The 111,810-nt window shown below is 63.4% G+C and carries 105 protein-coding genes and 1 tRNA gene (2 of these 106 running past the window's edge); 52 read left to right on the forward strand and 54 right to left on the reverse strand.

Annotated features, from left to right (window positions below; translation table 11 throughout):
• A protein-coding gene (gene der, locus E0L29_RS06885) for a ribosome biogenesis GTPase Der (protein ID WP_131356786.1) crosses the window boundary here: on the reverse strand, positions 1 to 936 show its 5' portion. It extends 375 nt beyond the left edge of the window; 936 of the gene's 1,311 nt are visible here — the first part of the coding sequence; the start codon lies at positions 934 to 936; the stop codon falls past the left edge of the window.
• 144 nt (positions 937 to 1,080) lie between these two features.
• Between der and rplM the strand changes: the two genes are divergently transcribed.
• From rplM to pyrH, 5 genes are all read left to right on the forward strand, one after another.
• Positions 1,081 to 1,530, forward strand: coding sequence for a 50S ribosomal protein L13 (gene rplM / locus E0L29_RS06890; protein ID WP_131356789.1), 450 nt, complete (start codon positions 1,081 to 1,083; stop codon positions 1,528 to 1,530).
• Positions 1,531 to 1,551: 21 nt separating this feature from the next.
• Positions 1,552 to 1,941 carry a 30S ribosomal protein S9 gene (gene rpsI / locus E0L29_RS06895; protein ID WP_131356791.1) on the forward strand — a complete coding sequence of 130 codons (390 nt, stop codon included), beginning with the start codon at positions 1,552 to 1,554 and terminating at the stop codon, positions 1,939 to 1,941.
• A 160-nt stretch (positions 1,942 to 2,101) separates the two neighbouring features.
• On the forward strand, positions 2,102 to 2,863 hold the full coding sequence (gene rpsB, locus E0L29_RS06900) for a 30S ribosomal protein S2 (protein ID WP_131356794.1): 762 nt from the start codon (positions 2,102 to 2,104) through the stop codon (positions 2,861 to 2,863).
• Between the two features lie 44 nt (positions 2,864 to 2,907).
• On the forward strand, positions 2,908 to 3,774 hold the full coding sequence (gene tsf, locus E0L29_RS06905; protein ID WP_131356797.1) for a translation elongation factor Ts: 867 nt from the start codon (positions 2,908 to 2,910) through the stop codon (positions 3,772 to 3,774).
• A 121-nt stretch (positions 3,775 to 3,895) separates the two neighbouring features.
• The gene (pyrH, locus tag E0L29_RS06910) at positions 3,896 to 4,603 is read left to right on the forward strand and encodes a UMP kinase (RefSeq protein WP_131356800.1); all 708 of its coding nucleotides are present in this window, start codon (positions 3,896 to 3,898) and stop codon (positions 4,601 to 4,603) included.
• On the opposite strand, the gene recX is transcribed toward pyrH, so the two are convergent.
• Both recX and E0L29_RS06920 read right to left on the reverse strand, forming a co-directional pair.
• Complete coding sequence (gene recX / locus E0L29_RS06915) at positions 4,594 to 5,109, reverse strand: recombination regulator RecX (RefSeq protein WP_131356803.1); 516 nt, start codon at positions 5,107 to 5,109, stop codon at positions 4,594 to 4,596. The genes pyrH and recX overlap by 10 nt on opposite strands.
• Entirely contained in the window at positions 5,099 to 6,517 is a 1,419-nt protein-coding gene (locus E0L29_RS06920; protein WP_165498849.1) for a radical SAM protein, read from the reverse strand. Before E0L29_RS06920 ends, recX begins: the two co-directional genes overlap by 11 nt.
• Before the next feature lie 267 nt (positions 6,518 to 6,784).
• On the opposite strand from E0L29_RS06920, the gene bchF reads away from it, so the two are divergent.
• The 17 genes from bchF (at position 6,785) to E0L29_RS07005 (ending at position 23,920) form a co-directional block, all read left to right on the forward strand.
• A complete protein-coding gene (gene bchF / locus E0L29_RS06925) occupies positions 6,785 to 7,255 on the forward strand; it encodes a 2-vinyl bacteriochlorophyllide hydratase (protein ID WP_131356805.1) in 471 nt (156 codons plus the stop codon).
• 10 nt (positions 7,256 to 7,265) lie between these two features.
• Positions 7,266 to 7,487: a hypothetical protein gene (locus tag E0L29_RS06930; RefSeq protein ID WP_165498850.1), complete on the forward strand. Its 222-nt coding sequence runs from the start codon at positions 7,266 to 7,268 to the stop codon at positions 7,485 to 7,487.
• 40 nt (positions 7,488 to 7,527) lie between these two features.
• Entirely contained in the window at positions 7,528 to 9,633 is a 2,106-nt protein-coding gene (locus tag E0L29_RS06935) for a bifunctional aldolase/short-chain dehydrogenase (RefSeq protein ID WP_131356808.1), read from the forward strand.
• 44 nt (positions 9,634 to 9,677) lie between these two features.
• Positions 9,678 to 10,559: a 3-hydroxy-5-phosphonooxypentane-2,4-dione thiolase gene (gene lsrF / locus E0L29_RS06940; RefSeq protein ID WP_131356811.1), complete on the forward strand. Its 882-nt coding sequence runs from the start codon at positions 9,678 to 9,680 to the stop codon at positions 10,557 to 10,559.
• A gap of 99 nt (positions 10,560 to 10,658) precedes the next feature.
• Positions 10,659 to 11,990: a RuBisCO large subunit C-terminal-like domain-containing protein gene (locus tag E0L29_RS06945; protein ID WP_131356814.1), complete on the forward strand. Its 1,332-nt coding sequence runs from the start codon at positions 10,659 to 10,661 to the stop codon at positions 11,988 to 11,990.
• Positions 11,977 to 12,801 (forward strand): SDR family oxidoreductase, encoded by an 825-nt coding sequence (locus E0L29_RS06950; protein WP_131356817.1) that lies wholly within the window; start codon positions 11,977 to 11,979, stop codon positions 12,799 to 12,801. The genes E0L29_RS06945 and E0L29_RS06950 overlap by 14 nt, the downstream gene beginning before the upstream one ends.
• A gap of 19 nt (positions 12,802 to 12,820) precedes the next feature.
• Complete coding sequence (locus E0L29_RS06955; protein ID WP_131356820.1) at positions 12,821 to 13,309, forward strand: LptE family protein; 489 nt, start codon at positions 12,821 to 12,823, stop codon at positions 13,307 to 13,309.
• A gap of 70 nt (positions 13,310 to 13,379) precedes the next feature.
• A complete protein-coding gene (locus E0L29_RS06960; RefSeq protein WP_131356823.1) occupies positions 13,380 to 13,817 on the forward strand; it encodes a HEPN domain-containing protein in 438 nt (145 codons plus the stop codon).
• A 13-nt stretch (positions 13,818 to 13,830) separates the two neighbouring features.
• Entirely contained in the window at positions 13,831 to 14,709 is an 879-nt protein-coding gene (gene rfbA / locus E0L29_RS06965; protein WP_131356826.1) for a glucose-1-phosphate thymidylyltransferase RfbA, read from the forward strand.
• Positions 14,710 to 14,750: 41 nt separating this feature from the next.
• Positions 14,751 to 15,335, forward strand: a complete 585-nt coding sequence (gene rfbC, locus E0L29_RS06970) for a dTDP-4-dehydrorhamnose 3,5-epimerase (protein ID WP_131356829.1) — start codon at positions 14,751 to 14,753, stop codon at positions 15,333 to 15,335.
• Entirely contained in the window at positions 15,332 to 16,198 is an 867-nt protein-coding gene (rfbD, locus tag E0L29_RS06975) for a dTDP-4-dehydrorhamnose reductase (protein WP_131356834.1), read from the forward strand. Before rfbC ends, rfbD begins: the two co-directional genes overlap by 4 nt.
• Positions 16,199 to 16,211: 13 nt before the next feature.
• Complete coding sequence (gene rfbB / locus E0L29_RS06980; RefSeq protein WP_131356837.1) at positions 16,212 to 17,264, forward strand: dTDP-glucose 4,6-dehydratase; 1,053 nt, start codon at positions 16,212 to 16,214, stop codon at positions 17,262 to 17,264.
• A 23-nt stretch (positions 17,265 to 17,287) separates the two neighbouring features.
• The gene (galE, locus tag E0L29_RS06985) at positions 17,288 to 18,265 is read left to right on the forward strand and encodes a UDP-glucose 4-epimerase GalE (protein ID WP_131356840.1); all 978 of its coding nucleotides are present in this window, start codon (positions 17,288 to 17,290) and stop codon (positions 18,263 to 18,265) included.
• A gap of 20 nt (positions 18,266 to 18,285) precedes the next feature.
• Positions 18,286 to 19,701, forward strand: a complete 1,416-nt coding sequence (locus tag E0L29_RS06990; RefSeq protein WP_131356843.1) for a mannose-1-phosphate guanylyltransferase/mannose-6-phosphate isomerase — start codon at positions 18,286 to 18,288, stop codon at positions 19,699 to 19,701.
• 111 nt (positions 19,702 to 19,812) lie between these two features.
• Positions 19,813 to 20,031 carry a hypothetical protein gene (locus tag E0L29_RS06995; protein WP_131356847.1) on the forward strand — a complete coding sequence of 73 codons (219 nt, stop codon included), beginning with the start codon at positions 19,813 to 19,815 and terminating at the stop codon, positions 20,029 to 20,031.
• A gap of 148 nt (positions 20,032 to 20,179) precedes the next feature.
• Positions 20,180 to 23,419 carry an isoleucine--tRNA ligase gene (ileS, locus tag E0L29_RS07000; RefSeq protein ID WP_131356850.1) on the forward strand — a complete coding sequence of 1,080 codons (3,240 nt, stop codon included), beginning with the start codon at positions 20,180 to 20,182 and terminating at the stop codon, positions 23,417 to 23,419.
• A gap of 66 nt (positions 23,420 to 23,485) precedes the next feature.
• On the forward strand, positions 23,486 to 23,920 hold the full coding sequence (locus E0L29_RS07005) for a TraR/DksA C4-type zinc finger protein (protein WP_131356853.1): 435 nt from the start codon (positions 23,486 to 23,488) through the stop codon (positions 23,918 to 23,920).
• A 94-nt stretch (positions 23,921 to 24,014) separates the two neighbouring features.
• On the opposite strand, the gene purF is transcribed toward E0L29_RS07005, so the two are convergent.
• Complete coding sequence (gene purF, locus E0L29_RS07010; protein WP_131356856.1) at positions 24,015 to 25,508, reverse strand: amidophosphoribosyltransferase; 1,494 nt, start codon at positions 25,506 to 25,508, stop codon at positions 24,015 to 24,017.
• 214 nt (positions 25,509 to 25,722) lie between these two features.
• Between purF and E0L29_RS07015 the strand changes: the two genes are divergently transcribed.
• Complete coding sequence (locus tag E0L29_RS07015; protein ID WP_131356859.1) at positions 25,723 to 26,247, forward strand: hypothetical protein; 525 nt, start codon at positions 25,723 to 25,725, stop codon at positions 26,245 to 26,247.
• Here E0L29_RS07015 and E0L29_RS07020 read toward each other — a convergent pair.
• Positions 26,129 to 26,656, reverse strand: a complete 528-nt coding sequence (locus E0L29_RS07020; protein WP_131356862.1) for a DUF1778 domain-containing protein — start codon at positions 26,654 to 26,656, stop codon at positions 26,129 to 26,131. The two genes, E0L29_RS07015 and E0L29_RS07020, sit on opposite strands and share 119 nt — an antisense overlap.
• Before the next feature lie 144 nt (positions 26,657 to 26,800).
• A tRNA-Ala gene (locus E0L29_RS07025) sits at positions 26,801 to 26,873 on the reverse strand.
• 159 nt (positions 26,874 to 27,032) lie between these two features.
• On the opposite strand from E0L29_RS07025, the gene E0L29_RS07030 reads away from it, so the two are divergent.
• A complete protein-coding gene (locus E0L29_RS07030; RefSeq protein WP_131356865.1) occupies positions 27,033 to 27,920 on the forward strand; it encodes a permease-like cell division protein FtsX in 888 nt (295 codons plus the stop codon).
• Here E0L29_RS07030 and nfo read toward each other — a convergent pair.
• The 4 genes from nfo to purN all read right to left on the reverse strand — a co-directional run bounded on the left by nfo (position 27,917) and on the right by purN (position 31,112).
• On the reverse strand, positions 27,917 to 28,768 hold the full coding sequence (gene nfo / locus E0L29_RS07035; protein WP_131356868.1) for a deoxyribonuclease IV: 852 nt from the start codon (positions 28,766 to 28,768) through the stop codon (positions 27,917 to 27,919). The genes E0L29_RS07030 and nfo overlap by 4 nt on opposite strands.
• Positions 28,765 to 29,751, reverse strand: coding sequence for a glycosyltransferase family 2 protein (locus E0L29_RS07040; RefSeq protein ID WP_131356871.1), 987 nt, complete (start codon positions 29,749 to 29,751; stop codon positions 28,765 to 28,767). The genes nfo and E0L29_RS07040 overlap by 4 nt, the downstream gene beginning before the upstream one ends.
• Positions 29,752 to 29,841: 90 nt before the next feature.
• Positions 29,842 to 30,510 (reverse strand): 7-carboxy-7-deazaguanine synthase QueE, encoded by a 669-nt coding sequence (locus E0L29_RS07045; protein WP_165498851.1) that lies wholly within the window; start codon positions 30,508 to 30,510, stop codon positions 29,842 to 29,844.
• Positions 30,510 to 31,112 carry a phosphoribosylglycinamide formyltransferase gene (gene purN, locus E0L29_RS07050; RefSeq protein WP_131356874.1) on the reverse strand — a complete coding sequence of 201 codons (603 nt, stop codon included), beginning with the start codon at positions 31,110 to 31,112 and terminating at the stop codon, positions 30,510 to 30,512. Before purN ends, E0L29_RS07045 begins: the two co-directional genes overlap by 1 nt.
• 78 nt (positions 31,113 to 31,190) lie before the next feature.
• Between purN and purH the strand changes: the two genes are divergently transcribed.
• The 3 genes from purH (at position 31,191) to E0L29_RS07065 (ending at position 33,734) form a co-directional block, all read left to right on the forward strand.
• Positions 31,191 to 32,765 carry a bifunctional phosphoribosylaminoimidazolecarboxamide formyltransferase/IMP cyclohydrolase gene (gene purH / locus E0L29_RS07055; protein ID WP_131356877.1) on the forward strand — a complete coding sequence of 525 codons (1,575 nt, stop codon included), beginning with the start codon at positions 31,191 to 31,193 and terminating at the stop codon, positions 32,763 to 32,765.
• A gap of 175 nt (positions 32,766 to 32,940) precedes the next feature.
• Complete coding sequence (locus E0L29_RS07060) at positions 32,941 to 33,222, forward strand: DUF1778 domain-containing protein (RefSeq protein ID WP_131356879.1); 282 nt, start codon at positions 32,941 to 32,943, stop codon at positions 33,220 to 33,222.
• Positions 33,219 to 33,734, forward strand: coding sequence for a GNAT family N-acetyltransferase (locus E0L29_RS07065; protein WP_131356882.1), 516 nt, complete (start codon positions 33,219 to 33,221; stop codon positions 33,732 to 33,734). Before E0L29_RS07060 ends, E0L29_RS07065 begins: the two co-directional genes overlap by 4 nt.
• Before the next feature lie 32 nt (positions 33,735 to 33,766).
• Here the strand turns inward: E0L29_RS07065 and E0L29_RS07070 are convergent, their stop codons facing one another.
• Positions 33,767 to 34,252: a DUF456 domain-containing protein gene (locus E0L29_RS07070; RefSeq protein ID WP_131356884.1), complete on the reverse strand. Its 486-nt coding sequence runs from the start codon at positions 34,250 to 34,252 to the stop codon at positions 33,767 to 33,769.
• A 7-nt stretch (positions 34,253 to 34,259) separates the two neighbouring features.
• Positions 34,260 to 35,213: a tRNA epoxyqueuosine(34) reductase QueG gene (gene queG, locus E0L29_RS07075; protein ID WP_131356887.1), complete on the reverse strand. Its 954-nt coding sequence runs from the start codon at positions 35,211 to 35,213 to the stop codon at positions 34,260 to 34,262.
• Between the two features lie 97 nt (positions 35,214 to 35,310).
• On the opposite strand from queG, the gene E0L29_RS07080 reads away from it, so the two are divergent.
• Entirely contained in the window at positions 35,311 to 37,224 is a 1,914-nt protein-coding gene (locus E0L29_RS07080; protein WP_131356890.1) for an FAD-dependent oxidoreductase, read from the forward strand.
• A gap of 34 nt (positions 37,225 to 37,258) precedes the next feature.
• Here E0L29_RS07080 and E0L29_RS07085 read toward each other — a convergent pair whose 3' ends face one another.
• Positions 37,259 to 37,909 carry a hypothetical protein gene (locus tag E0L29_RS07085; protein WP_131356893.1) on the reverse strand — a complete coding sequence of 217 codons (651 nt, stop codon included), beginning with the start codon at positions 37,907 to 37,909 and terminating at the stop codon, positions 37,259 to 37,261.
• Between the two features lie 168 nt (positions 37,910 to 38,077).
• Here E0L29_RS07085 and E0L29_RS07090 point away from each other — a divergent pair, with 168 nt between their 5' ends.
• Complete coding sequence (locus tag E0L29_RS07090) at positions 38,078 to 38,776, forward strand: hypothetical protein (RefSeq protein WP_165498852.1); 699 nt, start codon at positions 38,078 to 38,080, stop codon at positions 38,774 to 38,776.
• A gap of 121 nt (positions 38,777 to 38,897) precedes the next feature.
• Here the strand turns inward: E0L29_RS07090 and E0L29_RS07095 are convergent, their stop codons facing one another.
• The 8 genes from E0L29_RS07095 to E0L29_RS07130 form a co-directional block, all read right to left on the reverse strand.
• Positions 38,898 to 40,088, reverse strand: coding sequence for a serine hydrolase domain-containing protein (locus tag E0L29_RS07095; RefSeq protein ID WP_131356899.1), 1,191 nt, complete (start codon positions 40,086 to 40,088; stop codon positions 38,898 to 38,900).
• Entirely contained in the window at positions 40,066 to 40,944 is an 879-nt protein-coding gene (locus E0L29_RS07100) for an MCE family protein (protein WP_131356902.1), read from the reverse strand. The genes E0L29_RS07095 and E0L29_RS07100 overlap by 23 nt, the downstream gene beginning before the upstream one ends.
• A 21-nt stretch (positions 40,945 to 40,965) precedes the next feature.
• The gene (locus tag E0L29_RS07105) at positions 40,966 to 41,700 is read right to left on the reverse strand and encodes an ABC transporter ATP-binding protein (protein WP_131356905.1); all 735 of its coding nucleotides are present in this window, start codon (positions 41,698 to 41,700) and stop codon (positions 40,966 to 40,968) included.
• A 4-nt stretch (positions 41,701 to 41,704) separates the two neighbouring features.
• Positions 41,705 to 42,499, reverse strand: a complete 795-nt coding sequence (locus E0L29_RS07110; RefSeq protein WP_131356908.1) for an ABC transporter permease — start codon at positions 42,497 to 42,499, stop codon at positions 41,705 to 41,707.
• Positions 42,500 to 42,599: 100 nt separating this feature from the next.
• Positions 42,600 to 43,460: a PHP domain-containing protein gene (locus E0L29_RS07115; RefSeq protein ID WP_131356911.1), complete on the reverse strand. Its 861-nt coding sequence runs from the start codon at positions 43,458 to 43,460 to the stop codon at positions 42,600 to 42,602.
• Positions 43,461 to 43,600: 140 nt separating this feature from the next.
• Positions 43,601 to 44,449, reverse strand: coding sequence for an undecaprenyl-diphosphatase UppP (uppP, locus tag E0L29_RS07120; protein WP_131356914.1), 849 nt, complete (start codon positions 44,447 to 44,449; stop codon positions 43,601 to 43,603).
• Between the two features lie 2 nt (positions 44,450 to 44,451).
• Positions 44,452 to 45,117 carry an RdgB/HAM1 family non-canonical purine NTP pyrophosphatase gene (gene rdgB, locus E0L29_RS07125; RefSeq protein ID WP_131356917.1) on the reverse strand — a complete coding sequence of 222 codons (666 nt, stop codon included), beginning with the start codon at positions 45,115 to 45,117 and terminating at the stop codon, positions 44,452 to 44,454.
• 1 nt (position 45,118) lies between these two features.
• On the reverse strand, positions 45,119 to 45,826 hold the full coding sequence (locus tag E0L29_RS07130) for a pyridoxine 5'-phosphate synthase (RefSeq protein ID WP_131356920.1): 708 nt from the start codon (positions 45,824 to 45,826) through the stop codon (positions 45,119 to 45,121).
• 141 nt (positions 45,827 to 45,967) lie between these two features.
• Here E0L29_RS07130 and E0L29_RS07135 point away from each other — a divergent pair, with 141 nt between their 5' ends.
• The 4 genes from E0L29_RS07135 to E0L29_RS07150 all read left to right on the forward strand — a co-directional run bounded on the left by E0L29_RS07135 (position 45,968) and on the right by E0L29_RS07150 (position 52,142).
• Positions 45,968 to 48,343 (forward strand): Smr/MutS family protein, encoded by a 2,376-nt coding sequence (locus tag E0L29_RS07135; protein ID WP_131356922.1) that lies wholly within the window; start codon positions 45,968 to 45,970, stop codon positions 48,341 to 48,343.
• Between the two features lie 132 nt (positions 48,344 to 48,475).
• Positions 48,476 to 50,956 (forward strand): ATP-binding protein, encoded by a 2,481-nt coding sequence (locus E0L29_RS07140; RefSeq protein ID WP_131356925.1) that lies wholly within the window; start codon positions 48,476 to 48,478, stop codon positions 50,954 to 50,956.
• A 72-nt stretch (positions 50,957 to 51,028) separates the two neighbouring features.
• Positions 51,029 to 51,640, forward strand: a complete 612-nt coding sequence (pgsA, locus tag E0L29_RS07145) for a CDP-diacylglycerol--glycerol-3-phosphate 3-phosphatidyltransferase (RefSeq protein WP_131356928.1) — start codon at positions 51,029 to 51,031, stop codon at positions 51,638 to 51,640.
• Positions 51,641 to 51,665: 25 nt separating this feature from the next.
• Positions 51,666 to 52,142, forward strand: coding sequence for a phosphatidylglycerophosphatase A (locus E0L29_RS07150; protein WP_131357125.1), 477 nt, complete (start codon positions 51,666 to 51,668; stop codon positions 52,140 to 52,142).
• Here E0L29_RS07150 and dxs read toward each other — a convergent pair.
• The 3 genes from dxs to E0L29_RS07165 are packed head-to-tail and all read right to left on the reverse strand — an operon-like array spanning position 52,121 to position 55,935.
• Positions 52,121 to 54,019 carry a 1-deoxy-D-xylulose-5-phosphate synthase gene (dxs, locus tag E0L29_RS07155; RefSeq protein WP_131356931.1) on the reverse strand — a complete coding sequence of 633 codons (1,899 nt, stop codon included), beginning with the start codon at positions 54,017 to 54,019 and terminating at the stop codon, positions 52,121 to 52,123. The genes E0L29_RS07150 and dxs overlap by 22 nt on opposite strands.
• A gap of 13 nt (positions 54,020 to 54,032) precedes the next feature.
• Positions 54,033 to 54,458 carry a secondary thiamine-phosphate synthase enzyme YjbQ gene (locus E0L29_RS07160; RefSeq protein ID WP_131356934.1) on the reverse strand — a complete coding sequence of 142 codons (426 nt, stop codon included), beginning with the start codon at positions 54,456 to 54,458 and terminating at the stop codon, positions 54,033 to 54,035.
• A gap of 13 nt (positions 54,459 to 54,471) precedes the next feature.
• Positions 54,472 to 55,935 carry an alpha-amylase family glycosyl hydrolase gene (locus tag E0L29_RS07165; RefSeq protein ID WP_131356937.1) on the reverse strand — a complete coding sequence of 488 codons (1,464 nt, stop codon included), beginning with the start codon at positions 55,933 to 55,935 and terminating at the stop codon, positions 54,472 to 54,474.
• 227 nt (positions 55,936 to 56,162) lie between these two features.
• On the opposite strand from E0L29_RS07165, the gene E0L29_RS07170 reads away from it, so the two are divergent.
• From E0L29_RS07170 to E0L29_RS07205, 8 genes are all read left to right on the forward strand, one after another.
• Positions 56,163 to 58,373, forward strand: coding sequence for a UvrD-helicase domain-containing protein (locus E0L29_RS07170; RefSeq protein WP_131356940.1), 2,211 nt, complete (start codon positions 56,163 to 56,165; stop codon positions 58,371 to 58,373).
• 126 nt (positions 58,374 to 58,499) lie between these two features.
• Positions 58,500 to 59,531, forward strand: a complete 1,032-nt coding sequence (locus E0L29_RS07175) for a glycosyltransferase family protein (protein WP_131356943.1) — start codon at positions 58,500 to 58,502, stop codon at positions 59,529 to 59,531.
• Positions 59,513 to 60,139, forward strand: coding sequence for a nitroreductase family protein (locus E0L29_RS07180; protein WP_131356946.1), 627 nt, complete (start codon positions 59,513 to 59,515; stop codon positions 60,137 to 60,139). The genes E0L29_RS07175 and E0L29_RS07180 overlap by 19 nt, the downstream gene beginning before the upstream one ends.
• On the forward strand, positions 60,126 to 60,710 hold the full coding sequence (gene aat / locus E0L29_RS07185) for a leucyl/phenylalanyl-tRNA--protein transferase (protein WP_131356949.1): 585 nt from the start codon (positions 60,126 to 60,128) through the stop codon (positions 60,708 to 60,710). The genes E0L29_RS07180 and aat overlap by 14 nt, the downstream gene beginning before the upstream one ends.
• A 105-nt stretch (positions 60,711 to 60,815) precedes the next feature.
• Entirely contained in the window at positions 60,816 to 62,117 is a 1,302-nt protein-coding gene (locus E0L29_RS07190; protein ID WP_131356952.1) for an ArsA family ATPase, read from the forward strand.
• 140 nt (positions 62,118 to 62,257) lie between these two features.
• Positions 62,258 to 63,139, forward strand: coding sequence for an enoyl-ACP reductase (locus E0L29_RS07195; protein ID WP_131356955.1), 882 nt, complete (start codon positions 62,258 to 62,260; stop codon positions 63,137 to 63,139).
• A 233-nt stretch (positions 63,140 to 63,372) separates the two neighbouring features.
• On the forward strand, positions 63,373 to 65,598 hold the full coding sequence (locus E0L29_RS07200) for an NADP-dependent isocitrate dehydrogenase (protein WP_131356958.1): 2,226 nt from the start codon (positions 63,373 to 63,375) through the stop codon (positions 65,596 to 65,598).
• 147 nt (positions 65,599 to 65,745) lie between these two features.
• On the forward strand, positions 65,746 to 66,561 hold the full coding sequence (locus tag E0L29_RS07205) for a TIGR00282 family metallophosphoesterase (protein ID WP_131356961.1): 816 nt from the start codon (positions 65,746 to 65,748) through the stop codon (positions 66,559 to 66,561).
• A gap of 94 nt (positions 66,562 to 66,655) precedes the next feature.
• On the opposite strand, the gene fbp is transcribed toward E0L29_RS07205, so the two are convergent.
• Positions 66,656 to 67,657, reverse strand: coding sequence for a class 1 fructose-bisphosphatase (gene fbp, locus E0L29_RS07210; protein WP_131356964.1), 1,002 nt, complete (start codon positions 67,655 to 67,657; stop codon positions 66,656 to 66,658).
• A gap of 179 nt (positions 67,658 to 67,836) precedes the next feature.
• On the opposite strand from fbp, the gene recJ reads away from it, so the two are divergent.
• Complete coding sequence (recJ, locus tag E0L29_RS07215; protein WP_131356967.1) at positions 67,837 to 69,552, forward strand: single-stranded-DNA-specific exonuclease RecJ; 1,716 nt, start codon at positions 67,837 to 67,839, stop codon at positions 69,550 to 69,552.
• 21 nt (positions 69,553 to 69,573) lie between these two features.
• Here recJ and E0L29_RS07220 read toward each other — a convergent pair whose 3' ends face one another.
• From E0L29_RS07220 to E0L29_RS07235, 4 genes are read right to left on the reverse strand one after another with little or no spacing between them, the layout of a single operon-like run.
• On the reverse strand, positions 69,574 to 70,470 hold the full coding sequence (locus E0L29_RS07220) for a lysylphosphatidylglycerol synthase transmembrane domain-containing protein (protein WP_131356970.1): 897 nt from the start codon (positions 70,468 to 70,470) through the stop codon (positions 69,574 to 69,576).
• The gene (locus E0L29_RS07225) at positions 70,457 to 71,389 is read right to left on the reverse strand and encodes a glycosyltransferase family 2 protein (protein WP_131356973.1); all 933 of its coding nucleotides are present in this window, start codon (positions 71,387 to 71,389) and stop codon (positions 70,457 to 70,459) included. The genes E0L29_RS07220 and E0L29_RS07225 overlap by 14 nt, the downstream gene beginning before the upstream one ends.
• Before the next feature lie 10 nt (positions 71,390 to 71,399).
• Positions 71,400 to 72,950, reverse strand: coding sequence for a glycosyltransferase family 39 protein (locus E0L29_RS07230; RefSeq protein ID WP_131356976.1), 1,551 nt, complete (start codon positions 72,948 to 72,950; stop codon positions 71,400 to 71,402).
• Entirely contained in the window at positions 72,925 to 73,548 is a 624-nt protein-coding gene (locus E0L29_RS07235; protein ID WP_131356979.1) for a phosphatase PAP2 family protein, read from the reverse strand. The genes E0L29_RS07230 and E0L29_RS07235 overlap by 26 nt, the downstream gene beginning before the upstream one ends.
• 143 nt (positions 73,549 to 73,691) lie before the next feature.
• On the opposite strand from E0L29_RS07235, the gene purU reads away from it, so the two are divergent.
• From purU to E0L29_RS07255, 4 genes are read left to right on the forward strand one after another with little or no spacing between them, the layout of a single operon-like run.
• Positions 73,692 to 74,558, forward strand: a complete 867-nt coding sequence (purU, locus tag E0L29_RS07240) for a formyltetrahydrofolate deformylase (protein ID WP_131356982.1) — start codon at positions 73,692 to 73,694, stop codon at positions 74,556 to 74,558.
• A gap of 13 nt (positions 74,559 to 74,571) precedes the next feature.
• Positions 74,572 to 75,489, forward strand: a complete 918-nt coding sequence (locus E0L29_RS07245) for a cation diffusion facilitator family transporter (RefSeq protein ID WP_131356985.1) — start codon at positions 74,572 to 74,574, stop codon at positions 75,487 to 75,489.
• A complete protein-coding gene (locus tag E0L29_RS07250) occupies positions 75,486 to 76,040 on the forward strand; it encodes a lipocalin family protein (protein ID WP_131356988.1) in 555 nt (184 codons plus the stop codon). Before E0L29_RS07245 ends, E0L29_RS07250 begins: the two co-directional genes overlap by 4 nt.
• Positions 76,040 to 76,336: a hypothetical protein gene (locus E0L29_RS07255; RefSeq protein WP_347564592.1), complete on the forward strand. Its 297-nt coding sequence runs from the start codon at positions 76,040 to 76,042 to the stop codon at positions 76,334 to 76,336. Before E0L29_RS07250 ends, E0L29_RS07255 begins: the two co-directional genes overlap by 1 nt.
• On the opposite strand, the gene E0L29_RS07260 is transcribed toward E0L29_RS07255, so the two are convergent.
• From E0L29_RS07260 to E0L29_RS07350, 19 genes are all read right to left on the reverse strand, one after another.
• Positions 76,333 to 77,358, reverse strand: a complete 1,026-nt coding sequence (locus E0L29_RS07260; protein ID WP_131356991.1) for an NAD(P)-dependent oxidoreductase — start codon at positions 77,356 to 77,358, stop codon at positions 76,333 to 76,335. The two genes, E0L29_RS07255 and E0L29_RS07260, sit on opposite strands and share 4 nt — an antisense overlap.
• On the reverse strand, positions 77,355 to 79,082 hold the full coding sequence (gene cydC / locus E0L29_RS07265; RefSeq protein WP_131356994.1) for a thiol reductant ABC exporter subunit CydC: 1,728 nt from the start codon (positions 79,080 to 79,082) through the stop codon (positions 77,355 to 77,357). Before cydC ends, E0L29_RS07260 begins: the two co-directional genes overlap by 4 nt.
• Complete coding sequence (gene cydD / locus E0L29_RS07270) at positions 79,079 to 80,827, reverse strand: thiol reductant ABC exporter subunit CydD (RefSeq protein WP_131356997.1); 1,749 nt, start codon at positions 80,825 to 80,827, stop codon at positions 79,079 to 79,081. Before cydD ends, cydC begins: the two co-directional genes overlap by 4 nt.
• Before the next feature lie 34 nt (positions 80,828 to 80,861).
• Positions 80,862 to 81,875, reverse strand: coding sequence for a cytochrome d ubiquinol oxidase subunit II (gene cydB, locus E0L29_RS07275; RefSeq protein ID WP_131357000.1), 1,014 nt, complete (start codon positions 81,873 to 81,875; stop codon positions 80,862 to 80,864).
• A gap of 19 nt (positions 81,876 to 81,894) precedes the next feature.
• Complete coding sequence (locus E0L29_RS07280; RefSeq protein WP_131357003.1) at positions 81,895 to 83,250, reverse strand: cytochrome ubiquinol oxidase subunit I; 1,356 nt, start codon at positions 83,248 to 83,250, stop codon at positions 81,895 to 81,897.
• 196 nt (positions 83,251 to 83,446) lie between these two features.
• A complete protein-coding gene (mtnA, locus tag E0L29_RS07285; RefSeq protein ID WP_131357006.1) occupies positions 83,447 to 84,508 on the reverse strand; it encodes an S-methyl-5-thioribose-1-phosphate isomerase in 1,062 nt (353 codons plus the stop codon).
• A 17-nt stretch (positions 84,509 to 84,525) separates the two neighbouring features.
• Positions 84,526 to 85,347 carry a purine-nucleoside phosphorylase gene (locus tag E0L29_RS07290; protein ID WP_131357009.1) on the reverse strand — a complete coding sequence of 274 codons (822 nt, stop codon included), beginning with the start codon at positions 85,345 to 85,347 and terminating at the stop codon, positions 84,526 to 84,528.
• A gap of 131 nt (positions 85,348 to 85,478) precedes the next feature.
• A complete protein-coding gene (locus E0L29_RS07295; RefSeq protein WP_131357012.1) occupies positions 85,479 to 86,168 on the reverse strand; it encodes a YggS family pyridoxal phosphate-dependent enzyme in 690 nt (229 codons plus the stop codon).
• Between the two features lie 17 nt (positions 86,169 to 86,185).
• Positions 86,186 to 86,677: a peptidylprolyl isomerase gene (locus tag E0L29_RS07300; protein ID WP_131357015.1), complete on the reverse strand. Its 492-nt coding sequence runs from the start codon at positions 86,675 to 86,677 to the stop codon at positions 86,186 to 86,188.
• Between the two features lie 32 nt (positions 86,678 to 86,709).
• On the reverse strand, positions 86,710 to 87,402 hold the full coding sequence (locus E0L29_RS07305; protein WP_131357018.1) for a tetratricopeptide repeat protein: 693 nt from the start codon (positions 87,400 to 87,402) through the stop codon (positions 86,710 to 86,712).
• A gap of 87 nt (positions 87,403 to 87,489) precedes the next feature.
• The gene (locus E0L29_RS07310) at positions 87,490 to 88,260 is read right to left on the reverse strand and encodes a TatD family hydrolase (RefSeq protein WP_131357021.1); all 771 of its coding nucleotides are present in this window, start codon (positions 88,258 to 88,260) and stop codon (positions 87,490 to 87,492) included.
• Positions 88,250 to 88,753, reverse strand: a complete 504-nt coding sequence (gene lspA / locus E0L29_RS07315) for a signal peptidase II (RefSeq protein WP_131357024.1) — start codon at positions 88,751 to 88,753, stop codon at positions 88,250 to 88,252. Before lspA ends, E0L29_RS07310 begins: the two co-directional genes overlap by 11 nt.
• Positions 88,754 to 88,781: 28 nt before the next feature.
• Positions 88,782 to 89,672, reverse strand: a complete 891-nt coding sequence (gene aroE / locus E0L29_RS07320; protein ID WP_131357027.1) for a shikimate dehydrogenase — start codon at positions 89,670 to 89,672, stop codon at positions 88,782 to 88,784.
• Complete coding sequence (locus E0L29_RS07325) at positions 89,669 to 91,066, reverse strand: tetratricopeptide repeat protein (RefSeq protein WP_131357030.1); 1,398 nt, start codon at positions 91,064 to 91,066, stop codon at positions 89,669 to 89,671. Before E0L29_RS07325 ends, aroE begins: the two co-directional genes overlap by 4 nt.
• Positions 91,067 to 91,170: 104 nt before the next feature.
• Positions 91,171 to 93,063 carry an excinuclease ABC subunit UvrC gene (gene uvrC / locus E0L29_RS07330; protein WP_131357033.1) on the reverse strand — a complete coding sequence of 631 codons (1,893 nt, stop codon included), beginning with the start codon at positions 93,061 to 93,063 and terminating at the stop codon, positions 91,171 to 91,173.
• A 115-nt stretch (positions 93,064 to 93,178) separates the two neighbouring features.
• The gene (locus E0L29_RS07335; RefSeq protein ID WP_131357036.1) at positions 93,179 to 94,975 is read right to left on the reverse strand and encodes a sodium:solute symporter family protein; all 1,797 of its coding nucleotides are present in this window, start codon (positions 94,973 to 94,975) and stop codon (positions 93,179 to 93,181) included.
• Positions 94,976 to 95,035: 60 nt separating this feature from the next.
• Positions 95,036 to 95,293 (reverse strand): DUF4212 domain-containing protein, encoded by a 258-nt coding sequence (locus E0L29_RS07340; protein WP_131357039.1) that lies wholly within the window; start codon positions 95,291 to 95,293, stop codon positions 95,036 to 95,038.
• 180 nt (positions 95,294 to 95,473) lie between these two features.
• Complete coding sequence (locus E0L29_RS07345; protein WP_242664311.1) at positions 95,474 to 95,953, reverse strand: DUF302 domain-containing protein; 480 nt, start codon at positions 95,951 to 95,953, stop codon at positions 95,474 to 95,476.
• A gap of 212 nt (positions 95,954 to 96,165) precedes the next feature.
• Positions 96,166 to 97,302, reverse strand: a complete 1,137-nt coding sequence (locus E0L29_RS07350) for a hypothetical protein (RefSeq protein WP_131357042.1) — start codon at positions 97,300 to 97,302, stop codon at positions 96,166 to 96,168.
• Positions 97,303 to 97,678: 376 nt separating this feature from the next.
• Here E0L29_RS07350 and E0L29_RS07355 point away from each other — a divergent pair, with 376 nt between their 5' ends.
• On the forward strand, positions 97,679 to 98,185 hold the full coding sequence (locus E0L29_RS07355) for an NUDIX domain-containing protein (RefSeq protein ID WP_131357045.1): 507 nt from the start codon (positions 97,679 to 97,681) through the stop codon (positions 98,183 to 98,185).
• Between the two features lie 90 nt (positions 98,186 to 98,275).
• On the opposite strand, the gene E0L29_RS07360 is transcribed toward E0L29_RS07355, so the two are convergent.
• The 3 genes from E0L29_RS07360 to abc-f form a co-directional block, all read right to left on the reverse strand.
• Positions 98,276 to 98,821 (reverse strand): acyloxyacyl hydrolase, encoded by a 546-nt coding sequence (locus tag E0L29_RS07360; RefSeq protein WP_131357048.1) that lies wholly within the window; start codon positions 98,819 to 98,821, stop codon positions 98,276 to 98,278.
• 48 nt (positions 98,822 to 98,869) lie between these two features.
• Positions 98,870 to 99,793, reverse strand: coding sequence for an aspartate carbamoyltransferase catalytic subunit (locus E0L29_RS07365; protein ID WP_131357135.1), 924 nt, complete (start codon positions 99,791 to 99,793; stop codon positions 98,870 to 98,872).
• Positions 99,794 to 99,896: 103 nt separating this feature from the next.
• Positions 99,897 to 101,852 (reverse strand): ribosomal protection-like ABC-F family protein, encoded by a 1,956-nt coding sequence (abc-f, locus tag E0L29_RS07370; protein ID WP_131357051.1) that lies wholly within the window; start codon positions 101,850 to 101,852, stop codon positions 99,897 to 99,899.
• Between the two features lie 280 nt (positions 101,853 to 102,132).
• Here abc-f and E0L29_RS07375 point away from each other — a divergent pair, with 280 nt between their 5' ends.
• Genes E0L29_RS07375 through E0L29_RS07385 form a run of 3 tightly spaced genes read left to right on the forward strand, consistent with a single transcriptional unit; the run spans position 102,133 to position 106,349 of the window.
• Positions 102,133 to 103,416 carry a TolC family protein gene (locus tag E0L29_RS07375; protein ID WP_131357054.1) on the forward strand — a complete coding sequence of 428 codons (1,284 nt, stop codon included), beginning with the start codon at positions 102,133 to 102,135 and terminating at the stop codon, positions 103,414 to 103,416.
• A complete protein-coding gene (locus E0L29_RS07380; protein WP_131357057.1) occupies positions 103,400 to 104,371 on the forward strand; it encodes an HlyD family efflux transporter periplasmic adaptor subunit in 972 nt (323 codons plus the stop codon). The genes E0L29_RS07375 and E0L29_RS07380 overlap by 17 nt, the downstream gene beginning before the upstream one ends.
• The gene (locus E0L29_RS07385) at positions 104,364 to 106,349 is read left to right on the forward strand and encodes an ABC transporter permease (RefSeq protein ID WP_242664312.1); all 1,986 of its coding nucleotides are present in this window, start codon (positions 104,364 to 104,366) and stop codon (positions 106,347 to 106,349) included. The genes E0L29_RS07380 and E0L29_RS07385 overlap by 8 nt, the downstream gene beginning before the upstream one ends.
• Positions 106,350 to 106,726: 377 nt before the next feature.
• Here the strand turns inward: E0L29_RS07385 and sucC are convergent, their stop codons facing one another.
• A complete protein-coding gene (sucC, locus tag E0L29_RS07390; protein ID WP_131357063.1) occupies positions 106,727 to 107,902 on the reverse strand; it encodes an ADP-forming succinate--CoA ligase subunit beta in 1,176 nt (391 codons plus the stop codon).
• Between the two features lie 131 nt (positions 107,903 to 108,033).
• Between sucC and E0L29_RS07395 the strand changes: the two genes are divergently transcribed.
• The gene (locus E0L29_RS07395; RefSeq protein ID WP_131357066.1) at positions 108,034 to 108,495 is read left to right on the forward strand and encodes a nucleoside deaminase; all 462 of its coding nucleotides are present in this window, start codon (positions 108,034 to 108,036) and stop codon (positions 108,493 to 108,495) included.
• A 6-nt stretch (positions 108,496 to 108,501) separates the two neighbouring features.
• On the opposite strand, the gene E0L29_RS07400 is transcribed toward E0L29_RS07395, so the two are convergent.
• Together E0L29_RS07400 and E0L29_RS07405 are read right to left on the reverse strand one after the other, a co-directional pair.
• Positions 108,502 to 109,533 carry a hypothetical protein gene (locus tag E0L29_RS07400; protein WP_131357069.1) on the reverse strand — a complete coding sequence of 344 codons (1,032 nt, stop codon included), beginning with the start codon at positions 109,531 to 109,533 and terminating at the stop codon, positions 108,502 to 108,504.
• 85 nt (positions 109,534 to 109,618) lie between these two features.
• Positions 109,619 to 110,878, reverse strand: a complete 1,260-nt coding sequence (locus E0L29_RS07405; RefSeq protein WP_131357072.1) for a nitronate monooxygenase — start codon at positions 110,876 to 110,878, stop codon at positions 109,619 to 109,621.
• 327 nt (positions 110,879 to 111,205) lie between these two features.
• Between E0L29_RS07405 and gpmA the strand changes: the two genes are divergently transcribed.
• A protein-coding gene (gene gpmA, locus E0L29_RS07410) for a 2,3-diphosphoglycerate-dependent phosphoglycerate mutase (protein WP_131357075.1) crosses the window boundary here: on the forward strand, positions 111,206 to 111,810 show its 5' portion. 139 nt of this gene lie beyond the right edge of the window; 605 of the gene's 744 nt are visible here — the first part of the coding sequence; its start codon is at positions 111,206 to 111,208; its stop codon lies off the right edge, out of view.

The following is a 111,810-nucleotide window of genomic DNA, read 5'->3' on the forward strand; positions in this document are numbered from 1 at the left end:
ATCCTCGTAGATCTTGCTCGTCTTGGAGTCCTTTTCTATGAGATCCCACTTGTTGACGAGCAGCAGCACGCCACGCTTGCGCTCGACGGCGAGGTTGATGATCTTCAGGTCCTGCTTCTCGATGCCCGGAGCGGCGTCGAGCATGACGATGGCCACTTCGCAGCGCTCGATGGCCCGCTCGCTGCGCAGCGAGCTGTAATATTCTATGCCGGCGCTGATTTTGGTGCGCTTGCGCAGGCCCGCCGTGTCGATGAGCAGGAACTCCTGCTGGTTGCGGGTGAAGCGGGTGTCGATGGCGTCGCGCGTGGTGCCGGGGATGTCGGAGACGATCTGGCGGTTCTCGCCCATGAGGGCGTTGACGAAGCTCGACTTGCCGACGTTCGGTCGCCCGATGACGGCAAGGAGTACGGCGCCGTCCTCCTCCGCGGGGGCGTCGGACTCCGGGAAGGAGAGCAGGATGGCGTCGAGCAGGTCGGCCACGCCGCTGCCGTCGCGCGCCGAGATGGGCCAGGGCTCGGTGAAGCCGGTGCTGACGAAGGAGGCCGCCTCGATCGCCAGCTGCGGCGACTCCGCTTTGTTGGCTGCCAGGAAGATCGGCTTGTGGGAGAACTCCCGGCGGAGGATCTTTGCGAGCTCCAGGTCTTCGTAGGAAAGGCCGGAGCGCACGTCGGTGACGAAGACGATGATGTCGGCGTCACGGATGGCCATCATGGTCTGCTCGAGCATGGCCGAGCTGATGACGCCGTCCTCGGGAGCGTATCCTCCGGTATCCATCAGGCGGAAGTCGCGGCCCTGCCAGTGCCCGTCGGCGATGTGGCGGTCGCGCGTCACGCCGGGCGTGGGGGCGACGATGGCGGCCTTCTCGCGGAGGATTCGGTTGAAGAGGGTTGATTTGCCGACGTTCGGCCGGCCGACGAGTGCTATAAGGGGCTTCATCTCGGGCTTGCAGCTGTTGGGTTCGTCCCCTTTGGAGTCCTGCTGAAAAGGGCGACGGTATAATTTGTAGAATTAAGTGAAATAATTTACATTGCTAAACTTTATTTTTCGGAAAAGTCCTGTTAAAACCATTGTACACACAGCATGAGCAAGACGCTTAGTTTTAAAACATATTCGGCCAAACCCGCCGATGTCGAACGGAAGTGGTATGTCATAGATGCGGAAGGCCAGGTTCTGGGCAGGATGGCCGCAGAGATCGCCAGGGTCCTTCGCGGCAAGCACAAACCGCAGTTCACCCCGCACGTCGATACCGGCGACTTCATCGTGGTGACCAACGCGGAGAAGGTTGCCCTCAGCGGAAAGAAGTCGGAGCTGAAGACCTACTTCTCGCACTCGCACTACCCGGGCGGCGTCAGGGTCGACTCCGTCAGGGACCTTCTCAGGAAGAAGCCCGAGAAGATCATCGAGCACGCCGTCTGGGGCATGCTTCCGCACAACAATCTCGGCCGCCAGCTTTTCAAGAAGCTGAAGGTCTACGCCGGCGCCCAGCATCCGCACGAGGCCCAGGCTCCGACTGAAATGAAAATACACTAAACAAATAAAGCTCCAGAGCGAATGAAAGAGGTTATCGATACCGTAGGACGCCGCAAAACCTCGGTTGCGCGCGTGTTCATGACCACCGGCAAGGGCCGCGTCGTCATCAACAAGCTGCCGGCCGAAGAGTATTTCAGGGATGAGGTCAAGCGCATGCATGCACTGCGTCCGCTGGCGCTGACCGAGAGGACCGAGGATTTCGACATCAAGGTCAACGTCAAGGGCGGCGGCCTCAGCGGTCAGTCCGGTGCGGTCAGCCTCGCCATCGCACGCGCCATCACCGAGTTCGACGAGTCGGCTCGCGCCGTCCTCAAGCAGGAGCGCCTCCTCACCCGCGATCCCCGCATGGTCGAGCGCAAGAAGTTCGGCCGCAAGAAGGCGCGCAAGAGCTTCCAGTTCTCAAAGCGCTGATTTTCCGTACAGCTTTTTTTCGTACAACATCCCACATGCCGCGCCGTTCCGGGGTCCTTCCCCGGAACAGCGCATCCCGGCGGTGTCCGGCGCCTCGGCGGCGGATTCCGGAGTGCGGGTGCGGCAGAGGCAACAACTAAACACATAAGGACACATTCACATGTCACACTTTCAGCTTGAAGAGATGCTCCGCGCAGGAGTCCACTTCGGTCACCTCGCCCGCCGCTGGTCGCCGAAAATGAAGCCGTACATCTTCATGGAGAAGAACGGCGTGCACATCATCGACCTCCAGAAGACGCTCGTCATGGCCGACAACGCGCTCAACGCGCTCGACGCCATCGCCCAGACCGGCCGGGAGATCATGTTCGTCGGCACCAAGAAGCAGGCCAAGCAGATCATCTCGGCCGAGGCTTCGCGCGCCGGCATGCCCTACGTCTGCGAGCGCTGGCTCGGCGGCATGCTCACCAACTTCTCCACCATCCGCCAGAGCATCAGGCGCATGAACGCCATCGAGCGCATGGAGACGGACGGCACCTTCGACATGATCACCAAGAAAGAGCGGCTCATGCTCGCCCGCGAGCGCGAGAAGCTCATGCGGATCCTCGGCGGCATCTCCACGATGACCCGCCTTCCGGCAGCCCTCTTCATCGTCGACATCAAAAAAGAGCACATCGCCATCAAGGAGGCCCGTTCGCTCGGCATCCCGATCTTCGCGATGGTCGACACCAACTGCGATCCCGAGCAGGTTGACTACGTCATTCCCGCCAACGACGACGCGATCCGTTCCATCCAGCTGATGGTCAAGGCCGTGGCCGACACCATCGTCAACGCCCGTGCCATGAAGGTCGAGCAGGAAGTGCTCGCCCAGATGGACGAGCCTGCGGCCGAGGGTGGAGAGGAAGGCGAAGCCTCCGCAGAGTAAGAAGTACATCAATAGAAATACATACAAGACAACAGCCTAGATACATGAGCCAGATATCAGCAAAGGACGTAAAGGATCTCCGCGACACGACCGGCGTCGGCATGATGGACTGCAAGAAGGCCCTCGAGGAGACCGGCGGCGACATGCAGAAGGCCATCGAATACCTCCGCAAGAAGGGAGCAGCCCTTGCCGCCAAGCGCGCCGAGAAAGATGCCAGCGAAGGCATGGTCTGCATCAGGGTGTCGGATGATTCCAGATCCGCCGTCATTCTCGAACTCAACTGCGAGACCGATTTCGTGGCCCGCGGCGAGGTCTTCACCGGCTTTGCCGGTGCCCTGGTCGAGCTGGCCCTCCAGAACCGCGTCGCTTCGCCCGAAGCGCTCCTCAAGCTCACGATGCCCGAGGCACAGGGCGGTGAGGTGGTCGACGACGCCATCAAGACCATGACCGGCAAGCTCGGCGAGAAGATCGAAGTCAGGCGCCTCGTTTTCTGCGACGCCTCGGACGGGCTCGTCGAGAGCTACGTGCATCCCGGATCCCAGCTCGGCACCATCATCCATGTGGCGACCGACAAGCCCTCCGAGGTCGCACCCCTCGCCCGGGACCTCGCCATGCAGGTGGCCGCGGCCGCTCCGATCGAGGTCGACCGTTCCGCCGTGCCGCAGGAGCTCGTAGCCAAGGAGTCCGAGATCTACCGCCAGCAGGCGCTCGCCCAGGGCAAGAAGGAGGAGTTCGTCGACAAGATCGTCACAGGCCGCCTCGACAAGTACTACCAGGAGGTGGTGCTGCTTGAGCAGGCCTTCATCAAGTCGAACAATACGAAAGTCTCCGACGTGCTCGCCGAGTTCCAGAAGCAGCACCAGGCTGCTGTGGAGGTAAAGGAATTTGTCCGCTACCAGCTCGGTGCATGAACCGACAGTGAAAAGCCTCGTTTGACGAGGCTTTTTTATTGCCCGTTTTTTTATGCAGATTTAATGAAGTCGGCTTTCTTCAGGTTTGCCCTCTAACCCACTCTCCCGGAGGATAATGACCATGCAATACAGACGCGTCCTGCTGAAACTGAGCGGCGAGGCTCTGGCAGGTGAAGACGGATACGGCATCAACGCCGAAATGCTCGAGCGGTATGCCGAAGAGGTGAAGGAGGCCCGCGACATGGGCGCTGAAGTCGCCCTCGTCATCGGCGGCGGCAACATCTTCCGCGGCGTCTCGGATGCGGCGAAGAACATGGACCGTGTCCAGGCCGACTACATGGGCATGCTGGCCACCGTCATCAACTCCATCGCCTTCCAGGATGCCCTCGAGCGCGCCGGCGTCTATACCCGCCTCCAGACCGCCATCAAGATGGAGCAGATGGCCGAACCCTTCATCCGCCGCCGTGCGATCCGCCACCTTGAGAAGGGACGGGTGGTCATTTTCGGCGCCGGAACCGGCAATCCCTATTTCACGACCGATACGGCCGCTTCGCTGCGCGCCATAGAAATAGAGGCGGACGTCATTGTCAAGGGCACGCGCGTCGACGGCATCTACGACTCCGATCCTGAAAAGAACCCCGCTGCGGAGTTCTTCCCGAAGATCTCCTACCTTGACGTCATCCGCAAGAATCTGCGCGTCATGGACATGACGGCCATCACGCTCTGCCGTGAGAACACCCTGCCGATCGTGGTGATGAACATGAACGAGAAGGGCAACCTCACCCGCCTCATCAAGGGCGAGGAGGTCGGTTCTCTCGTTCACGCATAACCTTCCCCGTTTTCCGTGAGGAGCTCATTGAGCGCCTCACGGATCTCCTCCCACATGAACCCTCTTCCAGAGAGGAAGCGTATCAGCTTTTCCCTCTCCTTCGGTCCCGGAGCGGAGCCGAGCGTGCGGAGCTTTTTCTCCGCCGCCCGCAGGCAGGGCCCCTTGGCGTCGTAGTCGCGGAGCAGTTCGTCGACGAGGTCGCGCTCGAGCCCGTGCTTTTGCAGCTCCATTTGCAGTTTCAGCCGGCCGGCCGGTTTCTGGCGGCTGCGGCTCTGGAGAAATTCGAGGCCGAAGGCGCGGTCGTCGAGGAGGCCGAGCTTCATGAGCCGCTCGAGCGCACGTGCGGTGTGGGTTTCTTCGAATCCTTTTCTCTGGAGTTTCTCCCCGAGCTCCCGGCGGCTGTGGCTGCGGAGCCCGAGCAGCTTGAAGGCGTGCGCGAGGGCCTGTTCGGGGGTGCTTTGAAAGGAGGTACGGCCCTTCCTGCCGTCGTGCCGGCTAGCTGACATGCTTCAGCGCTTCGGGTGAGAGCCCGTGCTGGGTCTCGAACGCCTTCAGTTCGTTATTGAGGTGGTGGCGGAAGGCGAGGTTGGTGATGATGTTGATCAGCTTCTTCGGGTTGTACCAGATCCTGCCCATGATGTGCCTCCAGCTGTAGATGCCGGCGTAGCTTTTCAGCACCTTGTACTGGAAGAGGAGCGGGTCGTAGCGTTCGCTCTTGATGACCAGATGCAGGGCGTTGTACTTCTCCCAGTCCTCGATGGTGATGAGCCCGTCGCGCTTGTAGTCCAGGTACATCTGCGTTCCCGGGTAGGGGGTGATGATCTGGAAGATCGGCATGAAAATGTGGTTCTTTTCGACGAAGCGGACCAGCTCGTCGATGTCTTCGAACGTGTCGATGGCCGGATTGAAGAGGAAGTTGCCCTGGATGTTCAGGCCTGCCCGGCGGCAGTCGTCGATGATTTTCGTGTATTTCTCGGCGGAGTTGACATGGCCTTTGTTGTAGGCTTCGAGCGTGCTCTGCTTGATCGACTCGAGTCCGGCGAGCACGAAGTTGCATCCGGCGTCGACAAGCTTCCTGACGGTCTTGGGGTCTTCGAGGAAGTTGATCGAGAGGAAGACGCTGAAGGTGATGTCGCACTCCCTGAGGAGATCGAGCGCCTCCCAGAGCTTCTTCTTGTTGATGCCGAGGTTCTCGTCGGTCAGCATGAACCAGGGTTTTTTCGAACCCCTGCTCGGCTTGAAGAACTGTTTCTTGGCCTCTTCGACCTGGGCTTTCAGCGATTCGGCCTTCTGTGCGCGGTACTGCTTGCCGGTGAAGTTCGGTGTCACGCAGAACGAGCAGTTGAAGGGACAGCCGCGGGTGACGTAGATCGGGATCGACTTGGTGCCGTCGACCTTCTGGCGCTTCGAGCTCTTTGCGATGCGCGCGTAGTCGATGGGGACGATCTCCCTGACGGGCGGATAGTCCTTGGAGTCGTAGAGCTGCCTGAGCTCTCCGCGGGCGACGTCGTCGAGGAGCGAAGCCCAGAGGTTGTCGGCCTCTCCGACGACGATGCTGTCGGCGTGGCGGGCGGCTTCTTCGGGGTTGAAGGAGATGTGCAGGCCACCGAGCACCACCGTCTTGCCGTGTGCGCGGAAGGTGTCGGCGATTTCATAGGCGCGCGTGGCTTCGAGCGTGCGCGAGGTGATGCCGACGAGGTCGTAGTCTCCGTCGTAGTCTATGGGGTCGTGGAAGTGTTCGTCGACGAGTTCGATCCTGTGCTGCGGGGGGGTGAGGCTCGTCAGGACCGCCAGCGCCATGTGGAAGAGCGGTTTCTGGTTGCTGTCGTCGTCCATCTTGCCCTGGGGCGAGACGAGGAGAATCTTGAGGGGGCGGGTTTCGGCTGCGGCTGCGGCTGCGGTTGATGCTGGCATGTGGTTCTGTCGGGAATCTCGGTGTTGGAAAAACTTCTCGATATCCGGGAAAGCCGCTGCCGGTCCGCCCCCTCGGGGCATGCTGGCAGTAAGTTGTGGCTTGAACTTTCAATTTATGTGAATTTTCGAAAAAAAACAGCCCGGAGCCCGCGCCGATGCCGGTTTTTTCATGCCGGGGGAGTCTCCCGGGTGCTTTTTCCCTAGGGGGGATTTTCGTATATTCGATGCTTTGAGTTTCGCTACCACTCGTCACTACCTTACTGTTTTATGCCTCGTTACACTCCGGAGCAGCTCGCCAAGCGCAACGCTTCGATCTGGACCGACATCCAGATCATCCTCGCCCCGATCCAGTTCATGATCTTCCTCACGGGCGTGACCGTGACGGCGCTCTACCTCAACGGCATCATCACCTCATTCTACTGGGTGAGCGTGGCGATTCTCTTCAAGACCCTCTTCTTCGCCCTGCTTTTCGTGACAGGCATGTACTTCGAAAAGGAGATTTTCGACAAGTGGGTCTACTCGAAGGAGTTCCTCTGGGAGGATATCGGCAGCACCATCGCCGCGGCCTTCCACCTTCTTTACTTCGTCATGGCCTGGATGGGCTACCCGAAAGAGGTTCTCGTATGGGAGGCCTTCATCGCCTACTTCACCTACGTGATGAACGCGCTGCAGTACCTTGTGCGCATCATCCTCGAAAAGCGCAACGAACACAAACTCCGCATGGGCGGCCATATCTGAGAACACCATCATGCTGCAAAGTTTTAAGAAGCTCTGGAACCTGACCTTCCTTTTCGTCGCCCCCTTCTGGTCCATCCTCGCCTGGATGATCTGGGATTCCGGCCAGCTCCAGACCGACCCGGAGCGCACCATCTATCTCCTTACTGTCGTGCCGGGGCTGCTCTTCGTCTACCTGTCGGGTTTCATGATCGAGAGCTGGCACAGGAAGAAGAAAGCGCAGTCCGCCCGCTAGGGGGCGCGGCCAAACATCCATACACCAAGCGGGATTCCCCATGCAGAACCTCTGGAACGACAGCGATCTACCCAAGGCGGCCGCCGGGCAGGAGATGCCCCATGAGCTCGCCGAACTCGTCTACGCCTCCCGGCTGCTCGGGCGCGAAGGCCGTCTCGTCATGCACGGCGGCGGCAACACCTCCGTGAAGACCGAGCTGTGCGACATCATCGGCAACCGGGCCAACGTCATCTACATCAAGGGGAGCGGGGTCGACCTGGCCGAGGTCGAGGCGCACGACTTTACCCCGGTGCGCATCGAACCGCTCCGCAAGCTCGAGCACCTGTATTCGACCGGCGAGCGGGAGAGCGATGCGGACAGCCGCAGGTTCTCGACGAGAGAGTTCAGGAACTTCCTCTACCTGAACCTTTTCGACCTGACCGACCACATGGTGAGCCATGCGCTCACACCCTCGATCGAAACGCTCCTGCACGCCTTCCTGCCGCACCGCTTCATCTTCCATACCCACTCGCTCGCATTCCTGACTCTCTCGAACCAGCCGGACGGCGAGGCGATCTGCCGCGAGGTGCTCGGGGAGTCCTTCGGTTCGGTTCCCTACATCAAGCCGGGCCTCGGCCTGGCGAGCTCGGCCGCCCGGGCCTACGAGGCCGACACCTCGATCCACGGCCTCGCGCTGCACAAGCACGGACTCGTCACCTTCGCCGACACGGCCCGCGAGGCATACGATCGCATGATTGAAGCGGTCAGCGCGCTCGAGCGGCGCATCGCCGCCGCCCCGCGCCGCCGGTTCCCGAAAGCGGAGCTTCCCCGGGAGCTCGCTTCCCTTGAGGACGTCGCCCCGGTCATCCGTGGCGCCTGCGTCGAGGAGCGGGAGGCGGGTACGAAGGATTACGACCAGTTCATCCTGGACTTCAGGACCTCGGAGGAGATTCTCGACTACGTCGGCGCCGCCGATCTTTCGGAAATGAGCCGCAAGGGGGCGATGACCCCCGACTTCATCGTCCGTACCAAGAACCGCCCGCTCGTCGTTCCCGCTCCCGACGCCGACGACATGGATGCCTTCAGAAGGGCGGTCCATGAGGCCGTTGCCGGGTACAGGAGTGATTACGAAGAGTATTTCACGCTGCAGAAGGCCGCTTCCGGGAGTGAGGCCGTTATGCTCGACCCGCTTCCGCGCGTGGTTCTCGTTCCCGGCGTCGGGCTCTTCGGCCTCGGCCGCACTGCCCGGGCCGCAGGGGTCAACGCCGACATCGCCGCTGCAACCGCAGGGGCTATTCTCGACGCCGAGTCGGTCGGCTCGTTCCTCTCGATCACCGACCGGGAGTCGTTCGACATCGAGTACTGGGAGATGGAGCAGGCCAAGATGCAGAAAGTCCGTTACGATGCCTTCGCCGGCAAGGTCGTCATGGTTACCGGCGGCGCCGGGGGGATCGGGCTGGCCACCGCGAAGGCGTTCCGCCGGAAAGGTGCAGAGATCGTCCTGCTCGATCTCCACATGGACGCACTTGAGCGTGCCGCCGAAGAGCTCGGCGGCGGGGTGCTCAGGATGAGCTGCGACGTTACCGACCGCGCGGCCGTGCGCCGGGCGTTCCAGGCTGCCTGCCGCCGCTTCGGCGGGGTCGACGTCATCGTCTCCAACGTCGGCGCCGCCCTCCAGGGCCGCATCGGCGAGGTGTCGGACGAGGTGCTGCGCAAGAGCTTCGAACTCAATTTCTTCTCCCACCAGTCGATCGCCCAGGAAGCGGTCCGGGTGATGAAGCTGCAGGGCACCGGCGGTGTCCTGCTCTTCAACGTCTCCAAGCAGGCGGTCAATCCGGGTCCGGATTTCGGTCCCTACGGCCTGCCGAAGGCGGCGACCATGTTCCTCGTCCGCCAGTATGCGCTCGACCACGGCCGCGATGGCATCCGTGCCAACGGCATCAACGCCGACCGCATCCGCAGCGGACTGCTCACGCCCGAAATGATCAAGGCCCGCTCCGCGGCCCGCGGCCTCAGCGAGCGGGAGTACATGGCCGGCAACCTTCTCCAGCTTGAGGTCACGGCCGAGGACGTCGCCGACGCCTTCGTCCACCTGGCGCTCGAAAAGCGGACCACGGGATCCATCACGACGGTCGACGGCGGCAACATCGCCGCGGCGCTCCGCTGAACCGATTTCATCATCATACCAACTGCAAACAGGAGATTACGACCATGGCTGAATACGACAAGGACAAACAGGCCAAAGAGTATTACACCGACGTACCCTTCAACCACCACGGTTTTTTCCTCAAGGGTGCGCACTCGCTCGACTGGGGCATGAAGAACCGCCTCTCCAGGATCTTCCGTCCCGATACCGGCAGGACCGTCATGTTCGCCATCGACCACGGCTACTTCCAGGGACCGACCACCGGCCTTGAGCGCCCCGACGTCAACATCGTGCCCCTCATGCCGCACGCCGACGCCATCATGCTCACCCGCGGCATCCTCCGCACCACGGTGCCCCCTTCCCTCACCAAGGCGGTCGTCATGCGCTGCAGCGGGGGCCCCAGCATCCTCAAGGAGCTCTCCGACGAGGAGCTCGCCGTCGACATCGAGGACGCCATCCGCATGAACGTCGCCTGCATCACCCTGCAGGTCTTCATCGGCGGCGAGTACGAGACCCGCTCCATCAAGAACATGACGCGCCTCGTCGACATGGGCCTGCGCTACGGCATCCCGACGATGGCCGTGACCGCCGTCGGCAAGGACATGGTGCGCGACGCCAAGTACTTCCGCCTGGCCACCCGCATCTGCGCGGAGCTCGGCGCCCAGGTCGTCAAGACCTACTACGTCGAGGAGGATTTCGACACCGTCGTCGCCTCCTGCCCGGTGCCGATCGTCATGGCCGGCGGCAAGAAGCTGCCTGAGAAGGATGCGATCACCATGTCCTACCGTGCCGTCCAGGAGGGCGCTTCCGGCGTCGACATGGGCCGCAACATCTTCCAGAGCGAGTATCCGCTCGCAATGATGAAGACGGTCAACCGCGTCGTGCACGAGAACCTCAACCCGGACGAAGCCTACGAGTACTTCAACTCGATCAAGGCGGAAGGCTGAGCCTTTCGCTTCATCGGAACTGCGCGGGGCGACTGCCCCGGCATTTTATTTAACGGGAACCCCCGACGGACAGCGAAGGGGGGGACGGACGCTTTGCTCATGAATACTGATGACATACAGGGATTTTTCTCCTCCAGGGAGCAGCTCGACATGGCCGACTACCTGACGCTCGAGTACTACGTCGAGTGTGTCGGGGACATCGAAACCGCGCTGGCGCACTTCTGCAGTGAGCAGTCGACGGCGCAGTGGCGCAGGGTGGGCCATGACGAGGACTTCCGGCCGACCTTCGCGGCCAAGGTCATCGGGCTCGAAGTCGAGGGCGAGCTCGAGCGCCTGAGCTATCCCGTCCAGCATTCGGAGAAGGGTCCCATCCACGCCTGCCGGGTCACCATCGCCCATCCTCACCGCAACTTCGGCCCGAAGCTGCCGAACCTCCTCACCGCGGTCTGCGGCGAGGGTGCCTTCTTCACTCCCGGGGTGCCGGTGGTGAAGCTGCTCGACATCCACTTCCCCGAGCCCTACCTCAACGCCTTCGAGGGACCGAAGTTCGGCATCGAGGGCATCCGCGACCTCCTGCAGGCCTACGACCGCCCGATCTTCTTCGGCGTCGTCAAGCCCAACATCGGCCTCAGCCCTGCGCATTTCGCCGAGATCGCAAGCGAGAGCTGGCTCGGAGGGCTCGACATCGCCAAGGACGACGAGATGCTTGCCGACGTCGAGTGGTCGACCCTCGAGGAGCGTTCCAGGGAGCTCGGCCGCGCACGGCTCCGGGCCGAAGAGGAGACCGGGGACCGGAAGGTCTACCTCGCCAACATCACCGACGAGGTCGGTTCTCTGAAGGAGCAGCACGACATCGCGGTGAGGAACGGCGCAAACGCGCTGCTCATCAACGCTCTTCCCGTCGGACTCAGCGCCGTGCGCATGCTCGCCTCCTACACGAAGGTGCCGCTCATCGGCCACTTTCCCTTCATCGCCGCCTTCAGCCGCATGGAGAAGTACGGCATCCACTCGAGGGTGATGACCAAGCTGCAGCGCCTTGCCGGCCTCGACTCCATCATCATGCCCGGGTTCGGCCCGAGGATGATGACGCCCGAGGAGGAGGTGATCTCGAACGTCAGGGAGTGCCTGCAGGATTTCGGCCACATCCGCCGTTCCCTGCCGGTTCCCGGCGGCAGCGACTCGGCTCTCACGCTCGAGACCGTCTACCGCAAGGTCGGCAGCGTCGACTTCGGCTTCGTACCCGGCCGCGGGATCTTCGGCCACCCGATGGGCCCCAAGGCCGGTGCTGCAAGCATCCGCCAGGCCTGGCAGGCCATCGAGCAGGGCATTGCGCTCGGGACCTATGCCGAAACCCACCCGGAGCTGGCCGCCATGGTTGCCGGTGCTCGCCCCGAAATCCTGAGGAGAGGGCCGGCTGATGGGGAAGCTTGAGGGAACGGTCGCCGTCATCACCGGTTCGACGAAGGGGATCGGTCGCGCCATAGCGCACGCGTTCGTCCGCGAGGGCGCCAGGGTGGTCGTCACCTCTTCTTCCGAAGCCAACGTCCAGAGCGCCCTCGAAGAGTTCCCCCCCGGCACGGCGTTCGGCCGGCGGTGCGACGTCACCTCGCAAGACGAGGTCGAGGCGCTCATCGGGGCGGCCGTCGAACGGTTCGGGCGCATCGACTGCTTCATCAACAACGCCGGCGTGTCGGATCCGTTCTGCAGCCTGGCCGAAAGCGACCCGGAGCTTTGGGGACGGGTGGTCGACACCAACCTCAAGGGCACCTACAACGGGAGCCGGGCCGCCATCCGCTATTTCCTCCGCCACAACCCGAAGGGCAAGCTCATCAACATGGCCGGCTCCGGAACCGATCCGGGCTCGAATACCCCCTTCATCAGCGCATACGGCTCCACCAAGGCCGCCATCGCCCGCTTCACGCGTGCCGTCGCCGCCGAGTACCGCGACAGCTCCCTCTCCGTCATGCTCCTCCATCCAGGCCTCGTGCGCACCGCGATGGTGAGTCCCCTCGATCCCACGCCCGAGCTCCGCCGGCAGCTCCGGACCTTCAACACCATTCTCGACATCTTTGCCCAGCCGCCATCGGTCGCCGCCCGTCTGGCCGTCCGGATGGCCTCCCGCTGGAGCGACGGCCGCACCGGAATCTACCTTTCCGCCCTCGGGGGGCTGAGAAAAAAAAGGTTGCTCCTGAGCTTTCCCTTCCGTAAAATATTGAACAGGATCGACCGCAGAACCTATTAACCCCTCTGGATACCGTGCCATGCTGAAGATTGCCGCGCCGAGGGTGCTTCTCCTGCTCTTCCTGCTCATGCAGGGCTGCTACAGCGTTACGGGCGGTTCCCTGCCGCCGCACCTGAAAACGGTCGCCCTTCCCGTCTTCGCCGGCGGTTCGGAGTACCGGGCGGACCTGACGCGCGAGCTCTCGCGAAAGATCGAGTCCGAAAGCCGGCTGCAGATCGTCTCTTCGATCGCCCGCGCCGACGCGCTCATAGAGGGAAGCATCGTTTCCTGGTCCGATACGCCGAACCAGCTTTCCGGCGTTACCGAGCGCGCGATCACCAACCGGGTCACGGTCGTCATCCGGGTCGCTATGGACGACCGGGTGGCGAAGCGGCCGGTTTTCTCGGAGCAGTTCGTAGGGTTTGCCGACTACACCGTCGGCGACTATCTCGGCCAGCAGCGGGCCATCCGCTCCTCGATGCAGCAGGTGGTCGACCGGGCGTTCGACCGGATCGTTTCAGGGTGGTGATCTTCATTAATTTCAATCAACGGGCCGGGTTCGGGATGCGGGACGCATTCCTTCGGCCGGGGAGGCCAGGATGGATGTAGGGAAGGATGTACGCTATCGTCTCGATCTTGCCAAAGGGTTCATGCAGGAGGCGGAGCAGGATTTCGGGCTCGGCCGCTGGCGCTCATGCACCTACGGTTCCGACCTTGCCGTCGAGAACGCCGGCATTGCGGTCCTGATGCTCTTCGGGGTTTCGCCCTCGACCCACAAGCCGGCCATGCACCTCTCCCATCTGCTCTCGGAAGGGACGCTCGAGGCCGCGGCGGCTGAGCTCATCGAGGAGCTCCTGCCGATGTGCGAGCGGCACGAATCGCATGAGAAGATGCTCGCCAAGTACGGTGACGAGGCCGGCTACCGCCTTCCCTGGGAGCTGTTCGAGGAGAAGGACGGCTCGGCCGCGCTCGAGGACGCCCAGAAGACTGTCCGGATCGCCTCCGAACTTGCCGCCATCGTTCCGGCCAAGGAGTGAAAAAAAGGAATACATGAAAGGAATCATACTTGCCGGCGGTTCCGGCACCCGGCTCTATCCGGTGACGAGGGGGATCTCCAAGCAGCTTCTTCCCGTCTACGACAAGCCGATGATCTACTATCCCCTCACCACCCTCATGCTTGCCGGCATCAGGGATATCCTCATCATCACCACCCCTGAGGACCAGTCCTCCTTCATGAAGCTCCTCGGTGACGGAAGCGACTGGGGGATCTCGCTCTCCTACGCCGTGCAGCCCTCTCCGGACGGCCTTGCGCAGGCCTTCATCATCGGCGAGGAATTCATCGGGGGGGACGACGTGGCCCTTGTGCTCGGCGACAACATCTTCTTCGGCTACGGCTTCAGCGGCATGCTGCAGGCGGCGGTCGATACGGTCCAAAAGGATCGCAAGTCCTGCGTCTTCGGCTACGCGGTCAGCGACCCGGAGCGTTACGGCGTGGCGGAGATCGATGCGGAGGGCAACGTGCTCTCGATCGAGGAGAAACCCGGGAACCCGAAGTCGGACTATGCCGTCGTGGGGCTCTACTTCTACACCGCCGACGTGGTCGACGTGGCAAAGAACGTGCGCCCCTCGGCGCGCGGCGAGCTCGAGATCACCGCCGTCAACGAGGAGTACCTCCGCCGCGGCAGCCTCCGCTGCTCCATGCTCGGGCGGGGGTTCGCCTGGCTCGATACCGGAACGCACGAGTCGTTCCAGGAGGCCGGCAACTTCATCCAGACGGTCGAGAAGCGCCAGGGCCTGAAGGTGGCCTGCCCGGAGGAGATCGCCTGGCGCAACGGCTGGATCAGCAGCGAAGCCCTGAAGGAGCTGGCCAAGCCGCTCATGAAGAACCAGTACGGGACCTACCTCATGCGGCTGCTTTCGCGGCCCTGAGCGGACTTTTTTCAGATAACCGAACCTGCCGCAAAGAAGCCATGCGCGTCACCGCAACCGACATTCCAGACGTCCTGATGCTCGAACCCGAAGTGTTCGGCGACGAGCGGGGCTATTTTTTCGAATCCTTCCGCCAGGACGTCCTGGAGGAGGCCGTAGGCCATGTCCGCTTCGTGCAGGACAACGAGTCGAAGTCCACGCGGGGCGTCCTGCGCGGGCTGCATTTCCAGAAGCCGCCCTACACGCAGTCGAAGCTGGTTCGCGCCGTATCGGGCCGTGTGCTCGACGTGGCCCTCGACATCCGCATCGGCTCGCCCTGGTACGGACGGCACGTGGCCTGCGAGCTCGACAGCGAGAGGAAGAACATGCTCTGGGTCCCGAAAGGCTTCGCCCACGGCTTCGTGGTGCTTTCCGCCGAGGCGGTCTTCGCCTACAAGTGCGACGAGTACTACCGCCCTTCGCACGAGGGGGGGATCTTCTGGAACGATCCGGCGCTCCAGATCGACTGGCGGCTTGAGGCTCCGGAGATCCGGGTCTCGTCGAGGGATTCCGCACTGCCGGGCCTTTCCTCCTGCGATGCGTTCCGCTTCGAGGAGTTCTCCCAGGACAGGATCTACCGCCGATGAACATCCTCGTCACCGGCGCGGGCGGCCAGCTCGGCCGTGAACTGCGCTCGCTTTCGGGCGGCTTCGGCGCCCACCGCTTCCTCTTTTTAGACCGTACGGCCCTCGATATCGCCGATCCGGCAGGCGTCCGGGCCTCTTTCGACGGGTTCCGTCCCGACGTCGTCGTGAACGCCGCGGCCTATACGGCGGTGGACCGCGCGGAGGATGAACCGGAGGCGGCGATGCGCGTGAACCGGGACGGGGCGGGCGTGCTGGCCGGATGCTGCCGGGACGCCGGCGCCTTCCTCATCCACGTCTCCACCGACTACGTTTTCGACGGCAGGGCCTCGCGCCCCTACCGCGAAACCGACGCCACCGGCCCGGAGGGCGTCTACGGTAACTCGAAGCTCGAGGGGGAGCGTCGCATCGGCGAAGCCGACCCTTCGCACGCCATCATCCGCACCTCGTGGCTCTATTCGGCAGGCGGCGGCAACTTCGTCAGCACCATGCTCCGGCTCGGCCGCGAGCGCGAGACGCTCGGGGTGGTCTTCGACCAGGCCGGCACGCCGACCCTCGCCGCGGATCTTGCCGCAGCCATCATGCATATCGCCCTCCGCCACGATCCGAAGTTCCATTACCGGGGGATCTGGCACTACAGCAACGAGGGGGTCGCCTCCTGGTACGATTTCGCGCATGCCGTGATGGAGCTCGGCGGGCTCGCATGCCGTGTGGAGCCCGTCACCTCGGCCGAGTTCCCGCAGAAGGCGGCGCGTCCGGCCTACAGCGTGCTCGACAAGAGCGCCATCAAAAAGGACTGGGACATCCGTATCCCGCACTGGAGGGACTCGCTCCGGACGCTTTTTTCAACCAACCATCCCTGTTAAAGGACACCAGGCCATGCACCTTCTCATCACCGGCGGCGCCGGCTTCATCGGTTCGCACGTCGTCCGCCGCTTCCTCAGGGCCCACCCCGGCTGCCGTGTCACCAATCTCGACAGCCTCACCTACGCCGGGAACCTGGCCAACCTCCGCGACCTCGAGGATGATCCGCGCTACCGCTTCGTCAGGGGCGACATCACCGATGCGGCGTTCGTCGGGAAGCTGTTTTCCGAAAACGATTTCCGGGGGGTGGTCCACCTGGCGGCCGAGTCGCATGTCGACCGCTCCATCGCCGATCCGACGGCCTTCGTCATGACGAACGTCATCGGCACGGTGAACCTCCTCGACGCCGCGCGCCGCGCGTGGGAGGGGAACATGGAGGGCCGGCGCTTCTACCATGTCTCCACCGACGAGGTCTATGGCACGCTCGAAGACGGCGGCGGGATGTTCACCGAGTCCACTCCCTACGACCCCCACAGCCCCTATTCGGCCTCGAAGGCCTCCAGCGACCACTTCGTCCGGGCATACCACGACACCTACGGCCTTCCGGTGGTCATCAGCAACTGCTCGAACAACTACGGTTCGCACCAGTTCCCCGAAAAACTCATCCCGCTCTTCATCAACAACATCCGTACCGGCAGAGAGCTTCCGATCTACGGCGGGGGCGAGAACGTGCGCGACTGGCTCTGGGTCGAGGACCATGCCCGGGCCATCGACCTCATCTACCACGAGGGCAAAAACGGCGAGACCTACAACATCGGCGGCCATAACGAGTGGCGGAACATCGACCTCGTCCGGCTGCTCTGCCGGATCATGGACCGGAAGCTGGAACGGGCGGAAGGGGAGTCTGAAACGCTGATGCGCTTCGTCACCGACCGGGCGGGCCACGACCTCCGCTACGCCATCGACGCCTCGAAACTGAAGCACGAGCTCGGCTGGGAGCCCTCCATCACCTTCGAGGAGGGTCTTGAAAAGACCGTGGAGTGGTATCTTGCAAACGGAGAGTGGCTCGAGGGTGTGACCTCTGGAGCCTACCAGAACTACTACGAAGCCCACTACGGCGGGCGCTAACCATCTAGAACCGGCAGAGACTCATGCGCATTCTCGTCATCGGCGGAGCGGGCTACATCGGCAGTCACGTCGTCCGCGCCTTTCTCGACAGCGGCCACGAGGTCACGGTGTTCGACAACCTCCGTACCGGCCTGAGGGAGAACCTTTTCCCTGAAGCCGCCTTCGTCCACGGCGACATCATGCACCCCCTGCAGCTCAGGGCCGCCATGGCGCCGGGCTTCGACGGGCTCGTCCACCTGGCCGCCCTGAAGGCTGCCGGCCAGTCGATGCTGCATCCGGAGGAGTACGCCGAATCGAACCTCACGGGCACGATCAATATCCTGAACGAGGCATCGCGTGCCGGCATCCGCCGCTTCATCTTCTCCTCCTCCGCCGCGGTCTACGGCAGCCCGGCCTACCTGCCCATCGACGAGGAGCATCCGAAGGACCCCGAGAACTTCTACGGGTTCACGAAGCTCGAGATCGAGCGTCTCCTCGACTGGTTCGACCGGCTGAAGGGGATGCGTTACGCCGCCATCCGCTACTTCAACGCCGCCGGCTATGACACCCTGGGCCGTATCGGGGGGCTCGAGCTGCAACCCGAGAACCTCCTGCCGATCGTGATGGAGGCGGCTTGCGGTCAGCGCCCGAAGCTCTCCGTCTACGGCGACGACTACCCGACCCGGGACGGCAGCTGCATCCGCGACTACGTGCACGTCACCGACCTGGCCGAAGCCCACGTCAGGGCGTTCGACTATGTCGGGCGGGAGGACCGGAGCCTTACGGTGAACCTCGGAAGCGAACGCGGCGTCACGGTGCTCGAGATGATCGAGCGGGCGCGGGCCCTGACCGGCCGCCCCATCGAGGCGGAGATCGCGGGGCGCAGGGCGGGTGATCCGGCCGAGCTCGTCGCATCGTCCAGGAAGGCGCGCGAGCTGCTCGGCTGGGTGCCCCGCTTCAGCGACGTCGATACCCTCATCTCCTCCACCTGGAACATGTACGAACGGGTCTGTTCGAAATAAACGCCCCAACCCTCAACAGCATGATCATCCCCGTCATCCTTTCCGGCGGAGCCGGTTCGCGGCTCTGGCCCCTTTCGCGCGCACTCTACCCCAAGCAGCTCCTGCCGCTCTGCAGCGAGCGGACCATGCTCCAGGAGACCGTCGCGCGCCTCGATTCCGTTCCCGGCCACGGACCCGTCTACTGCGTCTCGAACGAGAGCCACCGCTTCCTCGTCGCCGAACAGCTCCGCCAGACCGGCGCGGAGGTCGGCGGCCTCATCCTCGAGCCCGAGGGCCGCAACACCGCCCCGGCGGCGGCGGTCGCCGCGATGCTCCTCGAAGAGCGCCATCCGGGTGCTCTCATGCTGCTGCTTCCGGCCGACCATGTCATCGCCGACGGCCGGGCGTTCGGGGCCGCCGTCGAGGCGGGAGCCGAAGCGGCCCGTGCGGGGGGGCTCGTTACCTTCGGCGTGGTTCCCACCGCTCCCGAAACCGGGTACGGCTACATCCGGGCTTCCGGCGGGGAGGCGGGCGGGCTCGGGCCGCGCAGGGTGGAGCGGTTCGTCGAGAAGCCCGACCGCGAGACGGCCGAAGGGTACCTGGCCGACGGCGGCTACTTCTGGAACAGCGGCATCTTCCTGTTCGGTGCGGGGGCGTTCCTCTCCGAACTCGCTTCCCTTGCGCCGGAGATGGCGGAGGCGTGCCGCAGGGCGGTTTCGGGGGCGAAGGCGGATCTCGATTTCCTCCGGCTCGACGAGGATGCCTTCCGCTCGTCGCCCGCCGACTCCATCGACTACGCCGTCATGGAGAAGACCGGGAACGCCTTCCTTGTTCCGCTCGACGCCGGCTGGAACGACGTCGGCGCATGGTCGGCGCTCTGGAGCGTGCAGGAGCGCGATGCCGAGGGCAACGTGACGAAGGGTGACGTCATGCTGCACGACGTTACCGGCAGCTACATCCATGCGACGAGCCGCCTTGTCGCGGCCGTCGGCCTCGACGAGCACATCATCGTCGAGACGGCCGACGCCGTCCTCGTCGCTTCCAGGGACCGGGTGCAGGACGTGAAGCTGCTCGTCGAGCGGCTCAAGAGCCAGAAGCGGGAAGAGGCCGACATCCACCGCAGGGTGTTCCGCCCCTGGGGCTCCTACGAGACGGTCGACTTCGCCGACCGCTTCAAGGTCAAGCGCATCACTGTGAACCCCGGCGCGGCGCTCTCACTGCAGAAACACCTGCACCGGGCCGAGCACTGGGTCGTGGTGCGGGGAACCGCCCGCATCACGGTCGACGAGCGTGAGCTGACGCTCAGGGAGGACCAGTCGACCTATATTCCCGTCGGCTCGTTCCACCGGCTGGAAAATCCCGCCGAAACCCCGCTCGAACTCATCGAGGTGCAGACCGGTAGCTACCTCGGAGAGGACGACATCATCCGCGTCGACGACCGCTACGGGCGGAGCTGAGGGGGTCGGGGGGGCTTTGAGGGAAACATATAAAATCGTAACTTGCCATAATCGGATTGCGTACGGCAACGCCGGAGAGCATCAAGCATAACCCATAAATACGAGCGCACCATGGCTGAAGAAATGAAAACTCCCGCCCCCGCACCGCAGCAGAAAGGCGGCGATGTCGTCAAAGGTGATTTCGCCACCATCCTCGTCGGTGTCGGCACCCTCCTCGACAATACCATCACTCCGCTCGGCAAAATGGTTGCCGACGCCCTCGACTCCCTCACGGTGGTCGCAAAGCAGATCCTCGACGGCGTCAACTCTTCGCTCGGCGACAAGAAGTAACCTCCGCTTCTCTCCGGCCCGCGGCGGCGGGCGAGATGCACGGACAGGTTCCCAGGCAGGCTTTTCACCGGGTGGAAGGCCTGCCTGTACTGTTTTTATGGCCGATTCTCGTATATTGATTTTTTTCTGAATGATCCCCTGCTACACCATGGCCGACAAATTTGCCGAGTACCCCTCCAGCCTTTCCTATAGCGAGATGGAAGCCGAGGTGCTCTCCTACTGGACCGAGCACGCCATTTTCAGCAAAAGCCTGGAGGAACGGCCTTCCGACCGGGTTTTTTCGTTCTATGAGGGTCCTCCGACTGTCAACGGCAAACCCGGCGTGCACCATGTCTTCAGCCGCACCATCAAGGATGCCGTCTGCCGCTACAAGACGATGCAGGGTTACCGGGTGCCGAGAAAGGCCGGCTGGGACACCCATGGCCTGCCGGTGGAGATCTCCGTCGAGAAGAAGCTCGGACTGAAGAACCGTTCCCAGGTGGAGGATTACGGCGAAGGGGAGTTCAACCGCGAAGCCCGTTCGCTCGTTTACCACCACATCGACGACAACCGCGAGGGGTGGGGGAAGCTGACCGAGCGCATGGGCTACTGGGTCGACATGGACCAGCCCTACATCACCTGCGAGAACAACTACATCGAGTCGGTCTGGTGGGCGCTGAAGACCATCTTCGACAAGGGACTCATCTACAAGGACTACAAGATCGTCCCGCAGGATCCCCGCTCCGAGACCGTTCTCAGCTCCCACGAGCTGGCCCTCGGCTACAAGGAGGTCAAGGATCCGAGCGTCTACGTGAAGTTCCGCCTGAAGGATTCCGGGGCATCGTTCCTCGTCTGGACCACCACCCCCTGGACCCTGATCTCGAACGTCGCGCTCTCGGTCGGCGCCGATATCGACTACGTGAAGGTCCGCCACAGCGAAAGCGGCGAGGAGCTGATCCTTGCCGAATCGCGCCTGCAGGTGCTCCTGGAGAAGGACGAAGAGGGCCGCTCCCTCTGGCAGACGGTCGGGCGGATGAAGGGCAGGGAGCTCGAGAACGTCGAGTACGAGCCCCTCTTCGGCTACTTCTCGCCTGCGAGGAAATGCTGGTACGTCACCGTCGGTTCGTTCGTCTCCACGGCGGACGGCACCGGCATCGTCCACCTCGCCCCGGCCTTCGGTGCCGACGACTACGAGGTTTCGAAGCAGTACGGCCTGCCGATGCTGCAGCCTGTCGGACGCAACGGCTGCTTCACGGCCGAAGTGCCCGACTACGAGGGGATGTTCTTCAAGGACGTCGACCAGCCCGTCATCCTGCGCCTCAAGGAGGAGGGCCGGCTCTACCGCAAGGAGAGCGTCACCCATACCTACCCGTTCTCCTGGCGCTACGACGTGCCGGTCATCTACTATGCGCGCGAGTCGTGGTACATCCGCACCACCGATATCGCCCGGCGAATGGTGGAACTCAACGGGACCATCAACTGGTGCCCGCCCGAGATCGGTTCCGGCCGGTTCGGCAACTGGCTCGAGGAGAACAAGGACTGGGCGCTCTCGCGCGAGCGGTTCTGGGGCACTCCGCTGCCGGTATGGGTCGCCGATGACTTCTCGATCGGCGACGGCCCGGACTCCGGCAAGGTGTTCGCCGTGGGCTCCGTCGCCGAGCTCAGAGAAGGGTTCATCGATATCGACGGCGAGCGTACGCCGCTCTCCGACGCGCTCGATGGCGGACTCGTCGAACTCGACCTCCACAAGCCCTTCGTCGACCGGATCTACTTCATCCGCGACGGCGTGCGCTTCAGCCGCACTCCCGAGCTGATCGACGTCTGGTTCGACAGCGGCTCGATGCCTTTCGCCCAGCTGCACTACCCGTTCGAGAACAGGGATCTCTTCGAGAAGACCTTTCCGGCGGACTTCATCGCCGAGGGCGTCGATCAGACGAGAGGGTGGTTCTACACCCTGCATGCCATCGCGACCCTGCTCTTCGATCGCCCGGCCTACCGCAACCTCGTCGTCAACGGCCATATTCTCGATAAGAACGGACAGAAGATGTCGAAGTCGAAGGGCAACGTGCTCGATCCGTTCGAGACCATGCAGCGCTACGGAGCGGACTCCATCCGCTGGTACCTGCTCGTGGCGAGCCCCCCGTGGCGTCCGAAGTCCTTCAATACCGAAGAGGTCGAGGAGGAGCAGCGCAAGTTCTTCCGCGCCTACATCAACAGCTACAACTTTTTCGTCCTCTACGCCAACGTCGACGCCTTCAGCGGCAGCGAGCCCCCGGTTCCGCTCGAAGAGCGCTCCGAGCTCGACCGCTGGGTGCTCTCGAGCCTCTCGAGCCTCGTTTCGGCGGTTCGCGGCCGCATGGAGCAGTACGACCTGACCGGAGCGGCTCGCCTGATCAACGACTTCACGGTCGACGACCTCTCGAACTGGTACATCCGGCGCTCGCGCAAGCGCTTCTGGAAGAGCGAGATGGGCCCCGACAAGCTCGCCGCCTACCAGTCGCTCCACCAGTGCCTCGAGACCCTCTCGCGCCTGCTCGCCCCCTTCACGCCGTTCCTTGCCGAGAGGATCTACCTGAACCTGCACGCGGTCGGTGGTGAGCGGGGCCGCGAGTCGGTGCATCTGGCCCCGTTCCCGACGGTGGATACCGCCATGATCGACCTGCCGCTCGAGCGGCGCATGAAAAAGGCGCAGATCATCACGTCGCTCGTGCGTACCATGCGCGAGCGCGCCTCCATCAAGGTGCGTCAGCCGCTCTCGCGCATCCTGCTCGCCGTCGCCGACAGCACCGAGCGCGAGGAGTACCGGCTCGTCGCCGACATCATCATGGAGGAGGTCAACGTGCAGAAGATCGAGTACGTCGAGGAGGACGGCTCGGTCATCAGCAAGAAGGTGAAACCGAACTTCAAGACGCTCGGGCCGAAGTTCGGCAAGGACATGAAGCAGCTGGCCGAGGCGGTCCGCTCGATGAGCCACAAGCAGATCGCCCTGCTCGAAAAAGAGGGGAGGCTGGAGCTCGAGTGGACCGGCCGCACCTTCGAGATCCTGCGCGCCGACGTCGAGATCCTGCACGAGGACATCGAGGGGTGGCTTGTCGCTTCGGACGAATCGCACGGCATCATGGTCGCGCTCGACACCGAGATGAACGAGAAGCTGGAGATGATGGGGCTTTCCCGCGAACTGGTCAGCCGCATCCAGGCCCTGCGGCGTGAGAGCGGCCTGGCGATTACCGACCGGATCCGGCTGCGGGTCGAGGGGTCTGAAAAACTTCTCGAGGCGGTCCGGAGCAATGATGCGTATATTAGGGATGAAACGCTCGCGACGGCCCTGGACCTGGCTTCGATCGGAGCGGAGGAGGGTAGTGAAACGGTCAACGGCGAAATCTGCCGCATCGTGCTTGAAAAATCATGAGGGGAGTGGTATTTTAACTCACCATTTTTACGGTATTCCCGTTAGAATCAGAAAATCTGAAGTGTCATGACCAAGAAAACCAGCAGTGCATCAAAGAAGGACCAGGAGGTCGTCGATGAACCGGTGCTCACCAAGACCTACCTCAGCGACGAGGAACTCGAGCATTTCCGCCAGCTTCTTTTGAAGCGCCGCGAAGAGGTCATGCGTGATCTGGACATCCTGCGTTCCTCGCTCTCCGACGAGAACGTGGAGGATTCGATCAACTCGAACTACTCCATGCATATGGCCGACCACGGCACCGAAACGATGGACCGCGAGCAGCGCTTCATGTTCATCGCCCGTGACGAGAAGTACATCGGCTACATCGACCAGGCGCTCGACCGGATCCGCAATCGCACCTACGGCATCTGCATCAAGAGCGGCAAGCCCATCCCGAAGAAGAGGCTCGAGGCCGTGCCGCACACCGCCGTGCGCATCGAGTTCAAGCAGGGCAAGAAGTAGGGGCGTTTCCCGCCAGGGCAGGACACGAAAGAGCCCGTCCCGCATCGAGCATGCAGGACGGGCTTCTCTGTTTTCAGGGCGTTCCGCAAGAAGGCTAGTCGTTCTCCTCCTTGTTGACGCTCGCCTCGTTGACGTGGATGGGGTAGTCGCCGCTGAAGCAGGCGGTGCAGTAGCTGCAGCTTTCGCCCTCGAACGACGGGACGCTGTTGAGCAACCCCTCCATCGAGAGGTAGGTGAGGGTGTCGACGCCGATGTACTCCCTGATCTTCTCGATCTCGTTGACCTCGCCTTCGAGCGAGTCGAACATGTGGGTGAGCAGCTGGCGCTTGGTGGGGAAGTCCATCCCGTAGAAGCAGGGGTTGGTGATCGGCGGGGAGCTGATGTGCAGGTGGATCGCCTTCGGGTCGGCCTCGCGAATGAGCTTGATGAGCATCCTGGCCGTCGTTCCGCGTACGATCGAGTCGTCGATGAGGATGATGGGCCGGTCCTGCAGGACGCCGCGCACGATGTTGTACTTCGAGCGGACCTTGATGTCTCGGCTCTGGATGCCCGGCTGGATGAAGGTCCTTCCCACGTAGTGGTTGCGGATGAGGCCGTGCTCGAAGCGGGCCGGACGTTCGGCCCGGTTGCTTTCGCGTACGAAGCCGAGCGCAGCGGTGTTCGAGGAGTCCGGGACGCTGACGACCGTCAGTTCCTTCTCTCCGTGCGACTGGCGCACGGAGGATTCGCGTGCGAGGTTCTTGCCGAGGTTGCGCCGAACCTTGTCGACCGAGGTGCCGAAGATGAAACTGTCTGGTCGGGCGAAGTAGACGTATTCGAAGATGCATCGGGCCTTGCGCTCGGACGGCGGGAGGAAGAGCGAGGTCGGCTTTTCGTTGGCCACCGCGAGGTGGTCGATGAGGAGGATCTCTCCGGGTTCGATGTCGCGGATGTATTCGGCCTGGATGATGTCGAAGGCGCAGGTTTCGCTGGCGACGACGTAGGCGAGCTCCCCGGTGAGGGGGTCGATCTTCTTGCCGAGCGCCAGCGGCCGGAACCCGTGGGGGTCGCGGGCGGCGATCATCTGGTTGTTGGCCAGAATCACCATCGAGTAGGCGCCCTGCACCTGCTTGAGCGCTTCATAGATCTGCTGCACCGGCTCCTTTTCGCGGCTGCGGGCGGCAAGGTGCGGGATGATTTCGGTGTCGGAGGAGGCCTGGAAAATGACGCCGAGCTCGGTCAGCTCGTTGCGCAGCTTGCGCGAGTTGGTCAGGTTGCCGTTGTGGGCGATGGCCAGGCTCCCCGAGCGGTAGGTGAGCGAGAACGGCTGGATGTTGTTGGTCGATTTCGAGGAGCCGGTCGTCGAGTAGCGGTTGTGGCCGATGGCCGCATAGCCGTCGAGGCCGTCGAAGACCGTTTCGTCCCGGAAGACCTCCGAGACGAGACCCATGCCCTTGTGCTGTTTGAAGAGGGTCTTCTTGCGCGCCTTGCTGTAGTCGGCTACGACGATGCCCGCTGCCTCCTGCCCCCGGTGCTGCAGAGAGTACAGTCCATAGAAGGTGTCTTCTGCGGGAGTTTTTGAGTTGAAGATGCCGAAAACTCCACACATAGGCTTGGGGGTGTTAAGTTTGTGTAAACTTCCGAGCTCCGTAAAATGGCGATTGCCGCTTAAAACTTCAAACCCAAAATAGAAAATATTGCCTTGCGGCGCGGGCTCCCGGCTGAGGTTTTTTCATTCCGGGGAATTACCTGGGAGTTGCTGCCGTTATAGTGCCCGTCCGTATGATCCTTCAACCCAACCATTCCACACTCTCTTTCCCATCATGAAACAGGAATCCCTCGCTCCGCGTTTTCCCGGTCCCTCGCTCTGGCTCTCCATCACACTTCTCTGGGGAAGCCTCTTTTACCTCAGCTCCGTCTACCTGCTCCAGCTGGCCTCCAGGCAGCTCGGCGGTCCGCTTTTCGATCCTTCGGGGGACGATGTTCTCAGGGTCTACGGCGTGCATGCGGTGCTGCTCGTCACCTTCGCCCTCGTGGCCATGACGGCACGGCGCCTCATGGATCCCGAAGGGAAGAGCCAGTCACAGCGCCGGGATGCGGTGAAGGGCGGCGCGGGCGAGCGGATCTTCATCTCGCTGGCCGGAAGCATCGCCACCGGCTTTTCCTTCACCGTTTTGACCTCCCTCAGCTGGTGGGCCTCTTCCGATTTCGCCTCGGCTGCGGCGGCCCTCACCCTTCCCCTTGTCCTTCTTGGTTCGCTCTACAACATCGGCGCGGGGCTCTCGGCCTCACTCCTCGTCGGGCTGGTATTTCTCGCGACCGGGACCGGCAGGAAGAAAACGGCCTGAGATCAACCCGGGCAGGGAGCGGAGATCTCCATAAAGGCACCATCATCTGCTCCGCAATCGCACATATCGGATGATTCCGGGACTCCAGCGCGGTGCGGATGGTGTGCAAGGGCAGGATGAGCGTAAGCGGACGTTCGGGCAACGGCAGGGCTCCGGCGGCTTTCATAAGCTTATCATTCGGCGCCGGGGGATTGTCCGGAAGATCGAGCGGGTAGACGCTCTGTCGATCGTTGTGTATGGGATGCTCATGCTGTTCGATCGCTTCATACGCGGTCGATGCCGATGATCGGGTGACGAATTCAGTGAGGTCCGTCGACTGAATCGACGCGGCCCGCATGAAGAGCTCCTTCTGGGATGCTTCGATTTGAATCGAGAGCCGCTGGTTGTTTTTTACCGGAGTTCGGGGCATGGACTGTCTTCCCTTTTGTGTGCAATGATTGCGTACGAAGGAGAGGAAGCCATCCCGGCTTGTATATGCAACGATGGATATCGCAGGGGCGGGCTGGAAATGAAAAAAGCGCGGTCGGTGCCGCGCTTTTCCTTCTTATCGGGGTGGAGCTAAGGAGACTCGAACTCCTGACCCTTTGCATGCCATGCAAATGCTCTACCAACTGAGCTATAGCCCCGTTTTGAAGACTTAATAAAAAGAAAAAAAACTTGTTTTTGCAACTAGTTTTGCTGATTCTTTTACTGAACCCCCCGCAAACGGGGCCCGCAGCCTGCCGGAACGCGCCCGTAAGGCGTTGCAGGATATGTCCATAACCAAGCATCCACTCCGTCCGTCCATGTCACTAGGATTCATTCTCAAGGAAGGGTTTTCCGGCTTTTCGAGGGCCCGTGTGCCGGCCGCCGTCACTGTCGCCATCAGCTTTTTCTCGCTCGTCCTGCTGGGGCTCTTCGGTACCGTCTCGCTCGGCTTCTACGACATCATCCAGGAGCTGCGCGGCCGCGTGGAGCTGGAGGTGTTCTTCAGCGATTCGGTCTCGCGCGAGGAGGCCCGCGCCGCAGCCCTGAAGATGAAGGAGGTGGCGGGCGTCAGCGAGAGCCGCTTCATCGACAAGGACGAGGCGGCAAAGGTTTTTGCCGGTGATTTCGGCGAGGACGTCGTCGCCATCCTCGGTTCGAACCCCCTGCCGCGCTCGGCCCGGCTCCGCTTCCTTCCCGCCTACGCCGGGCCCGACAGCCTCCAGCCGATCATGGCCGCCGTCCGATCGATTGCGCCGGGCTCGGATTTGCGCTACAACAAGGCCTTCCTCACCGAGATCGAGCACAACGCCAGGCTCTTCACCCTCGTTACGGGATCCGTCGGACTCCTGATCGCCATGGCCACCATCGTGATGGTCGGCTACACGATCCGGCTCGCCATGTATTCGAGGAAGGAGAAGATCCGCACCATGCGCCTCGTCGGGGCATCCGCCTCGTTCATCGCCGCCCCCTACCTCATCGAGGGCGCCCTGCAGGGACTGCTTGCCGGCGGGCTTGCCGCCGGGGCGCTCGCTCTCGGCCAGGAGCAGCTGCTGCAGCGCTACGAGCCGGGCCTCTACCAGGTGCTCGAGCCTTCGGCCCTGCTTGTCTACCCCTCGGTCGCCCTGCTCGGGCTGCTGCTCGGCATTTTCGGCAGCGCGCTTTCGGTCGGCAAGTATCTCCGCTCGGCCTCCCGCACGCAGTCCTAGTCGTCCTCCTCCGCCAGGCCGTAGAGCATCGCGATCTCTTCGGCCCATCCGTCCGAATCGGGGGTCTCGAGGATGAGCGGGATCTCCTCGAACCGGGGATCCCGCATGATCAGGCGGAACGCCTCCATCCCTATCTTTCCTTTCCCGACGCATGCATGCCGGTCGAGCCGGCTGCCCACGGGGTGCAGCGCGTCGTTGAGGTGCATGCCCCTGAGGTACTGCATGCCGACGACCCGGTCGAACTCCCGGAAGGTCTCCTCGGCGGCTTCCGCACTTCCGAGGTCGTAGCCGGCGGCGAAGAGGTGGCAGGTGTCGAGGCAGACCCCGACCCTCGTTTTGTCCTCGGTCATTTCGATGAGGGCTGCGAGGTGTTCGAAGCGGCTGCCGAGGTTGGTTCCCTGTCCGGCGGTGTTCTCGATGACGGCCGTCACCCCGCTGGAGCCTTCAAGTGCCAAGTTGATCGAGTCGGCGATGTGGCGGAGGCACCCGTCGACGCCGATTTCGTTGAGGTGGCTGCCGGGATGGAAGTTCAAAAGCTCGAGGCCGAGCGCCTGGCACCGGCGCATCTCGTCCTGGAACGCCTCCCTCGATCGGCGGAGCTTCTCCGGATCCGGGTTGCCGAGGTTGATGAGGTAGCTGTCGTGCGGCAGGATGTGGCGCGCTTCGAACCCCCCTTTGGCGCAGTTGTTCCTGAAGGCTTCGATCGAAGCGGGCAAGAGCGGCGGGGATTTCCACTGCCGCTGGTTCTTCGTGAAGAGGGCGAACGCCCTGGCCCCGATGGCCGCGGCGTTGAGCGGGGCGTTTTCTATGCCGCCGGCAATGCTGACGTGGGCTCCTACCCGTTTCATTCGCTGATCGTTTTCTGTTGTTGACTGCTGAGGTTTCTTGTTTCCCTGATTGAGAGCGGCTCCCTCTCCTTCGAGCTCATCGAGAGCATTTCACCGAGCAGGCCGGTCGAGAAAAGCTGGACGCCGAGGATGAGCAGGAGGATGCCGAGGAAGAGGATCGGCCGGTTGGTGAGGTAGCGGTTGTTGATGATCTTGTCGAGGCTCACCCAGAGGCTGATGGCAAATCCCGTGAGGAAGCTTGCGAGGCCGGCCGTCCCGAAGAAGTGCATGGGTCGGCGGAAGTAGCGGGTGATGAAGAGGACTGCGAAGAAGTCGAGGAGGCCGGAGAGGAAACGGGCCGGTCCGTACTTGGTCCGGCCGTAGCGGCGGCGGCGGTGCTCGAACGGCAGTTCCGTGATGCGGTAGCCTTTCCATGCCGCGAGCACCGGGATGTAGCGGTGCATGTCGCCGTGCAGTTCGAGGCTCCCGGAGAGTTCCCGGCGGTAGGCCTTCAGGCCGCAGTTCATGTCGTGGAGGCGCACGCCGGTGAAAAGGCCGGTGACGCTGTTGAAGATGCGCGAGGGGATCGTTTTCGACAGCGGGTCCCGGCGATGGCGTTTCCACCCGCTTACGAGGTCATGGCCCTCCAGAAGTTTTTCAAGCATGGGGCGTATGGCCCGGGGGTCGTCCTGCAGGTCGGCGTCGAGCGTGCAGACGAATTCGCCTTCGGCCACCCTGAAGCCGGCCGAGAGCGCGGCGGTCTTGCCCGTGTTCTTCCTGAAGGAGATGAGCTTCACCTCTTCCGAGTCTTCGGCCAGCGTTTCGGCCACTTCGAGGGAGCCGTCGGTCGAGCCGTCGTCGACCATGATGACCTCATGGGTGAAGGGAGCGGGGAAAAGCGCGTGCAGGCGTTCGTCCGAGAGTGCCTCCCTGAGCTCGCGCGCCAGTTCCTGAAGGGACTGCCGCTCGTTGTAGAACGGTACGATGACAGAGAGTGTGGGCACCGGGAAAGCAGGTTTGTTAGGGTGAAATGTCAGTGCAAGGTACGAACTCCGCCCGAGCGCCGCAAGCCGCTCCCGCCCGGCGGGATACCGCTAGACGCCGCGCTCCCTTGCCGGCCAGATGTGGCGGTGGAGCTGCAGCTGCATGCGCACGTGCAGGCGGTCCCTGAGGATCCATCCGGCGAGTTCCGAGGGCTGGAGGACGCCCCATACCGGACCCATCATGACGGTGCAGGCTTCGGCGAGCCGGGTCCTGGTGAGCAGCTCCTGCGCCCAGAGGTAGTCCCGGCGGTCGGCGGCGACGATCTTGAACTCGAAACGCTTTCGTTCGGCCGTGACGGCGGCGAGCGCCAGTTCGACGTTCTCCATGCAGTTTTCTTCGGCGCAGCCGGACGAGGGAGGCTTGAGGTCGATCACCTTGTGCACCCGCGGGTCGACGTCCCGGACGGAGAGGAACCCTCCGGTTTCGAGGAGGATCGTGCCGCCGCCGTCACAGAGGGCCCTGAGGAGGTGGTGGACGGAGGGCTGCTCGAGCGGTTCCCCGCCGGTGACTTCGATGAGGTGCGGACGATGGCGGCGCGCCTCGTCGATGGTCTCGGCGATGCTCATGCGCCGTTCGGCCGTTTTCGCATAGAGCGTGTCGCAGTAGCGGCAGGTGTGGCTGCAGCCGGCGAGCCGGATGAAGGTGCAGGGCCAGCCGGCATAGGAGGACTCTCCCTGGATGGAGTGGAAGATTTCGCTGATGTCGAGCATCTGCTCCATCAGCCGTTGCTCTCCCGGAGGAGTTTTTCGAGGGCGTCGGGGTAGAGCCGGTGCTCGCACTCGAGCACCCGCGCGGCGAGGACTTCCGGCGTGTCGCCCGCCATTACCGGCACCCGGCCCTGGAGCAGGATCTCCCCGCGGTCGTACTCCTCGTCGACGAAGTGGACCGTCGCGCCGCTTTCGCGCTCGCCGGCCTTGAGCACCGCCGTATGGACATGGATGCCGTACATCCCCTCGCCGCCGAATTTCGGCAGGAGGGCGGGATGGATGTTGAGGATGTTGCCGCGGTATGCCCGGGTAACCTCCTCGGGTATCTTGCGCATGTAGCCGGCAAGCAGGACGGTCTCGACCCCGCGGGAGCGGAGTGCCTGGAGCATCGAGAGGGCGAACGCCTCGGGGCCGTCGAACTGCTTCTCCGAAATGTGGAGGGTTTCGATCCCTTCGCCGCGGGCGAACTCCATGGCGCCGCACTGCGAGCGGTTGGAGACGCAGAGGACGAATTCGGCCCCGAGTCCCCGCTCGGCCACGGCCCGGTGCAGGGCCACGAAGTTGCTTCCCGTGCCGGAGCAGAAGACCGCCAGCCGTCTTTTCGGGTTACTCATTTCCTGAATATTTTCTTACATTTCCGCTTCTAATAAAGCTGTTCCCCACAAGTATACCACAAGATAACCATTCCGCAAATGTCTGATCCGCTTATCAAAAGGGCGCTGGTGTCGGTTTCCGACAAAACCGGCATCGTCGACTTCTGCCGCGAGCTTTCCTCCCTCGGAGTTGAGATCTTTTCAACCGGAGGCACCCTCAAAGCCCTGCAGGATGCGGGCGTTGTCGCCTCGTCCATCTCCGAGATCACCGGCTTCCCCGAAATCATGGACGGCAGGGTCAAGACCCTCCATCCGAAGATCCACGGCGGCCTGCTTGCGGTCAGGGAGAATGCGGATCACGTGGCCCAGGCCAGGGAGAACGGCATCGGCTTCATCGATATGGTCGTCGTCAACCTCTATCCGTTCGAGGCGACCGTCGCAAAACCCGGCGTTTCGTTCGAGGACGCCATCGAGAATATCGACATCGGAGGCCCCTCGATGCTGCGCAGCGCGGCCAAGAACAACGAGTCGGTCACCGTGCTCACCGACAGCGCCGATTACGAGGGCGTGCTCTCCGAGATGAAGGCTTCCGGCGGCTCGACCGCGAGGGCCACGAGGCTCCGGCTCGCCCGCAAGGTGTTCGAACTGACCTCTCGCTACGACCGCGCGATCGCCGCCTACCTGACCAGGGCCGAAGGCGCCGAAACGGCTGCCGCCGCCACCATGACGGTGCAGCTCGAGCGCGAGCTCGACATGCGCTACGGCGAGAACCCGCACCAGAGCGCGGGATTCTACCGCCTGGAGGACGGAGCGGGTGCCCGCTCGTTCGGCGACTACTTCGAGAAGCTCCACGGCAAGGACCTCTCCTACAACAACATGCTCGACATCGCCGCTGCCAGCGGGATCGTCGAGGAGTTCCGCGGCGAGGATCCGACGGTCGTCATCATCAAGCACACCAACCCCTGCGGCGTCGCCCAGGCGTCCACCCTCGTCGAGGCATGGCACAGCGCCTTCGCGACCGACACCCAGGCCCCCTTCGGCGGCATCATCGCCTTCAATCGTCCGCTCGACATGCAGACGGCCGAGGCGGTCAACGGCATCTTCACCGAGATCCTCATCGCTCCCTCCTATGAGGACGGCGTGCTCGAGCTGCTCATGAAGAAGAAGGACCGCAGGCTGCTCATCCAGAAGCAGGCGCTTCCCAAGGGCGGATGGGAGTTCAAGTCGACCCCCTTCGGCATGCTCGTCCAGGAGCGCGACAGCAAGATCGTCTCCCGCGAGGATCTCAAGGCCGTCACCAAGCGCCAGCCGACCGAAAAGGAGCTCGACGACCTCATGTTCGCCTGGAAGATCTGCAAGCACATCAAGAGCAACACCATCCTCTACGTCAAGGACCGCCGCACCTTCGGCGTCGGCGCCGGACAGATGTCGAGGGTCGATTCCTCCAAGATCGCGCGCTGGAAGGCTTCCGAGGTCGATCTTGACCTCACGGGCTCAGTCGTCGCTTCCGACGCCTTCTTCCCCTTCGCCGACGGCCTCCTGGCCGCAGCCGAGGCAGGCGTGACGGCTGTGATCCAGCCGGGCGGCTCCATCCGCGACAACGAGGTGATCGAAGCTGCCGATCAGAACAACCTCGCCATGGTCTTCACCGGCATGCGCCACTTCAAGCACTGAATCACTCTTAGGAACGGTTCTTCAGGAAGCCCGCCAAAAAGCGGGCTTCCGTCATTTTATTCGATTCCAATGTCCGGTGACCCTTCGGGGAAATTTTGTTTTGTCGTGACATTGTCCGTACATTATGTTGTTGCTGAATTCTTACGATAGAAATGAACACAATAGGACAAGCTTTATGACCGCCAGCTTTACAGTCAAAACCGAGCGAATCGATGTCCGAGCCAACATGCCCATTAAACGGCTGTTGCAGGATGCTGCCCGCTCATGCCATAAAAGTGTCAGCGAATTCCTGCTTGACGCGGGCATAACGGCTGCAAACCAGACGCTTGCTGACAGGAATAGATTTGAGCTTGAGGAGTCGGAGTGGCAGGAATTTCAGCGGATTCTCGATCGGCCAGTAACCGTTCCTGACGCCCGAATGAAAGCTCTCATGACGGAGCCGGGGGTGCTTGATTGAGTGGCGTTAACTTTACGCCTGTCCAGAAACTTGCGCCCAGCCATAATGTCGAGTCGTTTGACTGCGGCCACCATGCGCTTAATCAGTTCCTAAGGCGTTTTGCTCTGCTGAATCAGAAAGCCAACGGAGCTCAAACCTATGTGTGTTGTGAGCGGGAATCAAGTGCTGTTGTTGGTTTCTACAGTCTAGCTGTCGGCAGCGTCGAGTCTGCGGCTGCCGAGGGACGGCTTGCAAAAGGTCTTGCAAAGCATCCTGTTCCGGTGCTTATTCTTGCTAGGCTTGCTGTTGATATGCGGTATCAGGGGGGAGGACTCGGGCGGGCTCTGCTCAAGGATGCGCTTCTGCGGACAGCTCAGGCTGCCGAGCTTGTCGGTATTCGGGCTATTCTTGTCCATGCCAAGGATGATGCGGCCCGAAGCGGGTATCTCGGCAAAGGTTTCGAGCCCAGTTCAAGTGATCCTTATCATCTCTTTCTTCTCGTAAAGGATCTGCTTCACATTCTAGGGCGTTGAGCGTCCGGCTCATCCTGCCTTTTATATTTCCATCATACCAACCGGACGACGAGGAAGATCCCCGTCATCATGAAGGCGATGGCGACGCGCACGGCCGTGCCTGCGGCAATGCCGATCCAGACGCCGAGCCCCGCCATTCCCGCCGTACGCAGATCCTTGCGGGCGTAGAGTTCCCCGGCAACGGCGCCGATGAACGGGCCGATGACGATGCCCGCCAGGCCGAAGGGGAGGCCGAGGACGGTTCCCGCCACGGCGCCGATGAGGCCCGAGCGGCCGGCACCGAAGCGTTTCGCGCCGAGAAGCCCGGCGAGGAAATCGAGCAGGTAGGCGGCTCCGGCCAGGAGCCCGAGGACGAGGATCGTTCCCCATCCCACATAGGCGAACCCTTCGGCCCAGGCGGCCATGACGAGGCCCGCGAATACCAGCAGCACGCCGGGCAGCGCGGGGATGAGAAGTCCTGCGAATCCCGCGATGAGCAGGACCGTCGAGGCGATCCAGAGCAGTTGCGTCGTTTCCATTGGTATATCAGTCTATGGGTTTCCCTTCGTTTGCGAGCACGGCCCGCGCGTTGCGCCGGAGGCGGCGGAGGCCGATGCGCAAGATCGGGGTGCCGGCGAACAACCGGCGGAATTCGCTTCGGCCCATTCCGAGGATCCGTTCCGGTTCGAGTCCGAGCAGTTCCTCTCTCGGTTCGAACGCCGGATCGGCTTTGATGAGGGGGCGCTGGTTGTGGGGGCAGCGTTCCTGGCATGCGTCGCATCCGAAGAGCCGGCCCCCGATCATCGAGGCCTCTTCGGTGGTGAACTCCCGTTTCAGTTCGCCGGTGAGATAGGAGATGCAGCGCCGGGCGTCGAGCTTCCCCGGCTCGAGCAGCGCGCCGGTCGGGCACGCGTCCAGGCATATCCTGCAGCTGCCGCAGGGGTTCGGCAGCGGTGGCCGCTCTTCGGGGATCTCCATGTCGAGCAGGAGTTCGGCAAGGAAGACGTAGCTGCCGGCGGAGGGGACGATGAGGAGGGTGTTCTTTCCCGTCCGGCCGAGTGCGGAGCGTTCGCCCCACTCCTTTTCCAGCACGGGGGCGCTGTCGACCGTGATGCAGGCGTTGGGTCTCGAGCCGGCGAGTTCCCCTATGGCCTCGAGCAGCTCTTCGGCCTTCCGGCGCAGCACCGCGTGGTAATCGGCCGTGAGGGCATAGCGCGAGATCCGTCTGTTCCATCCCGGCGGATCCTGATGGTAGCTCATGGCCAGCGAGACGACGGTTTTAAGCTCCGGTAGCAGCAGCTCGGGACGCTCCCTCGCCTCCAGGCCGGTTTCGAGGTAGGCCATCTCACCATGGCGTTCTTCCCGGAGCATCGCCCTGAAGCGCTCCGTGGCCCTCCCTCCAGGCGGCGGAGCCGAGAACCCTGCGGCAGAAAAGCCCAGCCGGCGTGCTTCGCGGCGGATGGCCCGGGCGAGGGATGGAGACGGTTCCGGCGTATTCATAATCAAATATAGGCGAATGATCCGATTCTTCTTAAGTTAGAGTGGGCGTGCCGCCCGGCGGCGGTACGGTAGTATGGCGCATCATCACACTCTGCTCATGAATCGAAGGAATTTCATCAGGAAGGTTTTTTCGCGCACCGGCATCGCCGTCGGTGCCGCGGCTGCCGCATCGGCCGGCCTGGTCGGCTATTTCCAGCCGCGCCGGGAGTTTTACGCCGGGAAGGAGGATTTCGGGGAGGGCCGTGAATCGGCGGCCGAGCCGAAGCGCTGCGTCGTCGTCGGCGGAGGGCTCGCAGGCATGAGCGCCGCCATGGAGCTCGCCCTGAAAGGCATGGCGGTGACGCTCGTCGAATCCTCCACCTCCCTCGGCGGCAAGCTCACCGGATGGGAGATCGAGGCGCTCGGCACCCGTTTCCCTGTCGAGCACGGTTTCCACGGATTTTTCGACCAGTACTACAACCTCAATGCCCTGTTCCGGGAGGCGGGCGTGGGTCCTGAGGCGTTCGACGCCTCGCCCGGCTATCCGGTGCTGTTCAGCGAGCGGCAGCGCGAGATCTACGGCCAGACCCCGAAGCTTTTTCCCTTCAACATCCTCTCCGTCGTGGGCCAGTCGCGCTCGCTCGATATCGCCTCGTTCCTGCGGGAGTACCGCGGCCTGCCTCCGGTCATGGGCATGTTCGCCTACGACTACGACGGAACCTTCGGCCGGTACGACGACATCGACTTCATGGAGTACTGCCGCCGGGGGGAGATCCTGCCGGCGTTCATCGACACCGTGCTGCATCCCTTCGCCGACGCCACGATGAACCGCATGGAGGTGCTTTCGGCGGCCGAGGCGATCCGCTACTTCCATTTCTATTTCATGGGCAGTCCCGAAGGGCTCTCCTTCCGCATCACCAACCGCGACTGCATGACGGCCGTCGTCAACCCGATCGAGAGGAGGCTCCGCGAACTCGGCGTGCGCGTTCTTTCAGGGCGCCGGGCGCTTCGGCTCGAGCACCAGGGCGGGCGCATCAGCGGGGTGCGGGTCGGCACCGATGCGGGCGGGCCCGAAGTGCTGCATGTCGACCGCTCCGCCGTTCCGGCGAGCGGCTGGGTTGCGCTCATGAGCCGAGAAGGGGTACCGGTGCTCGTCTGCCGCGACGGGAATGGCTATCGGGCCCTCGACGGCCGATGCACCCATATGGGGTGTCCGGTCTCGGTGGCGGAGGACGGGTTCTTCTGTCCCTGCCATGCGGGTCGTTTCAACAGCGAGGGCGTGCCGGTCGGCGGGCCTCCGCCGACGCCCCTCGGCAGGCTTTCGGTCAGTGGAGAGGGGGAAACGCTTGCGCTCCGTTTGCCGCAGGCGGAGAGCACGGAACTGCTCGCCTGCGACTACTGCGTGCTTGCCTCCGACGTGCGGGGGACCCGGGAGATCGTCCGCCGTTCGGAGCTCCGTTCCCCGGCCTTCGAGGCCTCCGTCGGCTCACTCGGCGAGGCCGACCCCTATGCCGTCTATCGGGTATGGCTCGACCGTCCGGTCGATGGGGGCGGTTTTCCCTTCTATACGGTTTCGGGTTACACCTATACCGATTCGGTCTCCATCTACTCCGCCTTCCAGGAGCCGTTCATCACGTGGGCCGGAGAGCACGGGGGGAGTGTGGTCGAACTGCACGCCTACGCGATCGCGCCTGAAGACATGCGTTCAGACGACGAGATACGTCTTGCAATGCTCGACGAACTCCACCGACTCCTGCCCGATACCGCCGGGGCCGCGGTGCTCCACGAGGTCTTCATGCTCCAGTCCAACTTCACCCGATGGGCGCCCGGCGACCACGACAAGCGGCCCGGCCCGGAAACCCCGTTCCCGAACCTTTTCCTCGCCGGCGACTGGGTGCGGGTCGATGCTCCGGTCTTCCTCATGGAGGCGGCCGCTTTCACCGGACGCATGGCGGCCAATGCGGTATGCAGAAACGAGGGGGTGCGGCAGACGCCGCTGCCGATCGTGCCGATGGAGGGGATTTTCGCCTGAGACGGGTGCCTTGGCCCCCGTCCAGGCTTCGTTCTCAGCTCTCTTTCACTCCGTTCTGCTCGATGGGCGCCTGAGCCTCGGGGGTATCCCCCGTGACGCCGTCGTTAAGTGCGGCATCCGCTACTCCGGCCTTCTTCTGCTGTTCGTAGTTCGCGACATCCTTCTCGAGCTCGGCAAAAGCCTTGGTTGCGCGGATGCGGGTGAGCTCGTATTCCTTCGTCTTGAGCTTTGCGAGGAACTCGGCGTTGGCCTTTCCGACAGGGTAGCGCACCAGGACGTAGGCACGGAAGAAATCCCCCTCCTTTACGATCTTCTGCTTGGCGACGTGGCTGCCGGAGAGCGAGGCGGAGGCGATGCTCTTCTCGGCCTGGTAGAAGAGGTCGCCGGTCTTGGCGTCGAGTCCGGTGCCGACTTCGTCGATGAAGTGCTTCTGGAGCGACTGCACCTGCACTTCGACCTTCCTTGCGATATCGGCCCGGCCTGCCGCGGTCGCCTTGTCGATTGCAAGCTGCAGGTCGCGTGAGCGCTGGGTGTTGGCTGCAAATATGTAGTCCTTGTCGTTATGGTTGTCGTCATACCATCCGGGGGCCTTGCCGAGCTTCGTCTGCTGGATTTTCGTGCTGCCGCAGCCGGAGGTGAAGAGCATGAGGGTCAGGGCGAGTAGTGTCAGTAAGGTGTTTTTCATGGGGGGGGCGGTTGGTGATTGTTGGCTTGTTTGATTGTTGACTGAATGAATTTCTGGTGTTGTATCTTGCATTAACAATTGTTAATATATGGCTGCCGGAATGAAATTCCAAAGGGCAAAAATTCCTGAATTTCCAGTCAATCCAATCAAGTTCCACCCCCTATGTCAATGTGTAAAACGATATGTGCGCGTTCGTTCAGAACCGCAAAGACCTCCCTCGTCATGGTGCTCGTCGCCTCCTTCCTGATGGCGACGGTCGCCGATGCGGCGGAGAAAACCTTCATCCGCGACTACCGCTATCGCGCCAGCGACAAGGACAGCAAGGTCAGCAGCCGCGATGCCGCCCTCGAGCAGGTGACGGCGCTCCTCCTCAAAGAGACCGGCGCCTATGTCGAAAGCACCCTGAACACGGAAAAGAAGGAGAGCGAGACCGGGGTGAGCTCCCTGACGAAGGAAGACATCACGGCCATATCCGCTGGTGTGACGAAAACCCAGATCCTCGAGGAGAGCTGGGACGGGAAGGAGTATTATGTGAAGGCCGAGATCATGCTCGATCCCGATGAAATCCAGTCCCGCCTCGACGAGATCGAGGCGAGCCGCCGGAGCCGCCAGCTCGAACAGGCGGCCATGGCGGCGGCGGCAGTCCCCGATGTCCATGGTGCGCTCTTCAACGAGGCCGACGGGACGGCAGGTGCCGGGTCCGGGGAAATGGCCGGGGTGCTGACGGAGCAGAAGGCCCGGGAGAAAAAAGGGGTTAACGTGCTGTTTATCCTTGGCGGGCTGGCGCTCGTCGGCGGCATCGTCGCCCTGGCTGCGGGCGGTTCCGGCGGGGGAGACTCGAGCAGCTCGGATGGTGACGATCACTAGTTTTCGGTGATGTCCAGCAGGTCGTATACGGAGCCCCGTGTCTTTCAGGCACGGGGCTCCGGTATTTCAGGCCCCGCTGCCGATCGTTCCGATGGACGGGATCTTCGCCGGAGGGGAGCCTTCAGCGGAGAGGGCAGTCGGGTGGTTCGTAGGGAGGGCAGTCATAGCCGAGCGCACGGGCGGCGGCGTTGTGCAGCCTCGGCCTGAAATCCCTGATCTTGCGGTTCTCCTCGTCCGGGCAGACCCGGTTGCTGAGCATGATGACGGCGAGCTCTTTTTCCGGGTCGACCCAGATGCTCGTGCCGGTGTAGCCGAGATGGCCCCACGAGTCTTCTGAAAATCCCCCTCCCGCCGAACTGTAGCCTTCGCGGGAACGCAGGTCCCAGCCGAGCGCACGCTCGTCGTCGCCGCGGCGGCGGGTGAACTCCTTTACCGTCGATTTCCTGAAATAGCGCACCCCGTCGAGTTTGCCTCCGTTCATGAGCATCCGCATGAATCTCGTCAGGTCCCCCGTGGTGGAGAAGAGTCCGGCGTGGCCGGCAACTCCTCCGAGGATCGCCGCATTCTGGTCGTTGACGAGGGGGCGTGCTCCGAGTCCCTTTCCCCATGCCGTGTCGCGGCCGGTCGGCGCGATTTCGGCCTGCAAACCGGCCGGAGGATTGAAGCAGGTCCGGCGCATGCCGAGGGGGAGCGCGAAGCGGGCGTGGAAGTTCTCGGCAAGGCTCCTGCCTGTGACTTTCTCGATGATCCTGCCGAGGACGATGAAGCCGTTGTCGCTGTAAGCGGTCTGCAGGCCGGGACGCGAGAGGAGCGTATCGGCGTATACCGCTTCGATGAGTTCGCCGGCGCTGCGGCAGGTTTCGATGTACCAGGCGTGCGCCCGGAGCCCGGAGGTGTGCCGGAGGAGCTGGCGCAGGGTGACTTTCTCCTTGCCGTTCCGGCCGAACGCCGGAAGGTAGTCGGCGGCCGGCCGGCCGAGGTCGAGCGAATCGCGCTCGACGAGCTGCATGACGACGGAGGTCGTGGCGACCGCTTTCGTCAGCGAGGCCAGGTCGTAGATGGTTGAGGTGTAGGCCGGTTCGGGGTTGCGGTCGCAACCGGTGGTGCCGAAGGCCTCGTGGAAGAGGGTCTTCCCGCGGTGGACGACGGCGATGGAGGCTCCGGGGAAAACCCCCTCCTTCACCCCGTCTTCGGCCAGCCGCCGCAGGGCGCTGAAATCGGGCTCCGATGCCCGGAGCGGCGCCGCCGCTCCCGCTGCGATCCAGAGCAGGAGGGCGAGGAGGACGCTCCTAGAAAAGCGTGAAGCGCACATAGCGTTCGGGCCTTTTCTTCAGGTCGACCATGAGCGTGTCGAGCGAAGAGAGCGCCCTTGAAAGGTTGTCGTACAGTTCGGGGTTCTCCCGGAGCTGGCCGAGCGTTCCCTCGCCGCTGTTGATGGCCGTCATGAGCGAGTCCGTGGCGGCGGCGGCATGCCGGATCCTTCTGATGGCGTCCGTCGTGTTCTCGGCAAGCTCGGGATCGTTGATGAGTTTCGGCAGCAGTCCCTTGCCGCTCGAGGCCTTCCTCGATACCGTCGCCAGTTCGTCGGCCGTCCTGCGCAGGCTGCTGACGGTTTCTGCCAGTTCGCTTCCCATCTTCTCGTCGGAAATCAGACGTCCGGCAACGCCCTTCCCGTTTTGGAGCTCCTCGAGGAGGCTGTTGATCTTGCCGAGGGCTTCGGATGCGCCGCCGGTCAGCGCCGCCATGCCGTCCTGCGCGTTGAGGGCGATATAGTCGCCGTCGCGGACCGGTTCGCTCTTTCCTGTCATGATGTCGACGTATTTGTCGCCGAGCACGCCGAGCGAGCGGATGGTGGCTTTCGAGTCTTTGGTGACGAGGTTTGCGAACTCGTTGCGGATCCGGAGGTCCGCCACCACCATGAGCGAGTCGTCCTTTCGGGTGAACTCCATTTTCGAGACGGTTCCGACCTTCTTGCCGGAGACCGAGACGAAGTTGTTCTCGGCCAGCCCCTGCATGTTGCCGGCCATCACCTTCACGGTGGTGACTCCGGTGAACAGGCTGCTGTTCTTGCCGATGACCAGCCCGAGGTAGGCTGCGAAGCCTATCCCGAAGATGAAGAAGATGCCGGTCTTAAGGTCGCTCCATTTCAGTGCGTTCGGATTTCTCATGCCCGCTTGGTTCGTTTTCTGTTACTGTTCAAGGATCTTGTCGGAGAGGATGGAGCGGATGAACGGATGGTCCGCTCCGTGCAGTTTGCCGGCCGCGTCGTCGAAGATGATCTCTCCCTTGTAGAGTACGGCCGCCTGGTCGGCGACTGCGAAGACGTCGTCGATGATATGGGTGACGATCACCGCCCCGAGGTTGTCGTGGTGGCGCAGGGAGCTGATGAGCGAGAGGATTTTTTTCGAGCTGACGGGGTCGAGTCCTGCGGTCGGTTCGTCGAAAAGGATCATGTGGGGGCGGAAGATCAGCGCCCGGCCTATGGCCACCCTCTTGCGCATGCCGCCGCTGAGGCTTTCGGGGAGCTGCTCCTCGTAGCCTTCGAGTCCTGCGAACTGGATCTGCTCCTGCACACGCCTGCGGATTTCCTCTTCGGGGAGGTTGAGGTTCTCGCGCAGGAAAAAGCCGAGGTTCTGGCTGATCGACATGGAGTCGAAGAGCGCATTGCCCTGGAAGACCATGCCCATCTTCCTCCGGATCGGATAGAGTTCCGACTCCTTCATCTCGGAGATGTCCGTGCCGTCGACGAAGACCTGGCCGGAGGTCGGCTTCAGGAGCCCGAGCATCAGCTTGAGGATGGTGCTCTTGCCGACGCCGCTCGGGCCGAGGATTGCCTTGATCGTGTTGTCCTCGATCTTCAGGGAGACGTTCCTCAGGATCTCCTTCTCGCCGTATTTCAGGCTGACGTTGCGTAGTTCTATCACGGGGCTACATGTTTTCCAGGACGATCTTCGAGACGTAGAAGTTGGCGATGAGCACCAGTCCCGATGAGACGACGATGCCCTTGATGGTCGAGCGCCCGACGCCGGAGGTGCCGCCGCTTGCCGAAAACCCGTTGAAGCTGCTGACGAGGGTGATGATGACGGCGAATACCGGGGCCTTGGCGAACCCGACCACGAAATCCTTCATGGCCAGGCGCGGATAGACCGAGTTCCAGAAGATGCCCGGGTCGAGGTGGTGGTAATGCTCGGCCATATAGGCCGCGCTGTGCAGTCCGGCGAAGTCGGAGAGTGCCGTGAGCGGCAGGAACATGACGAGGGCGGCCGCGAGGCGCGGCATGACGAGCTTGGCGATCGGGTCGGTGCCGAAGGCGCGGAGCGCGTCGATCTGCTCGGAGATCTGCATCGCGCCGAGCTCTGCGCCGTTGCGCGAACCGAACCGGGCCGAGAGCATGAGTCCCATCAGGAGCGGGCCGAGCTCGCGGATGACGGAGATGGAGGTCGAGCGGCCGAGCATGGTCTTTGCGCCGAAGTCCTCGAGAAGGTTGCCGACCTCGATCGCCAGCAGCGATCCGATCGAGATGGCGCTGACGAGCACGATCGGAATGGAGTCCGCTCCGCAGATGGTCGCCTGGTCGAGGAAGTCCCGCCAGTAGCGGCGGATCTTCGGCATGGTCGCGAACGCCCGCATCGAGAACAGGAAAAACTCCTGCATGGTGAGGAAGAATCCTTTGAGGCGCAGCGTCAGGTGGTGGGCCAGGTTGCGTATGTGGGTTGCTGGCATGGCTTGTGATCCAATGGGGCCGGCACCGCCGGAGCGGTGCCGCCTGTAAAATGAGCTGGGATAATAGCAAATATCGCGGACTTCACCAATCACAAGGCCCTCAGGCCTTGACCAGCCTGCTTCTCATCTTCTCCACCCAGTCGCCCGGTATGTTCACCTTCCCGAAGGTGTCGTCGTCGCGGTCCTTGAGGCCGTGGTAGTCCGATCCTCCGCTGAAGAGCATGAAGTACTCGTTGGCGATCTGGCGGTAGTAGTTCTGCTTGTAGGTGTCGTGCGAGGGGTGCACGATCTCGATGCCGTCGAGTCCGAGCGTGATCAGCTGCTTGAGGATCTCGTCCGGGGCGCTCTGGCCCGGATGGGCCAGGAACGAAAGTCCTCCGGCCTCGTTCAGGAGCCGTATGACCTCGCCGGGATGGGTTTCGATGCTCTTGACGTAGGCCGGACTGTGGGCTCCGAGGTACTTGCTGAACGCTTCGCTGAAGCTTCTGACGTAGCCGCCGTCCTGCAGCACCGCCGCGATGTGCGGCCGGCCGACGCTGCCGTTCTGGGCCTTGAGGATGATCTGGTCGAGGCCGATCTTGACCCCCATCTTGGCGAGTTTGCCCACCATGCGTTCCGCCCGCTGGGTGCGAAGTTCCCGGCAGTGGTCGAGGTATCCCGTGAGGGCGGGGTGCCGGTGGTCGAAAAAATATCCCAGGACATGGATGTCGTAGCCCTGGTAGGTCGAGCTCATTTCCACACCGTGAATGAGCTCCAGGCCTTTGGCTGAGGCTGATGGCTTTGCTTTGTCTATGCCTGCGACGGAATCATGGTCGGTGATGCTGATGGCAGAGAGCCCTGCGGCTGAGGCCTTTTCAACGATCTCCTCGGGGGTATGGATTCCGTCCGAACACTTGGTGTGTATATGTAAGTCTGCTTTATCAAAGCCATTAAGCCCTGCGCCGGATGAGCTCGGAGGCATGGCTGCAAGGTATTAAAAGGTTGATGTCTATAGCCCTATATATAAGAAAAATTCGCCGATGTAGCAGAGAAAAGAGAATGATTCTCCGGCCTAAAAAGTTGCATTCCGGTCCCTTCCGCTCCGGGCCGGAAGGGAGCGTTTCAGGGCTGGATCGATCCTCCGCCGAGCAGCAGGAGGAGAGCCGCGCCGGCGGCGAGGCGGTAGGCGATGAAGATGCTGGTGGTGTGCTCCTTGAGGTAGCTGAGCAGGAGGGCGATCGAGAGGTAGCCGACGACGGCCGCCGTGAGGGTCGCCACGAGGAGGTTCACGATGTTGCCCTGGTCGGCGAGGATGAGGTCCCAGGTTTTGTAGAGTTCGAACAGGCCGGCGGCCAGGACCGCGGGAAGGGAGAGGAGGAACGAGAAGCGTGCGGCGCTCTCGCGCGAGAGGTTCAAAAGGAGCCCGCCGGTGATGGTGGTGCCGGAGCGCGAGGAGCCGGGGATGAGGGCGACGGCCTGGGCAAGTCCGATGAGGAGGGCCTCTTTCCAGCCGATCTCCTCCATCGACTTGAGCGCGCGTCCTTCCTGCAGGCGTTTTTTGATCTTCCATTCCGCCATGGAGAGCACGAGCGCGAGCACGATGAGCGCCCCGCTGATCCAGTAGAGGGAGCGGAGGGTGGTTTCGATCTCATGCTTGAAGAGGAGGCCGAAGGCGACGATCGGCACCGTTCCGGCGGCGATCATCCAGCCCATCTTCGACTCCGCCTCCTCGAGCGGCCTGCCTTTCAGGATTCCCGCCACGACCGATTTCAGGATGGCGGCGATGTCTCGCCGGAAGTAGAGCATGACGGCGGCGAGGGTGCCGATCTGGATGATGGCCGTGAAGGCCGCACCGGGATCCTCCCATCCGAGAATGGCCGGGATGATGCGCAGGTGCGCCGTGCTGCTGATGGGGAGGAACTCCGTGAGGCCCTGGATGAGGCCGAGCAGGATCGCCTGGATGAGGGTCATGGCTATGGCTTGGTGATGGTGTGGAGCCAGGAGAGGGTGCGGCGGAGGGCGAGACCCCGGTGGCTGATGGCGTTTTTTTCTTCGGCATTCATCGAGGCGAATGTCCTTCCTGTGGCGTCTGCCCTGAAGACGGGGTCGTAGCCGAACCCGCCCGTTCCTTCGGGAGCGGTCGTGATGGCGCCTTCCACCCGCCCTTCTTCGCAATGTTCGAACACCCTGCCGCCTTCGTGGCATGGCAGCGTGCCCCTGAGGGCGATGACCGTGCGGAACCGGGCGGAGCGGGCCTCCACTCCCTCCAGTTCCCGGAGGAGGTGCAGGACGTTTTCTTCGTAGGTTGGTTTCCTGCCGTCCGCCGTCGGCGCGAACCGGGCCGAATAGACTCCCGGCCGGCCGCCGAGCGGGTCGACCTCGAGGCCGGTGTCGTCGGCAAGTGCGATCATGGACGGGAAACGTTCCGAGAGCATCTCGAAGATGGCCCGCGCCTTCAGGAGGGCGTTGCCCTCGAGCGTCTCCTCCGTCTCCTCGATCTCCGTCCGGATTCCCTCGTCCATGAGGGTGGTGACCCTGAAGCGGGGGGAAATCCTTTCGAGGAGGGGGCTCAGCTCGCGCACCTTGTCGGGGTTGGCGGTGGCGAGCACGATGGTGGTGATGGGTGCGGACGGGTGCATCTCAGCCGATGAGCTCGAGCATTTCCCGAACAGCCTCGGGGATGCCGACGAAGGCAGCCCTGGAGATGAGGGCGTGGCCGATGCTGACCTCCTCGATCTCCCCGATGCTTTTGAACGGTGCGATGTTTCGGTAGTTGAGCCCGTGGCCGGCTACCACCCTGAGGCCGCGGCCGGCGGCGTAGGCCGCCGCGCTTCGGATCCGCTCGAATTCTTTCGCCTGTTCGGCTCCCTCCTTCAGTGCGTAGGAGCCGGTATGGAGCTCGACCAGGTCGGCCCCGGCTTCGGCGGCCAGATCGATCGCATCCCTGTCGGGTTCGATGAAGATGCTTGCTTCGATGCCTGCGGCCCTGATCGGTTCGAGGAACTCCGCGAGGCGCCGGAAGTGCCGCCTGATGTCGAAGCCTCCCTCGGTGGTGAGCTCCTCGCGTTTTTCCGGCACGAGCGTGATCAGTTCCGGCACGGTTTCGATGGCGATCCGCTGCATCTCGTCGGTCATTGCCATCTCCAGGTCGAGCTTCGTCGTGACGGCCCGGCGCAGCGCCCTGAGGTCGCTGTCGCGGATATGGCGGCGGTCTTCGCGCAGGTGGCAGACGATGCCGACCGCACCGCTTTTCTCCGCGAGGAGTGCGGCATCCACGGGGTTCGGCTCGCCCTCGTTGCGGGCGTTGCGCAGCGTTGCGATATGGTCGATGTTGACGGCGAGGCGCATGGTTCGTTCGGCTCTTGGTTTTCGGGGAGGTCCCGCTGGGGCATTGCGGATAATAATGAAAAAAAGGCCAAAGCGTCAAAACTCTCCCGCCCATCGCGTATCTTGCCATCCTCCTATCAATCAAGACTCAGAGAGCGCGGCATGGCGGAGGCAGGGGCCACAGGAAAAAAACTGGAGTTCGACAGGGTCGCCGCCCATGCGGCGCGCCATGCCCTTTCCGCATACGGCCGCGACGAACTCCTTTCCTCGCCGGCCTTCGACGATCGGTCGGCCCTGCAGGAGGAGCTCGAACGGGTGCTGGAGCTGAAGGGGTTCCTTGAGGAGGGCTCCTCCCTTCCCTTCGACGGGCTTTCCGACATGCGTCCGCTGCTGCGGACCCTCCGCACCGAGGGCGGGGTGCTCGAAGCTTCCGAACTCCTGGAACTCTCGCGTTTTCTCGATGCCGCTTCGGCCCTCCGCCGCAGGATGATGCGCGAGGGGGAGCTGCGCCCGCGCCTGGCTGCGTTCTGTTCCTCGATCGAGGAGGACGGGGCGGTCCGGCCACTCGTCCGCTCCATCGTCGACGAGGACGGGACGGTGAAGAGTTCCGCGAGCCCGGAGCTTGCACGGATCCGCCGCAGCCTCTCGGAGCGGCGGCGCTCGCTGGCCCGCACGATGGAGCGCATCCTCGGCTCGTGCCGCTCCAGCGGCTGGCTGATGGAGGAGACCCCGACCATCCGCAACGGTCGGCTGTGCCTGCCGATGCGGCTCGAGTACCGCCATCGGGTTCCGGGTTTCGTGCAGGACTACTCCGGCAGCGGCCAGACCGTCTTCCTCGAGCCCGCCGAGTGCATGGAGATCACCAACGCCATCCTCGAAGGCGAAATCGAGGAGCGCCGTGAGGTCGAGCGCATCCTCCGGGAGACGACCGGGCGCATCAGGCCGGAAGAGCCGTCGATCGAGCGCAGCACCCGCCGGCTGGCCGCCTTCGACTCGCTCTACGCCAGGGCGCGCCTTGCTCTCGAGACCCGCTCCGTCCTGCCCTCCGTTTCGACGGGCGGGGAGCTGCGCATCCGGCGCGGCTACCATCCCTGGCTGCTCATTTCGCATCCCGACCGCGAGGTCTTTCCCCTCGACATGGAACTCGGGGCCGACGAGCGGGTGCTGATCATCTCAGGGCCGAACGCCGGCGGCAAGTCCGTGGCCATGAAGACTGCGGGACTGCTCTCCTGGATGCTCCGCCGGGGCTACCTCCTGCCGTGCAGCGAGAGCTCCGTTTTCCCGCTCTTCCGGGACATCCGCATCGGCATCGGCGATGAGCAGTCGATCGAGAACGACCTCTCCACCTTCAGCTCGCACCTGCGCGAAGTGCGCAGCATCACCGAAGATGCCGGCCCCGGTTCGCTCGTGCTCATCGACGAGCTCTGCTCCGGCACCGACGTCGAGGAGGGGAGCGCCATCGCCCGCGCAGTCATCGAGGAGCTCCTCCGGCGGGGTTCGAAGGCCGTCGTCACCACTCATCTCGGTGATCTGAAGGCATACGCCCACGCTCGCGAAGGGGTCGTCAACGGCGCGATGGAGTTCGACCGCCGGGCCCTCGAGCCGACCTTCCGCTTCATCAAGGGGGTGCCGGGCAGCAGCTTCGCCTTCGCCATGATGCAGCGCATGGGCTTTTCCTCCGCCATGGTCGAGGAGGCCGAGTCGTTCATCGGCGAGGGGAAGCGGGGACTCGAGGAGCTGCTCGAGGACCTGCAGGAGCTGCTTTCGGAGAATCGCCGCCGCCACGGGGAACTCGAGGCTGCCTCTGCCCGGCTTGCGCTCCGCGAAGAGGCGGTTGCCGGGGCCGAGTCCGCCCTCCGGCGCCGTGAGCGCGAAGAGAAGCAGAAGGCGCAGAGGGAGCTGCAGCGGGAGTTCGAGCTGGCGCGCCGACAGATCCGCGATATCCTCGCCGAGGCGAAGGCGGCCGGCACGGATCCGAAAAAAGTGCAGGCGGCGCGCCAGAAGCTCGCCCTGCGGGCCGGCGAAGCCGACCGGAAAGGGTCGGCCTCAATGGCCGATGCCGCTCCGGCCGCAGATTTCAGCATCCGCCCCGGGGATCTGGTCAGGCTCCTCGACAGCTCCGCCTCGGGCGAGGTCGAAAGCATCAGGGGGGACTCGGCCGTCGTACTCTGCGGCAACTTCCGGCTCACCACCCAGCTCTCGAACCTCGAGAAGACCTCCCGGCGCCAGCTGAAGAAGGCATCCCCGGTTCCCGTGAAGGGCTCGACGGGGTGGAGCGCCACCACCGCCCCGGTGGAGTCGACCACGCTCGACCTCCGCGGACTCACCGGGGACGAGGCCGTCGACAGGATCGGGCGCTTCCTCGATGCCCTCCGGCTCAACCGGATCGAGCGCTGTACCATCATCCACGGGATGGGCACCGGCGCCCTGCGCCGCCGCACCGAAGAGCTGCTCCGCAGCCATCCCCACGTCCAGTCCTGGAGGCCCGGCCAGCAGGGCGAGGGAGGGGCGGGGGTCACCGTCGTCACCATCGGCTGACCCCTGGCGACGGTTTTATCGGTTTTTATTGTTTTCTGTAGGTTTTTTTCTTCCCCGGGGAACGATTACTTCGTAGATACGCGTTTTTTTTTGCGGTTAGTGTTGGCTTTATAGTGTATCAGTGGGGTATCTATGCCAAAAATCGGTCGCGTATCAACATTCAGGCCATCGGTGTCCGGGGATCTGCCTGCTGGTCCCGGCAGTGATCGGACCCGTGCGGAGCGGATCCTGGCGCTGTCCCGTGCAGGCACATGGGAGTGGGATCTTTCGACGAACGCCAACGTATGGTCCGAGGAACTCTGGCCTCTCTACGGTCTGGATCCCGACCAGGACATTCCCTCCTACGAGACCTGGCTGCAGTCGGTCCTTCCCGAAGACAGGGAGCCGGTCGAGCGTGCTATTCAGGACGCTGTCGCAAAAGGCGCCGTGTTCGACGCCGTCTGGCGGGTCAACGTCATGGCTGACGAGCCGGAGCGCTGGCTCATGTCGAGAGGGGTGCCCATAAGAGGCTGTGATGGCGATGTTTCCCGGTATGTGGGTACAGTCCGTGACTGCACAGAATGGCTCAGGGCGGAGGATGCGGTGTACTCCAGAGAGCTCCATGAGACCATTCCCGGTGCGTTCGCCATCGTCGATGCCCGGGGGAGGATGAAGGCCTGGAACCGCTATGAGGCTGAGGTCATCATCGGTAGGCCGCTGGCCGAGATCGGCGGAATGGACAGTTTCGAGAGCATCCATCCCGACGACCGGGACTACGTCATGGGGAAGTTCCGCAATGTCCTCGACGAGGGCGTTGAGGAATCCGGAGAGGCTCGGGTGCTGCTCCATGGCGGTCCCCGGTACATGTGGCGGATGATCAACGGCAGGCGGGTCTTTATCGATGGCGAGCCCTGCGTTATGGTCATCAGTACGGACATCACCCGCCGCCGGCAGTTCGAATCCCTGATCGGCTTCCGTGTCAGGCTTTTGCAGATGGTTGAATCCGCCACAGAAGAAGAGCTTCTTCGGGCAACGCTCGACGAGGCGGCAGGACTGACGGACAGCGGCGCTGCGTTCTGCTGGTTCCGGTCTGGCATACCGACGCAGGAGCCTTTTCAGGTCTGGTCCACTGGGGCCATGGAGGCGATTGCCGGCTGCGGCGAGGGACAGGCCCACGCCTCTGCTGTCAATTCCCGCATCTGGGATGAGGTCCGGATATCCGCCGGGCCGCTCATCAATAACGATGCGGAGTCGATACGCTGTTCGCGGCTGATTGGGGGATGGCCGTCCCCGATCAGCCGCGAACTGGTCGTTCCGCACATGAGCGGGGATGGGCTGATTGCCATTTTCGGCGTCTTCAACAGGGCTTACGATTATGATGATTCGGACGCGTTCGTACTGGAGCAGCTTGCCGGCCTGGCCTGGGACATCGTTGTAAGGAAGCGTGCGGAGCATGCGGAGGCGGCACGCCAGAACCAGCTGCAGCAGTCACAGAAAATGGCTCTGCTCGGCCAGCTGGCCGGGGGCGTCGCCCATGAATATAACAACATGCTTTCCATCATTCTGGGGCATGCCGAAATCCTGCTCGACTCTGTCGACGAGTCACACCGGTTCGCCGGATCACTCGACGCTATCAGAAGGGCTACGTTGCGTTCTGCGGACCTGACCAAGCAACTCCTGGGATTCGCCCGGCGCCAGACCCTCCAGCCCGAAGTCATCAGTCCGGACGCTGCCGTGGCGCGCTTCATGTCCGTGATGAGCGGAATCGCCGGGGAGGAGATCGAGTGCAGGCTGGAGGCCGGTGCGACGGGGGCCATGATCGAAATCGATGTTTCCCAGTTCGAACAGGTCCTGGCCAACCTCTGCCTGAACGCGCGCGACGCCCTCTCTGGAGGCGGCAGGATCACCATTGCGACCCGGTTGCAACGAGTCGCTCCCGGCGACCCGGACCCCGTCTGCGCAGGTCCCGGCCCCGGGGACTATGTTGCCCTTGCCGTCACGGACAACGGCTGCGGTATTGCCGAGGAGCATCTTCCGCATATCTTCGAGCCTTTTTTTACGACGAAGAGGGTCGGAATGGGCGCTGGACTTGGCCTGTCGACGGTCTACGGTATCATGAGCCAGAACGGCGGATCGGTTCGGTGCCATACCGAGGAGGGTCGGGGAACGACCGTCGAGGTATGTTTTCCCCTGCATCGCTCGTCCTCCCCGCCGGCGGCATGTGATGATGGTACTTCGGATGCCGGGTCGGGCGGACCGAACATCCTGCTTGTCGAGGACGAACCGAACATCTGCAAGCTTCTCACAGATCTCTTGCAGGGGAGGGGGTACACGGTCGCAGCCGCCGCCAACGCCGAGGAGGCGCTCGCCCTCAGCATGCCGCGCATCGACCTGCTCCTTACCGATGTGGTGCTTCCGGGCATGAACGGGGTGGAGCTTTGCGGCCGGATGCAGCAGAGGGATCCGGCGATGCAGTGTCTGTTCATGTCGGGCTATGCGCCCGAAAGCATCGAGAAGAAGGGGGTGCTCAAGGAGGGAGTAAACTTTATCCGCAAGCCGTTCGGCATCAGGGAGCTCGTCGCGGCGGTGGTTGGCATGATTGCTTCATCAGCGGACGGTTCCAAAAAGAATTAAATTTTGGTATCTTGGTCGCAACTGTCGCCAACCGCCCTTTCCGGGGTATCCACCGATCAACATTTTCAAGCCTTGAAAGCACAGCAGGAGAGTTTCCTCACCATACCGAACCAGCTGACGCTTCTTCGGATACTGCTCGTACCCGTCTTCGTGTTCCTGCTCCTGCAGGACGGCGCGATGATGAAGCTCATCGGCGTTGTCGTCTTCACGGTGGCATCCCTCACCGACCTCTATGACGGCTGGCATGCCCGCCGCTTCAACGTGGTGACCCGCATCGGCGCCTTTCTCGACCCCCTGGCTGACAAGCTGCTGATCACGGCGGCCTTTCTCGTCTATGTCTGGATGGGCTATCTCGAGCTCTGGATGGTGCTGCTCGTCGTCGTGCGCGACGTCGTCGTCACGGCGCTGCGCAGCTGGGCCGAGCACCGCGACCACCCGGTGGTGACCTCGCGGCAGGCCAAGTACAAGACCTTCCTGCAGAACCTCTTCGCCTATCTCGTGATGGTGCTGATATTCCTGCGGGAGGCCGCGCCGTTCGGCACCGCGTCCGCCGAGGCCATCGGCCGCTTTCTCGTTTCCCCCGTGCTGGACTGGATCATGCTCCTGGTGACGGCCGTGACGGTCTCGACCGGCATCTCCTACCTTATCGACAACCGGGCGTTCATTGCGGGAAAGCGTGGGTAAGGGGGAGGACGGAGGGCGGCCCGGCGTGCGATTCTGGATCGCCCGGGCGCTTTCGACCTGCTTCTGGAGCGGCTATTTCCCCGTCGCTCCCGGAACGGTGGCGAGCCTTCTGGCGGTCGTGCTCTACTGGTTCGTTCCCCTGCTGCAGCAGCCGTTATGGCTCGGTGTCGGGGTGGCGGTTTCGGCCGTGCTCGGGATCTGGTCGGGCGGGGTGATGGAGGAGCATGCCGGCGAGGATCCTTCCGAAGTTGTCCTGGACGAGCTCTCCGGCCAGTGGCTCGCGCTTCTCCTGCTTCCGGCGGGCTTCCTGCCCGCCCTTCTGGCCTTCTTTTTCTTCCGCCTCTACGACATCCTGAAGCCGGGCCCCGTCGACATGGCCCAGCGCCTTCCCGGCGGCTGGGGCATCATGGCCGACGACCTCCTTGCCGGAGCCCTCGCAAATCTCTCTGTCCGGCTCGTCCTCCTCCTTCCCCTGCCGGCTCAGTGGGCCGGTGTCCTGTAGAACTCCCTCACCCGTTCCGCTATCCCCTCCGCGTCGAGTCCGGTCTCACGGTAGAGGTCTTTCATGCTGCCGTGGGTGACGAACTCGTCCGGCAGGCCGAGCTTGAGCAGGCGGGTCTTCTTTTCCGACGCGGCCAGGTGGCTGGCGACGGCACTGCCGAGGCCGCCGATCACGCTGTTCTCCTCGAGGGTGACGATATGGGTTGCCGATGCGGCGAGCCGGTCGATGAGGGCGGTGTCGAGCGGCTTGAGGAAGCGCATGTCGACGATGTCCGGCCGTATTCCATCCTCTTCGAGCAGCCGGGCGGCTTCCCCGGCTGCCTGCACCATGGTGCCGATGCAGAGCATCAGCGGTCCGGTTCCTTCGCGGACGATTCTTCCCTTTCCGATCTCCAGCACGCCGAACTCTTTGCGGAGCTCTCCGCCCGGGGTGTTGCCCCTCGGGTAGCGTATGGCTACCGGACCTTCGATGTGGTGGAGCGCGGTGTGGAGCATGTCGCGCAGTTCCTGTGCGTCGGAGGGGGCCATGATGGTGAGGCCCGGTACGGCGTGGAGGTAGGAGAGGTCGAATGCCCCGTGGTGGGTCGGGCCGTCCTCTCCGACGAGGCCGGCGCGGTCGATGGCGAAGACCACGTGGAGGTTCTGCAGGGCGACGTCGTGGATGAGCTGGTCGAGGGCGCGCTGCAGGAAGGTCGAGTAGATGGCGCAGACCGGCTTCATCCCCTCGAGGGCGAGCCCGGCGGCAAAGGTGACGGCGTGGCCTTCGGCGATGCCGACGTCGTAGAACCGTTCCGGAGCGGCCTTCTCGAAGAGGTCGAGAGAGGTTCCGCTCGGCATGGCGGCCGTGATGGCGGTGATGGAGGGGTCCTTCATGGCCATTTCGACGAGCGCCTCCCCGAAGACCTCCTGGTACTTGGGAGGAGGTGCGGCGCCCGGCTTTGCGCTGCTCTTGCCGGTGACGACGTCGAATCCTCCGCTGTGGGCGTGCCAGCCGCTCTGGTTCTCCTCGGCCGGCAGGAACCCCTTTCCCTTGGTGGTGACCACATGGAGCAGCTTGGGGTGGGGCAGCTCGTGCATCTCGCGAAGCGCCCGAACCAGCCGGTCCATGTCGTGGCCGTCGATGGGGCCGAAGTAGCGCATACCGAGGGCCTCGAAGAACGCGCCCGGGGTGAGGGCCGCCTTTATGCCGTCCTCGAATCTGCGCAGGGCGTTCTTGGCCCCCTCGTGGTTGAGCAGCGACATGGAGTTCCAGAGGAATCGCCGCGCCCGGTTGTAGGTCTTGTTGAGCGTGATGTCGACGAGATGGTTGCGCAGCCCTCCGGTGCTCGGCGAGATGGCCATCTGGTTGTCGTTGAGGATGACGAGCACGTCGCTTTTCAGCTCCCCGAGGTGGTTCATGGCTTCGAAGGCCATACCGCCGGTCATGCTTCCGTCGCCGATGACGGCGACCATCTTTTCGGTGCCGCCCCTGAGGTCTCGTCCTGCCGCCATGCCGGCCGCCGCTGAAATGGAGGTCGAGGCGTGACCGGTGCCGAATGCGTCGTGCGGGCTTTCATGGATCTTCGGGAACCCGGCCAGTCCGCCGTACTTCCGGTTGGTACGCATCCGGTCGCGGCGGCCGGTCAGCATCTTGTGGATGTAGGCCTGATGGCCGACGTCCCAGACGATCCGGTCCTTCTTCGTGTCGTAGACGTGGTGCAGCGCCACGGTCAGTTCCGTGACGCCGAGGCTCGAGGCGAAGTGTCCTCCGTTCCGGGCGATGAGCTCGATCAGCTCCTTGCGGCATTCGTCGGCCAGCTGCTGCAGCTGGCGGGTGTCGAGCTGCTTGAGGTCTTCGGGGGAGCCGATCGAGTCGAGCAGGGGGCGGGGTTCGTTCATGGCTGGAGGGGTTTCAGATGCCGGTTGCCTGCATGAGGACCCCGCGTTTCGGGCGCGGTCCGTCGAGTTCGATGAAGAAGATCGACTGCCACTGGCCGAGCAGGAGCTTTCCGTCGGCGAACGGAATGGTCTCGGTGGTGTTCATGAAGAGCCCGAGCAGGTGGGAGTGGGCGTTGTCGCGCCCGTCGATCGGTTCGAGGTTGTGGAGGTAGTTGCCGTCGCGCGGCGCAAGCCGCTTGAGGAAGGTCTCCATGTCTTCGAGGAGCCGCTCTTCGCGCTCGTTGATGTTCAGGCATGCGGTGGTATGGCGGCTGACGAGCGTGAGGAGCCCCTCGCGAAGGCCCGAACGCTCGACGGCCTCCCGGGCGCGGTCCGTGATGTCGATGATTTCGATCGGCTTCGTGGTGGCCAGTTCCAGCTCTTCTCTCTTGATCTGCATGATGGTGGTGCTGCTATGGTTGGGGGCTTGGCGCCCGGAACGTGATTGCGACGGCCTCGTGCGGGGCCAGGCGCACCTGCATCCGCGATTCTTCGATATGCGGCGAGGCGGTGCGGTTGCCGGAAGCGGTGCTGAGGATGGAGATCTTTTCGCGCTGCAACAGCTCGAACGCCGGGTGGCTGAACTCGACGGCGATGCCGGTGGAGCCGAAGTTGGCCAGGACGAAGGCGTGCCGGTTTTCGCTGAAGCGGTGGAAGCCGAGGCAGTGGGACGGGTTCGGGCCTTCGAGGTCGAGCGGTTCGATGCGCCCCTCCTGGAAGGCCGGATCCTGCTGCAGCACGAAGAGCCGGCGGTAGAGCTCGGCGAGCTCGCGGTCCGGGTGCTCGGGGGCCTGGTGGATGAGCTGGACCGGGATTTTGCGGCGGTAGCCCTCCATCTGGTCCTGGTGCACGAGGTGCATGCCGGGCGAGGCGAGCAGGCAGAGCGCCGCTGCGCGGTTGTTCAGTCCCATCTTGTCGGCCGCACGCGGTTCGTCGTGGTTCTCGATGAACCGGCAGAGGTGCTGCTGGTAACTCCACTGCGCCTGCAGGTGCCCTTTGAGTTTCTCGACGTTGACGGGCGCGCTGCCGAGGCAGTCGTAGAAGGGCTTGTCGTAGGTGTAGTCGAACCCCTGCTGCTGGAGCTCCCACTCCTTGTTCCAGTAGGACTCTGCAAGGAAGACGAACTTCGGGTGGCGTTTCCTGACGGCCTGGATGGCCGGACCCCAGAACTCGTCCTTCATGTGGCCGCCGAGGTTCTTCCAGGTCGTGTTGAACACGCTTTTGAGCACCAGCATGGCCACGTCGCAGCGCACGGCGTCGCAGAGTCCGGCGATCTTCAGGAGGTTCCCCGTCATCATCGCATGGGTCGCGGGGTTGGCGTAGTTCAGCTGCAGCGTGTCGGTCCACGAGGGAAAGTAGGGGTCGCGGCCGTAGGCGAGGTATTTGCCCTGCGCGTACTCGAAGCATGAGCCCGGGTCGTGGCTGCGTTCGGCCGCCGATACGGGGACGAAGAACTCCGGATGGTCCGGAAGCCACTGGTTGTCGAGCGCCATATGGTTCGGCACGAAGTCGAGCATGAGCCGGATGCCGTGGCTTGCGAGCCTTTCGCGGAAGAGCAGCAGCTCCTCCTCCCCGCCGAGCGCCTCGTTGGCGGTGTAGGATGGAATCGAGTAGGGGGAGCTTGCGATGTCCGAAGGACGGAGCGCGGGCAGGTGCTCGAGCAGCGAGGAGCGCAGGTCGGGATGTGAGGTGGCGATGGCGTGGCTGTACTCGCTCGGTTTCCATACCCCCATCAGCCAGACCATGCTGAATCCCGATTCGGAAAAGAACCGGAACTCCGAGTCCGGAACGGTGCCGAGGGTCACGGGGCGGTTCTGGACCCGGCTGAGTTTCTGGAGCCAGATCCGGGTGTTGATTTCGTAGACGAGAGGAAACATCGGTGTCGCGAGGTTGAGTGGTTATGGCTTTGGAGCCATATCTCACAATATAGCAACTCCTTCGGAACTCCTGCACCAGAATGCCGTTTCCGCATGTGGCGTGAAAGCGAAAACATCCCGGCAGGGGAATGGGTCGAAATAGTTGCAAAAAGGGTATACTTATACGAACTTCAACGGGCGGCGGCGCCCCGCGGGCACCGCTACAACTTCAACATGGCTTCTACGTTTTGATCGATTTACTACGCGACCTCAGCCCGGTGCAGCGCGGCGCCGTCGGCGCGACCGAAGGGCCGGTCATGGTGCTTGCCGGCGCAGGTTCCGGCAAGACCCGGGTGATTACCTACCGCATCGCGCACCTGATCGGCTCGAAGGGGGTTCCCCCCCGCAACATCCTGGCGCTCACCTTCACCAACAAGGCCGCCGGCGAGATGCGCCAGAGGGTCGACCAGCTCCTCGGTTCCGGTGCCTCATCGGGGCTCTGGATCGGTACCTTCCACTCGGTCTTCGCGCGCCTGCTGCGCGACTACATCGAGCGGCTGGGCTACAGCCGGAGCTTTTCGATATTCGACGCCGACGACAGCAAGAGCCTCATCCGCCAGTCGATGACCGAGCTTGGCATCCAGCAGGACTCCGTGCCGGTCAACACCGTGCAGGGTCTCATCAGCCGCGCGAAGAACAGCTTCGTTCTCCCCGGAGAGTTCCACCGCAACGCCGCCGACTACAACCAGCAGAAGGCCGCCCAGGTCTACGAGCTCTACACGCAGAAGCTCCGTGCCAACAACGCCCTCGACTTCGACGACCTGCTCATCAAGCCGCTCGAGCTTTTCAGGGAGCACCCCGACGTGCTTCTCGAGCTGCAGGAGATGTTCCGCTACATCCTCATCGACGAGTACCAGGATACCAACCGTGCGCAGTACCTGGTGACGAAGCAGCTTGCCGAACGCTATCGCAACATCTTCGTCGTCGGCGACGACGCCCAGTCCATCTACTCGTGGCGAGGTGCGGACATCTCCAACATCCTGAACTTCCAGAGCGACTACCGGGAGGCCGAGACCTTCAAGCTCGTCGACAACTACCGCAGCACCGCCACCATCCTTGCCGCGGCCAACAGCGTCATCAGCCGCAACAGCCGCCAGATCAAGAAGGAGCTGGTGGCCCAGGGGGAGAAGGGCGAGCATCTCACCCTCATCGAAGCCTACAACGAACGGCACGAGGCCGAGAAGGTGGGGGAGCGCATCCTTGCGATGCACCGCGAAAACGCCATGGAGTTCCGCAGCTTCGCCGTCTTCTACCGCACCAACGCCCAGTCCCGCGTGCTCGAGGACGCCATGCGCCAGCAGCGCATCCCCTACAAGCTCTTCGGCAGCGTCTCCTTCTACAAACGGCGTGAAATCAAGGACGCCGTCGCCTATCTGCGCTTCATAGAGAACGACCGCGACGGTGAGTCGCTCCTGCGCATCATCAACTTCCCTCCGCGCAAGATCGGCGACGTCAGCATCTCGAAGCTGCGCCTGTTTGCCGAAGAGCGCGGCATCTCGCTCTACGAGGCCATCCGCTCGGCGCCGGAGGGGGACTTCCCGCAGCGCCTCCTCAACTCGCTCGCCTCCTTCTCCTCGGTGATCGAGCAGCTGCGCGCCACTGCCGCGGAGGGGAGCGTCTACGACGTCCTCCAGGAGCTTTTCACCCTGACGGGGATCCCTTCGCTGCTCCAGGCCGAGAACACGCCGGAGTCGCTCGCCCGCCATGAGAACCTGCAGGAACTGCTCTCCATGGCCCGCGACTTTTCCGATCACAACCCCGACCGCCGTTCGCTCGGCGATTTCCTCGAGAACATCGCCCTGGCCTCCGACTACGACGAGACCCAGGAGTCCGACAACTTCGTCTCGCTCATGACGGTGCACGCCTCGAAGGGGCTCGAGTTCCCCGTGGTCTTCATCACCGGCCTCGAGGAGCGGCTCTTCCCCCTGAACTGTTTCGAGCCGGAGCAGCTTGAGGAGGAGCGGCGTCTCTTCTACGTGGCGGTGACGAGGGCGCGCCGCAAGATCTTCCTTTCCTGGGCGCAGAGCCGCTATCTCTACGGCCAGCCGCAGCACTGCCTCCCCTCGAAGTTCATCGGCGAGATCGAGCCCTCGGTCCTGCTCGGCGAGGGCGGCAGGGCGCTCAGGCGCAGCGGCGCCCCCGCATCCGGAACGCCGCCCGTGAGAAGAGCGCCCGTTCCCGGCCGTCCTGCCCCTTCCGCGTCCTCTTCGGCTGCGTCGCCGCCCCGGGAGGGCGTCGGGATGAAGAAGGGCTCGAAGGTGCACCATGCGGTGTTCGGCCCCGGAACGGTCCTGGAGCTGCAGGGCAAGGGGGCGCAGGCCAAAGCCCGCATCTCGTTCCGCAGCGCCGGCGAGAAGACGCTCATGGTGCAGTATGCGAATCTGAAAATTGTTCCCTGAGGGCGTGGAGATGAGACGATCTTTGCCGTTATTGAACCTAGTGGGCGGCACCTTCGCCGATGCCGCCGCCGACGGTCCCGGTACGGGAACCATTCTCCACCCCCAACCGTAAAACGTTCGAGAAGCATGAGGATCCTTTTCGGTGTCCAGGGAACCGGAAACGGCCACATCAGCCGGAGCCGGGAGCTGGTCAGGAAGCTGAAGGAGGACGGCCATGAGGTCGAGGTCATCGTCAGCGGCCGCAAGGAGGATGAGCTGCGCGAAATCGGGATCTTCGAGCCCTACCGCGTCATGAAGGGCATGACCCTCGTCACCTACCGCGGCCGGCTCAACTACATCGAGACCATGTTCCAGCTCGACTTCAGCCGGCTTATGGCCGATGTCCTTACGCTCGACACCTCGGGCCTCGACCTCATCATCACCGACTTCGAACCGGTCACCTCCATGGCGGCGCGCATACGCGGCGTCCCCTCGCTCGGATTCGGCCACCAGTACGCCTTCCGCTACGCCATTCCCGAGACGAGGGGGAACATCTTCGAGAAGTACACCCTCCTGAACTTCGCTCCGGCCCGCTACAACGCCGGCCTGCACTGGCACCATTTCAACCAGCCGATCTTTCCTCCGGTCATCCCCCCGGCCCTCTACGGCGGCGCCCATCCCGAGCCGGTGAAGGGCAAGGTCCTCGTCTACCTCCCCTTCGAGGAGGTGGACGACGTCACGGCGTTCGTCTCGCCGTTTGCGGGCTACGAGTTCCACATCTACGGCAAGGTGGTCGAAGACAGGGATGAAGGCCACCTGCACTACCGCACCTATTCGCGCGAGGGGTTCCTCCGCGATCTTATGGAGTGCACGGGCGTGGTTTGCAACGCCGGTTTCGAGCTGCCGGGCGAGGCCCTGCACCTCGGCCGCAAGCTCCTGCTCCGCCCCCTCGACGGCCAGATCGAGCAGGGTTCGAACGCCCTGGCCATGGAGCAGCTCGGCTACGGCATGGCCATGCACTCGCTCGATGCGGAGGTGCTCGGCACCTGGCTCGAAAAACCGGGCCGCCAGCCGCTTCGCTACGCCCGCACGGTCGACTACATCGCCGAGTGGATCTCGAGCGGCCGGTGGGACGACCTCGCCCATTTTTCCGGCGCCGCATGGCGCGACAGGGGCTGAACGGGATGGCGGGCCTGCAGCGCTTCAGGGATCTCGTGCTCCGCAGCCGGAGCATCCGCCGTTTCGACGAATCGGCAGGGGTGACGGGCGAGACGCTCCGGGATCTCGCCGAGCTTGCCTGCTACGTCCCCTCCCCGCGGAACCTCCAGCCGCTGAAGTTCCTCGCCGTTTCCGACCCCGAACGCTGCAAGGCCCTCTTTCCCATGCTCGGCTGGGCAGGCTACCTGCCGGACTGGCCGGGTCCCGAACCGGGTGAGCGCCCCCGGGGCTATATCGTCATGCTCGGCGACACCTCCATCAGCCGGGACTTCGCCTGCGACAGCGGCATCGCCGCCGAGGCGATCATGCTCGGGGCCTCCTCCATGGGGCTCGGTGGCTGCATCATCGGCTCGCTCGAGCGCGACGGGCTCCGGCGGCTCCTCCGCATTCCCGGGCGCTACGAGCTGCTCCTCGTCCTCGCCATCGGCCGCCCCGCCGAGACGGTGGTCGTCGACGAGATGGACGAGGCCGATCCGGTCCGCTACTGGCGCGATCCGAACGGGATCCACCACGTGCCGAAGCGGCGGGCGGGGGACATCATGGCCGACTTCGGCGATGATCCCTGCTGACGCCCTCCTCAGGGCCTACCGCGAAGGGTTCTTCCCGATGGCCGATCCTTCCGACGGCGGGCTCTACTGGTGCCGCCCCGAGATGCGCGCGCTCTTCGACCTCGATACCTACCGACCTTCGCGCGACGTGCTCCGGCTCGGGCGCAGGGGGGAGTACGAGGTCTCCTTCGACGGGGATTTCGAAGCCGTGATCCGCGCCTGCGCGGAGCCGCGGAAGGACGACGCCGAAACCTGGATCTCGGAGGAGGTCGTCGGGACCTACGTCCGGCTCCACGAGCTCGGCCTGGCCCACAGCGTCGAATGCCGCTACCGCGGCGAGCTTGCCGGCGGGCTTTACGGCATCGCCCTCGGCGCGGCCTTCTTCGGCGAGTCGATGTTCTTCCGCCGCTCCTACGCATCCCAGACGGCCCTCTGGCACCTGGTCCTGCACCTGCGCCGGAAGGAGTACCTCATGCTCGACGCGCAGATCATGAACCCCCATCTCCGCCGCCTCGGGGCCTTCGAAGTTCCGCACCCCGAATACATGCGCCTGCTCGGGCTCGCGCTCGCCGAAAAGAGAGCTTTTCAGTAAGAGGGGAAAATGGTACCTTGAATGATTATGCATTCAGGGCGCCAGCATGCCCGATTTCCACTGACATCACGGCCTGCGTGCCGTCCAACCGGAACCGTATATCCTATGCTTTCGAGGGATCTCACAGAAAACCAGTCGAAGACCCGGGTCATCATCTACTCCGGCAAGGGCGGAACGGGCAAGACCACCATCTCCTCATGCTCGGCCGTGGCGCTCGCCCGCTCCGGCAAGCGGGTGCTCATCATGTCGAGCGACCCGGCGCACTCCCTCTCCGACGTCTTCGGCGTGCGCATCAGCCGCAACGACCCGCAGAAGATCGAGGAGAACCTCTACGGCCTCGAGGTCGACACGGTCTACGAGCTGAAGAAGAACATGTCGGGGTTCCAGAAGTTCGTCTCAACCTCCTATCAGAACAAGGGGATCGACAGCGGCATGGCTTCCGAACTGACGACGCAGCCCGGACTCGACGAGATCTTCGCCCTCAGCCGCCTCCTCGACGAGGCGCAGTCCGGAAAATGGGACGCCGTCGTGCTCGACACCTCCCCGACCGGCAACACGCTCCGGCTGCTGGCATACCCTGAGATCATCATCGGCGGCAACATGGGCAAGCAGTTCTTCAAGCTCTACAAGAGCATGTCGTCGCTCGCCCGTCCGCTTTCCGGCACCTCCATCCCCGACGACGACTTCTTCAACGAGGTCAACGTGCTGCTCAAGCAGATGGAGGACATCAACCAGTTCATCCTCAGCCCCGAGGTCACCTTCCGCCTGGTGCTCAACCCCGAGAAGCTCTCGATCCTGGAGACCAAGCGGGCCTACACGTTCGTGCACCTCTACGGCATCAACATCGACGGCATCGTCATCAACAAGATCCTTCCGACCTCGCGCACGGTCGGCGAGTACTTCGAGTTCTGGAGCGACCTGCACAGCAAGTACCTGATGGAGATCGACAACTCCTTCTATCCCACGCCGGTCTTCCGCTGCCACCTCCAGCGTACCGAGCCCATCGGCCCGGACGCCCTCTACGGTATCAGCGGGATGGTTTTCGGCGAGGAACTCCCCGACAAGATCTTCTACTCCGGGAAGAACTTCTGGATCGAGTCGAAGCGCAGCGAGCTGACCGAAGACCACCGCGAGATCCTCTGCATCCGGATCCCCTTCCTCAAGGACGCCGAGGAGGTGACGGTGGAGCGCATGGGCACCGACATCGTCGTCGCAGTCGACCGCGCACAGCGCATCATCACGCTTCCGAGGGCGCTCTACAGCCTCGAGATGGAGAAGTTCGTCCGTGAGGACAGCCTGCTGCGCGTCATTTTCCGTGAGATCCCGGTCGACAAGGAGGAGTCGGAGCTGAACGTCAACCGCAACGTGCTCGACAAGCTCCGCTCGATGCGGCGCATGAAGGTATGATGGGCATCAGGGACCCCTTCTGATAAAAATCTGAAGCGAAACTTTTAAGTTTTCCACGGAAACTTGTATCTTCATTGTTTGAAATATTGAAATAACGGGGCGCTCCCCCCAACGTTTTTGTCAAAGAACCAGCTTATATCATGTCCGAGAAAGCGCACTATGGTCTGTTGAAAGGAAAGAAGGGAATCGTATTCGGCCCGCTCGATGATAGCAGCATCGGCTGGCAGATCGCGGTCCACGCCTACAGGGAAGGTGCCGAAATCGCCATATCCAACGTCGCCGCGGCAATGCGCTTCGGCAACACCGACGAGCTTTCCGCCCTCTGCGGAAACGCCCCGGTGATCGTCTGCGACGCCTCCAAGAACGAGGACGTCGACAGCTGCTTCAGGGAGCTGAAGGAGAAGCTCGGCAAGGTCGATTTCATCGTGCATTCCATCGGCATGTCGCAGAACATCCGCAAGCAGCTTCCCTACGAGGAGCTCAACTACGAGTGGTTCATGCGCACGCTCGACGTTTCGGGCCTGTCGCTGCACCGCCTCGTCTCCTACGCCCTGAAGAACGACGCGCTCAACGACGGCGCCAGCATCCTGGCCCTCTCCTACATCGCTTCGCAACGCAACTACTGGACCTACTCCGACATGGGCGACGCCAAGTCGCTCCTCGAGTCGATCGTCCGCAGCTACGGCCCGCGCCTGGCGCGCCGCCAGATCCGCATCAACACCATCTCGCAGAGCCCGACCTACACCAAGGCCGGCAGCGGCATCCCCGGCTTCGAGAAGATGTTCGAGTACAGCGACCTCATGTCGCCGCTCGGCAACGCTTCCGCAGTGGAGTGCGCCGAGTACGCCATGACCATTCTCAGCGATCTTTCCCGCAAGGTCACCATGCAGAACCTGTTCCACGACGGCGGCTACAGCTCCATGGGCGCTACCATCCCGATGATCAAGCTTGCCCACGAGGTGCTCAACGACGAGGAGCTTGCCCAGCGGGTCGGTCTTGACGATTTCAAGCCTTCCAAGTGATTTCCCCGGGGGGCCCGGCCTGTTATGAGGCCCGCCCCCTTTTTCCATTGTTTTCTAGCTAGTCATGCTTCACGGCAGGGTTTCTTCCGTGAGGATCTTTTCATTCCGTTCGCGATTGCTTTCGAGCCGATGCCGCCTTCACTCCTGTCGAAGGGAGAAGTCTGCGGGGCGGAGCGTATGTCTTTTTTTTGTGCAGTTCCTTTATTCAACCATTCAATAAAACGACAATAGAGATGGCAAAAAACGCTACTATCATCTATACGAAGATCGACGAGGCCCCGGCGCTTGCGACCTACTCCCTGCTTCCCGTCATCCAGGCCTTCACGAAGGGCACCGGAGTCGAGGTCGAAACCAGGGACATCTCCCTTGCCGGCCGCATCATCGCAAACTTCCCCGACAACCTGACCGAAGAGCAGCAGATCCCGGACTACCTGGCCGAGCTCGGCGAGCTCGCCCTGAAGCCGGAAGCCAACATCATCAAGCTGCCGAACATCAGCGCCTCCATCCCGCAGCTGAAAGCCGCCATCAAGGAACTGCAGTCGCAGGGCTACAACCTTCCCGACTATCCCGAATCTCCCTCCACCGACGCTGAAAAAGAGATCCAGAAGCGCTACGCCAAGGTGCTCGGCAGCGCTGTCAACCCGGTGCTCCGCGAGGGCAACTCCGACCGGCGCGCCCCGCTCTCCGTCAAGAACTACGCCAAGAAGAACCCCCACCGCATGGCGGCATGGGAGGCCGGTTCGAAGACGAAGGTGGCCCATATGGACGCCGACGACTTCTACGGCAGCGAGAAGTCCGTCACCATGAAGGCAACCGACGACATGCGCATCGAGTTCGCCGGCGCCGACGGTTCGGTGAAGGTGCTCAAGGAGAGCACGCCGCTGCTTGCGGGCGAGGTCATCGACAGCTCCGTCATGAACGTCCGTGCGCTCCGCGATTTCTACGCAAAGCAGATCGAAGCCGCCAAGAACGAGGGCGTCCTGCTTTCGCTCCACCTCAAGGCCACCATGATGAAGGTCTCCGATCCGGTCATGTTCGGCCACGCCGTCGAGGTCTTCTACAAGGACGCCATCGAGAAGCACGCCGCCACCATCAAGGAGCTCGGTGTCAGCTTCAGCAACGGCCTCGGCGACCTGTACGCCAAAATCCAGCAGCTGCCCGAAGCCAAGCGTGCCGAGATCGAGGCCGACATCCAGGCGGTCTACGCGACCCGTCCGGCGCTGGCCATGGTCGACAGCGACAAGGGCATCACCAACCTCCACGTGCCGAACGACATCATCATCGACGCCTCCATGCCTGTCGTCATCCGCGACGGCGGCAGGATGTGGGGGCCCGACGGAGAGCTCCACGACACCACGGCGATGGTTCCCGACCGCTGCTACGCCACCATGTACCAGGCAATCATCGAGGACTGCCAGAAGAACGGCGCCTTCGACCCGTCGACCATCGGCAGCGTGCCGAACGTCGGACTCATGGCCCAGAAGGCCGAGGAGTACGGTTCGCACGACAAGACCTTCTATGCTCCCGGAAAGGGTTCCATCCGCGTCGTCGACGCCTCCGGCACCGTCTGCATGGAGCAGCCGGTCGAGACGGGCGACATCTTCCGCATGTGCCAGGCCAAGGACGCCCCGGTCCGCGACTGGGTGAAACTCGCCGTTTCCCGCGCACGCGCAACCGGCGCCCCGGCCGTCTTCTGGCTCGACCCGCAGCGCGCCCACGATGCAGAGCTCATCAAGAAGGTCAACGCCTATCTCAAGGAGCATGACACCGCCGGCCTCGACATCCGCATCATGACCCCGGTCGACGCCATGAAGTTCTCGCTCGAGCGCTTCCGCAAGGGAGAGGACACGATCTCCGTCACCGGCAACGTGCTCCGCGACTATCTCACCGATCTCTTCCCGATCATCGAGCTCGGCACCAGCGCCAAGATGCTCTCGGTCGTTCCGCTGATGCAGGGCGGCGGCCTCTTCGAAACCGGTGCCGGCGGTTCGGCCCCGAAGCACGTGCAGCAGTTCCAGAAAGAGGGCTACCTCCGCTGGGATTCGCTCGGCGAGTTCTCCGCCCTTGCAGCCTCGCTCGAGCATCTCGCCGACGCCTTCTCGAACCAGAAAGCCCAGCTGCTTGCCGAGACTCTCGACCAGGCGATCGGCAAGTTCCTCGACAACCGCAAGTCGCCCGCCCGCAAGGTCGGCCAGATCGACAACCGCGGCAGCCACTTCTATCTCGCCCTCTACTGGGCCGAGGCGCTGGCTTCGCAGTCGAAGGACGCCGAGCTCCAGGCCCGCTTCAAGTCGGTCGCCGCTGATCTGGCCGCAAACGAGGAGAAGATCAACGGGGAGCTGATCGCCGCACAGGGCAAGCCCGTCGACATGGGCGGCTACTACCACCCGAGCGACGCGCTGACCGAAAAGGCGATGCGCCCGAGCGCCACCTTCAATGCCATCATCGACGCGATGTGAGCCGAGGGCCGCACTGACAGCCTGCTCCAAGAGAGCAGCAGGAAAACCCGGGAATCTCCCGGGTTTTTCCGTTTCCGGCCGCCGCTTCGTACCTTGTCCATTGAGACTCAATTCCCCCCCAACGGCAAACAGAGAGGATGGCGCGATATGGCAGGAAAAACCCTCAGGGTGATGTTCATCGGTGATGTGATCGGCACGCCAGGACTGAAGCTGGTCGGCATGATGCTGAAAGGCTTCAAGAAGACCCACCGTATCGACTTCGTCATCGCCAACGGCGAGAACGCCCACAACGGCAAGGGGCTGAGCGCCGAAGCCCTCAACCAGCTGCTCGAGGCCGGCGTCGACGTCGTCACCGGCGGCAACCATACCTGGAGCAACTTCAACTTTTTCGACACCCTGAAGACCCATCCGAAGGTCCTCCGCCCGCTCAACTATCCGAAAGGCACCTACGGCAGGGGCTACGGCCTCTATCCGCTCCCGGAAGGGCTCGGCAACATCGCCGTCGTGAACCTTCAGGGCCGCACCTTCATGTACTCGATCGACTGCCCCTTCCGCACCGCCGACTGGGCACTCAAGCAGCTGAAGGATGAGGCGCGATTCGTCTTCGTCGACTTCCACGCCGAGGCGACGGCCGAGAAGATCGCTCTCGGCTGGTACCTCGACGGGCGCGTCTCGGCCCTCGTCGGCACCCATACCCACGTCCAGACCGCCGATGAGCGGATTCTTCCGAAAGGCACCGGTTACTGCTCGGATGCCGGCATGACCGGCCCCTTCCAGTCGGTCATCGGCATGCAGTCGAAGTCGGCCATCGACCGCATGCTCTACCAGACCCCGCACAAGTACGAGTGCGCCTCGGAGGATGTGCACTTCTCGGCTGTGGTCGTGGCCCTCGACGCCGAGACGGGAAAGACCGTCGGCATCCGGCGCATCTTCTACCCCGAGTTCGAGAAAGGGGAGGTCTAGGGAGCCCTATCTCCTCCGTTTGCATGTAAATAAGAAGCCGCCCGGAAAGGCGGCTTTTTTCATCGCGTCATCATTCTCCAGAGAGGGGCTGCCTTCAGCGTTTTCCCTGCTCGAACTCCTCGGCTGCACGGACGTCGTCCTCGCTGCCGATGTAGAGCGGGGTGCGCTGGTGGAGTTCCTTCGGGTCGATGTCGAGGATGCGGCTTCGCCCGTCAGTGGCCCTGCCTCCGGCCTGTTCGCAGATGAAGGCGAGCGGGTTGGCTTCGTACATCAGGCGGAGCTTGCCGCCGGGGTGTTTCGTGGTGGGCGGGTAGACGAAGACGCCACCGGTGAGGAGGTTGCGGTGGAAGTCGGCAACGAGCGAGCCGATGTAGCGCGTGCTGTAGGGGCGGCCGCTGGCGGGGTCCTCCTCCTTGACGTAGTCGAGCCAGCGCTTCGTGCCCTCGTTGAACTGCGCATGGGAGCCTTCGTTGATGGAGTAGTATTTGCCGCTTTGGGGCGTCGTGATGTTCTCGTGCGAAAGCAGGAACTCGCCGATGGTCGGGTCGTAGGTGAAGCCGTGGACGCCGTGGCCGGTGGTGTAGACCATGACGACCGACGAGCCGTAGATGACGTAGCCGGCCGCAACCTGCTCGGATCCTTTCTGGAGGCAGTCCTCGATGCTCGCGCTGCCGGGGTTTGGGCTTTTGATGCGGTAGATCGAGAAAATGGTGCCGACGCTGACGTTGACGTCGATGTTCGACGAGCCGTCGAGCGGGTCGAAGAGGAGGGCGTAGCTGCCGGTGTCGTTCTTCGGGGGGATGATGATCCCCTCGTTCTCCTCAGAGCCCATGACGGCGAAGCGGCCGTGCTGGCCGATGGCGTTGATGATCTTGTCGTTGGCGAAGAGGTCCAGCTTCTTGACCTCCTCGCCCTGCACGTTCGTGCTGCCGGCAAAGCCGAGGATGTCGACCAGGCCGGCCCGCACCACTTCGCGGCGCACGAGTTTGGCGGCGAAGGCGACGTCGCTGAGCAGGTCGGTGAGTTCTCCTGTCGCTTCGGGGTGCTTTTTCTGCTGCTCGAGGATGTGGCGTTCGATGGTGATGAGCTGGCTCATGGACTGATGGTTCCTGGTGGTTGAATGGGACTCTGGCCGAGGGGACGGCCTGAACTTGCAATGTAGCCATATCCGCATCCATTTTCAAGGTGCGGCCGCTTCGCCTTTTGCGGGTAAGGGGGGAAGCGTTACATTTGATTTTTCACGCTTTCGGCAATCTTTCCTCCCCTTACTCCGCAATGAAACGATTCCGCTGGACCATTCTTCCCTCTGATGCCGCCGCCGTCTCGGCCCTTTCGGAATCCATCAACGTTTCTCTGCCGATCGCTCGCGCACTGCTCAACCGTGGTGTCGGCTCTTTCGAGGAGGCGAAGGGCTTTTTCCGCGATTCGCTCGACAGCCTGCATCAGCCCCGACTGCTCCGCGACATGGACAAAGCCGTCCGGCGGGTGCAGCAGGCGCTCTCGGAGGGCGAGAAGATCATGCTCTACGGCGACTACGACGTCGACGGCACCACCGGCACGGCAATGCTCCACCGCTATCTCCAGAAGCACGGCGCCGACGTCTCATGGTACATCAACGACCGGTTCCGCGAGGGCTACGGCCTCTCGGAGGAGGGGATCGACGAGGCCAAGCGGCGCGGCGTCGGGCTCATCGTCACGGTCGACTGCGGCATCCGCGCCAACGAGGCCGTCAGCCGCGCCCGGGGTTACGGAATAGAGGTGATCGTGTGCGACCACCACGAGCCCGACCTGCTGCCCGAGGCCGTGGCGATCCTCAACCCGAAACTTCCGGGCTGCCCGTACCCCTTCCGTGAGCTCTGCGGCTGCGGGGTCGCGTTCAAGTTCATCCAGGCCATCGCCGCCGACAGGGGCGAGGGGGAGTCGGGCTGGCGGGAGTACCTGGACTACGTGGCCATCGCCACGGCGGCCGACATGGTCGAGCTCAGCGACGAGAACCGCATTCTCGTGCGCGAAGGGCTCGAACAGATCCGCCGTTCGCCCTCCATCGGCCTCGGGGCCCTGCTCGGGGTGATGAAGGTCGAGCGCTCCGAGGTCGGCATGTTCAACATCGCCTTCGGCATAGCCCCGCGCATCAACGCCGCCGGAAGGATGGGTTCGGCCGCGCTCGCCATGGACTGGCTGCTCTCGGAGTCCGCCGAGGAGGCCCGCCGGCACGCCGGAGCGCTCGAAGAGCTCAATACCCTGCGCCGCCAGACCGACATGGACATCATGATGAAAGCCGAGAGGATGCTCGACGCCCACTTTGCCTCCTACTGCTCCTCGATCGTGCTCTACGACGAGTCGTGGCATCTCGGGGTGCTCGGCATCGTGGCTTCCAAGATGCTTGAGCGCCACTACCTGCCGACGGTCATCCTCGGGGGCATGAACGGCGTGGTGAAGGGCTCGGTGCGCAGCGTCGAAGGGCTTGACGTCTACGCGGTGCTCGAGGAGTGTCGGGATCTCCTGCTGCAGTTCGGCGGGCACCGCCAGGCGGCCGGCGTGACGCTGCTTCCCGAAAACATCGCCGCCTTCCGCCGGCGTTTCGACGAGGCCTCGTCCCGCCGGCTCGGGCTCGGCGAGCGGCAGAAGGAGCTGCAGATCGATTCCGAACTCCGCCTGGAGGACGCCGGCGAGAAGTTCATCGGGGTGCTCGAGCAGTTCTCCCCCCACGGGTTCGGCAACCGGGAACCGGTCTTCGTGACGAGGGGCCTTCGGATGCAGGGCTGGCCGCGGCTCCTGAAGGAGCGGCACGTGAAGTTCGCGGTGCGCGACGCCGGGGGGCGGTATTTCGACGTTATCGGTTTCGACCGGCCGGACCTCTACCGGGCGCTGGAGGCCGACCCCAGGGCTTCTTTCGCAATGGTCTATTCGCTCGAGAGACGGGTATGGCGGGGCCGGCGGCAGCTGCAGTGCCGCCTCTACGACCTCGAACTCACGGCTCCGGGATCCTGAGGGGGAGCCGGCGGCGGGGGGTCAGGGCGTTTCGGCTTCCTTCGCCGCGGGGGCTTCGTGGCGGATCCTGAGCAGGATGCCGGGCAGCGACGAGACGGCCGAGACGGCAAAGAAGACCAGCGAGAGAGCGATGCCGAGGCTGGCGTCGAGCTGGATGTGGTTGAGCATGTAGTAGAAGGTCACCTCGCGAGCGCCGGCTCCGCCGATCGTGATCGGCAGGATGGTGGCCACCGTCGAGAACATGAAGATGGCCAGGTAGTCGATGCTGTGGGTGTCGGGAGAGAGGGCCTGCAGGATGAAGAAGGCCGTGGCGGCCTGCGTGGCCTGCACCATGATCGATTCCCAGGCCGTTACGGCGAAGAGTTGGAGAAACTGGGGGTAGGCGAAGCGGTTGAGCAGCCAGGCCATCGGGTAGACTGCCGCGAGCCCTGCCCAGAGGTAGGGGACCGTCGTCGGCATGAGGGCGGCGAACGAGCTCGGAATCAGCAGGATGAGCGCGAGGAAGATGAGCGCAATGATGCCGGTCAGCCGGTCCCAGAAGACGGCGTGGAAGACGTTGATTGTTTTTACGCCGTGGTTCTTCTGCAGGACGAAGATCTTGTAGCCGTCCCCGCCGACCCCTCCCGGAAGGAAGAGGTTGTAGAACATCCCCAGGTAGTAGAGCTTCAGGTTGTAGCCCCACGGAAGGTCGAGCCCGATTGCCCGGAAGAAGCGGTTCAGCCGGACGGCGTTGAAGAGCTTCGAGATGTTGAAGAAGACGATGGCGAGCAGGATGTACCAGGGGTTGGAACCGCCGATGGCCTGGCCGATCTGCCGGACGTCGGTCTTCTGCAGGACCAGGTAGAGCGCGGTAAGGGTGACGAGGACCTGGAGGAGCGCCTTGAGCGTCTTTTTTGCGCCCTGACTAGTTTTTGCCAACGGTTTTGCGGATGATGTAGGGTTTCTTGTTCTGCGACTCGTAGTAGGTCCGCATGATGAACTCGGCAATGAAGCCCGTCGTGATGAGCTGGATGCCGATGAAGGTCAGGATGATGCCGAGCGAGAGCAGCGGCCTTCCCCCGATGTCCTGGCCGAGGATCTTCAGCAGGAGCAGGTAGAGGTTCATGGCGAGGCCGATGAAGAACGAGACGAACCCGAGGGTGCCGAAGAGGTGCATCGGGCGCTGGCTGTATTTCTGGAAGAAGACCATGAAGAGCAGGTCGCTGAGCACCTTGAAGGTCCTGCCGATGCCGTACTTCGACTTGCCGTACTGGCGGGCGTGGTGGCGCACGTCGACCTCCTCCATTTTTGCGCCGTAGAGCTGGACGAGCACCGGGATGAAGCGGTGCAGCTCCCCGTACAGGCCGAGGTTCTTCGCCACCTCCTGCTTGAACACCTTCAGCGTGCAGCCGTAGTCGCGGATGTGCACGTCGGTCATGTTGCGGATGATGGCGTTGGCGATCGCGCTCGGGATCTTGCGCAGCACCATGCCGTCCTTGCGCCCCGCGCGCCGTCCGGCCACGACGTCGAGGTCGTGCTCCCGGAGGTACTCCATCATCATCGGGATGTCCCGGGGGTCGTTCTGCAGGTCGCCGTCCATGGTGGCGATGAGCTCGCCTCCGGCTTCGGCGATGCCTGCCGCCATGGCGGTGGTCTGCCCGTAGTTCTTGTTGAGCACGACGATCTTCACGTTCGGCGTCCGGAGGGCCTCCATCCGCTTGACCGTGGCGTCCGTCGAGCCGTCGTCGACCATCACGACCTCGTGCTCGACCCCGGAAAGGGCCGACTCGAGGGCCTGGAAGAGCGGCTGTATGCTCTCCTCCTCGTTCATGACCGGTATGACGACTGACAGCTTCATGGCAGGGGGTTCATTGGGTGGTTCTCAAGAGCACGATTCCGTTTTTCCGATAGAGCACCTCCGGCTCCCGGAGCTCTCCAAGATGCTTCGACGTGGTCAGGACGACCTCGCCCGGCCGGGGATCGCGCTTCAGGGCTAATGATTCCGAATATACTAAAAAAGAGGGGTAATCGACCCGCCACATCACGATTTCCCAGCCGTTCTGCTTCGCCAAAAGCGCGGCCTCCTTCACCGGTTCCTGCAGCAGCCTTCCGGCCAGCGCCATGACGTGCAGGTTGACGTAGAGCGAGAAGCAGAGGCCTGAGGCGACGAGCCGGAACTCCGCCGGGAATCGGCGCAGGAGCATGATTGCGGCCATTGCTGCTGCGAGGGCGAGGGTGAGGATGATGTGGCCCTCTGCGAAGATCGCCCGGGCGGCCTCCAGGATGTCGGCGATGAAGGGGTCGCCGGCAGCCATAGCCGCTGCCGCAGGGAGGAGTGCCGGTAGGAGGGCGAGCAGGGCCAGCAGCAGGAGCGGCCAGATGAGGGTGAGCGCCGGCCGGCGCAGGTAGGGCAGGGCGCGCGCCATCAGGATGAAGAGCGGCGTGTAGCCGTAGATCATGTAGTGCGGGAGCTTCGTGCCGGAGAGCGAGAAGAAGGCGAAGACGAAGAGCGTCCAGATCCCGAGGAAGAGGTTCTCCGGGTCGGCCATCAGCCTGCGGAAGTTTCGAACCACCGTGTAGAGCAGCCCTGTGAAGGGCATGAGCCCGATGATGACAACGGGCACGTAGTAGAGGATGGAGCCGGAGTGTCCTTCGAAAGAGGTGCCGAACCTGCCGACGTTGTGCTTGAGGAAAAACCCCTGGATGAAGTCCATCCCCTCGGCCCGGTACTCGAGGAGGTACCAGGGCAGCGCAATGGCGAGGAAGAGCGCGATACCCGCGGGGTCCAGCACCATCCGCAGCCACTGGCGCAGGGTGCCGCGGCCGAGCTGGAAGAGGAATGTCGCGGCAAGCGGGATGAGGACCGCCACGGGACCTTTCGTCAGCATCCCGAACCCCATTGCGGAGAACGCGAGGAGCAGGGCGTGTCTGGAGCCGGACCGGTAGTAGGTGAGGAGCGAGAGGAGGGTGCCGGCAAGGCAGAGGTTGAGCAGGGCGTCTGCGATGGCCGCCTTGGCGATGATGGTTACCTGGAGCGAGAGGATCAGCATGGCGGCCGCCGTGAATGCCTGGCGCGCGCCGCTGCGGCGGGACTCGTGCAGGAAGAGGGCGAAAGACCATGCCCCTGCCGCCAGGGCCGAGGGGAGGCGGAACGCGAACTCGCCCGGGCCGAACGTTTTCAGGGAGAGCAGCTGGAGCCAGTAGATGAGGATCGGCTTGTCGAAGCGGGGGGCTCCGTTCAGGGTCGTTGAGAGGTAGTTGCCGCTTCGGAGCATCTCGCGCGTCGCCTCGCTGAACGCCCCCTCGTCGACGTCGAAGAGCGGCGCCCGGCCGAGCACGGCGAAGCAGGTCACGGCAAGGATGATTGCCAGGAGCGCGCCGAGTATGACGCTTTCACGGCTGGACCTGTCGGGGTGCATGGGTGCTCTCTTTGAAATAGCGGTTGTAGAGGATGAGGCTCGTGGCGACGCCGAGCGCCGAACCGGCGACGACGTCCGAGAGGAAGTGCTGGCCGAGGAACATCCGGCTGAAGGCGATGAGGGCCGCAGCGGCATAGAAGACCGGGGCCGCTCTCGGATAGAGCAGCGCGAGCGCTGCGGCGACGCTGAAGGCGGTGGCGGAATGGCCGGAGGGGAACGAGACCCAGGCGTGCTCGATGCGGAACCAGTCGAGGCCGTAGACGCCTTCGTTGAAGAGCTTCGTCGGCCGTGCCCGTCCGAGGATCCATTTGACGAGGTCGGCCGCGAGACCCGAGACGGCAGTGACGCTGAAGATGAACAGTCCCTTTGATGAAAGCTGCCGATTCGTTTTCCTGAGGGCGAAATAGAGGACGATGCCGGGTACGAGGTACCATTCCGACTGGCCCCAACGGGTGATCCAGCCGAACGCGGCATGCCACGTCGGAGCGTCGAGGGCGTGGAGGTAAAGCGCGAGCGGGCGGTCCAGGAACGCCGCCGAGAGCGCGCAGCAGAGGATGATGGCGGCAGTTGCCGCAAGGTGTCGGGCTCGTGTATTCATGGATCGCATCGGGCCGCGGCCGGGGCCGCAGGGCCAAAAACCCCGCAGTGCAGGATTTATTTGTGTCGGAAGTCGCGTTGAAAAAACCTAAATATACACAAATGGGGCGCTATTGCATCCCCCGAACCTTGCCATCCGAACCCATGCACCAGGAACCAAGCCCGGCAGCCATACTCCTGCTTTCCTGCCGCGACCGCAGCGGCCTCGTCTCCCGCATCTCGCACTTCATCTACGAGCGGGGCGGCAACATCATCGACCTCGACGAGCATGTCGATGCAGAGGCCGGCATGTTTTTCATCCGCGTTTCATGGAGCACCGAGGGGCTCTCGATACCCGTTTCGCGCCTCGGGGAGGCTTTCCGCCCCCTCGGCCTGGAGTTCGAAGCCAACTGGAGCATCCGTTTCACCGGCCGGCCCACCCGCCTGGCCCTCTTCGTCTCCCGCTACGACCACTGCCTCCAGGAGCTGCTCTGGCGCTACAGCATGGGAGAGTTCCAGGCGGAGATCCCGCTGGTGATCTCGAACCACCCCGACCTCGGGCCGCTTGCCGCCCAGTACGGCATCCCTTTCCACCATTTCCCCCTGACGGCCGGGACCCGCCCGGAGGTCGAGGCCCGCGAGCAGGAGCTTCTCCGCTCGAACAATGTCGACGCCATCGTGCTGGCCCGCTACATGCAGGTGCTTTCGCCGGAGTTCGCCCGCAGCTGGCATGGTCGCGCCATCAACATCCACCACTCCTTCCTGCCGGCCTTCGTCGGGGGCAACCCCTACCGCCAGGCCTACGAGCGCGGCGTAAAGATCATCGGAGCGACGAGCCACTATGTCACCGAGGAGCTGGACCAGGGGCCCATCATCGAGCAGGACATCATGCGGGTGAGCCACCGCGACACCCTCAGCGGCCTCATCCGCAGGGGGCGCGACCTGGAGCGGCTGGTGCTGGCCCGGGCGGTGCGCCTGCACTGCGAGCACCGCATCCTGCTGAACGGACGCAAGACCATCGTTTTCGACTGAACGGAGTCCCGGAATGAGCGCAGGAGACGCACAGACGCACGACCATCACCACCACACTGCCGCCGGCAACATCGGTATGGCATTCTTCCTCAACCTCTCATTCACGCTCGTGGAGTTTGTGGGGGGATGGCTGACCGGCAGCACCGCGATCCTGGCCGACGCGGTCCACGACCTCGGCGACTCTTTCGCATTCGGACAGGCCTGGTACTTCGAACGCCTCTCGCTCGCCGGGCAGAGTGAACGATACTCCTACGGGTACCGCCGATTCTCGCTTGTCGGCGCACTCCTGAGCGCCCTCATCCTGACGGGCGGCTCGGTCTTCGTGCTGGTCCAGGCCGTGCCGCGGCTTGTCGATCCCGGCACTCCGGATGCTTCGGGCATGGTTGTGCTCGCCCTCATCGGTGTGGGCGTCAACCTCCTGGCGATGCTCCGGATCGGCAAAACGGAGGGCATGAACGCGCGTCTCGTCACCCTGCATCTTCTCGAGGATGTGCTCGGCTGGGCGGCGGTGCTCGTTGTCGCCGTGGTTCTCATGTTCTGGGATATTCCCGTGCTCGATCCGCTGCTTGCCGTTGCCATCACCCTCGTCATCCTCTTCGGGGCGCTACGGAACCTCCGCTCGATGCTGCCGGTGTTCCTGCAGGCGGTGCCGGAAGGGGTGAGCCTCGAGGCGGTGGTGCGGGATGCTGAAGGGCTCGAGGGGGTGCGTGCGGTCCACAGCGCCCACATCTGGTCGCAGGACGGGCGCCAGAAGGTCTTCACCGCACACCTCGAGCTGGAGCGTGAACTCGACGCATGCGCCTACACGGAGCTGAAGCGGCGGATCGCCGGGCTGGTACGCCGGCACGGCATCGAGCATTCGACTGTCGAGATAGAGTACCCCGGCGAGGTATGCCGGATAACCGAAGAAAAGAAGGAGGAAGAACCATGAAGATCACAGCTCTGTTCAGACGCGCGCTCTGCATCCTGCTGCTCGTGCCGGCCGGATGCACCGGCGTGCCGGAGGGGCTCGAGCCCGTCGGAAACTTCTCGCTCGAGCGCTACCTCGGAACCTGGTACGAGATCGCGCGGATCCCCAACTCGTTCGAGAAGGACTTCGAGGAGGTCTCGGCCACCTATACCCTCTCCGAAGACGGTTCCGTCAGGGTGGAGAACCGGGGTTACGACGGCCGGAAGCAGGAGTGGAAGAGCGTGAAGGGCAGGGCGAAGTTCGCCGGCGCGGCGGACCGCGGGGCGCTCGAGGTCTCCTTCTTCGGTCCCTTCTACGCCAGCTACAACGTGCTCGTGCTCGATCCCGAGTACCGCTGGGCGCTGGTCTCCGGACACGATCGCGACCTGCTGTGGATACTCGGCCGCTCGCCCGTGATGGAAGAGGGGCTCTACGATGAGCTCAGAAAGAAAGCTGCTGCCATGGGCTTCGACGCATCGAAAATCCGAAGGGTTGCCCGGACCGGCGCAAACAACAAGAACGGGGGGCAGTGATGGTGGAATGCGGAAACGAACGCGAGGCCCGCTACCGGGCGCTGGTGGAGGGGATCGTCGAAGAGTGGGCCGCGGGGAAGCCCCCGAACCCCCGGGCTGCGGATCCGAACGCGAAGCCGTCCGGCTACTGGCGCCTGACGGGCTGGCTTACAAACTACCTGCTGCGCCATGACGAGTTTCCCCGGGGTGTGCACCCGATGCCCGAGGGGCGGGACAGCGAGGGTCGGCTCGAGCCCTCCTTCCCGGTGGATTTCGACCGGCTGCTCGGCGAAAGGCCGTTTCCCGCTTCCCGCTAGAACATGGCGTGGGCGCCGAGCTCCTGTCCCTTCAGCCCCTCCTTGAGGACGCGCTCGTAGAAGTCGCGCAGGGTGTCGGTGCCGTACGATGGGGTCGCATCCTCGTCGTAGCAGCCTTTTTCGTGATCGAAGACCAGCATCGACTCGGAGCAGTAGTACTTGCCGATGCGGGCGAACTCGGCCTTGTCGCGGAGTTTCGGCAGGAACTTCGAAAGCAGCGTGAGGACGGGGATGACGACGTCGAAGATCTGGATCGGCACCTTCTTGAATTTCGGCTCGCGGCCCAGCAGGCTGAAGAGCATCTCCCCCTGCTCTCTGGCAGAGATCGCTTTTCCTGGTCCGCCGATCGGGAGGATCCGGTTCCGGAGCGAGGGATCCTCCAGGCAGTCGGCCATGAAGCGCGCCAGGTCGGCTTCGCTGATGGGCTTGCAGCGCGTCAGCTCCCCGTCGGCGAACATCACGTAGGGTTTGCCGCTTTTGACCGACTCGACCTGGCCGGCGATCGACTTGAAGAAGGCGGTCGGGCGCACGATCGAATAGTCCACTCCGGAAGCAACGAGTTCGGCCTCGAACTTCAGTTTCGCGCGCTGGAACTCCAGCATGGGTTTCTGCACGCAGATGGCCGAGAGCAGGACGAAGTGTGCGATGCCGGCTTCCATGCCGGCCCGGAGCGCGTTTGAGGTCGCCCGGTAGTCGATCTTCCAGGAGTCCTCGATGCCGCCGGTGCGCGAGGTGAGGCAGCTGTAGACGGCGTCGAAGTGCTCGCCGCGGATCCCGTCCCGCCGGATCGACTCCATATCGCCGACGTCCCCGAAGCGGACCTCGGAGCCGGCAAGCTCGCGGCGGGTCTCCTCCTGGCTCGTCCCTCCGTCCACTCCCGAGCGGGATCGGGCGAAACTCACCACCTCGTGTCCCCGCTTGACCAGCTCCCTCGTGACGAACTTTCCGATGTAGCCGGTCGCTCCCACGACGAAGATGCGTTTCGGGGAGGCGGCGGGGGACTGTTCTGCTCTTTCGTTCATGCTTCTGTTCCTGTTCTACGGTGCTGGAGGTTCCACATCGCGCAATATACGCCATTCTCCTTCATGAGCGCACTGTGGGTGCCGGATTCCGCGAGCCGGCCGTTTTTGAGGACCAGGATGCGCTCGAACCGCTCCATCTCCTGCAGGCGGTGGGTGATGGTGATGAGGGTGCGCCCTTCAAAAGCCTCTTCGACGCGTCGGAGCACCTCCCGCTCGGTCGGACGGTCGAGGCTCGCGGTCGCTTCGTCGAGCACGACGACCGGGGCGTCCTGCAGGATGGCGCGGGCGATGGCCAGGCGCTGGCGCTCTCCGCCGCTGAGCTGCATGCCGTGCTGCCCGGCGAACTCGTCGAGCCGCGCCCTGAAATGGCCGAGCCCGGCCGCCCTGAGTGCCGAGACGAGCTCGTCCTCCGAGGCCCCGGGCCGGGCGAGCAGGAGGTTCTGGCGGATGGTTTCGCTGAAGACGTAGGTCCGCTGCGGGATGAGCGCGACGTGGCGGCGCAGTTCCTCCTGGCTGTAGGCTTCGATGGGGTTCCCGCCGAGAGCGAGCGTTCCTTCGGTCGGGTTCCAGAATCGTACGAGGAGGGAGGTGAGGGTCGATTTTCCCGATCCGCTCGGACCGACAACGGCCACCTTCGATCCCTGGGGAATGCTGAAGGAGAGCGCGTCGAGCGCCGGGCGCGTGCTGCCCGGATAGGTGAACGAGAGCTTTTCGGCCGTGATCGGAAGACGGTCGGGAACAGCTGCGGGGGCGTCGGGATCCCGCACTTCGGGTTCGGCGTCGAGGATCTCGAAGATCCGCTCCCCCGCGTGGACGTCGGCCTCGAGGTGGCGGAGCGAGGCCGGCAGCATCGTGAAGGGCTCGAACGAGGCCATGACGGCGAGCGTCGCGACGGAGAGCAGGATGCCGCTCTCCGCGCCGGCCCGGGCAAGCGGCATGACCGACCAGAGCACGGCGAGCACCGCGGCGTTCATCGTGAGCCCGACGAGGGTCTCGTGCATGCCGTCGACGAGGGCGCTTCTCCGCTCGAGCGAGAGTTTCTTCCTCTCGGCCTGCCGCATCTCACGGAGGTGCCGCTCGAGTTCGCCGTACATCTGCAGTTCGGCGATCCCCTCTATGAAGTCGACGGCCTGCAGCCGCTCCCTGGTCCGCTGGCGGATGATGCCGCTTTCGGTGCCGCGGCCGAGCCGTACGGAGAGGAGCGGGATGCCGATGCCGGCGAGGATGTGGAACGCGAGGAGAACCAGGGCCGCCTCCACTGAGAAGGAGCCGAGCAGCAGCCAGAGCAGCAGCGCGGTGAACAGCGCCGTCAGGGGAGGGGCGAGCACCCTCGTGTAGAGGTTTTCCAGGCTCTGGATGTCGTCGACCGAGCGCTGGAGGAGGTCGGCGCTGCGGAACTGCATGAGCCGGGCCGGGGCGAGCGGCTCGAGCGCGTCATAGAACCAGACGCGCAGGCTGGTGAGGATGCGGAAGGTGGTGTCGTGCGAGGCGAGTCGTTCGAGGTAGCGGACGACGCCGCGCGCCAGGCCGAAGAAGCGCACGCCGACGATGCCCACCTGCAGGGCCGCAAGGGGCGGCTCCAGCGCAGCCTTGGCGATGAGGTAGGCGGCCGTCATGAGCAGTCCGATGCCGCTGCCGGTCGCCAGGAACGAGAGCAGTGCCGAAAGAAGCATCCAGCCGGTCCAGGGACGGACGATGCGGACGAGTCGCAGGAAGGTCTTCATGGCCTCTCCTCCCCTTCGGTGGCGAACGCCTCGCGGTAGAAGGCGTCTTCCTCCATGAGTTCAGCGTGGGTGCCCGATGCCCTGAGCCGGCCCTCTTCGAGCACCAGGATCCTGTCCGCAGTGCGGATGGTCTCGGGGCGGTGGGCGATGATGAGGGCGGTTCGGCCGCGCACGAGCTCGCGCATGCTCCGGTTGAGGGCCATCTCGAGTTCCGGGTCGGTATGCGAGGTCGGTTCGTCGAGCACGACGAGCGACGCATCCCTGATGAAGGCCCTGGCCAGGGCGATGCGCTGGGCCTCGCCCCCGCTGAAGCGCGCCCCGCCTTCCCCCAGCGGGGTGTCGAGCCCCTCCGGGAGGAGCCCGACGAGCTCTTCGAGCCCCGCAGAGCGGACGGCCCGGAGGAGCTCCTCTCCGCTCGCCCGGCGGTTGGCCATCATGATGTTTTCGCGGAGGGTGCCGCTGAAGAGGAACGGATGCTGCGGCACCCATGCGATGCGTTCCCGCCATTCCTCCGGGTCGAACTCCCCGATCGGCCGTCCGGCGAGGGTGAATGTGCCTTCGTCCGGCGACTGGAATCGGAGGAGCAGGTTCACCAGGGTGCTTTTGCCGGCTCCGCTCGGGCCGGTGAGGGCGGTGGTGAGGCCCGCTTCGACGGTGCAGCTGAGATTGTTGAGGGCCCGGGCATCGGCACCGGGGTAGCTGTAGCCGACCCCTTCGAAACGGATGTCAGAGCGGCCGGGGTCGGCCGGCGGTGCGGGATTCTTTTCGTCCTCTCCGGCATGATCGCTTTCGGCGGCCAGGTCGAGCACTCCGAAGATCTCCCTGGAGGCGCTCACCCCCTCCATGCCGGCGTGGAACTTCAGGCCGAGCTGGCGGAGGGGGAGATAGAAGTCGGGGGTGAGCAGGAGGATGAAGAGGGCGGTTCGGAACTCGAGTCCCGCCGAGAGCAGCCGCAGGCCGATGCCGACGGCGACCATGGCGGTGCCGATGGTGCCGACCAGCTCGAGGGTGAGGGAGGAGAGGAAGGCGACCCGCAGGACCTGCATCGTCGCCTTCCTGAACCCTTCCCCGGCCTCGGCGACGGCGTCCCGCCGGCTGCGGCTCCGCGCGAAGAGCTTGAGGGTCGTCATTCCCTGCAGCATGTCGAGGAAGTATCCGCTCATCCGGCTGAGGCTCTCCCACTGCCGGTCGGTCATCGCTCCGGCCCTTCGCCCGATGAGCGCCATGAAGAGCGGGATGAGGGGGGCGGTGCCGAGCAGGATGAACCCCGAGACCGGGTCCTGGGGGAAGACGGCGCCGAGGATCAGGACGGGGGCGGCAAGCGCCAGGAAGAGCTGCGGAAGGTACTGGCTGAAATACGCGTCGAGGGATTCGATGCCCTTCAGGAGGGTGGTCGAGAGCCGGCCGCTCGGAAGGGAGCGGGTGAAGAGGGGGCCACGGAGGGCGACGGCCCTGGTGAGCCGCTCGAAGAGCGCGAGGCGCACGGCCGTCGAGGCGCGCTTCGCCCCGGCGTGGGCGAGCCAGCCGAAGAGCATCCTGAGGATGCTGAGGAGCGCGAACAGCCCGATCGGAGGAAGGAGCGAGGCGGGCGGGGATTCTTCGAGGAAGGCGCGGCTGATGATCAGGCTGAGGACGGCCGCCTGGCCGATCAGCGCCACCGAGACGGCCGTGGATGCCGCGATAGAGAGGACGAACGGCGCCTTCTCCGGGCCTATGAGGGCGAGGAGGCGCCGGTCAATGTTCATCTCGGGGGAATGGCGGCTTGTTCATCCTGCGGGATCAGTATTCGTGGTGCGCGTCGACGGCCACCCGCTGGCGGAAGACCCAGTAGCTCCATCCCTGGTAGAGCAGCACGAGGGGGACGAAGATGAGCGCCACCGTCGTCATGATGGAGAGCGTGTAGGGGGAGGACGAGGCGTTCTGCACCGTCAGGCTCCATTCGGGGTTGAGGCTCGAGACGAGCACCCTCGGGTAGAGGCCCATGAAGATGGTCGCGGTCGAGAAGGCGATGGCGACGCCCGTCATGGCGAAAGCCCAGCCGGAGGCGTTTCTCCGGAGGAGCGTCCTGACCGAGAACAGCGCCAGGACGCTGAAGACCGGAACGATGCCGGGATTGATGCCGAGCCGCTGGTAGAGGTCGGTTTCGACGTAGGTGTAGGCCATGAAGAGCATCGAGAGCAGGACGGCCGGGGTCCAGAGGGTTTTGGCGGTCGCCATCGCACGCTCGCGCATCTCCCCTGTCGTTTTCAGGGTGAGGAAGACCGCGCCGTGCAGGGTGAAGATCGAGAGCGAGGCCAGGCCGCAGGCGAGCGCATAGGGGTTGAGCAGGTTCCAGAACCCTCCGGCGTAGTTCATCGAAGCGTCGACGGGAACCCCGCGGATGAAGTTGGCCATGGCCACGCCCCAGAGAAGGGCGGGAAGGGCGCTGCCGAGGAAGATGCTCCAGTCCCAGAAGTTCCTCCACGACGGCCTGTCGTGCTTGCTGCGGAACTCGAAGGCCACGCCCCTCATGATGAGGGCGGCGAGCATCAGGAGCAGGGCGGGGTAGAAGCCGCTGAAGAGGGTGGCGTACCAGTGGGGGAAGGCGGCGAACATCGCGCCTCCTGCGGTGACGAGCCAGACCTCGTTGCCGTCCCAGAACGGACCGATGGTGTTGATGACAGCGCGGCGTTCGCGGTCGTCCTTTCCCATGAAGGGGAGCAGGATGCCCACCCCGAAGTCGAACCCCTCGAGGAAGAAGAACCCGGTGAAGAGGACGGCGACGAGGATAAACCAGAGTGCTTGCAGTTCCATTGTTGTGCTCTTTTTCGGGTTATTCGGTGCCCTCGAGCCCGAGGGCGGCGTACTTGCGGATGAGGAAGAGGTCTGCTGCGGCGAGCAGGAGGTAGAGGGCCGTGAAGAGGGCGATGGAGAGCACGAGCTCACCCGGGCCCACCACCGAGGCCGGCGTGACGGCCTGCTCCGTCTTCAGGAGTCCGAAGACGATCCAGGGCTGGCGGCCCATCTCGGCCAGGATCCAGCCGGTCGAGTTGGCGATCCACGGCAGGAGCATCGACCAGAAGAAGAGGGCGCCGAGGAGCGGCGGGAACCGGTAGTCGTCCCTCGAGACCTTCCAGAGGGCGAGGAGCGAGACCAGGAGCATGAGGGTGCCGGCACCCACCATCAGCCGGAAACTCCAGTAGGCGGTGATGACGGAGGGGACGTAGTCGCCGGGGCCGTACTGCGCTTCGTACTCGGCCTGCAGCTGGCGGATGCCCTTCACTTCGCCTTCGAACGAGTTGTAGGCGAGGAAGGAGAGCAGGCGGGGGATGCGGATTGAGTAGAGGTCCTCGAGCTTCTCCTCGTCGCCGATGGTGAAGAGCGAGAAGCTGGCCGGGTTCTCCGTCTCCCAGAGCGCCTCTGCCGCGGCCACCTTCATCGGCTGCGTTTTCATGATGTGCTGCATCTGGGTGTGCCCGGCCAGTGTCACCAGGACCGTGCCGATGAAGGCGTAGATGGTGCCGAACTTCATGGAGATGACGAAGGCCTCCCTGCCTTTGGAGCCCTTCATGATATGCCATGTGCTCAGGGCGATGACGAGGAAACCGGCCGTCACGATGCCGCCGGCGAGCACGTGCGGGAACTGCTTCCAGACGTTGGGGTTGAAGAGCAGGGCTGCGAAGTCGGTCATCTCGGCCCGCGAGCCGTCGGCCGCCATGCGGAACCCGACCGGGGCCTGCATGAAGGAGTTGGCGACGAGGATCCAGAGCGCCGAGAGGTTCGAGCCGAGCGCAACGAGCCAGATCGATGCGGCGTGCACCGCTTTGGGCAGCCGGTCGCGTCCGAAGATCCAGATGCCGAGGAAGGTCGACTCCATGAAGAAGGCGAGCAGCGCCTCGATGGCCAGCGGCACGCCGAAGATGTCGCCGACGAAGCGCGAGTATTCCGACCAGTTCATGCCGAACTGGAACTCCATGACGATGCCGGTCACCACGCCGACAGCGAAGTTGATGAGGAAGATCCTGCCCCAGAACTGGACGAGCTGGAGGTACTTGCGGTTGCCGGTGCGTACCCAGGCGGTCTCCAGTATCGCCGTGAAGATCGAGAGGCCGAGCGTGAGCGGGACGAAGAAGAAGTGGAAGACCGAGGTGAGGGCGAACTGGAGCCTTGCCAGAAAAACGATGTCCATGGTACGTTCGGTTGCTGTTGCGGGTAAGATCCTTCCGGGCGGAGCGCCCTCCCGTCCGGTTGGCTGCAGGGGCGGGGTACAGGAAGGTAAGACAATATGGGGAAATCCGGAAAAAATAAGATCCGGAGTATCCTGTTTTGTGGCAGAGAAAAACCGGGCGTCCGGCCCGGTTTCCCTCTTCAATGCCCGAAAGCCTTCAGGAGAAGAGCTCCCTCAGTCCGGTTTCGTAGTTGCCGACGACCGCCTTCTTCTCGGTGATGATGCCGCGGATGAGCGTTCCGGGGGTCACGTCGAAGGCGTAGTTGACGACCGGCGTGGTCGGCATGGCGACCTGTGTGCCGAAGATCTTGCGCAGCTCGTCGGCGTTGCGCTCTTCGATCGGGATCTCGGTGCCTTCCTTCATCGTGATGTCGATGGTCGAGACGGGAGCGGCGATGTAGAAGGGCAGGTTGTGGTACTTCGCGCTGATGGCGTGGGCGAAGGTGCCGATCTTGTTTGCCGTGTCGCCGTTGGCCGTGATGCGGTCGGCGCCGGTGACGGCGAAGTCGATCATGCCGCGCTGCATGAGGATCGCCGATGAGGAGTCGGAGATCGAGGCGAAGGGGATGCCGTCGTGCTCGAGCTCCCAGGCCGTCAGGCGCAGGCCCTGCAGGAGCGGGCGGCTCTCGCTGGTGATGACGCGCTCGATGAGACCTTCCTCATAGGCGAGCCGGATCACGCCGAGCGCCGTTCCGATGCCGCAGCAGGCCAGGGTGCCGGTGTTGCAGTGGGTGAGCACGTTGAGCTTGCGCGTTTTGAGGATCCCGGCGCAGTCCTGCTTCAGCTGCTCGACGCCGTGGCGTGCGATGCGGTCGCAGTTCTCGACCTCGTCGTTGTAGATCTTGTGGGCCTCGGCCTCCATCCTGGCCTTCAGCGCCTCGAGGCTGTCGGCGTCGTAGTTGGCCTCGTAGACCGCCTCCATCTTCTTCGTTGCGAAGAAGAGGTTGACGGCTGTCGGGCGCGATGCGTTGACGTCCTCGATGAGCTGGCGGAAGTATGCGGGGAAGCCAGCCTTGTCGCCCTGGTACTCGTTGACTCCGAGCACGACGGTGTAGCCCGCCGAGGCGCCGATGAGCGGCGCTCCCCTGACGGCCAGGGTCTTGATGGCTTCAATCGCCTCGCGGTGGTCCCTGGTCTCGACATGGAGTTCCTGCAGCGGCAGGTAGCGCTGGTCGAGGTAGCGGAAGGTGCCGTTCCTGAATGATATCGCGTCGATCATGGTTGCTGTGGGGCGGATTAAAGGTTGGCTACGACATTCTTGAAGATGGTGGTCATTTTCGGCTCGGCATGGTTGGAGACCTCGATGATCTCCTCGATGCTGACCGGCTGGAGGCTGTCGGGGAAGCACTCGTCGGTGATGATGGACATGCCGAAGACCTCGGTGCCCTGGTGGACGGCGGCGATCACCTCCGGCACGGTCGACATGCCGACGACGTCGGCGCCGAGGGTGCGCAGCATGCGATATTCGGCACGGGTCTCGAGGCAGGGGCCCGAGAGGGCGATGTAGACGCCGCGCTGGACCTTGAGCTTGTGCTCGAGGGCGACGCTCTCGGCGATCCGGAGGATGCGCTTCGAGTAGGGTTCGCACATGTCGGGGAAGCGTGAACCGACCTCGGGGTCGTTGGGCCCGATGAGCGGGTTGCCGGGAAGGAGGTTGATGTGGTCGTCGATGAGCATGATCTCGCCTTTCCGGAAGCCGGGGTTCAGGCCCCCGCAGGCGTTGGTGATGCCGAGGGTTTTCACGCCGAGGTGCTTCATGACGCGGATCGGGAAGACGATCTGCTGCATCGAGTAGCCTTCATAGAAGTGGAATCGGCCCTGCATGGCGACGACTTTCTTGCCTGCCAGGGTGCCGAAGATCAGCTTGCCGTGATGGGTCTCGACGGTCGAGATGGGGAAGTTCGGGATGTCGGCATAGTCCAGCGCGAAATCGACGTCGATCTCTTTTGCCAGGGCTCCGAGTCCGGTACCGAGCACGATGCCCACCGGGTATTCGTCCTGCGTCTTTTTCCTGATGAACGAAACGGCTTCCTGGATTTTTGCCTTTTGTGCGATCATGGTCGGTATGATTTATGGTTGTGCTTGGTGGAGACCCTGGCTGAAAACCCTCAATATAACCGCTCGGGTCCTCAGAAAAAAATCCCCCGCCCTCAGGGCGGGGGATCGATTCCCTTCTTTTCAGGCCGGCTTCAGCGCCAGCCGAAGATGGCCGTTCCGACCCTCACGAGGGTGGCTCCCTCTCGGACGGCCGCTTCGAAGTCGCTGCTCATTCCCATCGAGAGTTCCGTCAGCTCCTCGGGGCGAGGGGCGAGTTTCCTGAGCCGCAGGAGCAGCTCCCGCAGCTCCCTGAACTCGAGTTCGGCGGCCTCCGGGTCGGGGGCGGCGATGGTCATGAGGCCGCGCAGCCGGACCGAGGGGAGAGCGAAGAGCTCTTCGGCCGCCGTTTCGACCTCTTCGGGCCGCATGCCGTACTTCGTCTCCTCCCGTGAGGTGTTCACCTCGAGCAGGTAGTCGGCGGTGAGCGCGTGCTTGAGCGCCTGTCTGGAGAGCTCCCTGGCGGTGGAGAGCTTGTCGATGCCGTGGATGAGCGACACCCTGCCGATGAGGGAGCGGATCTTGTTGGACTGAAGGTGCCCGATGAAGTGCCACTCGGGCGAGCACCCCTCGAGTACCGGGTCCTCCCGCTTTTCGAGGAACTCCTGCATGTAGCTCTCGCCGAAGAGCGTCTGGCCGGCCTCACAGGCCTCGCGGATCATTTCGGCCGGCTTGGTCTTCGATACGGCGACGAGGCGCACCGTGGCCGGATCGCGTCCTGCATCCAGTGCGGCCCGCTCGATCCTCCGGCGGATCTCGGCAAGGTTCGAGGAGATGCTGTCCATGCTGTGCCCTCTTTGTTTCAGGCCGTCGGAACGGCGGTGATGGTTTCGATGGTCACCGGTTTGAGCGGGTTGTCGTTGTGGTCGGTGTCGACCGCGGCGATCTTGTCGACGATCTCGATGCCCGATTCAACCACGCCGAAGACCGTGTACTGTCCGTCGAGGAAGTCGTTGTCGGCCTGGTTGATGTAGAACTGGCTTCCGGAGGAGGCTTTCTGGGGGTTGTTGTCGCGTGCCGCAGCGAGGGTGCCCTTCTTGTTCGGGTGCTTGATTTCGGCCGGAACCTTGTAGGATGGGCCGCCGGTGCCGTGCAGCATGCGCTTGTCGTCGTGGCGCGAGAGCGGGTCGCCGGTCTGGATCATGAACCCTTCGATGACGCGGTGGAACCGGATGCCGTCGTAGTACTGCTCCTCGACGAGCTTCCTGAAGTTGTCGCGGTGCTCGGGAGTATCGTCGTAAAGGCTGACCTGGATGTCTCCGAGGCTGGTTTTGATGAGGTATGAAGATGCCATGGTGTGCGGTGTTTGCTGGGTGTTGGGGTTGATTAGTTTTCCTTGGCTTCGAGCGTGCCCGAAATCTTCCAGAGCGCGCGCTGCGCGATTCCCGATCCGGTCGATCCCGGGTAGCGGTCGACGACCTCCCGGAAGAGTTTTTGGGCTTTTTCCGTCTCGCCGGCCTCGAGCATGTTTCCGGCTGCGGCCGTGAGGTACTGGGACTTCAGGGCCGTGTTCCCGGCTTTGGCTGCGGCGGCTTCGAAGCTCGCGGCGGCCTGGCGGTACTTTTTCAGGTCGCTTTCCGCCGAAGCCCTGCCGGCAAGGGCGGCGGCCTGCAGGTCGGGGCTCTTCAGCGAGACGTCGGAGAACGCCCTGAGGGCCTCCTCGTTCATTCCGGTGGCATGGTAGGCGTTGGCCAGGAGCAGTTCGGCCATCTCCCCGCTCGGGGTGCCGTCGTAGCGCTCTGAGATGGTTTTGAGCCCGACGCTCTCTTTCGTGCCGTCGAGGGCGGTTTGGTAGTCGCCGCGGTCGTAGGCTGCGGCGGCAGCCGAGAGCAGCGGGGCGGCTTCCTTTTCCAGGGCGGCCTGCCGCTGGATCCAGAAGAAGGCCGCGGCGCCCGTGGCGAGCACGAAGACGAGTGCTCCTGCGATGATGTTCTTGTGGCGGAGCAGGAGGTAGAGCAGGTTTTCCGCGACGGAGGGGTTCGTTTCCGGGCGGGCGGACTGCGTGTCGATGTCGTTCATGGATGTGGTTTGGCGTTTGCGGCCGGTGGCCGGAAGTCGAATTTGAACCTACGCAAGTTTACAGGAAATTGCAAAGCGGAGGGGGGCCTAGAGGGTGATCGAAAAGGCGCTGAGGGTGTTTTGGAAGATCGCTTCCGCGGCCTTTTCCACGCTGATCTCCCTGGCGTCGGCCACGGCTTCGGCCACGATCTTCACGTAGGCGGGCTCGTTGCGTTTGCCGCGGAACGGCACGGGGGCGAGGTAGGGGGCGTCGGTCTCGGTGAGCAGGCGCTCGAGCGGTACCCTGCGCACCACCTCCGGCAGCTGGGAGCGTTTGAAGGTGATGGTGCCGGGGATCGAGAGGTGGAATCCCCTGCCGACGCACTCGAGTGCGGTTTCGGTGTCGCCCGAAAAGCAGTGCATGACGCCCCGCAGGCCGGAGTGCTTCTCTTCGTCGAGGATGCGCAGGGTGTCCCGCCAGGCGTCGCGCGAGTGGATGACGACCGGCAGGTCGAGCCGGCGGGCCATCCGCAGCATCGTGCGGAACGCCTCCTGCTGGTGCTCGGGGCTGTGGCCGGGGTAGTGGTAGTCGAGCCCGATCTCTCCGACGGCGACCGTTTCGGGGCGGCGGGCGAGCTCCTCGAGACCGAGGTAGACGTCGTCCGGCACCGGCGTTTCGGCTTCATTCGGATGCAGGCCCACGTTGGCTTTGATGAAGGAGTGTCTTGCTGCCAGCTCGACTGAGCGGCGGCTGCTCTCGAGGTCGGTGCCGGGATCGACGAGGAGCGCGACGCCCGCTTCCCGCATCCGGGCTATCACCGCTTCGCGGTCGCTGTTGAATTCCGGGAAGGAGAGGTGGCAGTGCGCGTCAGCAAACATCGTCGTTCTTTTCTGTATCGGGGAAGATGCGGTCGTGGAAGAGGACCAGCATGCAGGCTCCGATGGTGATGGCCGAGTCGGCCACGTTGAAGATCGGCCAGAGCGAGACCCAGTGGCCGAAGAGCTCCCCCTGGTAGAGGTCGAAATAGATGAAGTCGGTGACCCTCCCGTAGAGGATGCGGTCGATCATGTTGCCGATCCCGCCTCCGGCGATGAGTCCGAATGCGGTGAGGAAGAGCGGCGAGCGGTTCTCGCTGCGCGCCACGTAGACGAAGACGCCGAGTACGATCGCTCCGGTGAGGAGGAGCAGCACCAGCGGAGGGGCGAACTCCATGCCGAAGGCCACGCCGCGGTTTTCGGCATAGGTGAGGGAGAGAAGGTCCCTGATGAGGGTGATGCTTCTGTCCTGGTCGCGCAGCAGTCTGACGGCGAGCTGCTTGGTCAGCTGGTCGGCTGCAATGACGGAGAACAGGAGCACGAAGAAGCGTTTCATGGACGACGGGCGGGGAAGGGTTGTGTGGTTACTGCTGGCGGCGTCTCTGCAGTTCTTCCAGGACGACGGGTTCGATCTCGGCCGTCGGCATGTCGAGCCCCGTCCAGAGCTGGAACGAGCGTGCCGCCTGCGCCAGGAGCATCGCGATGCCCGGGATCGTGGAGGCTCCGGCCTCCCGGGCAGAGATGAGCAGCGGCGTATCCGCGGGGTTGTAGACCATGTCGTAGACCGTCTGCCCTTCGTGGAAGGCTCGCGCTCCGGCGGGGACGATGCTTTCATGGGCGTCGGTGCGCCCGTGGGTGCCTTTCGGCGTGGCGTTGACGAGCAGCGTGGCCTCGCGGCACCGCTCGACGGCTCCGCGCTCTCCCCGGTCGAGCTCCTCCTGCAGGGCGAGCTCCAGGAACCCTTCGCTGATATGGCGCTCCAGGCGGGCGCCCGCGCTCTCGGGGTCGCGTACGAACACGGTGAGCCGCGAGGGAGGGAAGTCCCGCTTCATCGCTTCTATGGCGGCCAGGGCGGCGCCTCCGCTGCCGAAGAGGACCGCCGGCCGTCCGGCGATGCCGGCTTTGCGGGCCATGAGCGGGGCGGCGAACCCTGCGATGTCGGTATTGTGGCCGACAAGCTTCCCTTCATCGTTGACGATGGTGTTGACCGCCCCGATGCTCCTGGCGTCCAGGGAGAGCTCGTCAAGGAACGGCACCACCGTCTCCTTGTAGGGGATGGTGACGTTGCAGCCCGAGATGCCGAGCGAGCGGACGCCTCCGAGGGCGAAGGGGACCTGGGCGGGATCGGCGATGCTGAAAATGGTGTAGACGGCCTCCAGCCGCAGGAGGTCGAAGGCGGTGTTGTGGATCAGGGGAGAGAGCGAGTATCCGACGTCACGGCCGATGAGTCCGTAGATCTGAGGGGCCCCGTTCATGAAATCCCGAGCATCCTCCTTACCGCGTCCTGCTGGTAGAGCTCGGGGAACTCGCTCTTGAAGTACTGCTTCTTGTCGGGGTCGATCTTGAAGGCCTTGCTGAGCGCCTTGAGCGTGCTGAGCTTGTCGCCCATCGCGAAGTAGGCGGCGGCGATCTCGAAGTGGGCGTCTGCCGAGTGAGGCTGCAGCCGTATCGACTGCTGCAGGGCGTCGATCGAGTCGTTGATGTGGCCGGCCTCGCGGAGCACCATGGCGAAATCGACCCAGATCTGCGGACTTTCCCGGTCGAGCTCGATCACCCGGTGGTAGGTCTCGATGGATTCCTCGAGCTGGTTGACGTTGTATTCGATCTCGGCTTTCAGGAGCAGGAACTCGATGTTGTCGGGGACGAGCTTCAGGGCCTCCATGACGGCGTCGAAGGATTCGGCGTACTCGTCCATCGCCTCATGGCAGCAGGCCAGCGCGAACCATCCGTCGGCGAAGTCTGCGCTCTGTCGGATGCACTTGCGGTAGCAGTCGGCCGCTTCAGGGTACTGCTCGAGCTCCTCGCAGGCGATGCCGAGGTTGTAGAGGGCGTTGATGTCGTCGGGCTCGTAGACGAGCGTCTGGCGGTAGCTTTCGGCGGCTTCCGCGATCCGGCCGTTGATGGCCAGCACGTTGGCCCGGTTGTACCATGCCGAGCTGAAGTCGTCGGAGATGGCCAGGGCCATGTCGTAGCACTCGAGCGCGTCATCGTAGCGCTTCATCTTGCTGAGCACCAGCCCCTGGTTGTACCAGGCGTTGATGTTGTAGGGATCGAGGTCGAGGTTCTTTTTGTAGTCGGCGCAGCTCTCCTCGAGTCGGCCGAGCAGGTCGCGGCAGTAGGCCAGCTCGTACCAGGCTTCGGAGAATTCCGGGTCGAGCTCGAGCGTGCGCAGGAACTCACTTTCGGCCTCCCCGTAGCGGTCGAGCCGCTGGAGGATGGTGCCGCGGTAGTAGTGGTACTCTTTTTCTATTGAGCTGTCGGAAACGATCGCCTCGATCTCTTCGAGCGCGCGCTCGAGCTCGCCGGTGTTGAACCATGCGAGGGCGAGGTTGAGGGTCATTTCGCTGTCGGAGGGGCTGAGCAGGGATGCCTGCGAGAACGCCTCGAGCGCCTCCTCGAACAGCCCGTTGAGGGTCAGGCAGTTGCCGAGGTGGAACCAGGTTTCGGTATTGTAGGGGGCGATCTCCTCGAGGCGCCGGGCCACGAGGAGCGATTCGGCGATGAAGCCCTCTTCGTTGAGCTGGATGATGCGCTCTATCAGCTCGTCAGAATCAAACAGTGCGTCAAGTCCTTCAAGGTCCGGCGTTCCCTTTTCCCGTGGATCCCTCCGGGAGTCGTGGTTTTCGTCGAAAAAATCAGGCAGGTTCATTGGCAGGCGTCATGTATTTCACTTCCATCATCGGGGCACGGCACAAAGGTAAATATACGAGAAATATCCGAACAACAACAGGACGGCTTTCCGTTCCGGGGTCATCAGGGATGGTAGTGGCGGAAAATCGACACGCCCTTGACGCTTCCGGCGACGGCTGAGAGTTCCTCCTGGCTCGCGGCGGCTACTCCTTCGACGGAGCCGAATCGCTCGAGGAGGGCGAAGGCGGTCTTTTCGCCTATTCCGGGAATCGAGGTAAGCCCCGTCTGCAGGGTCCGCTTCCGGCGCAGGTCGCGGTGGAAGGTGATGGCGAAGCGGTGCGCCTCGTCGCGCAGCTGCTGCAGCAGCTTGAGGGCCGGCGAGGTCTTCGGTATGTTGTAGGGGAGGGACGAGCCCGGCACGAAGACCTCCTCGAGCCGCTTGGCGAGCCCGATGACAGGGATCTTCAGGCCGAGTTCGTCGAGCACCGCTTTGGCGACGGAGAGCTGGCCCTTGCCGCCGTCGACGACGATGAGGTCCGGCATGGGAAGCTCTTCCTGGAGCGATCCGCCGTAGCGGCGGCGGAGCACGGTCTCCATGGCTGCGTAGTCGTCTGAGCTCCCCGTTCCGCAGGCCTCTTCGAGCTCCTGAAGGCGGAACTTCCGGTAGGCCTTCTTCATGGGCTTGCCGTGCACGAAAGAGACCATCGAGCTGACATAGTCGGAGCCCTGGAGGTGCGAGTTGTCGAAACACTCGATCCGGCGCGGCGCGTGCTGGAGGCGCAGCGACTCCTGGAGGGCCGTTACCCCGTAGTGTTCGCGCGCCGCCTCTCCCCGTTTCTGCTTCTGCACCAGGTATTCGGCGAGGTGGTGCCGGGCGTTCTGGCGGCACATCTCGACCAGCTGGGCCTTTTCGCCGATACGGGGTACCGTGAACTTCACCTGCCGGCGCCGCTCTCCGCCCGCCTCCTCACGGTCATGGGCGATCGCACGCAGGCTTTCGCTCTCCTCCTCTCCGAGCGGGACCGGGAGCAGCACCTCGTCCGGCATGGGTTCGGGAGACTTGAGGTAGTGGTCTTCGAGCACCCGCAGCAGCAGGGCGTCCTCGGCTTCGCCGGCGGTGTTGGTAAGGGTGAACTGCCTCGCTCCGAGCATCTTGCCCTCCCGGATGCGGAAGACCACCCCGCAGGCCTCGTCCCGGCCCGGGGCGACGGCGGCGACGTCGCGGTCGAGGCCGTCCTGGGCCACGATCTTCTGGCGGTCGGCGTAGCGCCGGAGGCTCTGCAGCTGGAGCTTCAGCTCTGCCGCCTCCTCGAAGCGCAGCGCTTCTGCCGCCCGGAGCATCTTTTCCTGCAGCTCACGGAGGAGCCCCGAAGTGCGTCCCTTGAGGAGGCGTACGATCTCTCCGATCATCTCCAGGTACTCCTCCTCGTCCTGGAGCCCTTCGCAGGGGCCCTTGCACTTGCCGATATGGTAGTCGAGGCAGAGCTTGTATTTTTTTCGGGCGATGTTTTCCGGAGTAAGGCTGTAGCGGCAGCTGCGGACCGGGAAGATGGAGCCGATGAGCTCGAGGATCGAGCGCAGCTGGCCGGCTTCGGTGTAGGGGCCGAACCAGGTCGAGCCGTCGCGGGTGCGGTTGCGCGAGATGAAGATGCGCGGGAAGGGTTCGTTTGAGATGACGAGCCAGGGGTAGGTCTTGTCGTCCTTCAGGTTGACGTTGTAGCGGGGCCTCTGCTCCTTGATGAGGTTGTTCTCGAGGATCAGCGCCTCGACTTCCGAGGAGGTGATGATGATCTCGATATCTGCGATATGGCCGACGAGCACCTGCGTCTTGCCGGTGAGCTGGCGCGGGTCGCGGAAGTACGAGCGCACCCTCGAGCGGATGTTCTTGGCCTTGCCGACGTAGATCACCCGTCCGGCGGCGTTCTTGAACTGGTAGATGCCGGGGGCGGTCGGCAGCGAGGCGACTTTCTCCTGCAATGCCCTCGGGGCGGCGTTGGTCTCGATGTCGGCTGCCATCTGCGGGGGCGTTCTTCTGGATTCGGGGCGTTTGGTCGTTGTCTCTTCGACTTGAAAGTAAACAAAAAAAAAGGCGCGGTTGGTTCCGCGCCTTTTTTTCTTTCCGGGTGTTCCGTCAGTGGCTGGAGGCTTCTCCCGCGCCTTTCGGGTAGCGGAGGCTGTCGACCAGGTCCTGGATCTCCTGCGGAGGTTCCGGGGTGACGCGGGACACGACCATGCTGACAACGAGGTTGACGACAAGGCCGATGGTGCCGATGCCTTCCGGTGAGATGCCCATGAGCCAGTGCTCGGGGTTGTTGAGCTCCGGGTGCATGAACTTGAAATAGACGATGTAGGCAGCCGTGAAGATGAGGCCGCTCAGCATGCCGGCGATCGCTCCCTCCTTGTTCATCCTCTTCGAGAAGATGCCGAGGATGATGATCGGGAAGAACGAGGCGGCGGCAAGGCCGAAGGCGAACGCGACCACCTGCGCCACGAATCCCGGAGGATTGATGCCGAAGTAGCCGGCGATCACGATGGCGATGGCCACGGCGATGCGTGCGAAGAGCAGCTCCGATTTCTCGCTGATGTTCGGGTTCAGCTGCTTTTTGATGAGGTCATGCGCGACCGAGGTCGAGATGACGAGCAGCAGGCCCGCGGCGGTCGAGAGCGCTGCGGCAAGGCCGCCGGCAGCGACGAGCGCGATCACCCAGTTCGGCAGCTTGCCGATTTCGGGGTTGGCCAGCACCATGATGTCGCGGTCGATATAGAGCTCGTTCTGGTTGTCGGTCGGAGCGTTCGAGAGCAGCATTTCTCCGCTCTGGCCGGTCTGGCCGGTGAAGGTGGGCTTGCCCTCGAACGGATCGCCGCCGTTGGCGTTCTTGCCGAGGTACTGGATGGCGCCGTCGTTGTTTTTGTCCATCCATGCGAGCAGGCCGGTCTTCTCCCACTTCTGGAACCACTGGGTCTTGGGATCCTCAGCGAGCTTCGAGTAGCTGGTGTTGCTGACCGTGTCGATCAGGTTGATGCGGGCGAAGGTCGCAATGGCCGGCGCAGTGGTGTAGAGCAGGGAGATGAAGATCAGCGCCCAGCCGGCCGAGATGCGCGCGTCGCGGACCTTCGGTACGGTGAAGAAGCGCACGATCACGTGCGGAAGGCCGGCGGTACCGACCATCAGCGCGAAGGTGATGGCGAAGACGTCGATCATCGGCTTGGAGCCGTCGGTATAGGCCGAGAAGCCGAGCTCGCGGTGCAGCCCGTCGAGCTTGTCGAGCAGGTGGACGCCGTCGGCGCCCGCGCCGCCGAAGCCGAGCTGCGGGATCGGGGTGCCTGCGATCATCATCGAAAGGAAGATGGCCGGAACCATGTAGGCGAAGATGAGGACGCAGAACTGTGCCACCTGGGTGTAGGTGATGCCCTTCATGCCGCCGAGCACGGCGTAGAAGAAGACGATCGCCATGCCGATGAAGATGCCGGTGTTGATGTCGACCTCGAGGAAGCGCGAGAACACCACGCCGACGCCGCGCATCTGGCCGGCCACGTAGGTGAAGGAGACGAAGATGGCGCTGATGATGGCCACGGTGCGCGCGGCGTTCGAGTAGTAGCGGTCACCGACGAAGTCGGGGACGGTGAACTTGCCGAACTTGCGCAGGTAGGGGGCCAGGAGGAGCGCGAGCAGCACGTAGCCGCCTGTCCAGCCCATCAGGTAGACGGAGCCGTCATAACCCATGAAGGAGATGAGGCCCGCCATCGAGATGAACGATGCCGCCGACATCCAGTCGGCCGCGGTCGCCATGCCGTTGAGGACCGGCGGAACGCCGCCTCCGGCGACATAGAATTCTTTCGTGGAACCCGCCTTCGCCCACACCGCGATTGCGATGTAGATGAGGAACGTGATGCCCACGATGATGTATGTCCACATTTGTACATCCATAGCGGTAAACGGTTAAGGTTTTGTTGTGTGTGCTTTGAAGTGTGTTTCCCGGTAGGCCCGTCAGTCCTCGCGGACGTCGAACTTCTTGTCGAGCCGGTTCATCAGCGCGACATAGACGAAGATCAGGACGACGAAGGTGTAGATCGATCCCTGCTGGGCAAACCAGAAGCCGAGCTTGAAGCCGCCCACATGAATGGTGTTGAGCTGGTCTACAAGGAGAATCCCGAACCCGTACGATACGACAAACCAGACCGTCAGCAGACCGACGAGGTAGCTGAGGTTGATTTTCCAGTACTCCTGGAGTTTTCCTTTTTCCATGGATGGTGTGGTTTATGGTTGTTGTGGCGTGCCTGCAAAAAAAGACATAACAGTAAGTTAATGAAAAAGTTCCTTCATATGGAAGCAGCGCAACGATTGTTGAATGGGGGAGAACAAAAAGCCCGAAAGTACCGCGTGATTTCGGGCACTTTCGGGCGTGGAACGGTGGGTGGGGAGTGCTTATTCGGCGATGACCGGGGCGAGCATCCGCTCTTCGTCGGCGGCGACGCTGCCTCCCATGACCCTGGCGATGTTGCCGCCGAAGATCTTGGCCATGAGCCCCATGTTCATGCCGGTGATATAGATTTTGTCGCCCTCGCCTTCATAGACGCCCCAGGCGCAGGGCATGAGGGTGGAGACCTCGGGGTTGGTGGCGAGTACCTCCTGGGCGTACTTGGCGTTGCAGAGTTCTACGATGCTGACCTGCTTGTCGAGCGTGACCCCCTGCTTTGCGATGGATGCGGTCATGTTGCGTGTTGCGGGCGACTGCCAGTCGTTGGCTTCGATCGAGTTTTTCAGTGCGGCGCAGGTCTCCTCCACGGTCGCGTAGCGGCTCTCGTGGGTGGTGAGCATCATTGAGGGCATCATCTGCATGGCCAGAATGCCGGTGAGGATGACGCCGGCGATGAGTCCGGCAATGAATGTGACGGCTTTGTTCATGGTGGTAGCGGTTTTGTCGTTCGGGAAGAGATGCACTTGCGCCTGCCGTGTTGTCCGGCCAGTAACTTTCAATGTACTGCGGAATCGCGTTTCAGGCAAATGCCCGAAACGGCAGGAGTGGGTTCGTGATGGCAGGATAAGAAGACGGGAAAAAGAAAAGGCCGCCCTTCTGAGGCGGCCTTTTGCTCGTGCTTCAGGTGTAGGGTCTACACTTAGAAGTTGACGGTTGCCCAGAGCTCGCAGCGCAGCGTGCTGGTGTCGCTGTCGGTGGTTGCGGTCTCGGTGGACTTGGTCAGCCAGCGGAGGGTCGGCTGCAGGTTGAAGCTGCCGGCTGCGGACTCGTAGACGTTGTACTTGTACTGCGCCCACACGAAGGTGTTCGAGTAGTCGGTGTTGGTCTTGTTGTCCGCTGCAGGGTTGTAGTCGACCCATGCCATGAAGGGGCCGTACTCGCCCTTCAGGCGGTAGACTGCTGCATGGTAGTCAGCACCGTTGTCCTCGCAGAACGTGTAGAACGCGCTGCCGGTCAGTTTCAGATCGTCTCCGACAGGTACGGATGCGGTTGCACCGAAGGTCCAGGGCGTCACATCTTTTGCAAAGGTGACATCCGTGGTTGCCGGAACATAGCCGTTTACCGCATTGGTGGCAAAAGCGGTCGCAACCTTAGTCTGATCCCAGACGTCGGTGTTGCCGATCACGGTGACCATCTGCGGTTCGATGGTGATGTCGCCGACGTTCATCTTGTAGGAGAGGTGCACGCCGTAGCCGTCATTGAACAGGCCGCCGTCAGTATTTACGCTGCCTGCAATTGCAGTGATCGGAGATTCGTTGTCGAGCACGAGGACGGTGGCGTTGAGGTCGCCGTCACCGAGCTTGGTGCCGTAGTTGACGCCGTAGCCGCGGTCGAAGTTGATGTTGAAGACCGGGGTGTCCAGGGCCTGCGTCGGATAGAGCGAGAGGTCGAGGATCGGGTTGTTGAAGCTGTTCAGCGGCATGCGGCCCATCATGTAATGGCTGTCCTGCATCATGCGGCCGAAGTAGAAGTTCGAGATGTCGACGGTGATGGCCTCATGGTTGCCGTAGCCTACGGTCTGCCAGCCGCCGGCGATGTTGCCTTCCTCGTTCATCAGCATGGTCTTGAAGAAGTAGCCCTGGCCGAGGTCTGCCGCGCCCTTCAGGCGGATCCTGTACTGCCACTTGACGTCGTCAGCAGTGGTTCCGGTATCGTTGTCGTTGAACTCCGTGCGCATGCGGATGCTTGCGTCTCCGCCGATTTTCAGCTCAGCCTGCGCGGGGGATGCGTATGACAGTACTGCAAACATTGCAGCAAGCGATAGCATTTTTTTCATGTGTCGGTCTCCGTTAGGTTGTGTGTGTGCGTTGCAGAGAAAAATGGCTCCGTCCTCCCCTGGGTGGCCGGGAACCGGACAAGAAAAAAAGAACACGTGTGCTTGTACTTAACACTAAAGGTAAATAGAACAATACGAAAGGCGCAAATTAATTTTTCCGGGGGCCCAGCTGTATGGTATTTGGATTATATGATTATTATACAAGGATTTGTGCCGGGAGAGCGGGGTTTTTACGCTTCCCCCGGAGATGTTTTTTTTCTTGTAAGTGCTGTTTCTGGCGCCCGATGAAGGCGGAAACCGATCGTTTTTCGCTCGGTTTTTCCGATTCTCGGGTGTCCGAGGAGACCCTGAACCCGATATATATGGAGGTGTGTACATGGGAAACGTGACGCTGCGCGTCAGCGCACTCTGCATCCGGGACGGCAGCGTCCTGCTCATTGAACACAAGAGCTTCGCCGCAGGCGATCCGGCTTTTCCCGAGAGCTACTGGATACTTCCCGGCGGCGGGGTCGAGCGGGGAGAGACGCTCGAGGACGCCGTGCGGCGCGAGATGCAGGAGGAGACCGGGCTCAGCTGCCGGGTCGGCCCCCTGATCTTCGTCAAGGAGCTCCTCTACCCCTATCCCGGAGCGCCCGGCCAGGGCAGCCGCCACCACTCCCTTTCGCTCGGATTCCACTGCGAGGTGACGGGAGGCGAGACCATCACGGGCCGCGATCCCGAGTATCCCGACGACCGGCAGATGATCATTCGGGTCGACTGGCTGCCGATTTCGGAGCTCAGCCGCTACGAGCTCTATCCTCCGTTCCTCGCCGACTACATCCGCAAAGGGGCGGCGTCGGGGTTCGAGGGCGCCGCGCCGGAGTTCTTCGACTCCCTCCTCTAGTCCGCCGGCTCCTTCCCCTCCTGTCTATAATGAAGAAAGCCGCGGTTGCTGCCGCGGCTTTCCTCGTATTCCTGTTTTCCGTTCCGGTTCTCAGAACTTGTGTCCGAACCGGATGCCGATGTTGTCTATCCCAGGGTTGGGATCGGCCGTGTTGGCGTTGGAGATGTGGTCCATCATAAGCGAGACCCTGTTGCAGGGGTTCAGGTTGTAGCCCGCCTCGAGTGCCAGGCGCAGGAGGATTGCGCTGCCGAGGTTCTTGCCGGTCTCGCTGTTGGCCGAGAGTCCGACGGCGGTGTCGAAAAAGACGCCGTTCTTCCATTCGTACTCCCAGACGCCGCCGCCGTAGATGTGGCTGGTATCGCCGCAGCTGTTGAGCGATGCGCCGAAGTTCGGGCGCAGCGCGCCGCCGAGCATCTCCTGCTCGGGGGTGAAGACGAGCTCGGCATTGATGTCGACGCCGTGCTCGGAGGGAACGGCCCCCCAGAGGTTGATGTCGGTGTCGTGGGCGAGTACGCCGACGCGCATTTCATGCAGCCAGCTGCTTTCGGCCTGGGCCGATGAGGGCGCAGAGAGGAGGCAGAGGGCGGCGGCGAGCAGGATTCCTTTCTTTTTCGATTTTGCTTTTACGGGGGTCATGATGGGACTGTTTATGGTTGTGTGTGGTGTGTGGGTACTAAAGGGTTGTCAGGCCAGCAGCGTCTTGAGCACGGCCATGCGGACGGCGACGCCGTTGGTGACCTGTTCGAGCAGCATGCTTTTCGAGTAGCCGGGCGGTTGGATGCGGTCGGCCACGCGGTTGGAAATCTCTATTTCGCGGTTGATCGGGCCCGGATGGAGCACGAGCAGGTTCTTCTTCAGGCGCTCGAGCCGTTCGTCGGTGAGTCCGTAGTGGACCGAGTACTCCTGGAGCGAGGGCAGGTAGCCGCCGCTGGCGCGCTCGAGCTGGAGGCGCAGCACCAGGGCGGCGTCGGCCCACTCGATCGCCCGGTCGAGGTCGGTCAGGAGCCGGACGCCCATTTTTTCGGAGTCGGGCGGCAGGAGGGTCACCGGGCCGCAGACGGCGACTTCGGCGCCCATCGCCAGGAGGCCGTGGATGTTCGAGCGGGCCACCCGGCTGTGGAGCACGTCGCCGACGATGACCACCCTGAGCCCTTCGATCCGGCCGAAGTGCTCGCGCAGGGTGAACATGTCGAGCAGGGCCTGGGTGGGGTGCTCGTTCGAGCCGTCGCCGGCGTTGACGACCGGGCGGCGGGTGATGCGGCTGATGAACTCGGCGCTGCCGGAGGCGCTGTGGCGCAGGACGAAGGCGTCGACCTGCATCGCCTCAAGATTCTTTATCGTGTCGCTGAGGGTCTCTCCCTTCGTGACGCTGCTCGTCGAGGCGCTGAAGCCGAGCGTGGAGGCTCCGAGGTTGCGGGCCGCAAGCTCGAAGGAGAATCGGGTACGGGTCGAGTTCTCGAAAAACACCAGTGCGATCCTCCGGTCCCGGAGGGAGGGGGAGAAGGATGGGGAAGCCGAGACGAGCTCCTTCTTGAAGCCTTCGGCCGTATCGAGCAGTCCGGCGATCGTACCGGAGTCGAGCCCGCATAGTCCCGTGAGGTGCTGCAGTGCCGGCATGGGAGTGTTCTTGTTGTATATGCGACGGTTTCGTGTTAAATGTATGAAATTTTTGGCGTTCAGGAAGTACCTCCGTCGGGGCGTTTTTTTCCGCCTACCCGCCGGCTTCTTCCCACTCGCCGAAGAGTTTCTCGAGCTCGTCGCCGAGGGCGTGGTAGCGCTGGAGCGTCGCGGCGCTCTCCTCCTGGCTCTTGAGGTAGAAGTCCTCCTCGGCCATCCGGGCCTCCAGCTGCGCTTTCTCCTGCTCGAGGCGGCTGATCTCCTTTTCGATGGCGGCGATCTTCTTCACGTTCTTCTTCTTCGGAGCCGGTTTCGCATCCGCTGCCTTCGCCTCTGCCTTTCGGGCCGCCGCTCCGGCTTTCTGGGTTTCGGTTTCCCGCGCTTTCTCCTCCTCGAGCTGCTTCTCTGCTTTTTCGAGGTACTCGGCGTAGGTGCCGAGGTAGAGTCGGACGGTGCCGTCGCGGAGCTCGACCACCTTGTTGACGAGGCTGTCGAGGAAGTAGCGGTCGTGAGAGACGAGCAGGAGCGTGCCGTCGTAGTTCTCGAGCGAGTCGATGAGCATCTCCTTCGATCGCATGTCGAGGTGGTTGGTCGGTTCATCCATGACGAGCAGGTTCGAGGCCTGCAGCAGGATGCGGGCCAGGGCCACCCTCGACTTCTCTCCTCCCGAGAGTACCTTGATCTTCTTTTCGATGGCGTCGCCGCTGAAGAGGAAGCAGCCGAGGATGTCGCGCACCTTCTTCTGCGCCTCGGCCGAGGGCGCAGAGTCGAGCATCTCGCGGTAGATGCTCTTTTCGGGGGCGAGCGTGTCGGTCTGGTGCTGGGCGAAGTAGTTCATCGAGACGTTGTGGCCGACCTTCAGCGCCCCCTCGAAGTCGATCTCCTCGGCCAGGATCCGGCAGAAGGTCGTCTTGCCGGCGCCGTTCGAACCGACGATGGCGATGCGGTCCCCGCGCATGATCTCCAGGTCGATATCCTTCAGCACCTCCCTCACCGTGCCGTCCGGCAGGGGGAAGCTCTTCGAGACCCCTTCGAGGCGCATTACCTCGCGGCCGGAGGGCTGGGCCTTCGGGAAGCGGAACGAGATCTGCGAGAGGTCCTCCTCCGGGCACTCGATCTCCTTTTCGAGTTTCTCCATCTGGCGCAGGCGGCTCTGGGCCTGGCGCGCCTTGGTCGCCTTGGCGCGGAACCGGTTGACGAACGACTGCAGCTCGGCGAGCTTCTTCTTGTCGTTCTCGTACTTGCCCATCATGAGCTCGAAGCGCTCGGCCTTTTCGGTTTCGTAGCGCGAGTAGTTGCCCTTGTACTCGTCGATGCGGTGGAAGGCGATCTCGAGCGTCTTCGTCGTCAGCTTGTCGAGGAAGAATCGGTCGTGCGAGACGATGACGAAGCTGTGCTCGTACTGCTGGAGGTAGTTCTCCAGCCAGCGGAGCGAATCGATGTCGAGGTGGTTGGTCGGCTCGTCGAGCAGGAGCAGCGTGGGGTTCTGGAGCAGCAGCTTGGCGATGTGCAGCCGCATCTGCCAGCCTCCCGAGAACGACTTGACCTTCTTGTGGAAGTCGATCTCGCTGAAGCCGAGGCCCGAGAGGACCTTTTCGGCGTCGGACTGCATCGTGTAGCCGCCGAGGTGCTCGAATTCGTGCATGGCGTCCGAGTAGCGCTCGATCAGGTCGTGGTAGGCAGCGCTCTCGTAGTCCTGGTCGGGGATGGCGAGCTCGTGCTCCATCGAGGCGATTTTCCCGGAGAGCGCATAGAGGCGCTGGTTGGCCTGCAGGGCGTATTGCAGGGCGGTCTTTTCCAGGTCGCCGGCAAAGGAGATCTCCTGCGGCAGGTACCCGATGGTGGTTTCGGCGGACTTGATGAACTGCCCGTCGCTGATGAGACCGGAATCGGCCGGCGTGGTTCCGCTGATGAGCTTGAGGAGGGTGGACTTGCCGGTTCCGTTCAGTCCGACAAGGCCGACGCGGTCCTTGTCGCCGACGCGGAACGACGTGCCGGAAAGCAGTTCCTTGGTGCCGACGCTGAGCGAGAGGTTGCGCGCTTCAAACATGGTGGGTGTGTCCTTCGGTAACAGTCAATGGTGGTGTTTCTGGCAGTGAAGGTACAGATTTTTTCGTTCATATGCCCCTCCGGCTTTCCCCCCTTCTGGCGTTCGGCCAGGATGGGGATCCGGAAAGATGTAACGGAAATATTGCAATCCGGATTGCGGGAAGTATGTTTCTTTGAACGTTCATGCACGTGTGCGCAAAATTTCAGCGTATCGGGCGTCCAAGCAGCGAAGGCCGGTATCGGGCCGGCCGCTGCAAACTGAGTCTTCCCCCATTGCACCAATGAGACGTTTCGCCATCCTCTGCTTCATGACCGGCTGCATGGCCGTTCTTCCGCCGTCCCTCCGGGCCGCAGACGCCGTCGGCTGGCGGGAGTGCGTCCGCGAGGCCCGCCAGCGCCATCCCGACCTGGCTTCGGCAAGGGCCCTGCTCAGCCAGGCGGAGGCGGAGCGCCGCATCGCCGGCTCGGCCCTCCTTCCTTCGCTCTCGCTTTCGGGTTCCCTGGCCTCCGGAGCCAGCACCGGAAGCGGGGCCGGATGGTCCGCCTCCACCGGTTCCTACTTCCTCTCGGCGCGCCAGCTCATCTATGACGGCCGGAAGAGTTCGAAGCTCAAGAGGGCGTCGGAGGCGACGCTCGGGGCCCGCGAGCGCTCCCTTGCCGGCGTGTCGGCCGACGTGCGTTTCCTGCTCCGCAGCGCCTATACCGGCCTTCTGAAGGCCCAGGAGCTGGTTTCCCTTACCGGGGAGATCAGGGACCGCCGCCGGAGCAACGCGCGGCTCATCGCGTTGCGCTACCGCGCGGGCCGGGAGCACCTGGGTTCGCTCCGCCGGGCCGAGGCCGACCTTGCCGAAGCGGAGTATGAGGTGGCACAGGCCCGGCGCGGACTCGAGCTCGCCCGTTCGCTGCTCTCCTCCGCACTCGGGCGCCGTGAGCGCAGCCCGCTGAGGGTTGCCGGGTCGTTCGAGGCCGAAGAACCGGCTGCCCCGCCCGCTCCCGATTTCCCGGCCCTTGCCCGCAGGAACCCCCTGGTGCTCGAGCTCGAAGCCAACCGCAAGGCCGCCTCCTATGGTCTCGCCGCGGCCGAGAGCGCGTTTTCGCCCGAGCTCTACCTGGCATCCTCTGCCGGAAAGGGCGGCATCGGCGACTGGCCGCCGGAGAATACGGAGTGGAGCGCCGGCATCGATCTTGCCGTGCCGATCTATGAGGGCGGAGCCGGCCGGGCGCGGGTCTCGAAGGCCCGGGCCGTGCTCGGAGAGGAGGATGCCCTGCTGGAGAGCGGCATGCTCGGGGTGCTCGACCTGCTCGAGGAGCGCTGGAAGTCGTTCATGGACGCGCGCGGACGGCTCGCCGTGCGGAAGAAATACCTCGAGGCGGCCGTCGAGCGCTCGAGGATCGCCGCCGCCCAGTATTCGAACGGGCTGATCTCGTTCGACGACTGGGTGATCATCGAAGACAACCTTGTCAGCGCGAAAAAGGAATTTCTCAACGCCGGAGCCGATCTCTGGATCGCCGAGGCTGCATGGATACAGGCAAAAGGAGGAGGACTTGATGAAATCGAAGGGTAGATGGGCCTCGGTCGGCGCCGTGGCGCTGATCGCGGCGTCGGCGGCGTTCTTCGCCGTTTCCGGCGGGAGGGAGCCTGAAAAGAAGCCCGAGGTGGTTGCGGCGGCGGTCGGCCGGATCGTCTCGAAGGTGTCGACGACGGGCGAAATCGAGCCCCGCAACCGGCTGAAGATCCTCCCTTCCGTCGCCGGCAGGGTGGAGGAGGTGCGCTGCGTCGAGGGAGAGGAGGTCCGCAAGGGCCAGGTGCTCGCGCTGCTCAGCTCCAGCGAGCGGGCCGCGCTGCTCGACGCCGCGCGCCTGCAGGGGGGCGAGGAACAGTCCTACTGGAAGTCGGTCTACCGCGAGACCGCGGTCCTGGCACCGATCGACGGCCAGATTATCGTGCGTTCCATCGAGCCGGGCCAGACCGTGACCTCCAGCGACTCGCTCTTCGTGCTCTCCGACCGGCTGATCGTCAAGGCCTATGTCGACGAGACCGACATCGGCCGCGTCCGCCTCGGCCAGAAGGCCGTGATCGGGCTCGACGCCTATCCGGAGATCCGCCTCCGGGGCAGGGTCGGGCACATCTATTTCGAGTCGCACCTGCAGAACAACGTCAACATCTACTATGTGGACGTGATTCCCGAGAGCGTGCCGGAGGTCTTCCGCTCGGGAATGAGCGCCAACATCGACATCATCGTCCGAGAAAAGAACGACGCGCTGCTTGTTCCCGCGGCGGCCGTCATCTCGCGCAGCGGCCGCACGACGGTGCTGCTCGAAGGCGGAAAGGACGGCCTCGGGACCCCGTGCGAGGTCGAGACCGGAATCAGCGACGAGGGGCGGGTGGAGATCGTCCGTGGAATCGGGGAGGGCGCGAGGGTGCTCATCCCCGATGCCTCGATCGTCCTTCCCGGGGGGAACGGGGGATCGAACCCCTTCCTGCCGAAGAAGAAGAAAAAGAAGAAGAACGGTGAGTGAGGCGCTGCTCGAACTCCGCGACGTCCACCGCACCTACCGGGTAGGGGAGAGCGACGTGCAGGCTCTTCGCGGCGTTTCGCTCAGGGTGCGGCGCGGGGAGTTCGTCGCCATCATGGGTCCGTCGGGCTCCGGCAAGTCCTCGCTGATGCACATCCTCGGCCTGCTCGACAACCCCGACCGGGGGGAGTACCGCATGCTCGGCGAGGACGTCGGCCGGCTCTCGGAAGACGAGCAGGCCGGGGTGCGCAACCACGTGGCCGGGTTCGTCTTCCAGCAGTTCCATCTCCTCAGGCGCATGTCGATCGTCGACAACGTGCGCCTCCCGCACATCTACAGCGGCATGAAGGGCGACTTCCGGCCCGAGGCGCTCCGAAGCCTCCGCAAGGTTGGCCTCGAGCACCGGCTCGACCATACCCCCTCCCAGCTCTCCGGCGGAGAGCAGCAGCGGGTGGCCATCGCCCGTGCGCTCATCCGCGACCCCATGATCATCTTCGCCGACGAGCCGACCGGCAACCTCGATTCCAGGAACTCCCGCGAGATCATGAAGATCCTCGAGGGGCTGCACCGTGAGGGGCGCACCATCGTGATGGTGACCCATGAGGACGAGATCGCAGCCTACGCCGGCCGGATCATCACCATGCGCGACGGCCTGGTGGTCTCCGACGAGCACCGTCCCTCCGGGGAGCCTGTGGCGGGGGAGCTTCCCTCCGACGCCGCGTCGCCGCAAGCGATGATGCACGCCTCCCGCGCGGTTCCGGCGTGGCGGGACGGCCGCTTCGCCGCGTTCGCCCGCCAGGCCCTGCAGGCCATCCTCGCCAACAAGGTGCGCTCGTTCCTCTCCGTGCTCGGCATCTTCGTCGGCGTGGCTTCGGTCATCGCCATGATGGCTCTCGGCGAGGGCGCCAGGGCGTCGATCCGCGAGGAGATGAAGTCGCTCGGCTCCAACCTCCTCTCCGTCAGGGGCGGTTCGGCCAAGATCCGCGGCGCGGCCCGCGGCGACGGAGCCGTCGCCCGCTTCACCCTCCGCGACGTCAGGGATATCGCCGCCATGCGTGGCCTCGTCAAAAGGGCCTCGGGGAGCGTCAACGGTTCCGCACGGCTGGTCTACCGGAACCGCAACTGGAGCGCGACGCTCGACGGGGTTGGTTACGATTACGGCCTCATGCGCGCGACCGTCCCCGCGATAGGGCGTTGGTTCACTCCGGAGGAGATCCAAAGGCGCGACAAGGTCGCCGTCATCGGCGCTACCGTCGCCCGGGAGCTTTTCGGCCGGTCGAACCCCGTCGGCCAGACGATCAAGATCAACCGCATCAACTTCAGGGTCGTCGGCCTGGCTCCTCCCAAAGGGTTCTCCACGCACCGCGACCAGGACGACATCGTGCTCATTCCGGTCACCACCGCCATGTACCGGGTGCTCGGCAAGGATTACCTCGACCGCATCTACGTCGAGGTGGAGAGCGCCGGCGCGATCGATGCCGCGAAGGATGCCGTCTCTGCGCTCATCATGAAGAACCACCGGCTCCGGGACAGCGACTCCTTCAACATCCGCGACATGACCGAGATCCAGGAGATGCTCTCGAGCACGACGCAGACGATGAGCATGCTGCTCGGTTCGATCGCGGCCATCTCGCTCCTCGTCGGCGGTATCGGCATCATGAACATCATGCTGGTCTCGGTCAGCGAGCGGACGCGCGAGATCGGCCTTCGCAAGGCCATCGGCGCCCGCCGGAGCGACATCATGCTGCAGTTCCTCGTCGAGTCGGTCGGCATGACGCTCAGCGGCGGCCTTCTCGGCGTCCTGGCCGGCGCCGGCATCTCCTCGATGCTTGCGGCTTTTGCCGGCTGGGCTGTCCAGACCACCCTCTTCTCCATACTCTTGGCGACCGTGTTCTCGGCACTCGTCGGCATGTTCTTCGGCATCTGGCCGGCCCGGAAGGCGGCCGCTCTGAAGCCGGTTGAGGCGCTGCGCTACGAATAATCCGAAAAAAGTTTTTTTTCGTGCAAGGTTTTTCCCGGTGGGGCGTCCTACTCTATGAAGGCCGGTGAAATGGTTGCACCGGCCCTCCGCTGAAAGGCATGTGTGTGCTTGGACGTGTGTTGTGTTGTGTGTGATGTGTGGTTGGATTTCAGCAGCAGTTCTTTCCCTTGCTACCGAATGCTGATGTGATGTGAGTTGACGTGTGATTGATGCGTGATCGATGCTGAGGCCGGAAAGGGTTGTTGTTGGAGTGGACAGGGACGGAGGGTTGTGCTCCGTCCCTGTCTTTTTTTATGCCCTCCCTGAAAACGGGCTCCAAAAGAAAAACCCCGGCGAGTGCCGGGGTTTCCTTTTTGTCATGCAGTGGCCGGACGGGCTCAGGCCGAGAGCGCCTGGTTGACCTTCTGCGCCGCGTCCCTGAGGCCGTCTGCGGCGATCAGGTTGAGGCCGGATTCGTCGAGCATCTTCTGGGCGATGTCGGCGTTGGTGCCCTCGAGGCGGACGATCACCGGAAGGTCGAGGCCGATCTTTTTCGCCGCTTCGATGATCCCCCCTGCGACACGGTCGCAGCGGACGATGCCGCCGAAGATGTTGACGAGGATCGCCTTGACGTTCTTGTCGCTGAGGATGATCTTGAACCCCTCTTCGACCGTCTGGGGGCTCGCTCCACCGCCGACGTCGAGGAAGTTGGCGGGACGTCCGCCGGCAAGCTGGATCATGTCCATGGTCGCCATGGCCAGGCCCGCGCCGTTGACCATGCATCCGACGTTGCCGTCGAGGCGGACGTAGTTGAGGTTCGATTTCGAAGCCTCGACCTCGAAGGGATCCTCTTCGGAGACGTCGCGCAGCTCGATGAAGTCCTTGTGGCGGTAGAGGGCGTTGGAGTCGAAGTTGATCTTGGCGTCGAGTGCGAGCACCCGGCCCTCCTTGGTGACGACGAGCGGGTTGATCTCGGCAAGCGCCGCGTCGATCGAGGTGTATGCGTTGTAGAGCGCGGTGATGAAGCTGACGGCGTTGCGGAACTGCTCACCCTCGAGTCCGAGGAAGAACGCCGCCTCGCGGGCCTGGAATCCCTGGAGGCCGAAGCGGGAGTCGACCTGGATCTTCAGGAGCAGCTCGGGGGTCTCTTCGGCGACCTTCTCGATCTCCATGCCGCCTTCGGTCGAAATCATGAGCACGTTGTTCGAGGTCGCGCGGTCGAGGGTGATGCCGACGTAGAACTCGCGGTCGATGTTCATGCCTTCCTCGACGAGCAGGCGGCGGACCTCCTTGCCCTCGGGGCCGGTCTGGTGGGTGACGAGGGTGGTGCCGAGCATCTGCGATGCGATCTCCTGGGCCTCTTCGGGGGACTTGGCGAGCTTGACGCCGCCCGCCTTGCCGCGGCCTCCGGCATGGATCTGGGCCTTGACGACCACCACGGGGCTGTCCTGCTCGGCGAAGAGCTGCTCGGCGGCCTGCTTGGCCTCCTCAGCCGAATAGGCGACGATGCCTTTCGGAACGGCCACCCCGAATTTCCTCAGGATATCCTTGCCCTGATATTCATGAATGTTCATATTGGTTGCACTCTTTGGTTACAGAGGGTTTTCGTGCGCATCCGGCAGGGGACAAAGCGAGTTTTGCGCATAAACTTTAGTATAGTAAAATTTAGCCGTACGGTAAAACATTAATACGGGTCGACACTGCTATGGATTTCACCACTTTCATGGATATGGCCTTCCGGGAGGCCGAGAAGGCTTTCGAGCGCGGGGAGGTGCCGGTCGGCGCCGTGGTCCTCGATGCTTCCGGCCACGTGGTCGGCCGCGGCCACAACCAGGTCGAGGCCCTCTCCGACGCCACCGCCCATGCTGAAATCATCGCCCTCACCTCGGCCATGGCGACCATGGGCAACAAGTACCTCCAGGACTGCACCCTCGTCGTGACGATGGAGCCCTGCCCGATGTGCGCCGGGGCGATCGTCAACGCCAAGGTCGGACGGGTGGTCTTCGGCGCCTACGACCCGAAGATGGGGGCTTCGGGTTCGGTGCTGAACGTCACCGGGTGCCGGGCGCTGAACCACCAGCCGGAGGTCTACGGCGGCATTTCGGAGGCCCGCTGCCAGGCCCTCCTGCAGGAGTTCTTCACGCGCCTTCGCAGCCGCAGCAACTGAAGCGGATCAGGAGCGCGGCTCTCCCCCCTCTTTTTCGGTCGAGATGTTCTCGCGGATGATGTGCTTGACGGAGTTTGCCAGGTGCGAGATCAGTCCTTCGGCGATGCCGCCTCCTCCGGGGGTCGGGACCGTGTCGAGGCTTTCCAGCCCCGCTTTCTTCACCGCCTGGCTGATCGTCACCGAGAGCACGGGGTTGCACTCCCTGACGATTTCCTTGAGCATGAAGGCCGCTTCGAACATGCTCTGCTGCACGATCTCCCTCTGGTCCTCCTCCGTCGTCATCTGGCACCGGCGCGCCGTGATCATGCCGGCAAGGCAGGTCAGGTAGGCGTTCGTCGAGCCGGCCATGAAAAGGTTGAGGAAGAACGGGGTGAGCAGGTTTCCGGCCGGCAGGAGCGAGGAGAGCGTGTTGCTGAACGAGGACTGGATGATCGGCTTGATGTGGGCCGGGATCTCCTCCTTCTGGAAGTCGGAGAGCGGCAGGAGCTCATAGACCCCTCTCGAAAGCTCGATGAACTCCCTGAAGTTCTGTTCGCGGTGGTGCATGGTGTAGATGCGCCAGATGAGGCGCATCATGTTGAAGAGTGAGGTCGTCGTTCCGTAGGCGGTGCTCTGGGCGAAGGCGCCGACGAAGAAGTTCTTCGTGGCCATCTCCTTCGTGGCGCCGAGGGCGTCGGCTTCGAGCAGCTTGAGGTTGGTCCTCACCCAGCGCAGCTCGCTGCGTTTGCCCCGCGGATCGGGATGCGCCGGGTGTGCCGGCATGCGCGATCCCATCCATCGGGCGTACGATGCCATCTCCTTCGAGGCCTCGTCTTTCGGCAGCGGCGGACGGCGGGGCCGTGAAAGGAAGCGGAGGGCGGCGGTGAGAAGCCAGAGGAGGACGCCGGCCGAGAGTGCGGTGAAGCCGATGCCTCCGTAGGGGACGAGCGCTTCGAGGAGCCGTGCCGCGGAGGCGATCTGGTTGAGGGTGAAGACCGCCAGGAGCAGGACTGCGGCGGCCATGAAGGCGTAGAGGAGTGCCCGTGCTTTCTGTTTCATGCTCCTGTCCCCCCTGTGTCGCTTATGGTTGCCGGAAAGCCTGCCCTTTCCGCAATGTACGGCTTCTTCGGGGAAAAGTCCCCTTTCAGCCGGCGGCGGGCGGTTCGGGAAGGCGGATCGACTGGTCCTCGCTGTGCTGGTAGTCGAGGAAGACGGCTTCCGCCGGCGGAAGCTGCCAGCTTCCGTCCTGAAGGCGGTTGGTGGTCTCCTTCAGCCGGTAGGTGGTGTGGCCGCAGGTCCAGCAGTCGTATTTGGCCATGCCGGTGCAGAGGCAGGTCTTCTCTTCGACCCGGATCGGCTCGCCCGGCTTGCGCTCGCTGAGCGCCTTGTAGTAGGCGTCGATGTAGGTGCACTTCCCGCCGTTCTCGAGCAGGTAGCCGAGTCCCTCGCAGTTCGGCTTGATGGCGTAGCGGAGGGTGGGGGAGTGGCGGAGCATCCGCATCGGGTAGCCGGTGGTGGAGGCCATGTTGATGACGATGTCTTCCTCTTTGGCGTTGAGGTACTCCTGCTTGACGTTGTCCGGCAGGCCGGATTCCTTCGTGATGGTGAAGCGCGTCGCAACCTGGACGGCTCCCGCCCCCTCGCTGAGGTAGGTGGCCGCGTCGGTGCCGGTGAAGATGCCGCCGGCCGGAATGACCGGGATCCTGAGCCCTTCCCCTTTCAGGAATGCGAGGACCTCGGTGAAGATGGTGTGGAGGTCGAACTTCTTCCAGTCGTCGGGGCCGAAGCCGAGGTGGCCGCCGGCCAGCGGGCCTTCGACGATGATGTAGTCGGGGAGCCGTTCGAGCTTCAGGGCGCGCTTGAGGAAGATGGAGAGCGCGCGGACCGAGGAGATGATGATGCCGAGCTTGACGTCGCGGAAGCGCGGGTGGTCCTGGATGAGGTCGAGGGTGCGGAGGTTGAGCCCGGCGGCCAGCGTAATGCCGTCGATGCCGGCGTCCATGGCGGCACGCAGGCGCACCTTCAGCGTCTCCGCGGCGCCGTTCATGGTGAGCTTCTCCATGCAGTTGAGGAAGATGGCGCCCTTGCCGCTCTTCTTCGAGACGGTATGCTCGACGTACATCTTCTGGGCTTCGGCGACCTCGCCGAGGTCGAACTTCACACGGCTCTTGTCGGGGCTGTCGGAGAACTCCGCATACCGCTTGCGCTTGCTGCTGACGAATGAGGTGTTGAAGATCCGGTCGCAGATGTATCCGTTTTCCGCGTCCGAGATATGGCCGATACCGCCGAGCCTTTCGGCCGCCAGGGCCAGCTCGGTCGTCGAGATGTTCACGCCCATGCCGCCGATGATGATCGGCACATACTCCTTCTCACCCAGCTTCAGCCTGAAATTATCTACCTTCATTGTCCTGTGTTAAATCGGGATATGCGTGCGTTTACTCTTTGCCCCATCCCCCCTGAGGCCGGGGGCGGCGGACGGTCCTCCGCCAAAAATTATTTAAGATATCACATTTTGCACATTAAATCTACAGTCAATTCGGAGAAAAGCCGCGCATTCTTCCTGCCGGCTTCGTTGCCGGGCCGCCCCCGTCCCGATATATTAATCCTGTTTGAGAAAAGATGGGGAGATTGTTAAATTAAGGGCCAATCTGAAAACGGGGCCCATGGCGCCGGAGACGGGCGTGCCGGCGGTACGCCGTGTAACTCTTATCAACTTCCTGAAGGGGGCATTATGATCAAACTGGTTTTGTTGCGGCATGGAGAGAGTCAGTGGAACCTCGAGAACCGGTTCACCGGCTGGCACGACATCGACCTGACGGAGAAAGGCCGACAGGAGGCCCGTAACGCCGGCAAGCTCATCAGGGAGGAGGGGATCGTCTTCGACGTGGCCTATACCTCCGTCCTGAAGCGGGCCATCCGCACCCTCTGGACCGTGCTCGACGAAATGGACCAGATGTGGCTGCCGGTCGAGAAGACCTGGAGGCTCAACGAGCGCCACTACGGCGCCCTGCAGGGACTCAACAAGGCCGAGACCTCCCAGAAGTACGGCGAGGAGCAGGTGCTCGTCTGGCGCCGCAGCTACGATACGCCGCCGCCGGCCCTCGCGCGCGACGACGAGCGCTGGCCGGGAGCCGATCCGCGCTACCGGGGTATGGCCGAGGGCGAGATCCCGCTCAGCGAGTGCCTGAAGGACACCGTCGCGCGTTTCCTCCCGTTCTGGCACGAGACCATCGCCCCCCAGATCAGGAACGGCAGGAGCGTGGCCATCGTCGCCCACGGCAATTCGCTGCGCGCCCTCGTCAAGTATCTCGACGGCATCTCCGAAGAGGACATCGT

The sequence above is a fragment of the Chlorobium sp. N1 genome (assembly GCF_004332115.1).
Lineage (GTDB): Bacteria > Bacteroidota > Chlorobiia > Chlorobiales > Chlorobiaceae > Chlorobium.

Excerpts from the sequence above, each read along its gene's own strand:
- rplM (WP_131356789.1), top strand. The coding sequence starts at position 1,081 with ATGAGCAAGACGCTTAGTTTTAAAACATATTCGGCCAAACCCGCCGAT.
- rpsI (WP_131356791.1), top strand. The coding sequence starts at position 1,552 with ATGAAAGAGGTTATCGATACCGTAGGACGCCGCAAAACCTCGGTTGCG.
- rpsB (WP_131356794.1), top strand. The coding sequence starts at position 2,102 with ATGTCACACTTTCAGCTTGAAGAGATGCTCCGCGCAGGAGTCCACTTC.
- tsf (WP_131356797.1), top strand. The coding sequence starts at position 2,908 with ATGAGCCAGATATCAGCAAAGGACGTAAAGGATCTCCGCGACACGACC.
- pyrH (WP_131356800.1), top strand. The coding sequence starts at position 3,896 with ATGCAATACAGACGCGTCCTGCTGAAACTGAGCGGCGAGGCTCTGGCA.
- recX (WP_131356803.1), bottom strand. The coding sequence starts at position 5,109 with ATGTCAGCTAGCCGGCACGACGGCAGGAAGGGCCGTACCTCCTTTCAA.
- E0L29_RS06920 (WP_165498849.1), bottom strand. The coding sequence starts at position 6,517 with ATGCCAGCATCAACCGCAGCCGCAGCCGCAGCCGAAACCCGCCCCCTC.
- bchF (WP_131356805.1), top strand. The coding sequence starts at position 6,785 with ATGCCTCGTTACACTCCGGAGCAGCTCGCCAAGCGCAACGCTTCGATC.
- E0L29_RS06930 (WP_165498850.1), top strand. The coding sequence starts at position 7,266 with ATGCTGCAAAGTTTTAAGAAGCTCTGGAACCTGACCTTCCTTTTCGTC.
- E0L29_RS06935 (WP_131356808.1), top strand. The coding sequence starts at position 7,528 with ATGCAGAACCTCTGGAACGACAGCGATCTACCCAAGGCGGCCGCCGGG.
- lsrF (WP_131356811.1), top strand. The coding sequence starts at position 9,678 with ATGGCTGAATACGACAAGGACAAACAGGCCAAAGAGTATTACACCGAC.
- E0L29_RS06945 (WP_131356814.1), top strand. The coding sequence starts at position 10,659 with ATGAATACTGATGACATACAGGGATTTTTCTCCTCCAGGGAGCAGCTC.
- E0L29_RS06950 (WP_131356817.1), top strand. The coding sequence starts at position 11,977 with ATGGGGAAGCTTGAGGGAACGGTCGCCGTCATCACCGGTTCGACGAAG.
- E0L29_RS06955 (WP_131356820.1), top strand. The coding sequence starts at position 12,821 with ATGCTGAAGATTGCCGCGCCGAGGGTGCTTCTCCTGCTCTTCCTGCTC.
- E0L29_RS06960 (WP_131356823.1), top strand. The coding sequence starts at position 13,380 with ATGGATGTAGGGAAGGATGTACGCTATCGTCTCGATCTTGCCAAAGGG.
- rfbA (WP_131356826.1), top strand. The coding sequence starts at position 13,831 with ATGAAAGGAATCATACTTGCCGGCGGTTCCGGCACCCGGCTCTATCCG.
- rfbC (WP_131356829.1), top strand. The coding sequence starts at position 14,751 with ATGCGCGTCACCGCAACCGACATTCCAGACGTCCTGATGCTCGAACCC.
- rfbD (WP_131356834.1), top strand. The coding sequence starts at position 15,332 with ATGAACATCCTCGTCACCGGCGCGGGCGGCCAGCTCGGCCGTGAACTG.
- rfbB (WP_131356837.1), top strand. The coding sequence starts at position 16,212 with ATGCACCTTCTCATCACCGGCGGCGCCGGCTTCATCGGTTCGCACGTC.
- galE (WP_131356840.1), top strand. The coding sequence starts at position 17,288 with ATGCGCATTCTCGTCATCGGCGGAGCGGGCTACATCGGCAGTCACGTC.
- E0L29_RS06990 (WP_131356843.1), top strand. The coding sequence starts at position 18,286 with ATGATCATCCCCGTCATCCTTTCCGGCGGAGCCGGTTCGCGGCTCTGG.
- E0L29_RS06995 (WP_131356847.1), top strand. The coding sequence starts at position 19,813 with ATGGCTGAAGAAATGAAAACTCCCGCCCCCGCACCGCAGCAGAAAGGC.
- ileS (WP_131356850.1), top strand. The coding sequence starts at position 20,180 with ATGGCCGACAAATTTGCCGAGTACCCCTCCAGCCTTTCCTATAGCGAG.
- E0L29_RS07005 (WP_131356853.1), top strand. The coding sequence starts at position 23,486 with ATGACCAAGAAAACCAGCAGTGCATCAAAGAAGGACCAGGAGGTCGTC.
- purF (WP_131356856.1), bottom strand. The coding sequence starts at position 25,508 with ATGTGTGGAGTTTTCGGCATCTTCAACTCAAAAACTCCCGCAGAAGAC.
- E0L29_RS07015 (WP_131356859.1), top strand. The coding sequence starts at position 25,723 with ATGAAACAGGAATCCCTCGCTCCGCGTTTTCCCGGTCCCTCGCTCTGG.
- E0L29_RS07020 (WP_131356862.1), bottom strand. The coding sequence starts at position 26,656 with ATGCCCCGAACTCCGGTAAAAAACAACCAGCGGCTCTCGATTCAAATC.
- E0L29_RS07030 (WP_131356865.1), top strand. The coding sequence starts at position 27,033 with ATGTCACTAGGATTCATTCTCAAGGAAGGGTTTTCCGGCTTTTCGAGG.
- nfo (WP_131356868.1), bottom strand. The coding sequence starts at position 28,768 with ATGAAACGGGTAGGAGCCCACGTCAGCATTGCCGGCGGCATAGAAAAC.
- E0L29_RS07045 (WP_165498851.1), bottom strand. The coding sequence starts at position 30,510 with ATGGAGCAGATGCTCGACATCAGCGAAATCTTCCACTCCATCCAGGGA.
- purN (WP_131356874.1), bottom strand. The coding sequence starts at position 31,112 with ATGAGTAACCCGAAAAGACGGCTGGCGGTCTTCTGCTCCGGCACGGGA.
- purH (WP_131356877.1), top strand. The coding sequence starts at position 31,191 with ATGTCTGATCCGCTTATCAAAAGGGCGCTGGTGTCGGTTTCCGACAAA.
- E0L29_RS07060 (WP_131356879.1), top strand. The coding sequence starts at position 32,941 with ATGACCGCCAGCTTTACAGTCAAAACCGAGCGAATCGATGTCCGAGCC.
- E0L29_RS07070 (WP_131356884.1), bottom strand. The coding sequence starts at position 34,252 with ATGGAAACGACGCAACTGCTCTGGATCGCCTCGACGGTCCTGCTCATC.
- queG (WP_131356887.1), bottom strand. The coding sequence starts at position 35,213 with ATGAATACGCCGGAACCGTCTCCATCCCTCGCCCGGGCCATCCGCCGC.
- E0L29_RS07080 (WP_131356890.1), top strand. The coding sequence starts at position 35,311 with ATGAATCGAAGGAATTTCATCAGGAAGGTTTTTTCGCGCACCGGCATC.
- E0L29_RS07085 (WP_131356893.1), bottom strand. The coding sequence starts at position 37,909 with ATGAAAAACACCTTACTGACACTACTCGCCCTGACCCTCATGCTCTTC.
- E0L29_RS07090 (WP_165498852.1), top strand. The coding sequence starts at position 38,078 with ATGTGTAAAACGATATGTGCGCGTTCGTTCAGAACCGCAAAGACCTCC.
- E0L29_RS07095 (WP_131356899.1), bottom strand. The coding sequence starts at position 40,088 with ATGTGCGCTTCACGCTTTTCTAGGAGCGTCCTCCTCGCCCTCCTGCTC.
- E0L29_RS07100 (WP_131356902.1), bottom strand. The coding sequence starts at position 40,944 with ATGAGAAATCCGAACGCACTGAAATGGAGCGACCTTAAGACCGGCATC.
- E0L29_RS07110 (WP_131356908.1), bottom strand. The coding sequence starts at position 42,499 with ATGCCAGCAACCCACATACGCAACCTGGCCCACCACCTGACGCTGCGC.
- E0L29_RS07115 (WP_131356911.1), bottom strand. The coding sequence starts at position 43,460 with ATGCCTCCGAGCTCATCCGGCGCAGGGCTTAATGGCTTTGATAAAGCA.
- uppP (WP_131356914.1), bottom strand. The coding sequence starts at position 44,449 with ATGACCCTCATCCAGGCGATCCTGCTCGGCCTCATCCAGGGCCTCACG.
- rdgB (WP_131356917.1), bottom strand. The coding sequence starts at position 45,117 with ATGCACCCGTCCGCACCCATCACCACCATCGTGCTCGCCACCGCCAAC.
- E0L29_RS07130 (WP_131356920.1), bottom strand. The coding sequence starts at position 45,826 with ATGCGCCTCGCCGTCAACATCGACCATATCGCAACGCTGCGCAACGCC.
- E0L29_RS07135 (WP_131356922.1), top strand. The coding sequence starts at position 45,968 with ATGGCGGAGGCAGGGGCCACAGGAAAAAAACTGGAGTTCGACAGGGTC.
- E0L29_RS07140 (WP_131356925.1), top strand. The coding sequence starts at position 48,476 with ATGCCAAAAATCGGTCGCGTATCAACATTCAGGCCATCGGTGTCCGGG.
- dxs (WP_131356931.1), bottom strand. The coding sequence starts at position 54,019 with ATGAACGAACCCCGCCCCCTGCTCGACTCGATCGGCTCCCCCGAAGAC.
- E0L29_RS07160 (WP_131356934.1), bottom strand. The coding sequence starts at position 54,458 with ATGCAGATCAAGAGAGAAGAGCTGGAACTGGCCACCACGAAGCCGATC.
- E0L29_RS07165 (WP_131356937.1), bottom strand. The coding sequence starts at position 55,935 with ATGTTTCCTCTCGTCTACGAAATCAACACCCGGATCTGGCTCCAGAAA.
- E0L29_RS07175 (WP_131356943.1), top strand. The coding sequence starts at position 58,500 with ATGAGGATCCTTTTCGGTGTCCAGGGAACCGGAAACGGCCACATCAGC.
- E0L29_RS07180 (WP_131356946.1), top strand. The coding sequence starts at position 59,513 with ATGGCGCGACAGGGGCTGAACGGGATGGCGGGCCTGCAGCGCTTCAGG.
- aat (WP_131356949.1), top strand. The coding sequence starts at position 60,126 with ATGATCCCTGCTGACGCCCTCCTCAGGGCCTACCGCGAAGGGTTCTTC.
- E0L29_RS07190 (WP_131356952.1), top strand. The coding sequence starts at position 60,816 with ATGCTTTCGAGGGATCTCACAGAAAACCAGTCGAAGACCCGGGTCATC.
- E0L29_RS07195 (WP_131356955.1), top strand. The coding sequence starts at position 62,258 with ATGTCCGAGAAAGCGCACTATGGTCTGTTGAAAGGAAAGAAGGGAATC.
- E0L29_RS07200 (WP_131356958.1), top strand. The coding sequence starts at position 63,373 with ATGGCAAAAAACGCTACTATCATCTATACGAAGATCGACGAGGCCCCG.
- E0L29_RS07205 (WP_131356961.1), top strand. The coding sequence starts at position 65,746 with ATGGCAGGAAAAACCCTCAGGGTGATGTTCATCGGTGATGTGATCGGC.
- fbp (WP_131356964.1), bottom strand. The coding sequence starts at position 67,657 with ATGAGCCAGCTCATCACCATCGAACGCCACATCCTCGAGCAGCAGAAA.
- recJ (WP_131356967.1), top strand. The coding sequence starts at position 67,837 with ATGAAACGATTCCGCTGGACCATTCTTCCCTCTGATGCCGCCGCCGTC.
- E0L29_RS07225 (WP_131356973.1), bottom strand. The coding sequence starts at position 71,389 with ATGAAGCTGTCAGTCGTCATACCGGTCATGAACGAGGAGGAGAGCATA.
- E0L29_RS07230 (WP_131356976.1), bottom strand. The coding sequence starts at position 72,950 with ATGCACCCCGACAGGTCCAGCCGTGAAAGCGTCATACTCGGCGCGCTC.
- E0L29_RS07235 (WP_131356979.1), bottom strand. The coding sequence starts at position 73,548 with ATGAATACACGAGCCCGACACCTTGCGGCAACTGCCGCCATCATCCTC.
- purU (WP_131356982.1), top strand. The coding sequence starts at position 73,692 with ATGCACCAGGAACCAAGCCCGGCAGCCATACTCCTGCTTTCCTGCCGC.
- E0L29_RS07245 (WP_131356985.1), top strand. The coding sequence starts at position 74,572 with ATGAGCGCAGGAGACGCACAGACGCACGACCATCACCACCACACTGCC.
- E0L29_RS07250 (WP_131356988.1), top strand. The coding sequence starts at position 75,486 with ATGAAGATCACAGCTCTGTTCAGACGCGCGCTCTGCATCCTGCTGCTC.
- E0L29_RS07255 (WP_347564592.1), top strand. The coding sequence starts at position 76,040 with ATGGTGGAATGCGGAAACGAACGCGAGGCCCGCTACCGGGCGCTGGTG.
- E0L29_RS07260 (WP_131356991.1), bottom strand. The coding sequence starts at position 77,358 with ATGAACGAAAGAGCAGAACAGTCCCCCGCCGCCTCCCCGAAACGCATC.
- cydC (WP_131356994.1), bottom strand. The coding sequence starts at position 79,082 with ATGAAGACCTTCCTGCGACTCGTCCGCATCGTCCGTCCCTGGACCGGC.
- cydD (WP_131356997.1), bottom strand. The coding sequence starts at position 80,827 with ATGAACATTGACCGGCGCCTCCTCGCCCTCATAGGCCCGGAGAAGGCG.
- cydB (WP_131357000.1), bottom strand. The coding sequence starts at position 81,875 with ATGGAACTGCAAGCACTCTGGTTTATCCTCGTCGCCGTCCTCTTCACC.
- E0L29_RS07280 (WP_131357003.1), bottom strand. The coding sequence starts at position 83,250 with ATGGACATCGTTTTTCTGGCAAGGCTCCAGTTCGCCCTCACCTCGGTC.
- mtnA (WP_131357006.1), bottom strand. The coding sequence starts at position 84,508 with ATGATCGACGCGATATCATTCAGGAACGGCACCTTCCGCTACCTCGAC.
- E0L29_RS07290 (WP_131357009.1), bottom strand. The coding sequence starts at position 85,347 with ATGATCGCACAAAAGGCAAAAATCCAGGAAGCCGTTTCGTTCATCAGG.
- E0L29_RS07295 (WP_131357012.1), bottom strand. The coding sequence starts at position 86,168 with ATGGACAGCATCTCCTCGAACCTTGCCGAGATCCGCCGGAGGATCGAG.
- E0L29_RS07300 (WP_131357015.1), bottom strand. The coding sequence starts at position 86,677 with ATGGCATCTTCATACCTCATCAAAACCAGCCTCGGAGACATCCAGGTC.
- E0L29_RS07305 (WP_131357018.1), bottom strand. The coding sequence starts at position 87,402 with ATGAACGACATCGACACGCAGTCCGCCCGCCCGGAAACGAACCCCTCC.
- E0L29_RS07310 (WP_131357021.1), bottom strand. The coding sequence starts at position 88,260 with ATGTTTGCTGACGCGCACTGCCACCTCTCCTTCCCGGAATTCAACAGC.
- lspA (WP_131357024.1), bottom strand. The coding sequence starts at position 88,753 with ATGAAACGCTTCTTCGTGCTCCTGTTCTCCGTCATTGCAGCCGACCAG.
- aroE (WP_131357027.1), bottom strand. The coding sequence starts at position 89,672 with ATGAACGGGGCCCCTCAGATCTACGGACTCATCGGCCGTGACGTCGGA.
- E0L29_RS07325 (WP_131357030.1), bottom strand. The coding sequence starts at position 91,066 with ATGAACCTGCCTGATTTTTTCGACGAAAACCACGACTCCCGGAGGGAT.
- uvrC (WP_131357033.1), bottom strand. The coding sequence starts at position 93,063 with ATGGCAGCCGACATCGAGACCAACGCCGCCCCGAGGGCATTGCAGGAG.
- E0L29_RS07335 (WP_131357036.1), bottom strand. The coding sequence starts at position 94,975 with ATGGATGTACAAATGTGGACATACATCATCGTGGGCATCACGTTCCTC.
- E0L29_RS07340 (WP_131357039.1), bottom strand. The coding sequence starts at position 95,293 with ATGGAAAAAGGAAAACTCCAGGAGTACTGGAAAATCAACCTCAGCTAC.
- E0L29_RS07345 (WP_242664311.1), bottom strand. The coding sequence starts at position 95,953 with ATGAACAAAGCCGTCACATTCATTGCCGGACTCATCGCCGGCGTCATC.
- E0L29_RS07350 (WP_131357042.1), bottom strand. The coding sequence starts at position 97,302 with ATGAAAAAAATGCTATCGCTTGCTGCAATGTTTGCAGTACTGTCATAC.
- E0L29_RS07355 (WP_131357045.1), top strand. The coding sequence starts at position 97,679 with ATGGGAAACGTGACGCTGCGCGTCAGCGCACTCTGCATCCGGGACGGC.
- E0L29_RS07360 (WP_131357048.1), bottom strand. The coding sequence starts at position 98,821 with ATGACCCCCGTAAAAGCAAAATCGAAAAAGAAAGGAATCCTGCTCGCC.
- abc-f (WP_131357051.1), bottom strand. The coding sequence starts at position 101,852 with ATGTTTGAAGCGCGCAACCTCTCGCTCAGCGTCGGCACCAAGGAACTG.
- E0L29_RS07375 (WP_131357054.1), top strand. The coding sequence starts at position 102,133 with ATGAGACGTTTCGCCATCCTCTGCTTCATGACCGGCTGCATGGCCGTT.
- E0L29_RS07380 (WP_131357057.1), top strand. The coding sequence starts at position 103,400 with ATGAAATCGAAGGGTAGATGGGCCTCGGTCGGCGCCGTGGCGCTGATC.
- sucC (WP_131357063.1), bottom strand. The coding sequence starts at position 107,902 with ATGAACATTCATGAATATCAGGGCAAGGATATCCTGAGGAAATTCGGG.
- E0L29_RS07395 (WP_131357066.1), top strand. The coding sequence starts at position 108,034 with ATGGATTTCACCACTTTCATGGATATGGCCTTCCGGGAGGCCGAGAAG.
- E0L29_RS07400 (WP_131357069.1), bottom strand. The coding sequence starts at position 109,533 with ATGAAACAGAAAGCACGGGCACTCCTCTACGCCTTCATGGCCGCCGCA.
- E0L29_RS07405 (WP_131357072.1), bottom strand. The coding sequence starts at position 110,878 with ATGAAGGTAGATAATTTCAGGCTGAAGCTGGGTGAGAAGGAGTATGTG.